The sequence below is a fragment of the Leptospira idonii genome (genome assembly GCF_004770995.1).
Classification (GTDB): Bacteria; Spirochaetota; Leptospiria; order Leptospirales; family Leptospiraceae; genus Leptospira_A; species Leptospira_A idonii.
Genome location: NZ_RQHW01000047.1, coordinates 1 through 115,343, shown reverse-complemented (window position 1 = coordinate 115,343; position 115,343 = coordinate 1). Strand labels below are relative to the sequence as shown.

The window sequence follows — 115,343 nt, the reverse complement described above, 5'->3', positions numbered from 1 at the left end:
AGGAAGCGGTAGCGGAGATAGTTTTTATTCCTTTTTTTGCCAAGGTATATCTAATCCTTCCTTTAAGAAATACGATTCTCCTATCTCAGTAGGAGACGGTTTTTCGGAATGTAAAAACAACTATCGTTTGTTGATTTATTCCGTAGATAAAGTAGGCAATCGGGAAGAAGTTCAAGATTTCGAAATCAAATTCGGATCTACAGAAAAATAATCCTGTTCTTGGTTTCACTGCTTTCCAGCTTTCTCTCATTTGTGTTTCTCTTTATCGCAGGGATTCACATTTACTGGGGGTTTGGTGGAGAATGGGGCAAAGATGCGGTTTTACCCAAAATAGAAACTTCCGATCGACCTCTTTTTATTCCCGGACTGGCCGCCACTCTCCTGGTGGCTGTCGTTTTTATCATTGGTGTTTTTTTGGTGCAGAGTTTCGTTTCTAACATCACCTTACCGATTCCCTCCTCTATTTTGTATTATGGAATGATCTTCCAAGGAACCGTATTTTTCCTCAGATCCATCGGGGAATTTCGTTATGTAGGTTTCTTCAAGACCCAAAAAGGGACTCTATTTTCTTATTGGGACGACAGATTATTTTCTCCTCTCTGTCTGACAGTTAGCCTATTTAGCTTTGCTCTGATTTATTTAAAATAAATTCTCTAAGATTTGCCTGCTTGAGTTCGGTTGATTTCATGGTTTTATACTATGGGAAATCCCTCCACTTCCATCTTACGCCACAGAGACTTTCGATTCTTTATCGCTGCCCGCTTTTTTATGGTCCTTGCCTTTACGATTCAGGCGACCGTGGTAGGGTTACAGATTTATGACCTAACGGGAAGTATGTTGGACTTGGGACTGGTCGGCCTTGTAGAGGCAATTCCCTCCATCATAGTCTCTTTTTATGCGGGCCATTTGGCGGATCTCAAAGATAGAAAAAGCATCATTCTAATATGCCTGGGATTTTTGTTTCTTTGTTCTGCTTCTCTTCTAGCATTTGCAGGCCCTCTTTTCTTTCTATTGGAAAAATTCGGTGTCTACCCCATCCTATTCGTTATTTTTATTTCAGGGATTGCCAGAGGATTTATTTCACCGTCTATCTTTAGTTTTGTGATTCAAATCGTTCCCAGAGAACACTACCCTCATTCTGCCGCTTGGATGGGAACGGTCTTTCAAGCGGGAGCCGTTCTAGGTCCGGGCCTTGCAGGGATTCTTTACGGATGGGCAGGGATTCAAGCCGCCTACATACTCGATTGTGTCTGCATCGGACTTCCCTTCCTCTTATTTTTACTCATCAAAAGAAGACCTCTTCCTGAAAGGAACGAAAAAGAACCTTTATTTAAAAGTCTTGCGGCAGGAATCAAATTCGTTTGGAACAACGAAATTATGTTAGGTGCGATGGCGTTGGATATGTTCGCTGTTCTTTTCGGAGGGGCCGTAGCATTGATTCCAGTCTTTGCAAAAGACATATTGCATGTAGGGCCGGAAGGAGTGGGATTGCTAAGAGCTTCCCAATCCATAGGCGCCCTTCTTATGGCATTCTATCTGACCCGCAAACCTCCTTTGCAGAAATCGGGAAAACTACTTCTGGGAAGCGTTATAGGCTTCGGACTTTGTATGATTTGTTTCGGAATCTCTACCTTATTCTGGGTTTCTGTTGCGGCGATATTCCTTTCCGGAGTTTTCGATAGTGTTTCGGTTGTCATTCGTTCCACGATTATGCAGACAATGACTCCGGAAGATATGAGAGGAAGAGTCAGTGCCATTAATAAAATATTTATAGGTTCGTCGAACGAGATCGGCTCCTTCGAATCGGGAGTGACCGCAGAAGCTTTCGGCCCCATAGTTTCTGTGGTTTTGGGAGGGGCTATCACCTTACTTGTGGTAGCAATTGCAGCAAAAAAAGCACCCAAACTGGGGTCATTGGAACTGAAAGAATGGCTCTAAAAAATGATGGAAATAAATTGTTTGAAGAATAGATTTGAGGGAATATGAGCGACATCATACATAATTCAAAATTGAACGACAGCCATAAACAAGAATTGGAAAGGTTAATCAAATCCATGTTAACCGAAGTGAACACAAAGATCACTCATTTAGGAATCAATAATTTCATGAAATTACACGATGACATCGCAGGGATTTTGGTTCCCATCTTAGAGGACAAATTAGACTAAAACTCCCTGCAGTAAGAAGCAGGGATTCCTGAAAGAATCTGCTTTTGCATTAGATACAAAATCCATTTAGGTGTTTCCTGATTTTTCCTTTTGGAACAGAGATGGAAATTCCCCTGATCGGTTTCCAAAACGATCCAAAACTCTCCTGTTCTCATCTTTGTGAGTAAACTCAAATCGAAGTCATTTTTAGAAATGGATTCGTAAACAACAGGTTTGGATTTTCCATCCCAAAGATGGAGTTTCTTCGTCTCCAAACTCTCTGCAAACAAGAAGGAACAACGATCCCAACGATTTACCAAAGACCAGCCATTCATACTTACCGGATCGGAGACTAAAAATAAACCTAACTCACCCGGATCTAAGACAATGGTCTGATATCTTTCCGAGGACTCCTTCCACGATTCCGAATTGTTTTTCAAGATGGATTCGGACACATCCACCTCCTTGGCAAGACCGGAAGAATTAGAATCAAAACTCAAGTTCCCTTCTTTATGTCTGGAAAGAAGATAGGTAGGAATTTGAGATCGAATGTTATGAACGAAATATTGGGTCGCCTCCTCCGTTTCTTCTTCCTCCAAATAAGGAGAACTATTGGCTCTGACTCTTTCCCATTCCCCAATAAATTCAAGTAATGCGGATCTGCCTCTAAACTCGGTAAAAATCTCTCGATTTGTATCTCTTGCAGAAACAGTATAATTATAAGATCCAACTAATACCAAATCATCATCGATGATCATGGTTTTATGATGCAGCAAACCTCCTCGAAACACTCCGTTTTTATACTCCACATCTTCGTTTCCCTCCTTATATATAGCAGAAGGAGGCGACAATAATTTAGATAACATTTTGCCTTCAGGGTTTACAGGAACATTATAAATTCCTTCCACAAGGATCCCTCTTTTGGAAGCTTCCACCAGCGCATAACTTAAAATAGGGTCGTAATGGGTGTAAATTAAGTATCTGATTCTATATTTGGCCTTTTCGATTGCCTGAATCATTTTATCCTGAATTTGTTTTCCTGCCTCGGGTGCAAAAAGATAGGTTTGAGGACCGGAAAACAAAATACCATCGGTATGTTTTTCTTCCAAATATTCCAGAAGCCGATGCCCTTCTCCCTGTCTGCCGTCAGTTTCCCAATACACGTTATGATCTCGGATCAATCCATGCCCGCTGAAATTTCCTGTTCCTAAAAAAGCCCTTCTTCCGTCCGCAATCCAAACTTTAGTATGATGCAAACCGCTTCCTTTCCAAGGGGAAACAAAGATTCCCAACTTCTCCGCCTCCGAGTAGTCCTGGTCCTTGTCTCCTTGGATATTGAGTTTCACACCTTTTCTTTTCGCATTCCTGAGAGTCAATAGAGTGTCCAGATCGTTCAAACTGTATACAAAGCCATCTATGCTGTATTTGGCGGAATTCAGAAAATCGACTAACTTTCTTCTTACGAAGAACTTACTTCCCTCCGGAGAATCCCTTCCAGGGAAGGAAAAATAGAACTGAAGAGAAGGCTCACCCAAAAGCAGAGATAAAGGAAAATCTTCATTTTTCTTGGACAAATTCCGACAAAAGGAAAAATGCAGAACGGATAAAATCGAAAGGAAAAACAAAGATAAAAATTTCTTCAAAATTGTATCCTCCCGTAAACGGATAAGATCGTTCCCCGTATCGCAATCGTTTCCGTCGACCATACATGAGACAAAAGCATTCCTATTTCTCCTTTTTCTTCCCAGTGACAACTGAGATCGAAGGAAGATTCCGCAAGAAAGAACGGTTCGAAATTTTCCTTTTTGAAACTGATCTTACCGTCCGATTTCCCGGTAGCTAGATAAGGCAAATAATAGGCTTGGAAAAATCGAATCTGAAAGGGAGAAAGATTCCATTGGAAAGAAATTTCTCCATAATAAGCGGGACTTCTCCCTCTCAAGATAGTATTACTTCTTTCCCAGCCGTTGTTTCCCATCCAAACATAAGGATGAATTTGAAATATTTGAGAAAGAAAGTATGTGGAGCCTATATGGGTTCCCATCCCTATATAACCCATGTTTTTATAACGATTTTCTTCCGTTCTTTGATCCGAATCGTTGAGAAAATTGGACCACCGAACTTCCATTTGGTTTCCAGACCAACCCAAACCGAAAGAAATAGCTTCTCCCTGTATAGGCAGGGATCCGGAAGAAACAACGGATCTACTGTAAGTGCGATCCGTTCCTTTGGCCCATAAGAATTCACCCGTCACATAAAAGCCGTTCCAAGGGAAAAAACCTCCTAACGAACCAGAGATCACAGAATCTCCGTCTCCTCCCTTTTCCCTTACCTCTCTTTCGATTTCTCTGGAATATTTTCCAGTAGAACCAAGCTCTGAATAATGAATTCCAAAATGCAGAACCTCCTTCTCACCGTAACTCAACCCGAAAGAATGTCTCCTTCTCTGAGAAGAATTAGGAACTTCCTTGATTCCTGAAATTAAATCGGGACGTAGGTATTCTTTCTCTAAAATAGAAAATCCTCTGTAATAATCCCATAAGTACACTTGAATTTTCAAAAGATGAAAATCTCTTTCGATAAAAACTCCCTCTCCACCATCCGTATAACCATAAAATGGTGATGATTTGGATACATGTTCCTTTTTACCTACTCCCAAAAACCAATGACCTAACTGTCCTCCCAAATAGGAATTTTTCCCCAAATACAAAGCGTTTTCGGATGCGCTCGCTCTATGCAAAAGAGTCATATCCCAATGAACCACTAAAGAATCGAATGTGGAATCGTAAGAGAGATTCAAAAAATACAAAGACTCCGTTGATCGACTCAAATAATCTTTCGAGTGCTCCTTTGATTCAGGAAATCCGTCCCGCAAATACCATCCGGGAATTTCAGATCTATTTCCTATTAGATGATCATAAAACAAAGCGGTTTCTATGATCCTAGTCCCCGGTCGAAACCGCACCGGCTCTGAAGATATTTCCCGAATCATACTCAAGAAGAAAAGAAAGAGGAGTATTTTTCTCATTCTTCCTCTCTATAAACCTTAAATTCGGAAGCGCGATTGCCCATAACCCCAGGAACTAACAAACTATATTCGGAAGAAGCCAGAGGAATGCGAAAAGGAGAAAGGCTGCCTTTTTTTCCATAAGTGGAAACATGAATCTTTCTACTATTTCCCATTTTATACAAATCCAACATCTCTTGGGAGCCGATTCCATTTCCAATGGCAGATGTGCTGACAATTGTTAGAAGCAAATCCCCCGAACGAATCAAAGGAGGAAAATACCAATCGTCTCCGTCAGGATCGACCAAAAACGCACAAGCGCCAGGAAGAAGGACGGAAGAATGTAAGTCTAAATCGGAATGGTTACGAATCTTAGGAATTCGACCTGGAAAACGAAAGCCGTAAGGAACCAACCCGTCGGAAGAAGATTCGTCTTCAATCGTATAATCTCGTATGTCTTCCGGAAAATGAGAGCGGTTGCAAATGTAGACCCACTCATTTTGAGCCTCTTTCGGATTCGGATACACTCCTTCGATTACAAGTGCTCCCAAACGATGGATCCAAGATTCTTGGTAGAACAGATCTGGAATTTTCCAATCGGTGAAAATGATTTCCTCTTCAGCAAACAGAGACACCGAACTCATATTTGGCGTTTCAAATTTGGGATAACCTTCTTCCTTTGTTAAGGAAAAAGGAAATTCATAAGAAACATTTCCGGAAACCAAATGAGAAGTAAACAAACCGACCCATTCGAAAAGAAATCTGTATTCTTTTACCTCTCTGACTCCTTCCTTGCCGTCAGTGGTAAAAACGGGAAACACCCGCATCTCTTTTTTGTTTTCTTGGCCGGGACTCATCCAAGTAAAAGCTTCGCAGCCGGAAGTTTCCCCACTCTTTCTGCTGAAACTTACTTCAAAAGGAAAACCTTCCGGAATGATACTTTGTCTTTTATTCGGATGAGTGAAACCGGAATGAATGTCCGATTTCCAATAAGAGAACTCTTCTCTCCAAGAAGGGAAGGAAACGTCCGAATCTCTGACAGTGATTGCAAAATCGGAATCAGAGAGACTGGCATCCGGCAATTCCATTCCACCTAACGGTAAACAAAATCGTCTTCCTGAATATAAGAAACTATATCTTTCTCCTTTCTCTTTCCAAAAGAGAAAGGAACGAAATACAGGAGCAGAAACGGAAAAAGAAACATACCCTTCCTCTTCCGGAAAAGATTCCCATTCTAAAAATCGCTCGGAAGAATTGGAATTTCCGTCGGAAGTTCCTGTCAAAAGAAGCTCGGAAAGTTTCGCTGTTATTTCTTTCTTAGATGCCCCTTCACCAAAACCTCTCGTCCCAGATCCGGGACTGATTTGCAAATTACGATTGGAAAAAGAAAAGGGAGTCTCCTCGTCAGGATGAGGAAAAAGTTTTTTCTCTTCTGTGAAAGTTACGGAACGATTGATTTCTCCGTTTCGATTTAAAATCAAAAATTCATGGTTCGGAGAAACATAAACCTCTTCTTTTCCCGTCTTTCTTTCCGCTAACTTGAGGTCAGGAATTTGATATTTGAACTGTTTGGTGGAAAGAGGTTTAACGATAGATAAAAAAGGCCAGCCTTCCCAATAAGATCTGGAGATTAGAAAAAAAGAATTTTGTTTTACTATTTGTTCTTTCGCAGAAAGAGGAAAAGAATCTCTTTCATAAATAAGAGTAACGGAAGAAAGGTCACAATCCTCTCCTTTGTTATAAACCTCTACGAAAGCACCCAAAGAATGAGAATCTACGCTGGTTCCTGGAAAAAATTCGGTCAATCTCAACTGATCCGTTTTGCAGGAAGGATAAGAATATTTTTTCTCCCAATGATCTCCGAAAAAATCGTTAGGAAGACCGGGGTTTCCACAAAACGTTTCTTTGGTGATATAATAATTGTATTGGTTTCTACAGCTTTCCGGTTGCCTGGAGGATGAGAAATAATCGTTTCCTTGTTGAAAAGAAAAACTGAACTCTTCGAAAGTTAAGTCGTTCCATTTCCATCTACCTTGCCTTCCTATCTTTTCCCATAAACGGGAACTAAAAGAGCTCCCTTGAATTCTATGATTGGAGGTGAATACAATGTGAGCCCCCGGCAGAAGGATTTTATGCCGATCCTTCCAATTCTGAAAAAAACTTTCCCCGTTTTCCCAAACAAAATCGTTCTCTTCCTCGAAACCGATGCGGTTCCATTCGGGACAAATCACCTCTTCGGAAGGATTTTCCCATTCCAAATAACGTTCGTAAACGGACCCTGTATGACGGAAGGATTCCGAAAGTGAAATGTCTCCTGCGACACAAGAACGAAGCCAAAGATCATTTTGCTCCGTGATTTGTTCTTTGAAAAAAGAAAAACCTGTACAATCAAAACGAAGAGAAATTAGTTTTTTCTGAGAAGGAGAAGTAGCGACGACTCTAGAGGGAAATAAAATTTCACATTCGTTGTCGGACCAATGATAAAATTCAGGAACGCTCAAATCGAAACGTGCAAAACTTACAGTCCCATCGGAAGTGGAATTATCTTTCCAAAAATCCAAAGGCAAATTGTCTTTATTTGCCCTTTCCCACTGTCCTCTCAATATATGTTTGGAGAACCAAAGTTTTCCTTGGCCTTCTGGAAGTCTCTTGGTCGTATCCGGAGAATCCAAAAGTTCGAATGTATCTTTCCAAAAAGAAAGAGTCCCTTCCTCTTTGGGCAGACAAACCGAAAATTTAGCACCTAACTCTTGGTCGAATAAAAATTTAGGTAAGGATAAAATACAAAAGGAAGATTCTCCTTCGATCCACCTCTCTTCCGAAAGAACAACCTCTTGTTCGGATGCTCCATAGAAAAAAAGAAATTGAGGTCGTTCCAAAGGAACATCTCCATCCAAGATCCAGGGAGAAATGCCGGAACCGGATTTCATACAAAAAGAAAAACAGATAAAAATGAAAAAGGTTTTGTTTCGCATCTTTCCTCTGCCGAAGAAAGGGAAAAAGAAGAGAGTTTGGTTCTAAAAAGTTTTTGTTTTTAAGGATTTTTCTGTTTTTCTTTGATCTTTTTGATTTCCTCCCAAATTTTTTCCGCAAGTTTATCCCCGATTCCTGGAACCTGTTTCAACTCGGGAAAAGTCGCATCTTCCACTTTCTTTTTACCTTGGAAATAACGAAGAAGTGCCCTTCTCCTCACAGCACCTATATCGGGAATATCATCTAACAAAGATTTGAGAGTTTTTTTCTTACGAAGATCTCTTTGGTAAGTGACGCCGAACCTATGCGCTTCGTCCCGAAGCATTCTGAGAAGCCGCATCATGGGAGAGTGAATGTCGAAAGTATAAGGGTCTTTTTCTCCCGGGAAATAAATTTCTTCCCTTTTCTTCGCCAGCCCAACCATAGGAAGATGTCCCAGATCCAAAGCCAATGCAGCTTCCGCTGCGCGAGATAACTGAGTCCATCCTCCGTCGATTACGATCAAATCGGGAAGAGGTTCTTCCTCATTTAACAGATGGGATAATCTTCTTCCGATCACTTCGTGCATCATACCTGGATCGTTGATACCTTCGTAACCTCTGATTTTATAATGACGATAACCGGACTTATAAGGTTTGCCGTCGACGAACATCACTCCGCTGGCAACGGGAAGAGACCCTTGAAAATGGGAGATATCGTAACATTCAATCACTCTAGGAGAAGAAGAAAGTTTAAGTTTTTCCTGGATCTCCTTCATGGCGACGGATTGATCTCTCAATTTTGTAGCGAGGATTCTTTCCGTGAGGGAAAGTTCTGCATTTTTCTCAGCTAACCGAAGTAAGGATTTTTTCTGCCCTGCCTCAGGAAATTTAAGTTTAGGAAGAATCCCTGTATTGTCTCGAATCACTTCCAAAACCGCTTGGTAATTTCCCTTCGCAGAAACAGGAAGTATGATCAAATTGGGAAGAAGATTCACTTTCAGATAATAATCCCTTAGGAAGGCTTGGATGATCTCCTCCTCGGAGGACATTTCCAAACCAGTGATAGGAAAAGATTTTTTATTCTCAAGTCTGCCGCCTCTGACTTCCAGAACGATAACCTGTCCCTCATTGTCTCTTCTGGCGAAGGCGATGATGTCTTCCTCACCTCCATCCAAACTAACAACAGTCTGTTTTTGACGGATTTGATTGATTTGCTCGATTCTGTTCCTGAGATACAGAGCTCTTTCATATTCCATCTTTTCCGAGGAAGCCATCATGGAAGTTTTAAGTCTTTGTACGAGGCCTTCCTTTTTACCTTCCAAAAAGCTGAGGATTTGATCGATAAGTTCCGAATATACTTCTCTACTGATATTTCCCTGGCAAGGTCCTAAACATCGATTCATATGAAAATTGAGGCAGGGGCGTTGCGGTTTCGCCAAAGGAAGTTTGAGTTTCGTTTTCCTAACAGGAAAAATACGGTGGATGAGTTCGAGACTGTCTCTTGCCGCCTTTACATCCGTGTACGGTCCGAAAAAACGATCTCCGTTGTCTTTGACCTTTCTGGTCAAAAAAACCATAGGATATGCTTCACTTGTGGAAACGCAGATGAAAGGATATCGTTTATCGTCTTTAAGCCTAACATTGAATTTAGGATTGTATTTTTTGATTAAAGTCGCTTCCAGGATCAAAGCTTCTGCTTCCGTTCCCGTAGCGATCCAATCCAAATCCTGGAGTTCTTCGTACAAAGCTCTTGTTTTGCGGTCGGAATGATTCGGATTCAGATAGGATCTGACCCTTGATTCCAATTTGATCGCCTTGCCGACGTAAATGACTTCGTTCTGATCGTTTTTCCAGAGATAACATCCCGGAACGGAACCGAGATTCTTAATTTTCTCCTGAATGGATTTCAAAACGAAAGGATCTTTCATAATATTTAGACGAACGATGTTTTTTAACTATTCCGAGCGAAGAGCACAGACGCAAGCGCATTCCCGAGTGAAATGGCAAAAGACAAATTGACAGTTATCCCCAGGGGTTACAAATAGTAGAACAAATTCGGGTAAGAAGGGGTTTCATGTCCAAGTCCAGGCAAAAATTAACCATCAAAGATCGTTTTCTACAAGTAGGCATCCCCTTGCTTCTAGGCGCCGTTTTAGCGACTGTTTTCAAATATAAAATCCTCACTCCCCTGGAAGTAGCCAACTCCTTTATGGAACCCAGCTTTAAAAAAGGGGACACTGTCTATATCAATAAGTTATTTTCCGCTAAATCTCTCTTAGTTGGAGATGTGGTTCTGGCGAAATCCCCTCTCAATCCGGAATCTTATATTTTGGCAAGGGTTTTGGGAAAACCGGGAGATCAAATCTCCATCTCCAAAAGAGAAGCCTTTCGCAACGGAATTCAAGTTCCCAGAGAAACATTTCCCGTAAAAGAAAAAGAAAACTTTTCTCTTCTACCTTCAGGTAAAACGGAATCGGATGAAAAACAAAACATCACTGTCCCGGAAAAAAACTATTATCTGCTCTGCGACAATCGGGAGATGGGGATCGACTCCAGAGAATTAGGACCGGTTCAAGAAACTTTTATTATAGGGAAGGTCTGGTAATCTATGTTATTTGAGAAAAAACAAAACGCGCTTCCCGATCTGCAAGATTGGTCCGAGTTCGGAAAAAGATTTTTCTTTCTTTTCGGATTCATCTTTCTAATCACAGGAATTATCTTTTTCTTCGCATTCAATTGGAACGAACTTCATAGATATGCCAAATTGATTCTGGTTGGTTCTATATTTGCTGTAGCTTCTTTCGTTTACTCCCTAAAACTCTCTAAACCTTGGATTACGGAAATACTAGGAGTATTGGCCTTTGTTTTGGTAGGACAATTATTATTGGTATTCGGACAAATTTATCAGACTGGGGCAGATGCGTACGATTTGTTCTTTGGCTGGACCATTTTCAGTTTCCTAATTGTTCTTTCCTCCAAATCCTATATCCTTTGGTCTCTGTGGATCTTTCTCATCAATCTGACTTATCTTCTCTATCAAGCCCAGGTAATGCCTCATTCCCCCAGCAGATGGGTTTTTGATTTCATTTTCTTTATCAATATATTGATTTTGGGAATCTACGAAATCAAACAAAAATTCTATTCAGAAAATCAAGGACAAAGATCTATTTGGTTTCCCAGCGTAATTCTCGTTTTAGCCTTAGGCTGGTTTCAATTAGGTTTTTTTACTCCTTCCGGTGAGGAAGAGTCAGGATTGGGTATTTACTTGATTTTCAAATTATTTTTGTTAGCTGGTATTTACTATATTTATCGTTTTCTATTCTTCGATTTGGCGGCACTCACTTTCCTTTCGATCGAATTTTTGATTTATATCACATTCTGTTTCTCTCATTATTATCCAGGCGAAGATATAGACCAATTTTTACTCAGCTTTTTACTAGTGATCGGATGCACAACTGCAAGCGTAATCCACTTGCTTCGACTCAGAAAAGGAGTTCAAAACAAATGAAAGAAACTCAAATTCCCTGGTACATCCGTCTCCTCACCTTCTACGGAGCATCAATGGCGGGAAGTTTTTTACTTCTCTTTCTTGGTTTATTCGAGCTATTGAATTCGACTCCTGTGGTCATTTTCTTAGGTATAGTATTCATCGTTGTCTCCACCGCTTTGTCTTTCCGGAAAGATAACGGTTTTATAGAACCGACTATCATTAGTTTTGTAAACCTGGGACAAGGGCTTTTTTTATTCGGATTTGCAGATATCTTCACATTCGATATCGTGAGTATCTGTGTTCTTATCTTTTTTCTACAACTGATACTCTACGCAGTGTTTCAAAGTTCCATTCAGAAGTTTTTGTCGGTGATTATAGGAATCATTTCTTTGGTGGTGATTCTTATTGATACAAAACTATCGATCTTGTTTCCGATTCTTTTATATGCAGTGATGCTGGCTTTGTATTGGACGTCAAAAACTCACTCCCAGGCGATAGAGAAAAACGAACCTGTTTCTTCCCTGCTTAGTTCCGCAAAAGAAGCACTTACATTAAGTTTGGCGGGACTTTTCGTTTTTCCTTTGATAGATGAAGATGCGGATTTAGCTCGTTCCATTTCTCTTACAACCAGCGTTTTGATTTGGATCACTCTGTTTGTATTACTTTGGAATCAGCTTTATATAAAATTGAAATGGAAAAAAGAATTTTTATTCGGAATCTTTCTTTTAACCGTTCTCATATTTTTACCGACAGTCTATCATCCGGGAATCTCAGGGAGCATATTCATACTCTTCTTAGGATTTGCCTACTCTCAAAGACCTGCACAATGGTTCGGTGTTTTCTCTTCTCTCGGATACCTCACCTACTACTATTATGCGATGGAAACAACTTTGCTATATAAATCTTACCAGATGATTTTAAGCGGGATTTTATTTTTGGCGATTTATGCAATCTGGCAATTCAAACTCTCAAAAAAAGAAGGCGTAACAGAATGAATCCTATTCTTAAAACGATTTTAGTTGCGGTCAATGCGGTTCTTCTATTAGGCTTTATTTTCTATGCAACGATTCAAAAGGAAAAGATCCGCAAAGAAGGACAATTCGTACTCATCCCTTTGGCTCCCTTAGATCCCAGATCTCTTTTGCAGGGAGACTATATGATCCTCAATTACGACTGGTCTGCTTTTGATAATTCAGAACAAAACTTTAAAAGAGGATGCCTAGTATTCAAAACAACGAACGAGTCCGTTTTGGAAGCCATTCGTCTTTCCGAATCGATAGATGATCTAAAACAAGGAGAAAGATGTTTGAAATACTATCGCTCAGACTATCAGATCAAAATCGGAGCTGAATCTTATTTCTTTCAAGAAGGTACTGGAAAAACATTCGAAGCTGCGAAATTTGCAGGTCTTCGTGTAGGTGAGAATGGAGACAAACTGCTGGTTGCTTTGTACGATGAGAATAAGAAAGAGATAGTTGCAGCGACGAAAAATAATCCTTAAATAAAGATTCAAGGATATGTTGTGGTTTATTTGAACTGAAAATCAAACAAACCACATAAACGGACGATCGCTCATACGAAAAAAAGTAACAATAGTTAATTTAATCACCACTACACCCTACCGATACAATTGTTTCAAAAGAGAGTGCCTTTCTGAAAGAGGAAGAGCACATAGATCCAATTTGTAAAACTTCCCCGGTTCATCAAAACGAAAGGAACCTTTCCATCGATCTTCCAAAATCGTTTGGTAGGTTTCTTTGAGAGTGGGATGTTTCAAAAGAAAATACATTTGGCAGTTTGAATTTCCATCTAGGATGACAGGAAGATAAGTTCCCGCTAACTGAGATTTATCGATTCTAACTTCTTCCACTACGGCTCCGAACATACGGACTCGCAGATCGATCGTTTCCTTAGCGATCGTTAATTGATAAGAAGCGAAAAGCGCTTTTAGAGAAAAATAAAACACAAAAAGGGAAAAACAAATACTTCCCAAAATCATTGCTACTCCGGAAAATGAATGGCCTTCATAACGAGGACGCAAGACGGAAAAATAATACACCAAAGAACAGCAATACAGAGAGAATACGAGGCCAAACCAGTTGCCTCTCAGATTTTGATTCGATCCCCAAACGACCTCTTTCGTCCCGGCCCCCGATAACAAATCAGGAATAGGAATTTTGTTCCAATCATAAACAAAGGGGACGTCCAAGGACGTATCCAATTGGGAGATAATTTGTTTTCTTTGAGAAAAAAGTAAATTCCCAAGAACGATTTCCATCCCCTCTCTGGTCAACAAACTGAGAGAAGGTGTCCCTTGCTCGGAAGCATCCTCCTCCAACGTTTCAGGAGGACTGAGCACAAAAACGGATCGAATGTCGGAAAGAGGTATACTAAGAGTATCTTCCCCTATCTGAAGAAAAACTATTTGTTTGGAAGAATCCAAAGAAAGAACATTTACGTCTCCGAAAGCGGGTATCCAAACCCCTACCAAAAACCAGAAGATACCGGAAGGAATTAAAATCAAAGGATGATTGACGGCACTCCCGCTTTCCCTATGTTCCTCCTCCGAATTTCTCCGGGAGATTCCGAACAAAAGAAAAACAATTCCACCTAAACAAAGTAATAGTTTCAGACAGAGAAACCAGAAGGAAAAACCTTCCGAAGTAAAACGGATCGTATCCTGCGTAATTTGGAAGTCCATCTAAGGCATTCTATCATAACCAATTTCGAATTCCAAGACATAGGGTAATTCCCCCTATGCCGGGAAGTGATTACTTATCGTTTTTGAATAGGCAGGGGTTTTTTTCAAAAAACAATTCTATGAAGGCATCAATTATGTTCGGAAGTCTTTTTCGAAAAACAATAGAAACGGATGTGGATTCCATCGCAAAAGAATTCATTTCCAATACGAAAGCCGCTTTGAAAAAATACAGAGGCCATACGATCCTTCTGCACGGATGGGGAGGAAGCAGGATGAGTTCCGAAATGGACGGGATCACAAGTTATTTCGCAGAGATCCGCACCTCTTACGGTTTTTCTGGAAACTCTCCTTGTTTTTCGTTCGAAATGTCCAAACAAGAATTCGAAAAAATCTATCAGGCACCTTCTTCCGTCTGGTATTCCCTCCAAGGCCAACTTGTAGATGCTTACGGAGAAGAAGAACATTGTTATGAGATCAAATTGGTTTTAGGCAGGTTCTTAGGATTCGAAAACAAAGAAGACGAATCTATGGAAAAAAATTTCTCCAGTCTGGAACTACTCCCTTCTCGATTGAGTTCAAAAAGTACAAAAGAAATTTCCATGGAACAACTGCAAGATGGCTTTTCAAACAATCCGGAAGGAGCCCATAGTTATTTTTCAGAAAGCACTCTTGTGCTCACAGGAAGAAGAGCCGATCTGACTCGAATGGAAATAGGAGAAGAACCGGGTATGCCTACTTCTTCCGGTTCTGTTTTGACTGCGGAAATGAAGACCAATTACGAAATCTCAATGATCCTGGAAGAAAAATTAAAAACCTTTAAAGTGAATATCTCCGTAGACAAAAAAAACTACGAAGAAGCAACTAAACTTGAATTAGGTGAAACATTCACGGTTTCGGGAATCTATGCAGGATACAGAAAAAATTCCTGGTCCGAAGAAGTAAAACTCATCCAGGGAAATATCCTGATCTAAACAACTTCTTCCATTTTCGAACAGATATCGCATTGGCCGCATCCTTTGAAATCCGCACCGAAATATTCGTAAACGAATTCCCTTCTGCATTTCTGCGAATTGAGATACATCATCATTTGGTACAATCTCTGCAAACCTGCTTTCTTTTTGGCGGCAAGCAATTCACCGGAAGTTAATGCGGAAGGAAGTTCGGAAACCAATCGTAAAGAATGTTTTTCCAAACTGCCGGATGTCACTCCATGTCTTTCAAAGAGATTGAGAACTGTCTGCAACCTATGGTCTCCCCTGTTTTTATGAACCACTCTGGATTGAAGATCCTCATACTGCATGGAAGAAAGCTCGTTTCCCAAACGAGAGACTGTTTGGTAAACTCTTTTGATGAACATTTCGTCCGGATTTTGCCATTCTATGAATTCCATAAGAACGGTGAGATCGTCCTGATTGTAAAAGATGTGACAGTCGGAAGCAAACCCGTCCCTACCCGCTCTTCCGATTTCCTGATAGTAGGCCTCTAGGGAAGAAGGAAGTTCCGCATGAATCACAGAACGTATGTTTGCTTTATCGACTCCCATTCCGAATGCATTCGTAGCAAGTAAAAGAGAATCAGCAGCACTTAGAAACTTCTTTTGGATTCGTTTCCTTTCTTTAGGTTCCAATTTTCCATGATATAGGGAATGGGGAATTTTTCTGCGGTCGAGCAAATCGCTGAACTTTTCTATGTTTTGAATGAGATTAAAATAAACGACAGTATTTCCTTTTTTAACTTTCAAAAGGTCTGCGACCGCTTCGTATTTACTCGGTTCGTCGACGAATGTTTTTACATCCAGATATAGATTTGGTCTGCAAATCCCTTCGTCGTAAACTTTGATTTCATCTTCACCGACTCCTATCTGAGTGATGATGTCTTTTCTAATTTCCTGAGTCGCAGTAGCAGTCAAAGCAACGACTGTGGGGCGTTTTAGAATCTCCCGAAATTCGGCGATCTTAGTATAATCGGGACGAAAATCGTGTCCCCACTGGCTGATGCAATGCGCTTCATCTATGGCAAGTAAAGAGACTTTTCTTTCCGAGACCGCCGCAAGAAATTCCTTTTTTCGAAACCGCTCAGGAGAGACATAGACGATTTTATACTTTCCTCGTTTTATATTTTCATATCTGGCGGTTCTTTCTTCTCCGGAAAGAGAAGAGTTTATGTATTCGGCATCGATCCCCTTCTCTTTCAACTTCAAAACCTGATCCAACATCAAAGCGATAAGAGGAGAAATGACGACGGTAAGACCGTCCATCACAAGTGCGGGGAGTTGATAACAAACGGACTTACCCATCCCCGTCGGCATTAGCACCAAACAGTTTTTATCCGAAAGTAAGTCGGATATGATTTGTTCTTGGGAAGCCCGGAACTCAGAGATCCCCAATTTTTCTTTCCAAAAGGAAAAAGTAGGATTCAACTGATCTTACGCAAGAGTTCTTCCGTTTTTTCCAAAAAGGAATATAAAGTTCCGAATTCCTCCACCCAAGAAGTAAACTCAGAAGCGGAACGTGACAGTTGGGAAATATTCAGGTTCGCTTCTTCCAATGCATATTCCTGCTCTTTCGTGGAATCTCTTACCAAAGCGGCCTGAGTATTCAATATCCCGATGGATTGTACGATTTTATCCTTTTCTTGTTCGAACACTTCCAGTGAAGAAAGGCATTGTTCCAAATTTTGGTGGATGAGTGCGAAACCTGAGAATATCAAATGGAAGATTTCTTCCACACCTAACACAGACTCGGTTCCTTCCTTGGATTTTTCCAAACTGTTTTTGATTTTTTCCGAAATTTCCTTGGTATGAGTGGTGGAACGTGTAGCAAGATGACTCACCTCATCTGCCACTACGGAAAAACCTTTCCCCGATTCCCCCGCTCTTGCCGCCTCAATGGATGCATTTAACGCAAGTAAATTGGTTCTAGAGGCGAGTTCGTTCATCACTTGCAGGGTTTTTGCGATCTCTTCTGCGGACTTTTTGATCCCGAGCATCGTCTGATTCGTTCCACTAATGACCGTTTTACCTTTATCCAAATCTTTGCTTAGATTTTTTAAATGTTCCTGGGTCTCCAAAACCGTTTTTTTCAAAGCGGTGAAATCGTTTTGCAGTTTGTGGGTTTGTTTGTCTGCGATTGTGATTTGATCCTGCTGATGGTTTGTGGATTCGGAGATGAGTCTGGCTGCTGAAGAAATTTCCTCCATCTTTGCGGAAGATTCTTCGGAAACGGAAGCCTGAGTATTCAAACCTTTCTGAAGTTCGGAGAGAAAAGAGGCAGCGAACGTTTTGATATTCTCCATTTGTTCCGTAGAACTTTTCAAACCTTGTAAGATCGATTCGTTTTTCTCTATGGTTTGCACTGCAATTCTTTCGTTTTGTCTCGATTCTTTCAAATAACCGTTCAATAGTTTGGTGGCAAGCCCTGTGATGAGAATGGCAGTGGCGAGAAAGATGTCCGCATTGATCGTATCTATGATGCTCACTTCCCTCACTCCGAAATTGGAAACGACAGGGAAAGAAAGACCGATCTGACCCAGAATCACCTGAAGGGTGATTTCAAAGGAAAGGATGATAAGCCCTAGAACTGCAGTAAAACGGATGTTATTTCTTAAAGGAAGAAGAGTGATGAAGATCACTATGACCATATACAGGTTTCTGCCTTTAGCTGTTTCATCGATCCCGTTCACAGTCAAAAGGGAATTGGCAAGCCTGAGTCCGAAAATGACTGCCACTTCACTGATGGCGGCATAATAGATCATCCAGATAGGAAGTTTTTTCAGTTTTAAAAAAGAATAATTCAAAACCGTGTTGATGAGGAAATATCCGGTTCCTGCCAAATAAGAGACGTTTACCGGAGTGAATCCTACGCTGGAGATTCCGATCGCAGTGGCTAGGGTGAATACTCCTGCCAGACAGAACCGGACAGTAGTGACAATTCGTTCCCCTCGAAATGTAATCGCGCGCTCAATTTTTAAATCTTCATCCATATATAATTCAATCTCTTAACAATGTTTCCGTTCTCAACTTACAAACAATAGACTTGGGAAAACTAAGTTAAGAAAAGAACAGAAGCAGAATTATTCTACTAAAAAACAGGAATGTTACAGAATGTACGTTTTTAGAAAAAGGAAGTCCGAGAAGCCGATTTTTCACCCGAAAAAGCACTTCCATCCCCCGTTCTTTGAACCCGGTTCAACCCATAAAACGACGAAATCGGGAAATCCGTTTCGAGAGAAAAGGGTTCCATAAAATGAGTGACAGAGGGCTGTAATCCGTAATTTTGTTAATTAAATCCTGTATTTTACTAAAAACATACCATCTCTAGGAGAATTTCATGGTAAAAATCGCTATCAACGGCTTCGGGCGTATCGGACGACTCGTCCTTCGTTCGGGAATCAAAGACCCAAATTTGGAATTCGTTGCCATCAACGATCTTGTCACACCAGACAACCTGTCTTACCTATTCAAATACGATTCCACTCACGGCCGATTTGACGGGGAAGTTTCCCACACGGAAAATGAAATGATCATCGATGGAAAAACGGTAAAATGTTTCTCCGAGCGCGATCCTGAAAAACTCCCGTGGAAAGAACTAGGTGTGGATTTCGTGATCGAATCTACCGGACTTTTTACGGACAGAGTCGGTGCGGAAAAACACATCAAAGCCGGTGCGAAAAAAGTAGTGATCTCCGCTCCTGCAAAAGACAAAGACATCCCTACTTTCGTAATGGGAGTAAACAACGAGAAATACAATCCATCCGTAGATCACGTAGTTTCCAACGCATCCTGCACTACCAACTGCCTAGCTCCCATCACTAAAGTCGTTTTAGACAATTTCGGAATCATCGAAGGTTTGATGACCACCATCCATGCGATGACTGCCACACAACCTACCGTAGACGGTCCTTCCAAGAAAGACTTCCGTGGCGGTCGTGGTGCGGCTCAAAACATCATTCCAGCTTCCACTGGTGCTGCCAAGGCGGTAGGTCTTTGTATTCCGGAAGTGAACGGAAAACTCACAGGTATGTCTTTTAGAGTTCCAACCCCGGACGTATCCGTTGTGGATTTGACTGTTCGCACGGAAAAAGCGACCAACCTCGCTGAGATCAAAAAGAAAATGAAAGAAGCTTCCGAAGGTTCCATGAAAGGTATCCTCGGTTATACGGAAGATATGGTTGTATCCAACGATTTCCTTGGTTCCAAGCTTTCTTCCATCTTCGATGCGGATGCTTGTATCGAACTCAACGCAAACTTCTTCAAACTAGTATCTTGGTATGACAACGAGATGGGTTACTCGAACAGAGTGATCGACCTGATCCGTTACATGGCAAAAAAAGGTTAAGATGAATCTTCCTAAAATCGAAAGCGAAAATTTCAAAGGCAAAAGAGTCTTCTTAAGAGTAGATTTCAACGTTCCCGTGGAAAACGGGAAAGCGACCGACATCACGCGAATTGAGAAGACACTTCCCACAATCGAGCTCCTTGTTTCCAAGGGAGCTCGTGTCATCATTGGCAGCCATTTAGGCCGCCCCAAAGGCAAACCGGATCCTGAATTTTCCATGAGACCCGTGTTTGATGCGTTTTCCAAACTGACCAAAAGCAAAGTAGTGTTTTCGGAAAATGTGGTAGGTGCAGAAGCAGTGGCTCTTTCCAAAGGGCTTGCGGACGGAGAGATTCTTCTTTTGGAAAATCTACGTTACCACAAAGAAGAAGAGGAAAACGAAAAAGGTTTCTGCAAAAAATTAGCGGAACTTGCGGAAGTATATGTAAACGACGCATTCGGTGCCGCACATAGAGCTCATGCTTCTACGGAAGGAGTCGCTCATCTTCTTCCTGCTTTCGCAGGTCTACTGATGCGCAAAGAAATAGAGATGTTAAGCGGACTACTCGCTCGTCCGGAACGTCCTTTCGTAGCCATCGTAGGAGGATCTAAAGTTTCCTCCAAATTTGCGATCTTAAAAAACCTAAGTGATAAAGTGGATCACCTTCTCATTGGAGGAGGAATGTCTTACACATTCCTTAAATCCAGAGCGGTTCCGATCGGAAATTCCCTTTTCGAAAAAGAGTTCGAATCCCAAGCTTTCCAACTCATCGACAGAGCGGGGATCAACGGGATCGACTTACAAATCCCAGTCGATCATGTGATTGCGGATAAATTCGATGCGAACGCAAAAACGAAAACAGTCGATAAAATGGGAATCGCCGAAGGTTGGATGGCAATGGACATCGGACCTAAAACCATCGACAACTATATCAAAGTCATCAAAGAAGCAAAAACCATTCTCTGGAACGGCCCTATGGGAGTTTTCGAAATGGATAAATTTGCAAAAGGCACGATTGAAATCGCAAAAGCTGTGAGTAAATCCAAAGCCAAAACGGTAGTAGGAGGAGGAGATTCCATCGCAGCCGTAAACAAAGCAGGTGTGGCGGATAAAATCACTCACATCTCTACCGGCGGAGGAGCCTCTCTCGAATTTTTAGAAGGAAAAACCCTACCAGGTGTTGCCTGTTTGGTGAAAAAGGAAGACTGATATGAGAAGAAAGATCATCGCAGGAAATTGGAAAATGAATCTCACTCTTTCGGAAGCGAATGCGATTGCATCCGGTCTGAAAGAAAAACTGCCGAGCAAGACCGATGCGGAAGTGATGGTCTTTCCAAGTTTCATTCATCTTCCTTCCGTTTCTTCTATTTTAGGAGAAACGAATATAGTAGTAGGTTCTCAAAACGCATATCCTGCAGCTCTGACAGCCATGACGGGAGAAATTGCTCCTGCTCAACTCAGAGAAATAGGAATCACAACTTCTTTAGTAGGTCACTCGGAAAGACGTCAATTCCTAGGAGAAACAAACGAGATTTGTAATGAAAAGATAAAGTTTCTTTTGGGACAAGGTTTCAGAGTGGTGTATTGCATCGGAGAAACCTTGGCGGAAAGAGAATCGGGAAATACTTTCTCCGTTCTCAGCACTCAAATCAAACAAGGGTTAAAGGGAATTGAAAGCGCCCTATTCTCCAAACTCATCGTAGCTTACGAACCGGTTTGGGCGATCGGTACAGGAAAAGTAGCGACCCCGGAACAAGCGGAAGAAGCACATGCTTTCATTCGTAACGAAATCGCCGGTCTATTTGTAGGTGGTAAGGAAGTTTCCGAATCCCTTCAAATTCTTTACGGTGGATCCGTAAAACCGGACAACATCGCATCCCTACTCTCCAAACCGAATATTGACGGCGGACTGGTAGGTGGAGCGAGCCAAAAATTAGATTCATTTTTAGCATTGATTAAATAAGGAAAAACCATGGGATTTTTTATAGGAACAATTTTAACTCTTTTCGTATTGCTTTCTCTCTTTTTGATTCTACTCGTAATGATTCAAACAGGGAAAGGGGGAAGCGCAGGTATGCTTGGCGGTTCCACTGCCAGCCAATCCGTGTTTGGTGCTTCTACTGCGGACGTTATGACAAAAACAACTAGAGTGGCGGCTGTGCTTTTCATTCTGCTTTCTCTCACTCTGTCTTTTCTTTTTGCAAAAAAAGACGATGTGCTTTTGCCGGAACCGGAAGCTGAGTCCAGTTTGGAAGCTCCTCAAACACCTGCAGGCGCAAATGAAACTCCGACGACTGCTCCCACCACTCCTCAGTAGCATCATACTTTTCAGTGCTGTTTCGGTTCATTCGCAAACAGCACATGAAACGAGGGAAAAACTTTTAGACAAAGAAATTCTATCCATCTACAAAGATTTGGTAAGAGCCAGAGAGCTTTTGTCTTACCAAACTCTGGACACTCTCCCTGCCAATACAACCATCCAGTTCATAGGAAACTATCCCAATCGAACAGGTCTGCGTATCAGAAAGTTCAATATCGAAACGGAACCGAATTCAAAATCCAAACTGAAACGATCCGAAGAGAAGTCCCTTCTTTTGGAATTCAACGGATCCGTTCTTTCTAAAGTGGAAGTATCCGTGATAGAGGAAGATGTGCAGATCGAACAAAAATCGAAAACGATCATTCTAGACAACACCCCTTTGGATGAAGTATTGAATGATATGGAGATTTTATTTTCTGGAATCGAAGGAAGTTCGAAAATCAATCTTTCGGATCTAAAAAACGAAGACATCAAACCGGAACGAAACAATTTCAAAAAAGATTTTTACATCAAATTTCTATTGGATTTTCATTCTCAAATTTCTTCCATACTCGCCTTGCAAAAAAACCAAGGAATCAAAGGGCAGAAGAATATGATGAAACAATTGAACCAATCTCTTCGCTATTAACAGGTCCAAAAGATGTCTAATCCTTCGGAAATGCCAAAATCAGTTGAAAAAATTGCGGAAAAAGCGAGGGAGTTGGAAGCGATTTATGACGTTGTCCAAGACCCTCTCGTACTGATCGACTCCGATTATAGAATCCAAAGAGCCAATTTAGCGACGATAAAGTTCGCAAAAAATTATAATTTCGAAGATGTTTTGGACAAACCATGTTACGAAATACTTTACCAACGAACGGATGTTTGTCCCTACTGCCCTACGATCAATGCACGAAACAAGGAGCAGTCAGGGGTTAAAACGCAGCCGAATCCCACTTCCAGGGAAATTTTTTTCCGAATGGAGGAGAAAAAACAAACCCTTCAATTGGAGTTTTATCCCTACCCTAAAAACGAAGGTGAGTATTGGATCGTAGAAAAAATCTCTGACGTCACAAAACAAAAAGAGAAAGAAGAAGAATCTTTCAGAATGAGAAACCTAGCCTCGTTAGGAATTCTCATTTCAGGAATCGCGCACGAGTTAAACAACCCTTTAACGGGAATTAGCCTAACACTTCAGAATTTAAAAGCGAATTGGCAGAACGCCACTCACGAACAGATCGAAAAAAGACTCGATATGATCAAAAACGATATATCGAGAGCGGCCATCATCGTTTCCGATATCATCTCCTTCGCAAAGTCGGACAAAGTGAAAGCGACATTGGGAGACATCATAGATACGATCAACAGAGCGAAAGATACGGTGGTGCGGCTTTATCCTCACTTAAGTAAAAACATCAATTGGAAATTGGTTTATGATCACGAGTATCAATTCCCTTTTCATCCTGCGAAAATGGAACGATTGTTTATGAACCTTTTCAGGAACTCTCTCCAAGCGTTCGATTACAGACCGGGTGAAATCACAATTGATGTGAGAAAAACGAAAAATTGGATTCATATCATCGTGGAAGACGATGCGGGAGGAATCCCCGAATCCATCATACAAAAAATATTCGATCCATTTTTTACCAATAATAAATCCGGAACGGGAACCGGTCTGGGACTTTCCATTTGTTATTCGATCGTTAAAGAACATGACGGAAACATCACAGTCAAATCTTCCGAACAAAAAACAAGATTCACCATTTCCTTTCCCGTCACCAGCGACATCACGGAGACCGCCGTATGAAAAAAAAATCAATCCTCATCGTAGAAGATATTCATTCCATCCGGGAAGCGATTATGGATCTGCTTTCCATCAAATACAATGTTTATGGAGCGGAACATTTCGAAGAAGCCGCATGGCATCTTTCCAATCAGGAAATAGATCTCACAATTACGGACATCCGCCTTCCCGGAAAATCGGGAATCGACGTGGTGAAGTTCATCCAAAAAGAATACCCCAAGGTTCTTTACGCTCTCATGACCGCATACAATATCAACGACTACATTCGTTATGCGAAAGAGTATCATATCTGGAACATCATTCCCAAATATTCCTTTTTGGACATTCACCTAATTGAAGTCATGGTAGAGAAACTTCTTTCCACGGACATTTTCGGCGTGGAAAAATATTTCAATTCGGACTTCGTGATTCAAAACCAAAACATCAGCAGTGAATTCGAAGAAGCTCCTAAAAACGGAGTCATCTTCAAACAAATCAGATCGGACCAAGACAGATCCATCCTTTGCGGAAAGATTTCCAAGTATTTGATTCAATTAGGAGCGCCCAAAGCGATTCAGCAGGTTTTGGAAGAACTCACTTCCAATGCGATGATCCGTGCTCCCAGAACGAACGCAGGCGATTACAAATATCAATTCGAAATCCCTTCGCACGATATGGTGGTGCCTGTAGATAATATCGAACTTTCACCGGAAGATTATTTTTTGGTGGGATACGGCTCCACTGCCACAACCTTATTCATCGTAGTGAGAGATCAGTTCGGTTCCTTAAAGAAAGAAGAGATACTTCACCGATTGGATCGCCATATCAGCATCGACGACAACACAGGTTTCCCCAAAGGACTGGAAGATTCTCATGGAAGAGGACTTTATATATGCAGGGAAATTTCGGATCAATTGATCTTCAATATAGAACCGGGCAAATGTACGGAAACGATTGCGATGATCAATAGGGAAGGAAGAACCGGCTTCAAGTCCCTGTCCATTTACGAAATTGAAAACAAATAGAAAGGGATAAAGTAGAAGATATCGCGGCGACCGCCTTACTCAAAAAGGCGGATTTGATAAATGTCTTTTTTCGTTTCCAGATAAGCAGTGTTCGGTTCTTTTCCGGAGAAAAAACGGATTGGAAATTCAGAACTAGGCAGATTCTTTTTACGAATTTTATTTCCTTCCGCATCTAAAAATACGATCTCTTTTTCCAATCCGTAAGCAAAGCCCGAAGGGAATGCGAAATTTGCCTGATAGACGGATCCTGCTTTTTCTTTTTTCTCTTCCCAAACCAGTTTGTCTTCTTTGAAAAATTGCACAGTATCAACTGAATTCAAAACGGAATTCTTTCGATTCCCTATGCTGAGATAGATCTTATGAGGATAAAACTGTGAAAGTTCCCATTCATCCGTGGCCTCTCCTTTCTCATCCAATATCATCAGATAATCTTTTTTCTTGGAGGAAAAGTGAACCAACGTAAAACTTCCATTTGGTGATAAAGAAACACTTTTAAAAAACGATTCGTTTTTATCGGAAGAAAGATCCGCAGAAAAGATTTTATTTCCCTTCTCATCGATTCTGTAAATCTCTCCTCCGGAAAATAATACGACAGCACCTTTGCCATTCTGTGCAAAATCATAATCGGTAAGAAAACGACCGTTCAATTCCCCGAGTCCGCTCGCATTCCCGCTGTTATCCAATACAAACACAGTGTTATTGTCACCGGAAAGATAGAGGACAGGAGTTCCGAAATAACCGGATCTAGGATAAGAATTGATCGGTTTTTTCCAAAACAGTTCTCCCGAATCGGAATAAAAATTCACTTCATCCCCTATCTTTTGGTATTCCAAATACCCTTGGGAAAGAAGCGCATAATCCAACTTAAATGGTTCTTCAAAAGGAACGAATCTGTTCGTTGCAAACGAATAGTATCTCCCTTCCAATCGATATCCGTTCAATACCTTCAAAGGATCTTCCCCTTCTCCCGGTGGGAAGGTTCCGAAAGCACCTTCCTTATTCCAGATCCAGGTTTCCTTTACGGAAGATAACATCGGCAAACGAACATTCCAAAGGAAAAAGAAAAGAATAAAGAATATGAAAGAAGAAATGATGAATTGCATAGAGGATCCTTTAATTCGATTTTAATAATTGATGAAGCAGATAAATAGCGGTGTTGGCTGCATTCTCTCGAATCGTTTCTCTGTTTCCCGGAAAACGATAGAGATGGGCACTTGCGGAGGAACCTTTTCTTTTGACTCCGATCCAAACGGTTCCTACAGGCTTGGATTCACTTCCTCCGTCCGGGCCTGCAATTCCAGTGATGGAAAGGGAACAGTCGGAGTCCGTTAGTTTTTCCAAACCGTTCACCATTTCCAAACAGGTTTCTTCGCTGACAGCACCGAACTGTTCCAAGGTGGAATGGGAAACTCCCAAACTTTTTTCCTTCTGAAGGTTGGAATAAGTAAGAACCCCTCCTACAAAATAAGCACTGGAACCGGGAAGATCGGTAAGCCTTTTTCCCAGAAGCCCCCCGGTACAACTTTCTGCAACGGAGACAGTTTTTTGTTTTTCGATCAATACTCTGTGCACTTCCTCGAACACGTCGAAACTACAAGCCTCTCCGTAAAAACTTTCGATTCGTTTCACCACTTCATCCAACAAACTTTTGTTTGTAGATTGAAAAATCGCTTTGATATATCCTTTTTGCGCAGTGACTCCCCATTCCATACCAGCATCCAAAAGATCTTTTTGTCCCTTCATAAATTGTTCTTGGAACATAGATTCTCCGATGGACCAAATCCATCTTGTTTCCTGAAACAAATCTTCCGGGGCATAGGTTCTTTTTAGGATAGGGAGTAGTTTTCTGGAAAACATCTCTTTCATTTCGGAAGGAACGCCAGGCATACAAATCAGATAAGAAGAATTTCCTATTTCCTCCATAAATCCCACTGCGATTCCCGCAGAGTTATCCAAAACTTTCGCTCCCTCTGGAACATAAACTTGACGAAGCATCGTAGGAAGAATCTCTTCGTATGATTTTCCCCTGGAAGCGAACAATCGTTCCAACTTGATTCTGGCCTTTTCGCTGACTTCCCTTTCCTTATTCTGAAGCTCCAAAACACATTGAAGGCTGTAGTCGTCTTCGGTAGAACCTAGACCTCCCGTCATAATCACCAAAACGGGAGTATGTGGATCTTTCGCCACGGAATCTTTCAGATGTTTCAGTTCTTCCAAAATGATTTTAGGATCGTCAGGAAGCGCGATGAAATTTCTTACCTTCCATCCTTCTTCGAACAACTGTTGTGCGATCCATCCCGAATTGGTATCGATGCTTCTACCCGCTGTGATTTCGGAACCTGTGGCGATGATTGTGATTCTGGGAGACTTCATTTATTTTACGCTTACACCGGTTTCTTCGTTCTGAGCAGCATCTTTGGACATTTTGTCCGGTGCCGAGATTCCCAACAGACTCAATCCCGATTTCAAAACGAAACGAGTTTGAGTGGAAAGAAGAAGAAGAATTTCCTTTTCCCTTCCCGATTTCTCTTTGATTCGATTGTCCTTCCCCGAATAAAACTTGGTAAAGGATTTACTGAGGGATTGCAGATAATTAGTGATTCGATGCGGTTCGAAAGAAACGGCAGAATCGAACACTTCCTCGGGAAAACGTGCCACCCAAAAAAGAAGTCTGATTCTTTCTTCCGAAGAGAAAAAGGAAGAATCGTCCTCTTTCAGATCGAGCGCCAGAGAAACATCACCTAACTCTCTAAATATGGAAGAGATACGGGCATGGGCATATTGAATATAGAATACAGGATTTTTTTCCGATTCGTCCTTAGCCAAATCCAGATCAAAGTCCAAAGGTGCATCGGAAGATCTCATTAGGAAAAAATATCTTCCTACATCCTTCGCACTTTTTCCCAAATAAGAAAGAAGATCCGTCATCGTCTGGAACACTCCCAGACGTTTGCTCATTTTCACCTTTTCTTTGTTTTCGATCAAGTTTACCTGTTGAGCGATCAAAACGCGAAATGCATCGGCAGGTTTTCCCAATGAAACCACGGCTCCTTTCAATCGAGCAATGTATCCGTAATGATCCGGTCCCCAGATATCGATGTTCTCTTCGAACCCTCGATCGAACTTATCCTTATGATAGGCGATGTCCGCCATAAGATAAGTGGGACGTCCGTCTTCTCTTCGGATCACTCTGTCCTTATCGTCTCCGTAGTTTGTGGAAAGAAAAAAGAGTTTTCCCTCTTCTTCCTTCAAATCCGCGGCTTTCAGAAACGAAGGAACCGCATCCACCTTCCCTGCTTCATGTAAGGTTCGTTCGCTGTAAAAACGATCGAAGTTGACACCGAATAAAGCCAGATCCTTTTTTTGACCTGCCAAATTATAATTTACAGCGAATAAGGAAAGTTCTGCGATCAGAGGCTCCCAATCTTTTTTAGAGACCCTCTCCTCTAAAGATTTTTTTCTGGAGGAATCGGAAGCATATTCTTTGGCGATATCCTTGATATACTCCCCTCTGTAACTTTCCTTAGGAATGGTATTGGATTCGATCAAGTCGTAGAGAGATGTATCATTCTCTTCCTCTTGAAATTGGATCACAGCACCGTCCAGTTCTTTCAATCGAAGAAGTACAGCCACTCCCAGAAGATGTACCTGATTTCCGTAATCGTTCACATAAAATTCTCTGTCTACGGAATGACCTAAAGTGGAGATTAAATTTCCCAATGCATCCCCGTAAGCTGCGGATCTCGCAGAAACGATGTTCATCGGCCCTGTAGGATTTGCGGATACGAACTCCAATAATATCTTTTTCGTTTGATCAAGCTTCGCAAAACAATCATTCGAACGAGTGAACTCGGAAACATACTCCAATAAGGAAGCGGGAGAAATGCGAAAATTGATGAAACCTGGAGGTGAAAAACTAACTTCACTCAAAAGCTCACTCGGTTCGATGAGAGAAATGATTTTTTCTGCGATCTCTTTCGGGTTTTTTCCGAATATGTTTTTATTCTCCAATGCAAAAGGAGAAGAATAGTCTCCGAATTTTTCATCTCTGGAATATTCGATTCTGATCTTTAAGTCGTTCAAAGAAAGTTCGGGTTTCTCTTCCTTAATGTATTTTTCGCAAGCAAGAGTGATGAGAGAAAGAACTCTGTTTTTCAAAAGTTGTTTATGATTCATTTTGTTTTGGTATGGTCCGGTTTATTTTTACTAGAATAAGAATTTTCCCAAACGGCAAAAGAGTGGGTTCTATATCGTTTTACGAAATCGGGGATGGATTCATGATCTTCCCTGAGAATGGGTGAGAATGTTTCAAAAGCAGCAGGGTTCGTTTTCGATTTTTTCTCAGCCTTTAGATACACCTGCAACAGTGCAAAAAAGATGGAGAAAGTCATTAGAAACAACAGCGTTTTCGGAAACTGGTTCACATTTACGAATATCCAATTGTTTTATAGAATTCAAAGTAAGATTTCATTTCTTTGCCGGTGATCGAGCGAAGATATTGGTTCAAAACGTAATCCGCTTCCCGAATCGCATCCGAGCCAGGTCTGGCTGCTAAAAATAAGGAGAATCGAGTCTTTAAAATCTGATGAAACAGACGCAACATGGAGGATTGGTCCTTAGGCAGAGTGTGACAGTCTCCGCAAAGAAACTCCCTGTTTTCCCAGGAGAAAAAGGATCTCGACTTAGCCAAAACCTCCTCCCCGCAGGACACGCAGTAAAACTCCGTAGGAAAATGACCTAAATTCGCAAGGGCCCTCAATTTGAAAAAAGGAAGTATCTCTGCACGAAATCCGTGCTCAGAACAATGATCGAAAGAGCCAGATAAAAGCTGATGCAGAAAAGGATGAAGTTCTCCTTCCGGATATAAATGGGAAGTGAGTTCCGTAAGATACATTAGAAACAAAGTGCCTGTATAATTCGATTTCAAATGATCGTAACGATTCACCAAAACGATCTCTTTGATGGACTTCCAATCCTTCTCCGCCTGATCATAAAAATCGATCTCCACAAGAGAACCAAGTTCGGTGGAAGCGATGGGCCTTCTTTTCGATTTGCGGATCCCTTTGGAAATAAATTTCATACGAATATGGTTTTCTCCGGCAAGGCTGATCAGTCTGTCGCTGTCGCCGAAATCCATACTGTGAATGACGATCCCTCTTTCTTTTTTAAGAGCCATATCCTTCTTGAAATACGTAGGCAAGACATTCGTCTTCTTTTTTTCTCATCAAGACCGCATCTTCTTCGGAAGTTTCATGATCATAACCGAACAAATGTAATACTCCGTGAACCAGAAGTCTATAAAATTCGTCTATGTTCGAGTGACCGATTTCTTTCGCCTGACGAATGCAAGTATCAATTGAGATGACAACTTCTCCTATCATCTGATGAGGCAGAGGGGGGAATTCCGTAAAAAGAGGAAAAGAAAGAACATCGGTGGTTTTGTCGAAGTTTCTTCTTTCTAAATTGATGGAACGCATCTCGGAGTCTTCCACGATCAAAACGTCCATCTCCAAACTCTTCAGAAAGGAAGGAGAAACGAATTTAAGGATCTTTTCCAAATTCAAGATGACTTTCGTTTCTTCCAGAAAAGAATTTTTTACATTTTCGTTCCAATGAATAGAAACGGAAAAGTGATCTTTCATTTGTTTTGTTTTTTCTGGCCTGCGGCTTCCAAAGCCTTGGTTTCTTCCGGTTTAGGATACTTAGGTCTTTGGTGCAGACTGGAAAGAAGCACTTCTTTAAAACTGGATTTAATGATTTCCAAATCCCCGATAGTGAGCCCGCTTTCATCCAGCTGATTTTCAGCTAACTTAGAGTTGATGATTTTTCGAATCAAATCGTCCAGGCTTTCGTTGGACACTTCGTCCAAAGAACGAGAAGCAGCTTCCAAAGAATCGGCGATCATCACGATTCCGGTTTCCTTCGATTGAGGTTTAGGGCCGGGGTACTGAAAGTCGGTCTTCTTTATTTTTTTGCGTGCGGAAACGGACAAAGTTTGCAATGCCTTATGATAGAAAAAAGCCATTGTGGATGTTCCGTGGTGTTCAGGAATGAAATTGATGATCTCTCTAGGCAGTCTGGCCTTTTTGGCCATCTCGATTCCGTCTAATACGTGATCGATGACGGTCTTTGCCGCTAAAGCAGGATTATTTTTATCGATATGTTCCGGTTTAGGAATCAAATGTTGGTTTTCGATGAAAAAGCCCGCATTTGGAATTTTACCTATATCATGGAAATAAACCCCTACACGAACAAGAAGCCAGTCCAAATTCAAATTTTGAGCCGCTCTTTCCGACATTGCCGCCACCATAAATGTATGCGTATAAGTGGAAGGAGCCTTGGTCAAAAGTTCCTGAAGAAGGGGATGTCCCGTATCTGCAAGTTCGATGAGTTTAAACCTTGTGGGGATATTGAAGACATATTCGTAAATAGGAAGTAAAAACTGTACCGCAGTGGCGCTTGCGAACCCGTTGATCAAACAAACCACAGTTAAACGAAAAATATTGGAATGAGTTAAATCCGAATAAAAACTTCCGCTCGGACTGCTGACCCAGAAGTCCCTTCCGTCAAACAAATATCCTGCTGTGGAAATCAGTATTTGAACGAAACTCAGAATGAATCCCGCTTTTAGGAAATCGATTCTTTTCTTCAGCCTTCTTCCGTAAACTGCGCTCACAACAGCGACAGTAAAGGCTAACATAAACGAGGTGGGATTGTATCTCGATGCGAAAAATACCGCAAACGACAGGAAAAAACCTATGGCGATGGAAAGTTGTTCGTCATAAACAAAACCCAAAAGAAGACAGATCATCCCGATAGGAATAAACAGACCGAAATAATAAAGACCTGCCCACTCCACATCATTGATATAGAAAATTTTGGATATGAAATAGATCGAAAATACGACGATCCAAAGAGTGATAAATATGATTAGATTGCTGGAAAGATCGTTCAAACGGTTCGGTCTGTAACGAATGAGATAAAAACCGATGATTGCAATCAATACGCATTGGGTGATGAATATGGAAGTGATGGAAGCAAGATTGGCTCTGGTCGCATAACGATTCATCATGTCCAATTTCAGTTTTACGGAAGGAGTGATGACTTCTCCTGCCCTAACGACCACTTCGTTCGCCTGAATTCTGCTTCTTTGCATAGGCACGGAATCTGCGGCCTTTTTTCTTGCGTTTTCCGTTTCTTCCGCATTATAAGCGCAAGCAGGATAAGAATAAATATAATACAAACCGATTCGGGAGACTGCCTTGAGAAGAATGTCTGAAACGTTATTCAGCTTCTCTTCGGCTAATCTTTGCAAAGTGGTAAGGACCGGACCCTCTTTGTAGATTTGGGAACGAGGAATCACCAAACTTCCATCCACAACGGAAGAAGCTTCTTGGGTTCCCAGATTGCGAATCTTCGCTCCCGATTTGCCCAGTTCTTTATGAAAGTCGAGATCTTCCTTTACGATGCAGTATCTGGAAAAAATTAAATTCGTATATTGTTGGATGAAAGATCTCAATTTATCTTTACGGGGATAATCCAAAATCGCCTGAATTTCTTCGTTGGTTCGATTTCTCCAACGAGGGATTTTTTCTTTCACATGAGATGGATTCACCCTGGAACCGTCAGCGACGATCTGCTTTAAGGTTTCGATATCTTCCGAAAGATTCACATCGATCCCTGCGATCAGTACATTGAAATCTTTATCGAAAGAATAAGGAATGTTACCGGACGCCTTCGCTTTTTCTTGGGCGGTTTTATCTAAGTCTTCGTAGAAAAATTCTTTTACGGACTGGATGGTTTCAGGGGCGAGTTTCCCTTCTGAAAAAGCACCGTCTTCTTCCGTGTCTATTTTGGTTTGTCCGAAAAAAGGGAACGCCAGATTGTATGTTACAAAAATCAAAGTGAGGAAAACCAAAACGATTTGGATGTTTCTCACTACAGAAACAGGTCTAACTTTCGTTAAAAAGTCAGTCAATGCGGCCATGGATTTTTCAAAAATCTGTTTCATGTTTTTTTAGTAAAAAGACCCTCGTTTTCCTCGAACCTTCTTACGATTGCTTCCACTATATGATGCCTTGTGATGTCTTCGCGACCAAAAAATATAGTTTCTACTCCGTTTAATCCTTTCAGAGTATGGACGGTTTTCTCTAATCCGGATCTTCCGTGCGCCAAATCGATCTGAGTGGCGTCTCCGGAAATGGCCATTTTGGAGTTTTTTCCGAATCGGGTGAGAAACATCTTCAACTGAGGCAAAGTACAGTTTTGCGCTTCATCCAAAATGATAAAGGAATGGGAAAGAGTACGTCCTCTCATAAATGCGATAGGAGCGATTTCGATTTTACCGACTTGTAAATATTCGGTCGTTTTTTCAAAGCCGATGCATTCGTGAAGGGCATCATAAATAGGACGAAGATAAGGGTTCACTTTTTGAGTCAGATCCCCCGGCAAAAACCCCAGGTTCTCTCCCGCTTCCACTGCAGGACGAGTCAACACCAAACGATCTACCTCTCCTGTCTGCATCATTCTGCAGGCAGTGGCAATGGATAAAAAAGTTTTTCCAGTTCCCGCAGGTCCCATAGCAATTGTTATATAATTTTTCTTTAAACTTTCTACGAACGTTTCCTGATTTTTGGTTCTAGGGAAAATGGGTTTCCCTTTGAAAGTGACTACTACTTTGTCCTTGGGAGTCCAATCCCCTTTTTCGTCGGATTCGAATTCGCTGGAACCGGGAGTCGGCCATCCTTTGCTCGCATCCTTTGCTTGATTCATCATATAATCGATGTCAAACAAGGAGAAGTCGGATTTGTCGGGACGTTTTTTGAAGTTTTCTTCCAATCTCTGAAAGGTCTCTACGGCTAACCGAGTATAGTCGGGTTCTCCCTGAATGATGAGAGATTTTCCCCTAGGGATAAGTTTTACTTTCAACCTGGATTCCCACAAACCTAACTGGGAATCGCCGATTCCGCAGATGGTTTGATACAAAGACTCTTCCGAGAAAGTAAAACTTGTATCCATGTTAGATGTTGATGACTCTCAGTTTTAGTTCTTCCAATTGTTTTCCTTCCACAACTCCGGGTGCTTCACTCATCAAACAAAGACCCTTTTGCGTTTTCGGGAAAGCGATCACGTCTCGGATGGACTGACCTCCGGTAAGAAGCATCATGATACGGTCGATACCGAATGCGATTCCTCCGTGAGGAGGCGCACCGAAAGAAAGTGCATCCAATAAAAATCCGAATTTGCTTTTTGCAGATTCAGGATCGATTCCGATGGCTTCCAAAACCAAAGATTGGATTTCTACGTCGTGAATACGAATACTTCCCCCTCCGATTTCCGTTCCGTTCAAAACTAAATCATAAGCTTTAGCACCTATTGAAGATAGGTCAACGTTTTTACCTGCTTTCCAATCTCTTAATTTATCCCAATCCGCTTCACTAGGAGAAGTGAAAGGATGGTGCAAGAAAGTCCAGGATTTGTTTGCATCGTCGTATTCGAACATAGGAAAGTCGACCACCCAATGGAAGCTGTAATTTGCCTTAGGTGGATCGTATTTCTCGGATAATTTCAAACGAAGGGCGCCCAAAGATGCGTTCACAATTTTTAAGGAATCCGCACCGAAGAAAACCATATCCCCTTCTTTGGAACCTACGGCTTTAGCAATCGCATCCAGGCTTTCCGGAGTGAATCTTTTTGTAATGGTGGATTCAAGACCGTTCGCGCCGTGCTTCATATAGGCAAGTCCCTTGGCACGATAGTCTCTGTTCAGCCAGGAAGTGAAGTCTTCGATCTCTTTACGGGAAATGTTCGCTCCTCCAGGAACGCAAATCGCTTTTACGACTCCTCCCGCAGCAACGGCACCGCTAAACACCTGAAAGTCGGAATTTTTTACGATTTCGGAAACGTTCACCAATTTCATTCCGAAACGAATGTCCGGTTTGTCGCTCCCGTATTCTTCCATCGCCACCTGATAAGGCATTGTAAGGAAAGGAGTTTGGATTTCCAAACCGAACACTTTTTTCAAAGCGAAAGACCACATAGCTTCGATTTCACGACGAATGTCTTCTTCCGAAACGAATGCGAACTCCATATCCAACTGTGTAAATTCAGGTTGTCTGTCCGCGCGAAGATCCTCGTCACGGAAACATTTTACGATTTGGAAATATCTTTCCATTCCTCCGATCATTAGGATCTGTTTGAACAACTGCGGGGACTGAGGAAGAGCGTAAAACTCTCCTTGATTCAAACGGGAAGGAACCAAAAAGTCTCTTGCTCCTTCCGGGGTGGATTTATTCAAGATGGGAGTTTCGATTTCCAAAAAGGATTTGGAATCCAAATATTCCCGCAAAGCAAAAGTTAATTTATGACGCAGAATGAGTCTGTTTTTCAGCTCTTCTCTTCTCATATCCAAATAACGATATTTAAGTCGAACTTCCTCTCCGGACGGATCGAATTCATCCAATGCGAAAGGAGGAGTTTTGGAAGAGTTCAAAATCTCCATTTTTTCGACGATAACTTCGAACTTCCCTGTAGCCATTCTAGGGTTTACGGAATCCGCATCTCTCAAGGAAAGTTTGCCATACACTCCGATCACATATTCGGAACGGACTTTTTCGGCTTTAGAAAACTCTTCCCCCAAAAGTTCCTTTCTGGCAACCACCTGGATCACCCCGGATCTATCTCTCAAATCGATAAAAATAACACCGCCTTGGTCGCGGAAACGAAACGCCCACCCGGCAAAAAACAATTGTTTGCCGATATCCGCATCCGTTACGGACTCTGCTTGTATTCTATTTTTATATTCTTCTTGGATCCAGTTTTTCAAAGTATTTTCCTTTAGATCGGCACATTGTCGAAACGGGAGATTTTCGGATTGAACATCAAAGGAAAATCTCCTGTAGCACCTGCCCTGTTTTTTGCGATGATGATTTCTGCCATACCCTTTTTGTTCGGGTCCAGCTCTTCGGGAGGTTTCACCATTTCCTCCCTGTAAATAAAACAAACAATATCGGCATCCTGCTCAATAGCACCTGACTCCCGTAAGTCGGAAAGTTGAGGTCTTTGATCTTTGGATCTGTTTTCAATGGAACGGTTCATCTGAGAAAGAGCGATGACAGGACAGCCGACTTCCCTTGCCATCTGCTTGAGGCCTCTGGAGATATTGGATACCTCTTGCTGTCTTCCTCCCATTGCCGCCTTTGGATCACTCATGAGCTGAAGGTAATCCACTATGACAAGACCCACATCTTCCGTAGTACGAAGCTGTCTAAGTCTGGCGGAAAATTCCTGAATGGTCAAATAACCGGAATCGTCGATAAACAGACTAGCAGATGTTACGTTTCCGATGGAATCTTTCAATTGAATCATCTGAGTGGGAGTCAAAGTTCCCGCCTTCAAGGCATAGGAATCGATACGAGCATCCGCACTGATGAGTTTCAATAGAAGTTCCAAACGGCTCATCTCCAAGGAAAAGATAGCAACCGTTTTGCGCTCCTTCAATGCAGCATTCGCTGCGATATTCAAAGCGAAAGTGGTTTTACCGTTTCCTGGTCTGGCGGCTAGAATCATAAGTTCGTGTGATTTCAAACCTGTAGTCGCCAAATCCAAACCGTGGAAATGGGTTTTGAGACCGCTGAGTCCCCCTCCTCCGTTTTGACTGTTCGCCACGACCGTCTTGATGTAATCGATCAGAACATTCGCATCTTCTTTCACTCTGCGAAGACCTTTGGACCTTTCCTGTTTGGAAATATCCATCAGAGATTGTTCGATCAAACTGAAAACTGTGTCGTTTTCTCCCGGTTCGCCTTTGACTTTATCTATAGCAGAAGTTAAAGCTTCTACGTATTTACGTCTGTCGGAGACTCTTTTGACTCTTCTGATATAATAATCGAGTGTTTGAAAAGGAACGGTATCTTTATAAAGAGAGGAAAGATATTCCAGGTCTCGCATCTCGTCTTTGAAGAGATGCTTTTCCCGCATATGGTTTGTGACTGTGACTAAGTCGAGGGAGGTTCCCTCTTGGATGAGATCCACCATGGCACCGAAGATACGGCGGTGAGTCTCCATATAAAAGTCTTCGGGGGCAAGCCCCATGTCTTCCTGCCCAGCGACACCTCGCATGAGCAGGTAACCGATTAGGTTCTTCTCAGACTCTATCTCCTGAAGAGGGTTAGAAATCATAGAGAACCCTGATGAAAATTAGGCTTCGCCGACTACTTTAACTAGGATTTGAGGAGCAACACCTTCCGCCAAACGAACTTTAATTTTAAATTCGCCCAATGCTTTCAATGGTTCGCCCAAATCGAGTTTTCTTTTGTCGATTTCTACGCCTGTTTTTTTAATCGCAAGAACGATATCGTTTGCAGTTACAGAACCGAAAAGTTTATCGTTTTCTCCGACTTTTACTTTTACTTCGTAAGTTTTGCCTTCGATAGAAGCACTCAAGTCTTTCATAACTTTTGTGCGTTTCTCACGTTTTAGGTCAGCGAGTCTTTTTTGGTGAAGAGCAACTTTCGTATTACCGTCGTTTGCACGAACAGCAAGTCTTCTAGGAATCAAGAAGTTACGAGCATAACCGTCCGCAACTTCTTTCAAATCCCCCGCATCACCTAAGTTCAATACGTCTTTTTGTAGAATTACTTTCATAGTTTATCTCCTACAGAACCTTGAACGGAAGTAGTCCGATCGATCTGGATTTACGAATCTCGCGAGCCAAAACTCTTTGGTGTTTTGCGCAAGTTCCGGTAATTCTTCTAGGGATGATTTTACCTCTATTGGTAACGAATCTCTCCAAGATATCGACTCTTTTGTAATCTAGTCCTGCAAGAAGGGCTTTGTCTGCACAGAACTTGCAAACTTTCTTCTTGTATTTTGCATTTTTACGACCGAATTTGCCTTCTCCGTCCTTTCCACGGAAACCGCCTTTTTCATCGTCGTCCATAGACTCCATACTTTCGCGGGAATCTACTCTTGTTTCATCAACTGTTGTTTCGCTCATTTGAATTACCTATTAAAATGGAATGTCATCGTCTCCGGCATAACTATCATCGTATCCACCACCCATACCGGAATCTTGTGGTGCATAATCTCCGCCTCGGTCTCCTCCACCGGAACCGCCGCCTTGTCCGCCTAACAGTTGAGCTGACTCAACATAAACGCGGATTTTAGAAGCTTTTTTTCCTTCGGGAGTTTCCCAAGTTTGCTGTTGAAGTCTACCTTCAATCGCAACCTGCTTACCTTTCCCAGCATACTGTTTCAGTATGTCTGCAAGTCTTCCCCATGCTACGCAATCGAAGTAATGAGTTTCCTCTTTCTTCTCCCCGTTGGATACGTAGATTCTGTTGTTTGCCAATGAAAAATTGACGACAGAACTTCCGTTGATCGATTTGAACTCGGGGTCACGGGTCATACGACCGATGAGAAGGACTTTGTTGAGATCGTTAGCCATGGGAGCGGATCACTAAACTTTTAAGGATATTAACGTTGAGTTTAAACTCGTGTTCGATTTTTGAAATCTCACTTGGAGAGCCTTGGCATTTAATCAATGTAAAATGGCCTTGCTCGTCTTGACCGATTGGGTGCCAAAGTCTTTTAGAACCCCAGTCTTCTTCGTTTTGGATCGTGACAGTGTGCTTGGAAAGAATGTCTTTAATGGCAGACTTCGTTTCTTCCACAGCGCCTTCACGAATGATGTTCGTGATTTCGTAGTTTCTCATGTTTCTCCTATGGGTATACTCCCATCGCGAGATGGCCTGGGAGTAGAAGAATAAAATAGTATTAAAAACTAGGGTTTTTCGCTCTCAGGTGCCGGTCAATGGAATTTCTTCTTGGTTCTCTGGAATTGCCTGATTTCCTGGTCTAGTAGCATCTTCATGGGTGAAAAAATCAATTTTCCTGAATTTTGGGGTCTTGGTCTCGGCTTATTTCTCTCTCTTTATGCCGGTTTTTTAAACCATTTTACCCCCAGAGAGCCATTTTCCGAGAACCACTCCGGCTTCAGCTCTCCCATCTTAGCCTTGGAAACAGCGGAAACCCCCAAACATGTCCAAGACATCATCGGAGTGATGGAAAACGAAGAGTTTGCAAACATCACCTCCTCTTATAGAATCCTTCATTATTTCGATTTCGGATTTATCTTTTGTTATATGGCGTTTCTCGCCTATACCGGTCATTATTCAGGAAGAAGAGTCCGTCCCATATTTATGAAAATTTTCGTGGGTATGATCGCAGTTCTTGTGATCGGCGGCTTTGCGGATCTTGTGGAAAACATACTGATCTTAAATCTACTCGATGCGAAAACCGCAGAAGAGATGCTTCCTTCTTTGGAATACCTCAAACCCACAGCACAGTTGAAATGGTTTTGTCTTCTTGCCTATGTGGGAACCATCGGCATCTATTTCTGGTTATACGAAAGAGGAATTCTACTGAGGATATCCTCCGTTCTTTTTGTGACCGCATTTTTTCTAGGATTGTTTTCCATTTTCAAAACCAATCTATTGGAGATCGGTTTTCCTTTGATGGCGGTAGGACTTTGCCTCACTTGGTTCCATTACGGATTCAGTTTAGCCTTCAGCTCCTTGTCCAAAAAAACATAACCTCTTCCCCCCGAAATTTCCAAATCGGTTCCTAAGTTTTTACAGAGGACGGAATATTCCTTTAAGAATTCCTCCGCTTCCTTCGGCCCTAAAGGAGAAAAATAAAGCCCTCCTTGCACGGTTTGATGTTTTCCGAAAACGGGAACCACTTCCACACAAACAAGTGTTCCATTTTTAAAATGAAGGATAGCGGATATATTGTGTTTGAGGTATTGATTTTTGGAGCCGAAGAAAAAGTTTCCCAAAGAATAAATCACTACTCCTTTGGGAAAAACTTCTATGCCTTGAGGGATATGAGGATGATGTCCTATGATCGCCTGATACCCTGCTTGCACCAAATACTTTGCCGTCTTACGTTGCACATCCGTAGGCTCGGGACTGTATTCCACACCCCAATGCAAAGAAAGTAAATTCACATGATTCTGTTTTGATTTTTTGATGAGTCTTTCCGCAGTGCTCACTCTGAAATAAGCGGCTCCGGGAGAACGAGGTCCGGAAAAAAGTCTGGTTTCTCCCGTATCCGAAAAAGAAAAAATTCTAAATTCTTTTCCGTGCGTTGTGAAACTGAGAGGCTTCAAAGATTCAGCTTCGTTTTTTCCCGCACCTGAATAAGGGATTTTATATTCATCCAAAAGAGAAAGAGTTTCGAAGAGGCCTGTTTCTCCGAAATCCATAGTATGATTGTTCGCAAGAGAAACACCGTCGATCTTCATATCTTTCAGAAGATTCAAATCGTCTTTTTCTCCGTAAAAAACGTAAGATTTCATCTTATCTGCACTAGGTGCCTTTTTAAGTACAGGAGTTTCCAAGTTGAGGAATCGGTAGTCCATACCGGAAAGCCAGGAGGAAAAACTACGAAATGCCAAAAGAGGATCAGGAGCACGCATCGCATCTCTGACTCCCCAATTGAACATCACATCACCGCCTACCCAAACTTTGGTGGTTCCGGTGATTTTATATCCGCTTCCGGTATCCGTTTTAAAACGATAATAGTCTTCGACGGGAGGAAGCAGGATCGTTTCGAAATCTTCAGTTTCTTCCTGCGCAGGAACTCCCGTAAAACAAAGAAAAACGAGAGAAAAGAAGAATAAAGATTTCCTCAGCGCAGGCATGAAACCCTAAAACTTAAATACAGAATCGGAAACTTCCGTTTTGACCGTTTTTTTCATTCCGATGAGAATCAAAACATTCTCTTTCTCTTCCCCGATAGGAGTCACTTTCGTCAGAATGCTTTTGGGAGGATGGATGAGTTTGGTATCTTTTTCTTTCACAAGAGAGATCGCTTTCAATCCTCTGGCAGGACTAACGAGTTCGATTCGATTCAATTGAGCGGATTCGAAAAAGTATTCATAAACTCCGTCCTTTTTCTCCAAAAGAATTCGATTTTCTTTCATCAAAAAACGAGCTTTAGGCGAGGTGATCTCCGAGGAAAAACTTCCCGTTAGATACTGATAAATGACAGGGAAAGGCAACTGAATTGATTTTTTAGTATTGGGATCTTGAAGCATCAAATCTCCCATAGGCTGGGTTACGATTTGATCGGAACCGGAGGATTTGATCTTAATTTCAGTAGGACTTGCGATCAGTTCGGAAAACACCAAACCGAAAAAAGTATCCATCAGTTGGATTTTCACAAGACCGGAATTTTTGGAGAAAAATATTTTTCCATCCACCGTGAATTTGTCTTTTTTAGGAACAAATACCTGAATGTTCATCGTAAATTCTCCCCTAAAGGAAGAATAAACATCGGATTGTTTGGCGATATCGGAAAGGAGCGCTTTTGCGTTCGGATCGTTCGGTGAAGCGTATTTGGAGGAGTCTTTTCCGATGAAATTCACATCTTCCACTTCCGCTCCTTTACAGGAAAAAGAGGAAAGAAAGATTACGGAAAGAATCAGGGAAACAAAAGACGGACGGGTAATTAAACTCATTCGGAGAGTTCCTTATTGGCAGATTTTATTTTAGTTTGAATTTTAATTTTCTCTTTCGCATTTTCTGTTTTGGCCATGGATTTTTCCCAATACGCCAAAGCATTCACCAAATCTTTTTTGGAATGATAGACATCTCCGATATGATCGGAAATCACAGGATCAAATGCATCCCTGGCAGTGGAAATATTCTCAGCAAACAATAGATACACCAAAGCTTCTTTCAAATGCCCCGACTTGAAATAGATCCATCCCAAACTGTCCAAATAAGCGGCGTTATCCGGTTCTAGTTCGACTGCTTTTTTCAAGTAGGTAAGAGATTTATCCTTTTTGATTCCTTTCTCCGCATACAAATATCCCAAATAATTGTATGTATTGGAACCGTCAGGATTGGATTCCATGGAAAGAAGCAGGTCTTTTTCCGCATTCGGAAAATCGTTCAATTTATCGTAAGCCATCGCTCTATAGAATAAATAAATGGCATTGTTCTGTTCCAAACTCACAGCTTTATCAAAATCTTTCAAACCGGCTTTGTAGTTTTCCTTTTGAAGATAAGTGAGCCCTCTGAGATAATAATAAGGAGCATAAGAAGGTTGTTTTGCGATCAAAGAACCACTTACGGAAAGGGAAGCATCGTATTTTTTCACTGCGGAATTGGAAAGTAGATATGCCAGTCGGAACTCATGCGCATTTTTACCCTCCTCCGTTTTGGCTTCCGAAATAGCCTTTCGAACATTAAGAACCGCATGATGGACGTTACCTAAATTTTCATCGCAATAAGATATTTTTTCCAGAATCAAAGAAATGTTCCCGGAAAGAGACTCTTCCTTTTTCGCCAAAACCAGTGCCTTTTGGAACGAATTTTTCGCAGTCACATATTGTCTCAGTTGAAAAGCGATTTGTCCTGCTTCCGTATAAGCCTTAAACTTTCGTTTCGGATCTTTTACTGAAATCACTTCCTGCAAAGCGATTCTTAAAGAAAGACGGTTGGGATTCTTTGCGGACAGAGAGATCAGCTTTTCTTCCAAATCCGAGGTATCTCCCGTCAAGATTTGATATAGATAACGGATCACTCCTTCTTTCGGGATCTTTTTTTCTTTATTTAGAATTTCAAAATATGCAAAAGCACTCTCTCTCGCATCGATAAACCAAATCTCTCCCAACATATGGGAGGCTTCCAGATCCCTAGGATTGATTTCTCTGATGCGGTTTAAGTATTTTTTAGCGGAGGCAAAATCACCTAACAAAAAATCGATTTGAGCGACACTGAACAATGCCTCCATATCCGTTTTGGCAAAATCCAAATATTCCAAATAATGTTTTCGTGCTTTTTTAGGATAATCCAGTTTGTAGTTGAGATCGCCTAAGTTACGATTGATTTTTGCTCTGATTTTAGGATCCAGGTTTCCTTCTCTTTTGATGATGGTATCCAGAAGAGAAGTATAATACAAAAGGGATTTGTTCCAAAGTTTTGCTTCGTAAGTGAAGTCTCCCAAACTTCCCAAAAACTGAGAATCAAAAGGAAAGTCGAAGTGATTCGTTTCTAAAACTCCGATCGCTCCCGCAAAATCTCCTTTTTCTCTCAAGGTTCTGGCGCGAAGCAGAATGCTTTCTTTGGTAGGAACGGAAGGAGGAGAAAAAATTCGGTAAGCTATATCGCTCCAACGATCTGCGGAATTAATATCACCTAACTCTAAATAATTGAGAGCCAAAGAATAGGAACTAAGATAAGTAGGACCTTCTTTCTGTTCTTCCCTACAAATATGGAATTTTTCCAAAAACGATACTGATTCCTGAAGGCTTTTTTTGCCGGCATCCTGCCTGCCCCTTCCGAAGTTTTGATAGGCATCTGCCTGTTCTTGAAATCCCCTGGAAAGTAGATAATCCATAGGGACTCCTTTCTCCAGAATGCTGCACGAAACATTCTCTTTTTCGGACTCTCCCAAGGTCTGCGAAGAAACCAGAAACAAAAAGAATAAAATTGGAAGGAATTGGATTTTGATATGGTTAATTGCTTGAAACATCCGTGGATTCCGGGAAAGTTCGGGAACAGGGACATTCCTTGAACCAGATCTTACGAGAAAATTTAAAATACATTCTTGCTGTTCTTCTTGTATGGGCAATCACTTTCCCGTGGGTTTTACAAAACAAAGACACCTTACTTGCGGATCTCACTCTCTATTATAACTCGTTATTCGGATATCCAAACCCTGCCATAACAAGGGAACTTGTGGCCAAAGGTGACTCCATCCTGGAAGGAAGAAAGGAAGGGGACAGCAATTTCATCGCCAAAATCTCGAATTTTATACTCAATGAAGAAAATTCAAAATCTGTAGTTCTTCCTTTAGACCTGCATCTGATGGAAAAGTCCTGTTTATATTTTCGATCCAAAGAACATGTCGAAGAAGTTTTTTTAGAACTCACTTGGAGAGAAAAAGCGATGGAATGGGGATCTCCCTTATTTCAAAAAATTTCCTCCCCGGATGAACTCACATTGGGTCCCAATCCGAAAGACTATTGGAACTCCCATATCGAATCTGTTTTAGAAGCACTCGATTATTATAAAAGAGCCATGCGGTTCTCAGGCCCTGACTTTACAGTTCCTAAAAGAATTGAATCCGTTTCTTGGGCGGTATGCCGTCCTGCTGAGATTCTGCTGGCTTATAAAACCCATATGATGGAAACGGAAAACTATGTTTTACATCTATTAGAAAAAGAGGAAAAACTTCCATCCGGACTGACAGACATTCAAAAGAGAAGCATCGCTCTTTCCGTAATCAAAAGAAGCGGTTATGAAGATGTTTCACCTAACGATTATTTGGAATCCCTTCTTCGACAAATTCTATTGACCGGAATGAAGTCTTTTTCTCCCAAGGAGATGGATTCCGTTTACGAAAGAATTTTATACTTCGTAGGAAACAATGAAAGAGAATATCTGAAATTCCGATTCAGACGAGGAGAGTTGTTTTATCAATTGGGTGCCGAAGATCCTGTTTATTATAAAAAAGGAATTTTGGAATTCAGAGAAGCGGCGAACATCAAACTCGCTTCGGAAGATGAAGATGTCAATCTACCTGCCCTTCTTGTGCACCAGTTCGAGTCGATACTCAGAGAATCACAATGTTATCATAAATTAGGAGAGAACAAAAAAGCACTTGCCATTTTGGATTCTTTGCAGCCCAAATTGAGAAATGTCGATGAACGAAGTGTAGGCGGAACAAAACTCCAAATTATGCAAACTTACAGAGAAACGAAAAGATCCGTTCTGAGAAAACTGAATCGTTTTGAGGAAGCAGATGAGATCCCCCTTTCCCAGTGAAATCAGTTATTTCGACTATAATGCAACTCACCCTCCTTTTTCAGAACTATTAGAACTCAGCCTAAAGGAATACCTAACCGATTTTTACAACCCTTCCGGAGCAACCAGGTTCTCTCTCAGAAATCAGGGAAAAATAGAATCCGTTCGGAAATATTTTTCTGAACTCACCGGTAAAAAAGAAAGTTCTTTGATCTTTTCTTCTACCGGCACGGAAGCGAACTATCTTCTCATTCAAAACCTAAGAGATCGTTTTCCGGAGTTAAATGAAGTCATCGTCAGCCCTTTCGAACACTCCAGTATGTATGGAGCCTTGGACGATTACGGATTTGAGAAAAAAATTATTTCTACGAATAAATCCGGCAAGATTCTTCTTTCTTCTTTAGAAACTCTTTTGCAAAACTCCCCTCTTCCCGTCATCTGTTTGATGGCAGGAAATGAAACGGGGGTTTTGCAGCCTGTCAGGGAAATCTCGGAAATCGCTAGGTCGCATAATTCCCCTTTTTTTAGCGATTTAATGCAGGCCTTCGGAAAAACGGAAGTTGATTTCGATCTTTTCGACGGTTTCAGTTTTTCCTCTCATAAGATAGGAGGAGGAATGGGAACTGCCATTACTTCCGTCTGTTACGATTCGAAAAACTTTCATTTATTTGCAGGAGGAAACCAAGAGAACGGCCACAGGGCCGGGACGGAAAACCTCCCCTCTATTTTGGCCTTCCGGGAAGCAAGTAAATTGCAACTAGAAGAACTTGCGAATAAAAACAAAAAATTAGAAAATTACAGAATACGAATAGAATCCTCTCTCAAAGAATGGGGATGTAAAATCATTGCGGAAGATTCGAATCGGCTGTACAACACCAGTTTTGTGTTATTGCCGATAGAGGAACTGGATTTTTTCCTTTTGGGAATGGAAGAAAAGAAAATCATAATCTCTACGGGGAGCTCTTGTAAATCGAGAGCTAGAGAAGCTTCCGGTTCCTTACTTGCGATGGGGTATTCCAAAGAAGAAGCATTGCGATGCATACGAATTTCCACCGGCTATTTCACAACGGAAGAGGAAGTGAAACACTTGCTTACAAGTTTCGAAGAATTGATCGAAAAGTTCCGCAGTTTTTAATTTTTTATGAAGATTAGAATCATCGCAAAACCGAGCAAAAGTTTCGGCGAAGGAAAATTCGACGGAGAACTGTTCTGGGAAGAAAGTAAAAAAAGTTTACATCCTGTAGAGGTCATCTGCCCGATCGACGGGAGAAACCTGATCGAATTTAAAAAAGACTGGGAAAATTTTTTGACAAGGGTCTTGAGTTCTCCTCCCGACAAACATGAATTTCACGAAAAGGTTCTAAAAAAAACTTTCGTTCTGGAACAGATGATTTTCGGAACAAAAACCCCTCCTTGGAAACATCCCGACTTTCAAGAAGAAATCATCGTACAAACAGATCCTGAATTCACCGCCTTTCCCTGGGAAATACTCAGGACTCATAAGGGTTTCTTTTGGGAATGGAACAGAATCGTAAGAGGCATTCGATCCGATTTTCTTTATACGGAAACGAAAGACAAAAACGGTTTTTTAATCGTTTCCAATCCCGTTCAAAAGGAACTAACGGACAGTGTACGAATAGAAGTGTCCTCCATCGCAAAAATCGTAGAGAACGAATCCAACATTCCTTTGAAAGTATTGAAAGGAGAGCAGTTGAAATTGGTTCGATTTTGGGAAGAACTCTCCGAAGCAAGTCTGGTGCATTACGCAGGCCATACTGAAAAAGAAGGCATTCCTTTCGAAAAAGAAAACTTAGTGATAGGAAAAGAGATTGCGAATGCAAAACTCTCCAATCTAAAACTTGTTTTTCTCAACAGTTGCCATTCCGCTTACGAATCCAGACACACGGGAGGACTTGCCGCAAGTTTCCTCAAAGCGGGAGCAGGATATGTAATCGGATTTTTATCTCCAGTAGAAACAAAAATCGCGGAAGCGGCAGGAGAACGATTCTGGAAAGAATATCTGAAATCGAAAGATATTTACAAATCGTATCAAAAAACAAAACAATACCTTCTCGACTCTGATACAAAAAGTCTCTTAGGAGCTCTCTCTTTCGTATGTTTTGCGCCAGAAAAACCTAAGAAGAATTACACTTGGCTCACTACTTCTTTCTTTGTGATTCTCATCGGAGGATTTCTATATTCATTTTCTTTCTTCCGACAGGACGACCCTTCTCCAACGACTGCGATTCCCGAAATTGGGCAAAAAAAGATTTCCCGAGAAACCAAAAGAGAAGAGAAGCCAGTTGCCAAACCAAAACTTTCGGAAACGGAAATTCTAATCTCTAAGATTCAAGATGTCCAATTCAAAAAAGAAGCTTCCTCTTTTCTAAAGAAAGACCATCCTCTTCTGGACAAAGAAGCAAAAGAAACTATTTTGAACGGAATTTTGCGGGAAGACAAAACGGAAAGCCTGAAGTATTATGAATTCAAAAGTAAAATAGGACATTCTCCGTGAAGGAAACATCTCTTTTTTGGATTCTATGCTTTTTAATGTTTTGTTTTTCTTTGTACGCCGACGAAGCAAAGGAACACTTCGAACTCTATTTAAAAACAAAAATTCCCACAACCAAACTGAAAGATTCCCATTATAAAGAAACAATCAATCCTTCCTCGGATGAAGATGCCATCGAATCGGAATTCGAATTTTATATAAAAAAATGCACGAATAAAAAAATCGTTTCTCTCTCTAAAATCCTAAAACCTTTTTCTTCCATCGATTCTTTGATTTATTTGAAGAACTGTTCTGAGCCGGGCCAAGAACAAAAGATAAAACAAAAATTATTCGAGATCATTCAATTTCCTAAATTGGAAATATTAGAAACGGAAATACAAAATCCCGAAATCAAAAAAATCGCAGAGGAAATTCTACCTCTGTGGGAAGACAGAGTTTATGTTTTTTCGAATTTTTACGATCCTCATACATTGGTTTGGTACGGAAAAGAAAAAGGTTTCACGGAAGAAATCAATCGGATCGTTTATAAGGATATGCCGGAACACAGAAAGAAGACAATGCTTCTTAGAATCAAAGAAGATTTACTTCTTTCCAACCAGCAGATCTACCACATCTATTCCTATTCCACACAAAGTCCTTGGAATGAAAAAAACCTTCTTTCCGAAAACAAAAGAGCAGAGGGATACTATCTCAAAATTATGGACGAATGGGGAAAAGACCCTACTTTCCCTTCCGAAAAAAAACAACAATTGCAAGAGCTTTCCAACTGCATAACTGCATTGGGAAACCAGGAAAAAAAGTTCCGGCTTCTGGGATTTTACGGTTTTTTCACCCAATATGGGACTTTCACGAAAGAATCGGATCCAGAAGAAGAGGCAACAGTCCAATTTCTCAGAAAAAACATATACCATTCGGCACATTTTGAAAGACGTTGGTTAGAGATTCGCAATTCTTGCCTCAAACAGCAAAGTTTGCCGTGAACTGCAATGAGTGACGAGATTAGAAAACTATTGGATGAATGCCTTCTCGGCAAAGAGTCCGCATGGAAATCCTTTATTCTCAAATTCCACAGACTGATTAGCGGAACAGTAGCCCACTATGTTCCTAGATCCGAAGTGGAAGACACAGTACAGCTGGTTTACCTCCGCCTAACTCACAACGAATATCGGTTGATTGGAAAATTCAAAGGTGACAGCCTTCCTGCATTCATTGTATTTCTCAGTGAAATTGCAAAAAACGTCAGTCTTTCTCAAACGAGAGTGATCAGAAGACAAGATTTTAGGGAAGGACTAAATCTAGACCTCGCAATAGACATATTAGACGAAAGACCGAATCAGGAGACTACTTATTTCGAACTGGAAGAAAAGAACGAATTTTATAATAGAATTTCTTTATTAGACGAACCTTATCAGGAAATACTTGTTTTACGGTTAAAAGGTTACAAATTTAAAGATATTGCAGAGATTTTATCTCTTCCTCTAGGTACAATTCTGGCGCGCGCCAGCAGAGCGAAGGAAAAGATAAAAAAAATCGTCCAAAAAGAAATAAAGAGCTGAGATTAGGAAATATATAAATGGAACCGTTTGATCCAAACTCATTTATGAACCAAATAAAGCTCAAAGAAGCATTTTTCCTTATGAAGCAAGGAGAAGAAGCGGATCAAGATACAGTAGACCGCCTAATCTCTCAGATCCTACCAAAATCTGATTCCGGTTTTACGATGATTTTAAGAATTGTAGGGGAAAAATTACAAGTGCTTTCCAATGACTTCGGTTTGGAAGAGTTAAGCCCTGTAGGTAAAATGGCCTTCAGAGGAGGGTCCATTCAACAATTCAAATTGAATAGAACATTGGAAGGCAAAGAGATTCAATTCATTCTCTCCCCCAACCAAGAGAATTCGGAAATCTATCTCTCCGTAGAAATAAACCCTCCAGCAGCTTACAAAGCAAAACTAAAGTTAGATGGCGATACGATAGAAACTTTGAATAACTTACAGAAAGAGAAAATGTTCGATTCTCCCATCACCATGGAAACTTCGTCGGAAGTGGTGTTTTTAGAGGAGAACAAGGAAATCGGTCGATTTCACCTCGTTTTACAAGAATCTTTTTCTTAATTTTTTTTATCTTCCCTGCAATAAAATCCCTAATTCAGGACATTTATCTTTAGGTAGCTCAGCGCATCTCCGAGGTGGGCTACTTTTTCTTTTCCAAATAGATTACTCATCATCCCGACAAAACTGTCGGGATTCTTTTTTTGCGGAGAATCAAATAGAAAAGAATAGATCTCTTAAGCGTTGACTCGGAAATAAATCAAATCTCCGTCTTGAACGACGTAATCCTTACCTTCCACCCTGAGCTTTCCTTCTTCTTTCACTTTTGCAGGATCTCCTGTGCGGTCGATGTCTTCGTATTTCATGACTTCGGCACGAATGTATCCCTTTTCAAAATCGGAATGGATGACAGCCGCAGCCAAAGGCCCAGTGCTTCCCACATTGGTAGTCCAAGCTCTCACCTCCTCCACCCCTGCGGTGAAAAAAGTAAGTAGACCCAAAAGTTTGTAGGAGGCTTGGATCATTCTGGAAAGGCCGGATTCGGTTTCTCCGATCTCTTCCAAAAAGGCAAGTTGATCGTCTTTTTCCAAACCGGAAATTTCCTCTTCGAAACGACCACATAACACAACCACTTCGGCACCTTCTTTAGAGGCGTATTCTTTGATGGTTTCCACATGAGGATTTTTGGATTTTTTGACTTCTGAATCCAATATATTCGCCACATATAATACTGGTTTGATGGTGATTAAATTGAATTTTTTGGCGATTTTTTTCTCATCGTCCGTCAATGGAACGGATGCAGCTCGATTTCCTTTTTTTAAGGCATCTAAGATCTTTTCCATGACTGAGGAAATTTCAAGAGCTTCCTTATTCCCGGTTTTTGCCGTTTTAGAAACTCTTTGGTGTTGTTTTTCCAAACTGTCCAAGTCGGATAATATAAGTTCGTAATTGATTACCGTAATGTCTTCGATCGGATCCACTTTTCCATGAACATGAGTTATATTTTCATCTTCGAAGGCTCTCACTACATGGCAGATCGCTTCCACTTCACGAATGTGGGATAAAAACTGGTTTCCCAAACCTTCTCCCTGGCTTGCTCCTTTTACAAGGCCGGCAATGTCCACGAATTCGATTGTGGTCGCAACAGTTCTTTTAGGTTTATAAAGTTCTGTAAGGCGGTCTAATCTTTTGTCGGGAACCTCTACGATTCCAGTGTTTGGTTCGATGGTGCAAAAAGGATAATTTGCCATTTGAGCACCTGCTTTGGTCAAAGCATTAAAAATTGTAGACTTTCCCACGTTGGGGAGACCGACGATACCGCAATTCAATCCCATAGGGATAAGTTTATTCCCGGGGTCCGAGCGACAAGGAAAAATGTTATTTCAGCCGTCTCTGCTGAATCCTGTTTTCCAATAGATGTAAAAAAGATAACTGCAAGCGATCCCGACGGTCAAAACGTATTTTCCCAAATAAATCCAGCCGATCCGAATCCAATTCAAACGGTCTTTCAGTGCCAGAAGAGAAATGATTTCCTCGGATTTCATTTCGGAAAGGTTCTCCGGTAATGGGAAAATATTTTTACGTTTTAAGGTGTTCTCCAACACCTTCTGCCGCCAAACAGAAGACAAATGAAAAAAAGAGGACGCATCCCCCGTTTTTCCCACATCCAAAAGAAGTTTAGGAATTTCGAAAAACTTATATGCGATGAGTCCGGAAAAAGAAGTATAAATCGCCAAATAATTGATAAGTACAATCAGAGGGCTTGCAGTATATTTGGAGGAAAAAAGAAGATAAAGATAAAGAGCGAGAAAACATAAACTCAACGACTTTCTGAATTGAGTAAACTTCAGAGAGAAATTTACCTCTTTGAGAAACAATTGGTATTCTTCGGGAGGATTTTGGATTTCCATAGAACTCATTCGGTTTTTAAAACAGATTCGATCCCTTGCATTCTTTCCGAAAAAGATTTCGGCAAAGAAGATTGAATCACCACTTCCTTACCATCTTTTCCCTGAAAGGAAAATTTCCAAGCATGTAAATACATACGTTTCTCGGAGTCTGCTTTTTCTTTTCCGTAAACATCATCCCCCAAAATGGGAAAACCTTCCTCTGAAATCATAATTCGAATCTGATGTCGCCTTCCTGTAATTAGGTTTGCCTTTCCCAAAAAAAGGAGCTTTGCATCGTCCCTAATTAAAACTTCGAATTCAGTGATTGCTTTTTTTCCTCCGCTACGGACGACAGAAACTCTTTTATTACCGTCTTTTAGAAAACACTCGGATCGTTTCTGTATCCAATCGGGAAGTCCCTCTGCGATGAATAGATATTCTTTTTTGCCCGAAGAGAGAATTCCATCAAGATAGGAGTTATCCGCTCCTTCTTTTCCCAATAAAACGATCCCGCTGGTTCCCAAATCCAATCGATTTACTGTTCTTAGGTGAGATATATGTAAAGCTTTCGCAACAAGCCTTGTAAAATCGGGGCGTTTCGGATCTTTTGTTTCATGGACGGGAAGTCCGGACGGTTTGTTCGCAATGAGGAAAGATTCATCTTCCCAGAGTATCTCCGTGGAAAACCCTCCCTCCAGGGAGATTCGTTTATTTAACTTCGAATACGACATGGTATCCGCCGTAACTGCGAATATTGATGGCTCCGTTTTCAAAAAGAAGATATTGTCCTTTGATTCCCACAAGTACATCTTCTATGGAATCGGTTTCGGATAGTTTGTAAGACTTTACCTTTTTCGGATAAGAAAGAATGGGGTATTGTATCTCTTGCGGAGAATCTATATTTGTTCTGTTCCAATTCAAAAGCACAGTTTTGCCTTTTTCATTTTCCATAGGAAATTCTTTCGTTTCTAAATGTCTGACGAATTTATCCCTTTCCTTGGTTAGGTTGATTTCCGGAGGATCCCCTTGGATCATTTTTTGCCAGGAGGTTTTATCGGGGAGAAAACCGGCTAAATAATGTTCGATGATGCCTGCTTCCCTTCTGGAAGAGACTGTCAAAAGAGGAATTCCGAAACGAGCTCCTTGGTCCACCCAGCGATTGCTCACCGGTTTTTCTTTGGTGATTCCCACCTTCAGGCCGCTCGAATTTGCGAAGTAAACAGTATGTTCTTGAAAACAATACTTTTTCCCCCACTCCGGTTCCCTGCAAGTTCCTTTATGAAAATGGCAGGTCTCGGGGCGCATGATGCATAGATCATTGTTTGCCTTATTTGAAAAACACTCGAAACAACTTCCCTGGTTGAATGATTTTTTAGTAGGTTTACCGCAGTCCAAACAACGGATTTTTCCGTTGGAAGTAAGTTTCAATTTTTTTCCAAGAAAGTCGTTTAGAAATTCGGAGGAAAAACTTTCGATAGCTTCCGATTTCCCCGGTCTTTTTTTATCAGCTTCATCCTGATAATTCGCATAACTCCACCTATATCGAACAGGGGTCGTGCCCTCGTGTTCCATCATGCGAATGTATCCGGAATAAACTGTCATGGTGTGAAACTAAGTTCCTTTCCTGAAATGGGGAAAAGTTCCGAATTCAACTTCAAATGGAATATACCTACCAATGTTTGAGTTTCTTTTTCGGACGCCCATCTGAACACGATCACTTCGTCTCTAAATTGATAATGGGAAATGTTCCCGTTGGGAAAATAAAACAATCGGAGCATGTCTTCTCCTTCCCCTAACAAAAGAACTTTGCCGTTCTGGTTGGGAGATTTGGTTTTGGAAATTTGAACGGAAACCTTTCCTCCCAAGTCGTGTTCCTCTGAGGACTCGCCTTCCACGGAAGCCGCATCCGCAGATGCATTCGTTTCGTTTGCTTCGATGATATCCCCGTCCCAACTCAATAGGCTGCAAGGAAAATCACCGATTAACTTAGGAAAATCGTCGGAACATGGAACGTATCTGATTTCTTTTTGTTCCGTATCTTTGTAATCTTTTAAGAGCGTGCTTCTAACGGAAGCATAAGCGACTGACTTTAATTTGCCGGAAAACTTCGCCTTAGGTATGTTCTTAAAAGAAGGCACCGCATCGGGAGAAGAAAAAATTCCCTGATACGAAACGATCAGAGAAAGAACAATCAGAATGGTTCGTATTCGTTTCATCGTCTTTTCCTTTTAATACAACAAATAAGGGGCGATTCTTTTCTTCTCGTCCGCCTCTGTTTTGCTGTAGGTTTCATGAAACTCTTTATATGTTTTTCCAGAATTGATCGCAACTCTGAAGTTCTCATTTCCCCAAAGCTGATCTACCCAATGATTGTTGCTTCCTTTGTTCCATTTGAAATCTTTAGGATAAGTATCTTTCATCAGTCGGATCAACTCGTAAGCAAGTTCCATAGGATCATAATCGGGAGAAACGAGATTCATCCTTAGCCCGCTGCAGATTTTTCCTTTATGAGGACCGAAAGTCGGCTTAAAAAAAACAGGTGTAAAATAGTAGGATCTGTTCGCTAATTGAGAAAGTTTTTTCGCCAAATCCTCAGGATCTGTCATCCAAGGAGCCCCGAAATATACGAAGGGGGCTTGTGTTCCTCTTCCTACGGAAACATTCACTCCTTCCAAAAGAACGAGGGAAAGATAATTTCTTGCGGACTCCACCATAGGCAGATTCGGAGAAGGAGTGAACCAAGGAAGTCCAGTCTCTTCGAAATATAACTCACGTTTGTATCCGGTAACAGGAATGACTTTTATTTTTGCGTTTCCTTTCAGATATTCCTGATTGTAAAAATTTGCGGATTCACCCATGCTCATTCCTGAAATCAAAAGAGAAGGAAATTCTCCTGCAAAATTCAGATTTTTAGGATTCATCTTTTCTCCCATAGGAGGAAGATGCATGGCGATGTGGATATGATCGAGCAATACGAACTGTGTTTTGGTATTTTGGATTCCATCCAATAGTCTTTTCATTACACTTACGTAAGTATAACAACGCATTCCTACATCCTGCACATCGAAAAGAACGTAATCCACTTCTTTCAAAAGATCTTTCAAATCGGAATCTTTGATTCTATAGATATGATAGAGAGGTCTGTTGAACGTAGTATCCATAGTAACAGGAGTTTGGCTAAATTCTTCTTCCAGGCCGAGAAACCCGTGTTCTAGTCCGATCAAATGTTCCAAAGTTACTTTGTATTTGTCGAATTCTCTGATAATTCTTGCAGGGTTGTTTCCGATTCCTGAAGGATTCGTCACAAGCATGATTTTTTTACCGGAGAGAGTGGGAAGAATCTCGTTATAAAAAACTTCACTGGAAGGAGTTAATTTCGAATCCAAAGGGTGGATCCTGAATTGAGGAACCGTATTTCCCTGGCAGGAAGCTAAAATAAAGAGAGCGGAAAACCTAAAAAAGTATTTGGTCATGTAAGTAGAAGATTATATTATATGGCAAATCTTCAAGGAGAATTGCTTCCTCATGTCCAAACGACCCGTCTTGAACTACCCTCTCGGTATTTTACTATTGATCTTAGGCTGTGCCAGCTCCGCTTCCGCGGAAAAACCTCAAAATCTACCGGAAAATGTAGTTACCGCAATGGGAGAGGCGCCTATTTACCAAGGAGACTTGGCTCTGGCACGCAACAAGGCTCTCAAAGATGCAAAACTAAATGCCATCCGTAAACTCGTAGGGGAACAAATTACAGAAAAATCCGGAGTGGCAGACGGCCAATCTCTAGGAACCAAACTCTACGGAAAGACAGACTCTTTCGTAAAAAAATACGACATCCTGAGTGAAGAAAAATGGAGACTGGACACCCAGGATATGATCCGACTGAATGTTCGATGCGAAGTGGAAGCTACGAAACTTTCCACTGCTGTAGACGCTCTTTTGGATGACGTGGGAAATCCGAGAGTTGCCGTTCTCATCCAATCCACAGTCCAAGGAAAATCCTATCCGATCGGTTCCGCAACCAACATCGCTGAAGCGGAATTGATAGAAAAATTAAGAAACAAAGGAAACAAAGTTGTGGATAGCTCTCAACTAACAGCTCTTTTGAAAAAAAATCCGGCATTGGCTAAACTTGATTTGAACTCAGTGGAAGAAGGAAGCCCTCTTCTCACACTGGCGCAAGATTCAGGAGCGGAAGTTTTGATTCTGGGTAAAGTAGTTACCACAGATCAAAAACCAATCGTGCTTCCCGGCGGTAAAAAAACGGATTTCCTAAGTTCCGCAGCGACCGGCCCTTATCGAATCATTCAACTTTGGGGAGACGGTAAAATTTTCGGTTCGGGTTCCCATGAAGGAAGAGGTGCGGACATCACTCAGGAAGTTTCCAGAGAACAAGCATTGAAGGATTGGTCGAAATTGGTTTCGGACAAAGTCGCAAAACAGATCAAAGATGAGTGGTTCAAACTCACGGAACAAAACACTGTGATCTTCAAATTCAAAGGACTCGAACTCGAGGATGCGATCAACTTCAAGAATGACCTTCAAGAGTTTACTTCCGTAAAACAGATCAATGACCGCAAAACGGAAATAGGCGGATCGGAATGGGAGCTTACTTACCCGGGCAAAGAAACGATGTTTGCAGAAGAGCTGATGTATAAAAAAGATTCCAGCTTCCGATTTTTATCCAGCAAAACTCTCAATATCACTAGTTCCAAAAGAGGAGTGGTAGAAGCGGAGTTCAGAAACAGATAACATCGCAAAGAAACCAACCTAAACGACGCCTATCCGATATGGGTGGGCGCCCGTTTGTTTTAAGGCCCTGATACACAAAGGGAATAATTAGAAACCGTTTTATCTATGCTATTCACCCCTTGCCCGTTATTCGTTTGAATCGCCACTACGGTGTTCGGGTAACTGACGTTCACCCAAGTAGAGGAAGAAAGCAAAGTTTTAGCATTCAGATCACTTGTAAATAGATTCGCTCCTTGAACATAAGGTGCGGTAGTTGCGGAAGGATTGATCAGCCAAATCAATTCATTTATATTCGGCATCCTCCAAGTTTTGGAAGCTAAAGTTAAACTAGAACAATAGTCGACTGCCTGTAGCCAAGTTTGTGACGTAGGAGTTCCGGAACAATCCAACGAACCTTCTCCCGCCAAACACTTAGTCCAATATCTTCCTGTAGTGGAATCGAACAAAGTTCCGTCTCCTTTATCCGCAAGAGAAGAAGAAGGATGACTGCTGCCTGTAACACAACGATAAGAATAAGTGTTCGATGACTTAGGAGTTACAGTCGCTACTTGGTTTACAAATCCGATCGCATATGCATTCGTGCTCGGATTAGTGGGATCCGAAGTAGCTGTCAACATATAGTTATTATAGTTATTCGGGAAGTTTGTGCTGGAGATGGAAGGAGAAGCTTGCCTAAGAAGAGAATAAGATTCTTGAATGGAAGGAAGTCTCCAACCGGTAAGATTTGCATACCCCTTTCCTCCGTTCATAGAATTCAGAGAAGAACAATAAGAAACCGCAGTGGACCAGTTTCCGGTTAAATCCGATCCTGTACAAGTAAGTCCCGTTTTACTATAGTTACATGTTTGCCAAACCAAACCAGTGTTTAGATCCGTAGTGGTGATGTCTGAAGGGAATTCCGAATTCGCATTCGGCCCGGAATAGGATTGTGATTTTCCCGATTGAACCAAACCGTCCTGTCCTCTATGAAGACCGGAATCACAAGCAACCACTGTTGTAGAAGTAGTGTAACATACATTTTGTTCCGTGCGCACAACAGGGAAGAAGAACTGTGCTTGAGAGACCGGTCCTACCTGCCCGGAAGAAGTGACTGAAATCGCTTTGATTGGTTTCCCCACGAAATCTTTAGAAGGATACAAAGGGCCTTCGTAAAGAAGAGAACTGGAATTAGGATCGGTTCCATCTATCGTATAACGAATGCTTGCGCCGGAAATATTGCTCGATAAGGAAACGGACTCGGAATAGGCGACGACGGAAAGGCTAGGTCTGCTGAAACTGACTGTCCCGTCCGAACATAACCCTAAAACGCAAAGAAGAATACGATTGTATGTGAACTGTGAGGAATTCGGATCGGAAGGGTTACCAAATTTCAAAGGCCCACACCCGGCAGAAAAAAGAACTAGAAGTATGATGAAAAAGTTTTTTCCAAGATTCATAGTTTTACCTTAAATTGACCCTCGACTCTATTATAGAATAAAGGTCGAAATGGCCCAATGCAATAATAATTTTTTGATAATTTTTCTCCCCGGTTTCCTACGATTCGGGAAACCGATTAATTTCGTTCCATCTCATCCCATTCGTCATCCAGGGGGATTTCCTTTTCTCCCTTATCGACTAGGATCAACCTTTCCAATTCGGCATTTCTTTGTTTCGCCAAACTGATATAAGCCTTTCTATCTTTTCGATGTTCGAAAAGTTCTTCGAAAGTCTCTTCATCATGTTTGGAAAAAGTGAGTGCCGCTTTTCTTGCCTGATAAGAACGAATGCCCATTGACTTAAGAACATCCACTCCCAATTCGATGGCGGTATTTTTCGTTTCCCGATACACCCTGTGAGCGCCTAACTCTTTCAACTGGTATGCCTCTTCCCTATCCCCTGCCCTGGCTAAAATCGTCAAATGGGGAAAATGTTGGATCACATTTCGAATCAACTCTTCCTGTTTTTCGAAACTGTCCAAGGCGGCTACCAGAAGAGTGGCTTTCTCCGCACCTATGGACAAAAGAAGTTCCGTTCGAGTCGCATCTCCAAAGTATACCTTAAAGCCGAATCTTCTTAACATTTCGATTCGATCCACATCGTAATCCAAAACAGTGATTCCGATTCGATTCACTCTGAGAAAACGGCCTAACATATTTCCGAACTTACCGAATCCGCAAATGATGACAGGATTCTCTTCTCCGTGCACCTCATCTTCTTTCGGTTTTTCAGTGCCTTTATCTTCCAAAAGGGATTTAAACCATTTCTCATAAACAAGAAGGAAGATCGGAGTGAGCGCCATACTGATCGCTACGGAAGCTACCATTGTGGATACGATTTGTTCGGAAAGAATTCCGCTCGATTCGGAATAATTGAATAACACGAAAGAGAATTCACCTACTTGAGATAAGGCGAGAGCAAAATAAAGATTTTGGTCCAAAGGAAGACGAAAGATCCAACCCAAAAGCAAAAGAACCAATGCTTTCAAAAGCATAATTCCAAGAACGGTACCCAAAATCAAAAAAGGATTTTCATAGACCACGTTCAAATTCATGGAAGCACCCACACTCAGGAAAAATAGACCGAGCAACAGCCCCTTAAAAGGTTCTATATTCGATTCCAATTCGTGCCTGAACTCACTTGTCGCCAAAACCACCCCGGCAAGGAAAGTTCCCAGCGCGGCAGAAACTCCTATAAGCCCCATCAAAATAGAAATTCCGATCACTAAAAGGAGACTCGCACCGGTAAAAACTTCCCTAAGTCCAGTGGATGCCAATGCGCGAAATAAGGGACCTAACAGATATCTGCCGGCGAGAATGATGGAAATAACTGTCAAGATGACGATGATGGTTTGCAGATACCCTGGCAAATGGTGAATCAAAGAGGAACTGTGCTCTGCGCCAGTTTGATCCGAATCCGCAAGCAAAGGAAAAATCGCCAAAATAGGGATCACTGCCATATCTTGGAATAGTAATACGGAAAAAGAAGCCTGTCCCGACAGAGACTGCATCAGTCCTTTTTCCTTTAACGTTTGCAATACGATTGCGGTGGAAGAGAGAGCCAAGATGAGCCCCAGTGCGATGGAAGGTTTGGTTTCCAATCCGAAAAACAAAGAGAATACCAAAACCAATGCGGAAGTCAATGTTACCTGCAAACCTCCCAAACCCAAAAGCCAATACTTTAATCGCCAGAGAAGGGAAATTTCCAGTTCAAGTCCGATCACGAACAACATCATCACCACTCCGAATTCGGCAAAATGAAGAAGATCGTGTCCTTCGGTTCCCACAAAGCCCAAAACTGCGGGACCGATTCCGATTCCAGCCAATAAATAACCAAGTACAGAACCTAATCCCAAACGATGTGCGATAGGAACCATGATGATGGCTGCAGATAAATAAATAAGTGCTTGGACGAAAAAATCAAGATCGTTCATTATTTCCCTCCTATAAGATCAGTTAGGAATCGATTGTATCTTTTCCCTTCTTCGATCAAATCCCTTTCCGTCAGATGAAACGTTCCCTGCAAAAGAAACGGAGACAGATATTCCATTCCGCAAAGCTCCGCAGTCCTGGTAAAAGGAAGCAAAAACTCTTCTATAGAATATTTATGAAAGCCTTCCCGACTATAGGCTGTTTTGCCACCTCCCGTAGTAATCACTTGGATCCATTTTTTGCCTCGCAGTTTATCCCCTCCGGAACCGTAGGCCCAACCCTGCTCCAAAACGGAATCGATCCAATGTTTAAAAAGAGGAGGAGAACTGTACCAATGAAACGGATGTTGGGGAAGAATGATATCGTGATCCAAAAGCAGTTGTTGTTCCCTTCGAACATCTATCTGGAAATCGGGATATTCTTCATATAAATCATGTAAGGTGATATAGGGAGAGGAAGGAATTTGATCTACGAGTATTTGATTCGCTTTCGATTTTTCAAAGCTCGGATGAGAAAAAAGAATCAGTATTTTTGCCATTTGCAAAAGGTTCCAAAAGACCCTGAGAAAAAGGGAAAAAAATTAGGGGCGAGGATACAATCACTAAAGTTTTTTAAACAGCCATTTGTGGAGCATTTTTGCAAAGTCGTCCTTCACGGCAGGTTTGCTGATATAATCGTTCATTCCTGCGGAAATACATTTTTCCTTTTCTCCGGATACGATTCCAGCAGTGACCGCAATGATAGGAATTTGATCCCCTCCTTCCATTGTCCGAATGATTTGGGTCGCCTCATAACCGTTCATTTCCGGCATCTGAACATCCATAAAAATAAAGTCAGGATGACTCGTTTGGAATTGTTCTACCGCTTCCTTGCCGTTCTCTGCTACGACGATCTCCGAATTGGGGACTAATTTTTTGATAATACTTTTCAAGAGTAATAAATTGACTGAGTTGTCCTCTGCCACCAAAAATCTCACCCTTTCCTCGATTTTGGGAAGTTCCGAGGACGATTGAAGTTGAATTTTGCTTTGGCTTGTTTTTTCGACATGGTTCACTAAAAACAAGGAATGACGCAGACTTTCCTCATCGATATAAACCGTTACGGGAAGATCAAAATAAAATTTACTTCCTTTACCTAATTCACTTTCCACATTCAAAGTACTTCCCATCAAAGCGAGAAGCCTGTTCGAAATGGCAAGACCGAGCCCTGTTCCACCAAACCTGCGTGTGGTGGAAAAATCCTCCTGAGTGAAAGCTTCGAAAATTTTTCTCTGGTTTTCAGGAGCAATCCCCATACCGGTATCTTTCACAGAAAAATGAAGCAGATAGGTTTGTTTTCCGATTTTACCTGAGTTCTCCAGTCTAAATTCGATTTTACCTATCTCGGTAAATTTAATCGCATTACTGAGTAAATTAACAATAATTTGTCGAAGACGGACGATGTCCGCAATGACTAAAGAAGGAATCGTTTCATCGATATAGACTTCTATTTTTAAGCCCTTGGTCTCCGCCTGGTGACGGATCATATCTGTCACTTGTCTTCCCAAATCATAAAGATTCGTTTTTTCCAAAGACAGTTCCATCTTTCCCGCTTCTATTTTGGAAAAATCGAGGATATCGTTCACAATGTCCAAAAGAGAATTAGCGGACTGAGCGATGGTCATCATATATTCGTGTTGCGTTTCATCCAGATCCGTTTTCAAAAGAAGATCCATAAAACCGATGATCCCGTTCATAGGAGTTCTGATTTCATGACTCATATTTGCTAGAAAATCGGATTTAGCATCGCTTGCCTGTACAGCAATAGACTTCGCTTTTTGGAGTTCCGTATTTTGTAATACAGTCTCGGTAATATCTTGGGTGAACATCATGATACCGCCGATGCTTCGATCCATATCGTACCAAGGACGGATCTCCCATTTCAAAAACTGATCCTGCGTCCAGCCTTCCGGCCTCCAACGATCTCTTTCGTTGGCAACGATCTCTCCTGCAAGACAACGCTTATGAACATCCTTCCATTCTTGAGTTATGTTAGGAAACACTTCATAATGAGAACGGCTTTTTAGATTTTGTCCCTGAAGTTTATAATCGATGAGCCAACGATCACTCACAGCTACATACTTTAATTCTTTATCGAACATTGCCACTGCGGCCGGAGCATTTTCAACAAACGCTAGTAATCTGGCTCTTTCCAAAGAGAGGGCCATTTCCGTTTTTTTCTTCTCGTCTATATCGTAAATCGCTCCGAAAATGCGGGTGCAGACTCCGTTTTGAAACTCTCCCTTTGCAACGGAACGAACCCAAAGTTCATTTCCTTTGGCAGTCACAAGCTGCATTTCTATATCGTAAGGAATTCCTTTCGAAATCAGTAAAGAAATCGCTTCTTTTACACGATCCCTGCTCTCTCCTTCTTTAATGAAATCAAGCCCCTTTTCGATGTTAGGCACATAGTCGGAAGGAACTTCATGCATCTCTTTGGTAACGGAAGACCAAGAACCTACGTTATTGATAAGATCCGCATCCCATCCGCCAATGCGCACCAATTGGCTGGTTTGTTCCAAAAGTTCGTTCGCATGTTTTAGTTGGGCTTCCTTGATCTTCTGTTCGGTGATGTCTCTTCCTACTTTGCTTATCCCGATCACCTTTCCTTTCGAGTCCAAAATAGGAGATACGGAAACGGAAAGAGAGATTAGATTTCCTGATTTCGTTTTCCTTTTGGTTTCATAAGCGGGAAGTTCGGTTCCTTCGTTTATGATTTTATGGATTAGAATTTCATTGGCTAAGATGTCATCAGGAATCAAAAGGAAAAAAGATTGCCCGATCATCTCGATCGCTTTGTATCCGAAGATCTTTTCCGCTCCCGAATTCCAAGTGGTTATTTTTCCCTCTAAGTCGATGGATATGATCGCATCTCTGGAAGACTCTACGATTTTTGCGAGTCTAAGATTCAGAATTTCGGATAACTTTTGTTCACTGATATCCTGAAAGGTTCCGAAAATACGGATGCAAGCCCCGTCTTTCCATTCCGCTCTTCCGATGGCTCGCACCCAACGCAGATTTTTTTTAGCGGTGATGATTTGCAGTTCCAGATCGAATGATTTACCGGAAGAGATTGCGAGGGAAACCGCAGTTTCTATCTCTTCCTTATTGTCTGAATCGGCATAAAAATCGAATGCTTGTTCGATGGTGGGAGAATAGGTAGTATCGACTTCATGTATGATTTTAGTCACTGCCGACCAAAATAAAACCTTATGGATCAGATTGTATTCCCATCCGCCTACTTTGGCGACCAGGTTCGTCTCTTCCAAAAGCTCTGCTGTTTTCATTTGCCAAGATATGAGATTCTTAGGGGCAATCTGTTCGCAGCAACAAAGAAGTTTCTTAGGAATTCCGAAAGAATCATAAAATGCGAAGATCCTGACTTTTAAGAAAACCGAAGAACCATCCTTGCAGGCGAAAGAGAGATCGAGGGAATCTTCGTAGCGATTTATATCCGAATGAGAAAGAATATATGCCTTTAAGGAATCGAAATCGGCAGTCTCTAGGATTTTTATGTTTTCAGAGTTTGTGTATTCGTAACCTAGAAGAGAAACAAGTTTTGGATTGGCCCACTGCGCCTCCGGATTTTGCAAATCCAGGATCAATATTCCATCCAATGCGTATTTTTGCGTAAAAACGAAAACTTCCTGATTGGTTCTTACCCACTCATAAAGCTCTTGTTCCAAAGATAGTCGCATAGTCAGAGTTACCATTTGCGTCGGACGCAATTAGAAGACGAATTTTAATCAGAAATTTTAAAACAAAGAAACAGGATTTTTAAGGAAAAAAATATTTCTTCATATCCTTCCCTTTATGTAAATCGAAAATACTCCTCTCTCGGGAAAAATACGGTTCGAACTGCTACTCTAGCCTAAATACTGTTTCACGAAAGGAATTTTATTTCTTTCCATATAAGTCAGATACACGGAGGAAAACAATACCACACAGGCCAGAAAAAAGAGAAGTCCGCGATCTCCCATTACCTCCACTCCCAAAAAAATCAAATGGGAAATGACAGCTCCAGCGATTACGTTCAAAGAAATCAAAGCGCCTAACCAGACGAAAGAAGGCAAAATTAAAAAAACGGCAGCGAATAGTTCCACCCCTGCGGACAAATACCTGCCCCAAGGTTCCATTCCCAAAGTGGAAAAGATAAATACGGACTCTTCCGCACCGGACAGTTTGAAATACAGAGTTGCCAAAAGGATTAAGGAAGAAACCCAACGGGAAATGTGAAATATGATTTTTTGCAGCTTTGTCATCTCTGTAAGCATCCTTCGGGGATCAATTTTCCATTCTGTTCTTTCCGAATCCAAGGAAAAAATAATTTCCTTAGATGAATTCGACGAAATCGGGAAAGTGTGATAGGGATCTTTTTAATTGAGAGGTTGCTTATTTTCAGAGAGGGGGAAGGAAGGAAAAAAGAAGGCTTCGAAAAGCCTTCTTGGATGGAGATTACTGAGCCGGAGCGGCTTCCCCTTCGATTTTGATGTCTACATCTTCTCCTACAAGAAGACCGCCTGTTTCCAAGGTTTTATTCCAAGTAAGACCGAAATCAGCTCTTTTGATTTTCGTATCTGCCTCAAAACCTAACTTAGTATTTCCCCACGGGTCTTTTGCGATTCCCGCATATTTTACGTTCAATACAACCGGTTTGGTAACTCCTTTGATGGTAAGTTCGCCAGGAACTTTTACGACAGCGCCTTTTTTCACAGCTACTGGTTTGCTAGCTTTGAAAGTGATCACAGGAAATTTATCCACATCGAAAAAATCCCCTCCTTTTAAGTGGCTGTCTCTCTTCTCTTCATTCGTATGAATGGATTTTGTTTTGATGGTAGCATCTACGATGCTGAGTGAATTTGTTTTTTCATCAAATCCGAACTTAGCATCAAATTCCTTAAAGGTTCCCGCAACGGTTGCGATTCCTAAATGTTTGATTTTGAATCCCACGGAACTGTGAGATGCATCTACTTGGAAACTTTGGGCACTCACTCCCGAAAATGCGAAGGCAGTCAATGCAACTGCAATGATCGATCTAATACTAGACATGTATCTTTCTCCTTAGCGATTTAGACAGAGATCCAAACGCTTTTCTCTAGAGTAGACTTTCGTATTTTTATTTTCAAAGAAAAAACATCACTATAGTGAAAATATTTCCAATATAACGCCAAAAGTGTTCTCTTTTGAGCTTATTTCTTTTTAGGATCCTTTTTTCCAAAAAAGAAATCCTTCACTGATTCGACGGAATCTTCCACAGTCCCTATCGTCTTTTCTACAGTGTCAGAAACAGTGGATCCGGCAAGACCTCCTACAACGGCACCTACAGGCCCAGCCAGAAGAACTGTCCCCGCATATACGGAAGCAAGCCAGATAGGATCGATATAAGCGAAGTTTCTTCCGAACACCCCCTTATACAAAATGGGAAGTTTGACCGCCTTACCGGCAAGTCCGGGCAAAGCCACAGTGAACTTCATATCGATTTTGCCGTTGGCTTGGTAGATACCACCTCCGACTGCGGAGAGTCCGACTCCTTTCATATCGAATTCGGAAAGAGTGAGCTTTTGGTTCTGCATCTCTATCTTCCCGGATATGGACTCGAAAGAAGTGCTGTCTCCGGAAGATCCGTTGAAGTTCAAAAGTTTTCCGATCTCTGCGATCGGCTTGATGAAGTTTGCATATCCTTGCAGGGCACCGTTCCGAACGAAAAAATTTCCCTTGAGGCGCAGAGAATTTTGAATCATCTCTTTAGGTCCAACAAACATTGATAAGGTTAGATTGGAATTCAATCTACCTTTGATCAATTTTTGATCCGCCGCTTTCAAAAGCGCAGGTTCCAAGTTGATGGAACTCAAATTCAATTTCGCATTCAATTCCGGATACCGAGAGGCAAGCTTCAAATTGCCGTTCACACGAATCTCCCCTCCGTAGATCCCTGCTGAAATTTCAGGAAACAGAACTTCCTGATTTCCATAGTTCACATCCCCTTTTACGTAAGAGAATACGTAACCGTCCGCATTGAAGTTTTTCACATCTAAAGAAAGTTTTGCGGTCAAAGGAATTTGTATCTCCTCCTTTTTTTCAGGGGGAGAGGATGCCGGTTTATGTTTTAGATAAGAACTGATGATTTTGGATCGACTCGGATTGATTTTAGAAAAACTGTTTTGAAGCGCCAAAACTTTTTTCAAATCGATAAACTCGGACTTCAATAATAATTGCAGATTGTGATTTTCCTCTTGGGAAAAACTGCCGCTCAGATCCAACTTCGCATAATTCCCCAAGGCAATGTCCAAACGTTTTAATTCAGCCAGTTTCTTTTGAGGGTCATAATTCAATTCGGAAGCGAAAGAAAGTTCTCCCAACTCCGTATGACGGGAGTTTTTTGCATCGGAAAGAAGCAATCGGGACAATTGAAGTTCGAATCCTCCTTCTTTTTTTCTTTGAACTTGAATGTCTCCTGAAACTTTCGCATTCGTTAGATCCGCATTTTCGAATATGCCTACTAGATCTTGGTATTTTCCCAGTTCCAATTCATTGAAGCCGAAAGAAGAATTAAAATACAAAGAATTTAGATTCCATTCGTTCTTTTCGAGATGGAGGTAAACATCAGCATACAAATCTTTTTCATTTAACTTTACTTTGGTGTGAAAGGAAGCGGAAAGATCTCCCGCATCGACGGAAAGATCCGCATTTTGGATCTGCAGGATATGGGTCGATTCCGTTTGTTCCTCGGTAAGAAACACGGAAAAATCGTTTACTGTGAGATTCTCAGGAATGAGGGATAAAAGAGCTTTAGGACCTTCTTCCTTTATCTCTTCCTCTTCTTTTTTATCATCCTTAGACAAAGACCGTAATTTGGTCAGAATCGGAAAAGAACCGTTTCTATCTCTTAGAAGATAAAGAGTTCCCTTTTCCGCAAGTAGAGAGTTCAATTTCAATTCGCTCTTCAACAAAGAAACAACGCTCAAATAAACTTCCAAAGAAGATAAAGAAACGATCTCTTCGTTTCCATCTTTGACTTTTAAATCTCTAATCTGAAGTCCAGGTAGAGGAAATACGATGGATTTGATTTCGGAATAACTTAAATCCAGTTGGACGTATTTACGGATGGTATCTACAGCTATGTCTTTTACGGACTGGCGGTCTAAAATTTGTTTCAGACCTAAGAAGAGAAAAAAGAAAAAAATGACAATTCCCAAAATGAAAAAGGAAAGAAAACGGAACACTCGTAGAAACATGGAATGAAATGTACAATCGATTTTCCGTCTGTAAACCCTTTATTTTCTCCTTCTTTTCAACCGAAGCGGAGAAAGAAATAGCGAAGAGAAAAAGAAGGGCATGGCAGGATAACGACCGTTTACCGAAATTTATTTCGAGCTTCTGAAGCGTTTCCCGCTTCTGTTCGAATTATTTACTGAACCTCTTCACCTTCGAAAGGGATTTTAGTTGTGGAAGTATCCAAAAGAGGCCCTAACTCGTAAATGTTCACATAACCGTAAGCTTTTAAGGAAGTGTATGTGGACAAATTCAAAGAAGCGGCTGGGGCTTTCGCAGCAAAAGACTCAGGACTTCCTTCGAAATTATTATTACAATAGATGAGAACCTTCACATCCTTTCCAGGAATTACAGAAGCAAGAGACTGTTCCGTAAAATCGGTAAAGGGAAGATTCACCGCACCTTTGATATGACGCAAAACAAATCGAGAAGAACTTCTCGCATCCAGAATGATAACATCCGGTTCCTTCATCATTGTCAAAAATTTATCTTCCGTAAGCCGTTTGAGTTCCCGATCGCCGGCGGATTCTACTACGATTTTTTGGAATCCTTTGTAATCGATGAGTTTGTTAGGAATCGACTCGACTCTAGTTTTCTTTTTTACGGAAGCTTTCTTTTCTAACTTTTCCGCAGGAAGAACGGTTGCAAAAACGAGTAAGGAAAAAAGGATTAGAATCGATTTCATAATTGACCCCTAAATAAATTGTTTCTGATGCTTCTGACAAATCTTCTCGACCATTTTATCTCCCCGGACAGTCGAAAAATCAACAAATAAATGAGAGAACCGAAACCGAATTATACACTCCCTCCCGTTGAATCGCAGAAAAAAATACCTGCAGGATCCCTATTCCGCTACATAGGAAAAGCATTTTTACTCGTTTGGGAAACCAACCGCAAATTAACGATCGCCATTGCCGTTTTAACATTGATCGGAGGAATTTTACCTGCAGGAATCGCTTATGTAGGCAAGCTGATAGTGGACAGCGTTGTCATCGCCTCCCGCTCAGGTTCCGAATCCCTATCCTACTTCACTCTTTCCCTTCCCTCACTAACCTATGTTAGCATTGAAGCGGCGGCCATCATACTGCTTGCTGCTTCCCAAAAAGGACTGAACGTTTGCCAATCGCTTTTAAAAGTGCTCTTGGGACAAAAGGTGAACGAACTCATCCTGGAAAAAGCGTTAACATTGGAGCTGACTCATTTCGAAGATCCTGAGTTCTACGATAAAATGACCCAAGCACGCACAGGGGCATCCAGCAGACCGCTCGCTCTCATCAATCGCAGTTTCGGTCTTTGTCAATCCGCCATCATACTGTTCACATTCACAGGGCTCATTCTCCAACTCTCCGGTTGGGCCGTTTTACTTTTATTAGTCGCGGGGATTCCTTCTTTCATTGCGGAAACTAAATTTTCGGAACATGCATTCCGCCTTTTCCGATGGAGATCTCCCGAAACGAGAGAACAAAATTATTTAGAAACTCTAATCGCAAGAGAAGATCATGCGAAGGAAGTCCAATTATTTCAATTGGGACCGATGCTTCTGGATCGTTATCGTTTTATTTTCGAACGATTGTACAAGGAAGATAGAGACCTTACCATCAAAAAAGGAATCTGGGGATATCTATTGGGATTACTCAGTACGATCGCATTTTATTCCGCATACGCATGGATCGTGATCAAGGCCATATCGGGAAACATCAGTCTGGGAGAGATGACTATGTATCTCGTTCTATTCCGACAAGGCCAATCCACCTTCTCTTCCATTCTGACTTCCATAGGAGGGATGTATGAGGACAATCTGTACTTAGCCAATTTATACGAATTTTTGGAACAACCTGTTCCCATCCCTCAAGGTAAAATCAAAGAAGGATCCAACAGAGAAGGAATCCGTTTTGAGAACGTATCCTTCACCTATCCTGGAAATACGGAACCGGTATTGAAAGATATTTCCATTCATTTGAAACCTTCCGAAAAATTGGCAATCGTAGGAGAAAACGGTTCCGGCAAAACCACACTGATCAAACTTCTCACACGATTGTACACTCCTACTTCAGGCAGAATTCTGTTAGACGGAGTCGATCTGCAGGATTGGGATCTGAACGTTCTAAGAAAAAGAATAGGAGTTATCTTTCAGAACTTCGTACAATACCAATTTACCGTTGGAGAAAATATAGGAGTCGGAGATGTGGATCATCTTACGGACAAAGAAGAATGGGTCTCCGCATCCGAAAAAGGAATGTCTCAAACTTTCATCAAAAATCTTCCTGCAGATTATGGAACGCAATTAGGGAAATGGTTTAAGGGAGGACAAGAACTCTCCGGCGGGCAATGGCAAAAACTGGCTTTGTCCAGAGCGTTTATGAGAAAGAATGCGGACATACTCGTATTGGATGAACCTACATCCGCGATGGATGCGGAAGCGGAAATGAATATATTCAATCATTTTCGTTCCTTAACGGGAGACAAAATGGTGGTTCTTATCTCTCATCGTTTTTCCACAGTGAGAATGGCGGATCAAATCATTGTTATGTCCGATGGAAAAATCATGGAACATGGAAGTCACGAAGAACTTTTAAAGATAAACGGACGTTATGCTCATTTGTTTTCCCTTCAGGCGGCAGGATATAAATAGAATCGTTTTCGGAAGAATCAGGAACGGATTCTCCTAAAAACGACAGTTTTTAGACTTGCTTGTAAATGCTTGGAAAATTCTCATAAAAGACATGGGACAACTTACTGCAACCTTCAAAACGAACAAAGGCGAAATCAGACTCAAACTGTTCGCCGATAAAACACCGAACACTGTAGCCAATTTTGTAAATTTAGCACAAAGAGGTTTTTACAACGGCCTCAACTTTCATAGAGTGATCGATGATTTTATGATCCAAGGCGGATGCCCTTCCGGAACAGGAACCGGCGGCCCAGGTTATAAATTCAGAGACGAATTCGTATCCGATCTAAAACACAATAAACCAGGAATTCTTTCCATGGCCAATGCTGGACCGAACACAAACGGAAGCCAATTTTTCATCACTCATGTTCCTACCAACTGGTTGGACGGCAAACATTCCGTATTCGGTGAAGTGATCGATGAAAAAGACCAAGCTGTAGTAAACTCGATTCGCCAGGGAGACAAAATCGAATCCGTAACGATCGAAGGAGATACTACCGAAGTTTTCGCAATCGCAAAACCACACTTAGATGAGTGGAATTCCATCCTAGACGAAAGAAAAGCCTAAAAATTCCTGCCCTTACTTTGGATCTAATTCTAAGGTAAGGGATTCGTCCTCAAATCAGCTAACTGCAATTCGCAGTACATACAGTGATAGAGTTTCTAACAAAAAGTGCAGATTCACTGATTTTCTTATTAAATGCAATGATCTCTTCCGGTGTGCGAAACTCGAATTGACCGGCCTTCTGTGTAGGAGGGAATCTTCTTTCACTAGTGATCACGAAAATATGCAAACCGTCAGATAGAACTCTCATTTCAGTGAAGGTTCCGTATTCTTTCCCAATTTGTTGCGCACACATAAGACGTCCTACATAACTTTCGCTTTCTCCAATATCCTTTCGATCAGGGCCATTGTATAAAATATTCGTGCATTGAGACTTTGCCAAAGCAAATACAGATTGGATAAAAGAATGAGCCGAACTTGTATTATTAAATTTTTGCTCAACGATGATCCATTCCGTATTTGCGACATTGTTTGATACAGGAATCCATTCTTTTAGATATTCCCCTCCTGCGCTTTTATCGGACGCTAACTGCCATTCCAAAGACTGAGGCAGATCAACACCTACAGCCAAGATTGGGGTATGTTTTTTAAAGCTGCTGACACAGCCGATTAAACTTAAAACAAAAAATAGAAGATACTTCATAAAAAATCCCTCTGTATAAACTTCATAATTACACATAACACTATTTAACCGTAAATGTAATTCTATACTCGGTAACCGAAGGGGAAACACGTACCCCACCGCATGTTAAGGAAGGAGCGCTGGACCCTTCGATTTTATAGGTATTGGATGCATTCGGTGTAAAATCCAGATTACTTGTTCCAGAAGAAGATACTAAGACAGTCGAAGTGGAACCCACAGTTTGAGAAAAGGAAACAGGCAGAGTTCTGGATGTGGAACTACAACCCGAAAAAGAATAACTGGCTCTTCCTTCCGTTGCAACCACATTGTATTGAACCGAAGGATTCGCAAAGACCACTTCCGTAGAACCGCTGCTACTTCCGCAAACAGAATATGTTCCTGAAGCGGGAATTGTCACTTTCGATCCTACGTTTGTACTACAAGGAGGTTTTTGGCTCGCTGCAAGTAAAAGAAGGAAAAGCATAGTATCTTCCTTGGTGATCTCACCGTCTTCCTCCTTTTTATTTTTATCGTTTTTACAGTTTACTAAGGCTAAACTCAATATAAGAAAAACAGAAATTAAGTATTTTATTTTTTTCATTTGTAAGGAGGGAATGATATAAAAAAAACAGAGTCAATCTTTTCAAAGAAATGGACACATAAAAACAGAAACTAACGTATAACTTTTTTTATCAAAATATTCAATTTTTTCTTAAATCATGCAATAAATCTTCGAACTTTAGAAATAAGAAATTTTTCCACAAACCATCGATACGAATATACAAAACAGATAAAAAATAATTTATTTTTGCGGCTGAGTCGATAAAGTTTCTACGGGAGGTAACATAGCTTATGTCTTCAGACCATTTAATACAATTAAGGGAAGATGCAATACGTCTACGAGAAGGAGGGTTTACCGATCTGGCATTTAAAAAAATGACAGAATTCTTAAGTTTAGTTCATCCTTCTTTTACCCACAGCCATCATCTATTTTTGGCGGAGATCTATTTCGAAAAAAAGAAATATGAGGAAGCTTTAAAAGAATGTGATATCGCTATTTCCATTATGCATGATTTTATCCCAGCATTGGAACTTCGTGCCAAAATTTTCATTATTAATTCCGAATTCGAAAAGGCGGAACTAGACAGGAAAAAGATCCGAAATATCAGAGATATAGAAAAGGCAAAATGGGACGACCCCGATCATTATTATCATTATAAATAAAAAAATGAATCATTTCACTTGAGTTTCAAAACTACCTAACCGACATAATGGGAAAACAAAACTCAACCCTACGCCAGGATTTGCCAAAAAAAGGGCTTCGCAGCAGCTTCAATTTTTATCTATAACTATCATTACATGAATTACCATCAACTATTGGGCGAACTCTTTTTTTATCCCATGGTAGAATGTTATCAGAACATTCATAACTACAGATGTCCACGGTTATTCCGACCTCTTGGTGGGAGCAAATAATGCAGCAGGAGATTACGGCGCCGCTTATTTGTTCCAAAGCCAAGGTATTTCAGGAATTTCTAATCGGATCTAAGCACAACAGGAACGGCAGATGCTGTCTTTACTGGTTCGATTATGAGCATGAATTTCGGATTCGGAGTCACTTTATCAGATATCACAGGGGGCTGATGTGATCGTAACAAACCCTAGCTTAGGAACCACCCTAGGCCAAGGAAACTTTGATTATTTTAAGAATAACAAAGGTTCTTTCTCAAAAACACAAACCATTTCCATTCCTTATACCTATTTCTTCAGGAAATACGATCGCCTTACAAATAAATTACGAACAAGCTTATGGACTGGTTTATTTCCCTACTTTTCAAGAACCGAAAATAATTTGTTACCTATTAGACAAGGTTTATAAAAATAAAAATCCTTATTGACTTTTTTTAAAAAATCACGATATCTAAGACGTATGAAAGCAAAAGACACTCGACTTCAAAATCAAGTGAAACAAATCAAAAAGGTTTCCCGTCTTTGTTTTGTTTCCAAACCAACAAAAGTAAAACCTTCCGGTAAATTGTATTCCAGAAAGAAAGGGAAAGATCTTTCTGGAATAATTCTTTTTTTTCTTAATTTCTAATTCCTCTTTTCACTCCTTCTTTTAAAGGCAATCAATCAATCTCTTCAAATAGGATGCGAAACTCCGTCGTCTGCAAAGGTATCCTTCCATTGATTCTACAGAGGGATCCCGGTGGAGAACTGGAAGTTACCAAATAAGACTCGGATTCACTCGGTTTCAATTCTACATTTCTTTCATCACTTCCTACGATCGTTCTAAGAGGAGCAGATCCAGACATATAAGCTCCGTATGTAACCGTCACAGTCCCGGAACAAGAAGGCCAATAAGTAGCAGTTCCAGGAATAGCAGTGATTCTATAAGTTTTACTATAATCGGCAAATTTAATTCTTACATCTCCTGCACTGTCGCCGCAAATTCGATACACTCCCGATACGGTCACTGTAGGTATTGAGATAATCTCAGTTTTAACGATACGATAGTGACAGAAGTTTTGCAGCATACTGATCAAAAGCAGATTTTTCCCTAACGACTCATCTTCCAGAAGAGGCTTTTTTTCACTTTTACATTCTGCCAAAATAAAAAGCAAAATCATCGAAATCGTTATCATTTTTTTCACAATACTTTCCTAATACTAACCGGATAGAACTACAGCAAACAAACAGTCTATAGGTGAGTCAAAGAAAAAGCCGTGATTCTGAAATTTCATAAAAGAAAAAACGATTCTACTTTTTATCTAAAATAACTTATTTCAAAAGAATATGCAATAAAAACAAAATTCTATTTCAGTATATACTCTTAACCTAAAACAGAAAAGCCTCTTTTCCGAAGTTGCCGTCGAAAAAGAGGCCAATAGTTTAAGGCAACTCTTGCCTAATTACTTCTCTTACGTATTCTGTAAGAGTCGTAATACAGAGTTTGACCGAAGACTGGCTTGCGCTAGCATTGCCGTACCGCTTTGCACCAGAATTTGTTTCGTGGTCAGCGCTACCATTTCTTCAGCCATATCTGCGTCCCTGATCCTTGATTCAGACGCCTGCATATTTTCATACGCACCCATAAGACCTTTTGCCGCGGCTTCGAGTCTATTTTGATAGGCTCCCATATCCGCTCTTTGTCTCATGATCTTGTCCAAGGCGAAATCAGCCAAGGTAATCGCAGTATCCGACTTTCCAGGTGTTGAAAGAGAAAGCTCCCCTTTCGACATCTTTAAAGCTTTGGATGTCATGGTTCCTATATAGAAACGTTCGCGTTGGTTCGCGTTCGCTCCCATCTGAAACCACATCGACGCCTTGGGAGATTTACGAGCAAATGCACCTTCAAACAGCTTAAACTTGTTAAACTCTGCTTGAGACGCAATTCGATCGATCTCATCCACCAGCGCAGATACTTCTACCTGCACGAGCTGCCTGTCCTCCGGGGTGTAAATTCCGTTCGATGTCTGGATTGCCAGAGTACGGATTCTTTGGACGATTTCAGCAGACTGATTGAGGAAACCCTCTGCAGTCTGAATGAAACTAAGTCCATCCTCCGTATTTCTTTCTGCCTGACGTAAACCGCGGATTTGAGTTCGCAGTTTTTCCGAAACAGCAAGTCCCGATGCGTCATCCCCAGCCTGATTGATTCTTTGGCCGGAAGACAAACTCCTCATGGACTTATCTACATCCCATTGTGTAAACTTGAGAGCACGATGTGATTGAATCGCACTCATGTTGTGATTGATAATCATTGGCTTACACTCCTTTGTGTACTGCCAAACGTTTTGGGAAAACGTTTAGCCGGACAATCCCTGTCCGGTGTCAAGGATGAGCTTTCACATTGCCACCTGGCAGGGGAAAGCCGGCCGATTATCAATTATTAACGCTAAAGTCACACAACCCTTTGAAAAATTAGGCAAAGCCTCACCAAACTAAGATGAGGCTATGCCGCTTAATTAACGAAGGAGAGAAAGCACACCTTGTGGACGGACGTTCGCCTGAGCAAGCATCGCAGTTCCAGATTGTACTAAGATCTGGTTCTTTGTGAATGCAACGGTTTCTTCCGCCATGTCTGCATCCCTGATTCTAGACTCGGACGCTTGGGTGTTCTCATACGCATTCATCAAACCTTTTGCGGCATGTTCCATGCGGTTGAAATAAGCACCTAAGTTCGCTCTTTGTCGACTAATCGCTTGCAGAGCATTGTCTAGAACGGAAATCGCTTCATTGGCTCCATCGGCAGTAGACAACGTGAATTTTTGGCCTTTCAACTTAAGAGCTTGAGCTGTCATTGTACCAATGTAAACTCTCTCTCTTTGGTGTTGATTCGCTCCAATGTGGAACCACATCGAAGCCTTGGCTGATCCACGAGCAAATGCACCTTGCAGAAGGTTCATTTTATTGAACTCTGCTTGAGAAGCAATACGATCCACCTCATCGATGAGTTGTGATACTTCTACTTGGATCATTTGTCTGTCTTCTTCCGTGTAGATCCCGTTAGATGATTGAACCGCCAACACGCGAATCCTTTGGATGATATCGCCTGTTTCTTGGAGGTATCCTTCAGTCGTTTGAATGAGGGACATTCCGTCTTCGGTGTTTCTCTCAGCTTGTCTAAGACCATTCACTTGCGTTCTCATTTTTTCAGAAACGGCAAGTCCGGATGCATCGTCACCTGCGCGGTTGATACGCATTCCGGATGAAAGTTTTTCCATATTCTTGGAAACTTCCTCGTTTTGAAACTTGAGCACGCGGTGGGAGTTGATCGCGGCTAAATTGTGATTTATGATCATGGTTTCCTCCTTGAAACGTTTGATCTTTGTGCAAGAGGGAATCCCTTCCCTCTCTGGTTTTTTGTGTCTGGTTTCCAGGCCCTATTGTGCCTAAAAATCTCTATTTGTTCCCTTTGAATGTCGGTGATCGGAGAATAGAAATTAATTTGAAGATTTTAAGCAGGATTTGAGAATTTTTACAAAATATTAAAGTTTTTTGGCTTTTTTGGCCGACTTTAGCATTTTATTTTTTTGAAAAAAAGTTTAAATTTTTCCTAATAGGAGGATCGACCAAATTTCATTTTCCTGAAGCGATTTTCAGGATTTTTTGGGGATTCCTACATAACCTTCCCAGGAAAGAGCCTTTTCCTCCCAAACAGACAATTTATTCAACCAAATAGTTGAATAATATTTGACAGAGCCTCTCCTTTTTCATTTATTCAACCAGATGGTTGAATTATTTTCAGAAGACCAAAAACTGGATCGTGTCTTTGCGGCACTTGCAGATCCTTCCAGAAGACGAATGTTAGCTGATCTAAGAAAAGGATCTCTCAGCATTTCCGAATTGGCAGAGCCCTTTTCTATGTCTTTTACCGGCGCCGCCAAACACATAGAAGTTTTAACGACCGCAGGTCTCGTACAAAAAGTAAAAGACCCGAACGACGGAAGAAGTTTTCGGATCGAACTGCAAAACAAGTCCCTTACTAAAGCTTACGACTGGCTCACCTATCATCAGAAATTTTGGACAAACAAACTCGACAGATTAGAAGCACTTATGGAGGAACAAGACAATGACGGCACTGATTCTAAAAGTAGAAAAAAAAATTAACGCAGATTCAACGAGACTCTTCCGCGCCTGGCTCAAACCGGATGATTTCGCAAAATGGTTTTTAGCGGAAGATACGATCGGATTCGAATCGGTAAGGATTGATCCTCGTCCTGGCGGACAGTTTCAAATCAATATGCTTTTGAACGGACAAGTATTGCCTCATAGCGGAGAGTATATTACCATAGAAGAGCCGAACAAACTAGTGTTCACCTGGAAATCGCACATGACGGATGAACGTGATACACTTGTTACTGTTTTATTCCAAGAACTCCCTCCCACCATAAACAAGGACAATCTTCCCAAACCGCAAACATTAATTACGTTAACTCACGAACGTTTGACGGAAGATTTCCAAATCAAAGAACACAGCCGCGGTTGGACCAACATTTTAGAAGGCCTCGATCAATGGCTGGGAAAAGAATAACCATATAACAGTCTTTATTGGCAATGCCGCAAAGAAAAAGGAATGAAGAAGGATAAAAAAACATGAACGGAATTTACCACAAATTAGGAATTCGAACAGGAGCGGAAAAAGTGATCCAGGCTCTTACCACCAAGGAAGGTCTCTCAGGATGGTGGACCAAACAAGTAACGGGAACATTTAACAAAGGCGCCTCCTCCGCTGGAGAAACGATTCGTTTCGATTTCGGATTGGCAGGTTTCGAAATGAAGGTTCTGGAAGCTACAAAAGACAGAGTTCTTTGGGAATGTATCTCCGGGCCGGAAGATTGGATCGGTTCCCATATCGACTTCACTCTCAAACAAGGGAATGCACCTGACGGAACAGCTCTGACTTTGATTCTCTTTCGTCACCAAGACTGGAAAAACGAAACTGAATTCACTGCGCATTGTAGTACAAAATGGGTGATCTTTCTTCTCAGTTTGAGAGATCTCCTGGAAACAGGCAAAGGCAAACCCGCTCCGGATGATATCAAAATCGATGATATGAACTAATAGCGAAAAGGCGTACATATAAAATGTGCGCCCCTATCCTGCGGTTTTCCTAGTATTTTAAATCGAGAAAAATGCTTTCTCTAGTATGAACAAATTGAAAAACTCGCCTCCATGGCAAACCAAGATGAGCAGGTGCAATCTCTCTTACAAAGAATCTATTCTTTGGAAAAAGAATTAGCAAACCTGAAATCGGAAGCACAAAGCCTAAGGCTAGTGCAAAACAAACAAGAGTCTGCGGTTCCGCAAACAAAGACCAAAGAACCGGAAAAAACTACCGCGCTCACCCCTGCAGCGGCCTATTCCCAGGAAAAAACTCCTTCTTCCTCATCGAAACGAATCGATTGGGAATCGATTTTAGGGGAAAATTTATTTATAAAAATCGGACTAGTGTCCATGTTGCTTGCCGCCATCTGGTTTCTCAAACTTGCCTTTGAAAAATACTGGATCAACGAATCCGTAAGGATCTGGCTGGGAATTCTAACGGGAGCGATAGTGACGATCCAAGGTATCAGATATTTAAAACCTTGGCCGAAGATAGGTCCTTCTTTGATCGGTACAGGTTCTTCTTTGTTCTTTGCCTCTTATTATCTGGGTTACTTTCTGTACGATCTATATTCTTTGGAAGCTTGTTTTGTAGGATTGTTCATACACAGTTTAACGATCATTGCGTTGTCATCCTTCTTCAAAAACGAAGTCGTTTTCGGGTTCGGAGCTTTGGGTGCCTTCCTTGTTCCCGTATTACTTTCCACAGGCGAAAACTCGTATCAATTCCTATTCACCTATCTATTGTTCTGGAATTTTATTTTTTTACTGATCTCTTCCCATACTCGCTGGAGGATCGCACCATTAGTCCTCTTAATAGGAGATCATTTAGTCTTTAGCGGCTGGGCCTTAGAAAAACTGGAAGTTTCCGGATGGGGATTCCCTATCTTGTTCCAATTAGGCACTTTCCTGATATTTCTTTATAGGGAATCCTTGCTGCTTCCTAAAGAAAAGGGGCTCGCAGGAGTTTTATCCGCCATCACCACAGGGCTTGCCTTATTATTCACCTTCCTTCAGGGAATTTGGATCTCCTCAATTTTTTTCCCGAAATTCCAAGCGGCTTTCGTTTTGGGAATCGTGATCGTTTATTATGTTTTTCTACTCGCTTCTCTTGCGAAAACGAAAGAAACGAAACCTTTATTGGATTCCGTTTACGGAGTATTGGCATTAGGCGGGACTCCTTTTATACTCACATCCATCTTCCTAGGATTGGAAGGATATGCCCTAAGATTCACTCTCATTGCTTTTGCGGCTTTTTTAAGTCTCACAGGTGCCCGATTCAAATCGGAGATTCTTTATGCATTGGGGATTCCTTTTTGGATTTTAGGGATTATTTCTTTGGTCGCCAAACAATTCATATTTGACGATGCATTGTTTTTACTGAACGGAAGGTTTGCGCTTTTTCTTGTTTCTTCTTTACTCATCTTCGCAAGTTATCGGATCGGAAAAGGAGTCAAAGACATCCCGGACATTTATCTCTGGGGTTCTTTTCCCGTTCTGCTTTTGGGAAGTTTTATAGACGTTTATTATAATGTGAGTCCGGAATATCATTCTCTGGGTTACACATCCTTTCTCGCATTTTACGGAGTGATCTTCACAGTCGTGAGTTTCATAATGCCTGTGCCGTTCGCAAGAAAGGTGGGACTTTTCTGTCTGGGAATCGTAATCTTAAAATTATATATTTATGATTTCTGGAATATGGGAATTTTAGCCCGCATCATCGCAGGTTTTGCATTGGGAGGAGCTCTTTTCCTCACTGGAATTTTATACAATCGTTCAAAAAGGAAAACAACATGAAATTTAGTTTAATCTTTGTTATCTTATTTTCTCTGACCTCTTCCTTATTTGCGGGACCGTTTCAACCGAGCGGTTTCAAATATAAGAAAGATATTAAATCCACCTATTCGGCAGAGGACAGTAAAGTGGGCAGAATTCTATTGGATGAAGAAGTTTTCAAAGGATCTTTCTACGGGGATATCAGGCTAGTACAGGGTGATTCCTATATTCCTTACTTTCGTAGAACCGTTGTAGATAGAAACTCCTCCAAATTGGAAAAAATCAAAACGAAACTTCTTTATAAAAAAGATGAAGATTATCAAACGATCTTTGTTTTGGAACTTCCGAAACTCCCTCCCGGAATGGTTTATACCCGTTTGGAAGCGGAAAGTGATGCTTCTTATGAAGCACAGTTGGAAATTTCTTCCGGTTCGACTCCGAATCACTGGGTCTATAATACTTCCTCTTCCGTATTTCGTTACGGAGAAGAAAACAATGCTCAGGTGGAATTGAATCTCACTAGAAACCGTTTTCTTAGAGTGGAAGGACCGAACAATCTGTCCTATAAATTCCCATACGCTTATGCAAGGAAATTGGAAACTGCTTCCGTTTGGACTTCGAATACGGACATCCCTACGCCTGAAGCGGAAGATAACTCCTTTGTCTATTTATTTCCCAATGAAACTCAATCCCCTTTTTCCATTTTGAATTTGAAGTTTAAGGAAAATAAATGGGAGAGAGAAATTAAGATCACCGCCTTTGAAAACCATGAATGGAAGCCTGCCTTCAACGGAATGATCTCCCATTCTCCCGAAGACGGAGAATTTACAACGATCCCGCTCAATTTCCTTGTTTCAGGAAAATACAAAGTAGAAATCATCAATGGAGACAATCTGCCTATCCGGCTTTCGCAAGCAGTTCAGTCCCAAACGCAAGAAGAGATTTTATTTTATATTCCGGAAGATAAAGAAAACAAAATAGAATTGTATTTCGGAAATCGTTATTCCAAGTATCCGGACTTCGACCAAAACTTTGTTCCAGGAAATGAAGACATTCAGGCAGGCACCGTGTCCTTTACACTGGAAAGACAAATGGACAACCCTGAATTCAGATGGAGTCTAACGGAACCTCCTACATCCGGTTATATCGCAAACGGACTCTTTTATCTAGGTCTCGCATTCATTGCAGGAATCGGCTGGATCTTTTACAAAAAAATAAACAAGGAATCTACGGTCTAACGGAAATGAGACGATCCTCCTCTTCTAAATCTGTTTTCATATTTCTTTGTTTCTCACTTACTTTGGTTTTTGTCCATTGTGATGCAGTCAGAAGCCTACTTGTTTCCAAACTCGGTGCGGCGGAAGATTATAAACCTGAGACGGATCCGTCCAAAATGTTCGCAGAATATTCCCGGAAAGACGCATCCAGAGAAAAGATTAAAGTCACTTTAAAAGAGGTTGCTGCAGGATTTGCCCAACCTACCGACCTGCAATTTCCTCCCTCTGAAATAGGATATTTTGTAGTCGCAGAAAAAACAGGCGCTCTCAAATGGGGGAAGCTGAATTCAAAAGATACCGGAGTATTACTTCAATTAAATGCAACAACGGATGGAGAACAAGGTCTTCTAGGTGCGGCGTTTCATCCTGACTTTTCTAAAAACGGTAAAATTTACCTGAACTATACTTTGAAATCAGGTAAAAAAGACATCAGTAGAATTGCGGAATGGACTTTCACTTCTACTACAGATTTTACCAAAGCGAAACTGACTTCGGAAAGGGTGATTATGGAAGTGGAACAACCTTATCCAAATCATAACGCAGGTCAGTTGGCGTTCGGCCCGGATAAAATGCTTTATATAGGCTGGGGAGACGGAGGCTGGATGAACGATCCCAAAAAGAACGGACAAAACCCGAAGACATTTCTGGGAAGCATGTTGCGAGTCAATGTGGACTTGCAGGCAGAAGGGAAAGCTTATTCCATACCTTCCGATAATCCTTTCCTAAACGATGTTTGTTGTGCAAAAGAAACCTTCGCATTCGGTTTCAGAAATCCTTGGAGATATAGCTTCGATCCGAAAGGAAGATTGATCGTAGCGGATGTAGGCCAGGATCTATGGGAAGAAATCAGCATAGTGGAAAAAGGAAACAACTACGGTTGGAACATCAAGGAAGCTTTCCATTGTTTCGATCCTAAAGAAAATTGCCCATCCGATCGTTTATCCGATCCTATTTACGAATATGGCAGAGAAGAAGGTCAATCCATTACGGGAGGCTACGTTTATACTTCCTCCAATCGTTCCTTAAAGAATAAATATATATTCGCTGACTTCATCACAGGAAGAATTTGGGCTTTTGAAATTCCCGCAACATCCAAAGAAAAAGTGACTCAAGTTTATTCTCTAGGAAAATGGCCGATTCTCATTTCCACATTCGGTAAGGATACGGAAGGAAATGTTTATGTCGTCGATTTCTCTTCAGGAAGAATCTATAAAATAGATTAACTTTCATTAATCGAATACCTTTCCCAATTGAAATCCCATCCATTGATGGTATTGGGGAAGGCCTTTGGCGGAAACGAAGTCGATCGTAGAATATTGGTATGATAGAGAAAACAAAAAACCTCCGCTTGTGATTCCTACAAAACCGAGTTTCACATTCCCCACGGATCTCTTAAGATCAGTCACATAGGTTTTATCCTGATTGGCGATATAATTCAAACGCAAAAGTTCCAGAAAAATCAAACGAGTGTTCGTATCCAAAATTTGAGATGCTAAAATTTCATAGGATAAAAATCGAATCGCCATAGGGATATTTTCCCCGTTCGGTTTAAACAAGGAATAAGCGGCAACCAACCTTGCTTGATCGGAAAGACCATCCCACTGATCCGCTATATTCCTCATCAAATACAAACGAAGTCCCTGTTCGAGCGATTCCGCTCCGTTAAATATATTATTAAATAGAATGTAATTTAAACCTATATCCGTTGTTAAATTTTGATTCGGCATAAGAGAATGAAACAGAAAAAATCTTTGCAAGGAATTGTGACCATTGTCACTTACCAATTGTTCCAATAAAGATTCTCTGCTGATTCGTTCCGGGCTAGGAAGAGGTTCCAAAAACTGATTGATATCGGAAAAAGCAGTCGAACGACTAGACTCCCTATATTTATTCCCTTCACCGAACCTGCCTTCCAAAGTGGCGTTATAAAGTTGATAGGTATAACTGGGGTTCAGATAAAAATACCAAATCCCCTCTCCTCGTGTGGGAAGAACCGGAGGTCCAGGCTGCAGTACGGAAAAACCGGGACCAGGATTTTTTCCCATATTCCCTAAACGAAAGATGAGCCCCAAATTCATTTTCGTATAAGCATTTCCGATTTGTCCTTCCGCATTCACTCCCAAATAAGGAAAATAAAAATGACGATAGTCCGTTCTAAATTGAAACGTAGTCGTATTCGGAATTTGAGTGTTCCATCCTTGAGGAGAAGGTGATCCGATTTGGGAATGAAATTTTTCCTGTCTGAGTTTGCCTCCCGACTCAGGCCCGAGCATTCCCAATTCAATTTCGGTAAAAACACTTGTGTCTTCGGTGAATGTAGTGAGAGAATGGCCTGCGAAAATTCTGCTCGCATACGGCCGATCCCCGAATGGAACATCCGACTTTTTAATGTTTGTCGGAGTATAAAACTCTTGTCCCAAAGAAAAACCGACCAAATCTTCGGATTGGCTGGAGTCTTTCAGAAAAAAAGAATTCCACTTTCCTAAAATAGATTCGGTAAAGTTTCCTTTCGCAACCTTTGTGTGGAATTCCAATCTTTCCCCGTCCGTATAATAACGATCAGAAAAACCACCGAAGCCGTCATTCTCCCCCATCACCCTGATTTGCTGTGAAAACAAAGGAGATATAAAACAGAAGAGTAAAAATAAGAAGATAAACCGAGGAAACAACTTGTTTTCCAAGATCATAAAGCCTTCATTATATGACAATCGATTCCAAATTAGGAATTCCATTTTATCCATTTTCAAAAAGAAAAATCGTTGTCTCCGCGACAAGAACATGTAGATTCCTGTCATGGAAGCATTCAATCACAGCAAGTTTTATTCAAAAAAATCCTTTCTCAAAATTTTCGGAGGAGAAGTCAAAATCTTCAACGAAACGGGAGAACAACTTTTGTTTTATGTCAAACAAAAGGCATTCAAACTAAAAGAAGACATCACTGTTTATAACGATGAAAACAAATCGCAAGAGCTTCTAAAAATCAAAGCAAGAAGCGTCATTGATTTTTCCGCAGCATACGATGTATTAGATGTTAAATCCAATCAACAGTTAGGAACTCTTCAAAGAAAGGGATTTGCATCCATCATTAAAGATGAATGGGTTATATTGGACGCTTCAGGTAAATCGATAGGTACCATTCAGGAAGACAGTTACCTTTTGGCTCTTTTGAGAAGGTTTTTGACAAACTTAATTCCCCAATCCTTCCATATCTTTCTGGGCACTGAAATCGTAGGCACTCTCAAACAAACGTTCAATCCTTTTGTCCCTCAATTCAGAGTCGATTTTTCGCAAGATACTTCCGGTAAACTCGATAGAAAATTAGGAATAGCGGCAGTCATTCTTCTTCAGATCATAGAAGGAAGACAAAACTAATACTATGTAACCCCTCCGAACGGATCAGGAAACTTAAATTCGTTCGGAGTATAAAACGTCATTCCATGAAATTCAAATTTTTAACGATCTGCTTTATCCTTTCCGCACTTCCTCTTCATTCCGAAGTCAGAGTATTGGTAACCTCATCTTTAAAAGGAAACTATGACGCCTGTTATTGCCAATTAGAACCCATCAGCGGATTGGAACTGAGATCTCAATTTTTGCAAAAATATAAAAAGAAATTCAAAAATGTGATTCTTTTGGAGGCTGGAAATCTGTTCTCAAAAGAAACAACAAACGATCAGGAAAAAAAGATATTAGATTCGTATCATACATTAGGTTATCAGGCTATTTCCGTTTCTTACGAAGACCTTCTACTTTCTGAATCCATTCGTGAAAACAAGAATTCTCTTCCTTTATTAGGAAACTTTCCTTCCGTAAAAAAAATCAAACCTTATCGCATCTTAAATGCAAAGGAAGGCAAACTGATGATTTTCGGTTGGGCCACTCATCATCATGACAACGGAAATTCAGCTTCGGAAAATTCCTATTGGGCGGAAATACAAAATGCAATCCCCCAAGAAACCCCTGACTTAAAGATTCTCATCGGAAGCATATCGGAAAAAGAAATTCAATCCATCCGACAAAAAGTAAACTTCGATTTGGCGATCTTGGACGATGAGAAAACGATTCCTTTCGAACAAAGTAAGGATATCTTCCGATTCGGTAAAAACGGAGAACATATAGGAGAATTCATTTTCACTCAAACCAAAGGAAAATGGAATTTAAAATCGAAAAAGTTGTATTCCGTATATAAAAATCAAAAGATAGAATGAAACGAATCAATCGATAGATTTTGATTTCCATTCCTCCAATATAGGATTCACGATCTTAAACCATAAAGGAGGAACAAGTGCGATCAAAATCATCAACTCATATCCAAAGGGCAACTGTGGAGCTTCTTCATAATGTCTAAGTGTTTGGTATCTTCTTCCTGCATTCGCATGGTGATCGGAATGTCTTTGCAGCTGAAATAAAAAGGCGTTGGATAAAAAATAATTCTGATTCCAGGAATGGATCGGCATCACTCTTTCAAACTTACCGGAAGGCTGTTTTTTCCTTTGCAGACCGTAGTGTTCGACGTAGTTCACAGCCTCAAGTAAACTGAATCCGAAAACGGACTGTGCCAAAAAGAAGAGAACCGGACGAAGAACATCCGAACGAAAACCTTCCCAAACAATCGTTTCCTGAAGCGCCCAAGAAAAACAAAAAATCAAGGCGATCCCAATAAATTGAAAAAAGGTGAATTGAATCATTTCATTCTTATAATGAAAAAAAGAAAGACCCGATCTATTCAACCTAACACTTTCTAAACGCCAAGCGGAAAGATAAGAACCAACGACAGTTCTAGGATAAAATCGATAGAAAGATTCATTTTCCTTCGAGCTGGCAGGATCCTCCTCCGTTGCGACATTCACATGATGTCCTCGATTGTGTTCTATATAAAAATGAAGATAGGAAACTTGAAGAAGTAGAAGTTTACTCAGAAACTGTTCCACACGGGAATTTTTATGCCCCAATTCATGAGCAACAGTGATGCCGATTCCTCCTGTCACAAGACCGACAGAGGCTGTAAACAAGATTGCATCCAAAGTTCCCAGATCGGAAACAGCCACCACATACAAAGCCCAAATCAGAAAACAAGTTTGCACAAACGTCCACAAGAAAGTAATGATTTTATAATAATCCTCCTTCTGAAGTTGTAAAAAATAAATTTCTTCCGGATTGGATTCGTCTTTGCCTACCGCAAGATCCAAAACGGGCAAAAGCACAAATACGAAAAAAGGAGTCAGTAGATTCCAATATGTTCCCAGGTAAAACCCACATACGGATGTTATAGGTAAAATGAATGCGATTAAGAAGGATAGTTTTTTCATAAGATGATACTCCTGTTATTTCGATAAGAATCCGCGAAGCGACTTATTCCATCTAATGGGATGATTTACGATTAGGTTTTTGTACAATTCCCCTATGATAAAAGAAAGAAGCGGCGCTCCCGTATCGGGAAAACGTTCTTCTAAAATTCTTTCGAATTTTTGAACGGAATCTTTGATCAAGGAATTAAATTTATGATGCAAGGCCTCCTCCCTGGAAATATCCAGAGCCAGAACAAGAAGGCTTTGAAAATGAGTGGATTTATTTTCCAAATATTGGATGAGAATCTCCATCTCCTCTTTCTCATCCGACTTCCATTGACCTTCCAGTTCGGATGTATCCTCTTCCACAACGAAGTAGACCATACTGTCGAATAACTGCTCTTTGGTTTCGAAATAATGATACAAACTTCCCGTAGAAATTCCCAAACTAGACGCAAGATCCCTCATAGTGACGGATAAATACCCCTTTTCGATAAAAATGGGGTAAACCTTCCTCAGAATCTCAGTTTTGAAAGTAATGTGATCCACTAGCTTAGGCATTTTTTTTATTTCGAACGTTCGATATAAATAAGCAAGCAAAATTTATAAAAAACAGTGCCAATTTGTCATAGAATCATCTACGAAGCAGACTTAAACCCTTGTTTCGAGTGATTTTTATGGATAAAAAAGAAGGATGCGACTGGTTTTAGTTTCCAACAGACTCCCCGTCAATCTCCAAGGAAAACCGACAATAGGAGGACTGGCAACCGGTCTTGCCAGTTTTTTGGAAGATTGGAAAATCCAAGGCCGCCCTTATGTATGGATCGGCTGGCCCGGACAAAACGTCCCGGAAAAGGATGAAGCAGAAATCGAAGCGAAACTATGGAACGGTTCCCAAACCATTCCAGTCTTTCTCAAAACAAAAACTTTCGATCTCTATTATGAAGGATTCTGCAATCGAACCATCTGGCCTTTGTTTCACTACTTTCCATCATACACGGATTATTCGAACGATACATTCGAAGCTTATAAGGAAGTCAATCGAGTCTTTGCCAAAAAGATCATCCAAAACCATAAACAAGGGGATTGGATTTGGATTCACGACTATCATTTGTTTTTAGTTCCTCAGATGATTCGGGAAGCCATTCCGGATGCAAAAATAAGTTTTTTCCTTCATATCCCCTTCCCTACTTTCGAAATCTACAGACTGCTTCCGAAACAAATCAGAAATTCCATTTTGGAAGGAGTGTTAGGATCGGATCTCATCGGGTTTCACACTCAACTCTATTCCCAATACTTTTTAAGATCCATTCTGAGGTGTCTGGGATTGGAAAACCAAAGAGGAATTGTTTCTTATAAGGAAAGAAACATCAAAGTAGGAAGTTTTCCTATGGGAATCGATTATGAAAAATTCAGAAAACAGGCTGAATCCAAGGAATGCATCAAAAAAGTAAATAAGATCAAAAACAATAAACAAAATCTCAAAATCATCATTTCCGTAGACAGACTCGACTATTCCAAAGGCGTTTTACAAAGATTAAATGCTTTTGATGAATTCATAAGAAACAACCCTGAATGGAAGGAAAAATGCCAATTACTTTTGATCGTAGTTCCTTCCAGAACCAATGTCCCTTCCTATCAGGCAATGAAACAATCCATAGATGAAAAGGTGGGAAATATAAACGGAAAGTACGGAAATCTAAACTGGACTCCCATCCTTTACCAATACAAAGGATTGAGTTTCGAAGACCTGGTTCCTTTGTATAAATCCGCGGATGCGATCCTGATCACTCCCTTTAGAGACGGAATGAACTTAGTGGCGAAAGAATATGTGGCTTGCCAAACGGACGGCAAAGGTGTTTTGATTTTGAGCGAAATGGCGGGTGCCGCAAGTGAACTCGTGGAATCCATTCCGATCAATCCGAATGATATTGAAGAAACGGCTATCGCCATTAAACAAGCATTAGAGATGCCAGAAGAAGAAAAAATTTCCAGAAATCTACTCATGCAGAATCGAATTCAAAGCTATAACGTAAATGTTTGGGCAAACGATATACGAAAAGAGACAGATAAAATCGTAGGATCCCAGATCCAGGGACAAACGGAAAAATTAAATGATGTTTCTAAAGATATTGTATCACTTCTCGAAGGAAAAGAATCGTATTTGTTTTTGGATTATGACGGAACGCTCAGAGAATTCGAAATACAACCGGAAAAAGCTGTTCCTAATGAAACGATTCTTTTTCTATTGAACGAACTTTGCAAAATTCCTTTTCTACACACCTGTATCATCAGCGGAAGGGATAAAAATTTTTTAGAGGAACATTTTTCCAAACTTCCTGTGACCTTAGTTGCGGAACACGGATCTTGGATACGCAGACAGGAAGATTCTCAATGGGAAAAACAGCAGATATCTTTAATTCGATGGAAAGAAGATATATTAAAAAGACTTAAGGTATATCAAACCAGAATCCCCGGTTCTTTTATCGAAGAAAAAGAATTCTCTTTGGTTTGGCATTATAGAAACGCCGATCCGGACATAGGAGCCAATGCGGCGAAAGAAATTCTGGATGAGATATCTCAAATATCATCCAACCAAAACTTTTTAGTTCAACCAGGTAAAAAGATCATCGAAGTCAGAGAGATAGGAGTGGGCAAAGGAAAGGCTGCTCTTTCCGTCTTGGGATCTCACTTAAATTCACAGATCATAGCAATCGGTGATGATGTTACGGATGAAGACCTATTTTCCAGCCTCCCCAGCCAGAGTATAACGATCAAAGTCGGATCGGAAGACACTCATGCAAAATATAGAATCAAGGACACTAAAGAAGTTTTACATTTTCTTTCCGAATTGATCCACAAGAACAAGAGATAATTTTATGCAGAAAAAAAGACATACATATCAAACGGGAATCATTGGTAACTGCGGTTTTATTGCGCATGTCCATAAAGACGGTTCCATTCCTTGGCTCTGTTGGCCTAAGTTCGATTCATCTCCGGTTTTCGGAACTATGTTAGATCCGGATGCGGGAGAATTCTCCATCATACCGGAAGAGGAAATTTTATCTACGAGCCAACAATACATTCAAAACACAAATATACTGGTCACAGAATTTCATACCGCTGCGGGAAAATTCAGAATCATAGATTTCGCTCCCAGATTTTATAGCGAGGAAACGGCACAATACCCGCTAGTGTTATGTAGAAAAGTGGAGTTATTGGAAGGAAACCCTAGGATCAGAGTAAACTTATCACCTAAATACGATTATGGGAAAGAAAAACCAACTGTAACGAACGGATTGAATTTTTTATCGTATAAGTTCCATTCTCTTGAGCTGAAACTTTATACGAATTTTTCCCATAACTATCTCCTCAACGGGAAATCGGAAGTATTGAACGAAACCAAATATTTTTATTTGGCTTGCGACAGCGATTTATCGCATAATCTAAAGGAAACGATGGAATCCTTCTATCACAGAACGAAGGGATACTGGCAAAATTGGGTAAAACATTGTTCTTTAGGAAACTTCGCACAAAACGAAGTGATTCGTTCGGCTCTGTGTTTGAAAATCCATCAATACCAAGATACAGGTGCAATCATCGCATCCTCCACTACCAGTCTTCCTGAATCTCCAGGAAGCGGAAGAAACTGGGACTATCGTTATTGTTGGATTCGAGACAGCTATTATACATTGAATGCACTTACTACTTTGGGTCATTTCGAGGAAATGGAAAGATTCGCCAATTATCTGGCCAATTTAAAACCAAATCAAGAAGGAAGATACCAGCCTCTTTATACAATCACTGGGGATTCGTTTATAGACGAGGAGATTCTGGATTTGGAAGGATACAAACAGAACGTTCCGGTCCGTGTAGGAAATCAGGCCTATACACATATACAGAACGATGTGTACGGACAAATTTTACTATCCCTACTTCCTCTTTATTCGGACGAAAGAATATTGGATAAAAACAGGTTCCAAAATCTTTCCCAAATCAGAAACATACTCTTTCAAATCAAAAAAACGATGAACGAACCTGATGCGGGACTTTGGGAATTTAGAAATTTATCACAAAAACATTGTTATACGTTTTTGTTCCATTGGGCGGGAGCAAGTGCGGTCATCAAGATAGCCGAATCCTTGGGAGAAAAAGATCTGCTGAAAGAAGCGATCACATTAAAAGAGGAAGCCATCAAAAAAATTGAAGAGTGTTATCATAAAGAGAAGAGTTGTTATACGCAAGCAGAAGGAACAGCACATTTGGATGCAAGTTTACTGCAATTGGTTACCATGTCTTATTTGGATCCTACATCTCCAAAAGCAAAAGATCACATAAAGGCGATTGAGAAAAATCTAAAGACGGAAAAAGGATTATTGTATCGATACAAACATAAAGACGATTTCGGCACTCCGGAAAGCACGTTCTTAGTCTGTTCTTTTTGGTATATAGAATGCCTCGCATGTATGAACCGATTGGAGGAAGCGGAGCAGTTATTTCATACTACAGTGAATTATTCGAATCATCTGGGACTTTTCAGTGAAGACATAGAAGCGGAATCGAACAGCATGTGGGGAAATTTTCCTCAGACATACAGTCATGTAGGGCTCGTCAATGCGGCTTATCGAATTTCCCAGAAGAAAGGAAATCCTGTCTTCTTATAAAAAACTGGGCAAAAAGGTGAAAAGATTTTCAAAAAAAATCCCAAAGAAGCAGATAGGGTTGCTTTCCGAAAGGAAGTGATGTAATTGGAGGAACGGCGGAGAGGGAACCCACGAACCACGCCTCCCCACCCTAGAAAGGGCGGGGGACCGCCTTCGAAAGACCCACCGCAACCCTACTTCTTACTATGAATTTCCTGCAAGGAATTCACGCTAAATCCTTTGTCTTGCATTTCTACGAGCCCGTTGATTAGCGCCTTAGCCGCTTGCGAAGTCGTCAAACATGGCACCTTATACTTGATAGCCGCCTGACGAATCGTAAACGCATTCTCTCGAGTGACGCGGGAAAGTGGAGTGTTGATGATGAGATGAATCTTCTTTTCTTTGATATAATCGATCACGTTCGGGAAATACCCGTCATAGATCTTATTGATTTTGCTCGATAAAATCCCATTATCAGAAAGAAATTTATGAGTTCCTTCCGTTGCGATGATGTTATATCCTAGATTAGAAAGAGATCGAATCGACTCAAGAAGTTCCTTCTTGGTTTTATCGTTGATCGTTACGAACACAGTTCCCAATTTAGGAGGCTCTTCTCCTGCCATGATCTGCGCTTTCACGAAAGCTTCTCCCTTCGAATGAGCAACTCCCATCACTTCGCCTGTGGATCTCATTTCCGGTCCTAGGATCGTATCCACACCAGGGAATTTGCTGAAAGGAAGAACCGCTTCTTTGACTGTGATCATAGGTGCTGAGAATCTTTTGCCCAAATTCAGTTTCGACAAACTTTCACCTAACATAATGCGAACAGCCATTTTAACGACGGGAATTCCGATAGACTTCGCTACGAAAGGAACCGTTCTGGAAGCTCTAGGATTCACTTCCAACACGTACAGTGTCTCATCCTTAATCGCATATTGAATGTTAATCAAACCTTTGACGTTCAGTTCCAAAGCTAATTTATGAGTGGCATCTTCGATTTCTTGAATCATCTTTTGAGAAATCGATTGAGGAGGAAGAACGCATGCCGAGTCACCTGAGTGAATCCCTGCTTCTTCGATGTGTTCCATGATTCCTGCGATGAACACATCTTTTCCGTCGGATAAAGCATCCACATCAACTTCCGTCGCATCCTGCAAAAAGGAATCGATCAAAAGAGGACGGTCTTCGGATACTTCTTCCGCTTCTTCCATATAACGATCCAATTCGGTCTCTTCGTTTACGATCAGCATCGCTCTACCGCCCAAAACGTAGGAAGGTCGAACCAAAACGGGATAGCCGATTTTAGCAGCAATCTCACGAGCTTTCTCTTTGGAAGAAGCCATTCCATTCTCAGGCGAAAGAAGTTTCAATTTGGTCAAAACTTCAGCGAATCGTTTTCTATCCTCAGCTCTATCGATTGAATCAGGGCTTGTTCCTAAAATAGGAACTCCTCTTTTTTCCAGTGCTTTTGCAAGTTTCAAAGGAGTCTGTCCGCCTAACTGGACAATAACGCCTTCAGGCTTTTCCTTCAAACAGATGTTCATCACATCTTCCAAAGAGAGAGGCTCAAAATAAAGACGGTCGGATGTATCGTAATCCGTAGAAACTGTTTCCGGATTCGAATTCACCATAATGGATTCTACCCCGGACTCTTGCAAAGCGAAGGAAGCATGGCAACAGCAATAATCGAATTCGATTCCTTGACCGATTCGGTTCGGACCTCCTCCCAGAATCATCACCTTTCTTTTTGAGGTAACTCCCGATTCGTCCTCATCGTCATAAGAGGAATACATATAAGGAGTGAATGCTTCAAACTCTCCCGCACAGGTATCGATACGTTTGAAAACAGGAGTGATCTTCTTTTCGATCAGATACTTTTCAAGGTTCTCTTCTTCCGTGCGAAGAATCGATTCCACTTTTGCCTTAGTGATATCGATAGCGGCACCGCTTCGAATTTGGGCCCAAACATCGTCTTCCTTAGCGAGGAACGCCAACTGACGATTGGAAAAACCTGCCTTTTTCATTGCAGGAATAAATTCTCTGCCTTCTTCTTTGAAACGTTTCTCCAATCGAAACAATTCTTCGAACTGATACAGGAACCAAGGATCGATTTTACATAGATCATGAATTTCTTCTACGCTGAAACCGTAATTAAAACCCAGTTTAACGTAAAATATGCGTTTGTCGGTTGGTCTTTTGATTTTAGCGGACAACCATTCTTTTTTATCGGAAGCCTTAACGGATTCCCATTCCAAAAGTTCTTTTAAGTATCCGTCACTCCCGAATCCGAAACGATCCGTTTCTAAAGATCTCATCGCTTTTTGAAAACTTTCTTTAAAGTTACGGCCGATTGCCATAGCCTCTCCGACCGCTTTCATCTGAACCCCTAAAGTAGGATCACTTCCAGGAAACTTTTCGAAAGCGAAACGAGGGATTTTAGTGACAACATAATCAATGGAAGGCTCAAAGCTAGCAGGAGTTACACGAGTGATATCGTTTTTGATCTCATCCAAAGTATAACCGATTGAGAGAAGAGCTGCGATTTTTGCGATAGGGAAACCTGTTGCTTTAGAAGCAAGAGCGGAAGAACGAGAAACCCTAGGATTCATCTCGATGACGATGACATCCCCGTTTTCGGGATTGACTGCGAACTGAATGTTCGAGCCGCCCGTTTCTACACCGATCTCTCGGATGATATCGATGGACATATCTCTCAAACGTTGGTATTCTTTATCACTTAATGTTTGTTGTGGGGCAACAGTGATGGAATCTCCCGTATGGACTCCCATCGGATCGATGTTTTCGATGGAACAGATGATGACTACGTTATCGGCTAAATCCCTCATCACTTCCAACTCGAACTCTTTCCATCCCATAACGGATTCCTCAACGAGGATCTGGGAAATAGGAGATGCAGTTAAACCTTTGAGTGCTATCTCTTCGAATTCCGCATCATCATAGCAGGTTCCTCCTCCTGTTCCTCCCAAAGTGAAGGCAGGGCGAATGATGATAGGAAAACCGATTTCCTCTTTTGCCTTTCTGGCAGCTTCCATGTCGGAAACCATAAACGATTTAGCGACACGAATGTCCAATTTCTCCATCGCTTTTTTGAAAAGTTCCCTGTCTTCCGCCTTTCGAATCGCTTCTACTTTGGCACCGATCAATTCCACATTGTATTTTTCTAAGATACCTTCTTTATGTAAGGCGAGGGCCAGATTGAGTGCAGTTTGTCCGCCTACAGTAGGAAGAATCGCATCCGGCTTTTCTTTTTTTATGATTTTTTCAAGAACGGGAACGGTTAAAGGTTCGATATAAGTGGCATCGGCTAACTCAGGATCGGTCATGATCGTTGCAGGATTGGAATTTACCAAAATGACACGGATGCCTTTTTCTCTCAGAGCTTTCGTCGCCTGGGTTCCGGAATAATCGAACTCGCAAGCCTGCCCGATCACAATCGGACCGGAGCCAATAATCAAAATTGAATTTAAGTCACTACGTTTCGGCATATTCTTTCTCTAACATCCTTATTGATCTCAACCTATAAATCCGCATTCCTAAGGCTACCTGGAAGTAAATACTCTCCTGCTTGGTTCGCATTTTCCCATCTTTTTACAAGAGAATATAATTTTTCCTTTAAGGACAATCCGATTGTCCCGGAAGGAAAGATATTTTTGGTATTCAAAGGGTCGTTTTTACGATCGTAAAGCTCGTAAATCACCCCCTTTCTCGTAGGAATGTATATAAACTTATAGCGTGAATTTTGAACTGATCTGTGTTTGGCGAATGCAATCGTTTCTTGGTAGTGCCTGTCAGTGATCATGATTTGAAAGTCTTCTTCCGGAACGACTCTATGCAATTGAAGGATATTCGGATAAGGAATTCTTTGGGATTGAAAAAAATGATCCCCTCTGTCGGAAAACCAAATTCCTGTTTCACTGTATACGACTCTATCTTCTTCCCAATCCTTCTTTCCTAAAACGGATAAAAGAGAAGTTCCCGGAAGAGGATGATCCGGAGAAATATGAAAGTAATCTAAAAATGTAGGATATAGATCTACCGAAGAAGTGACTCCGTAAAAGTCCTTTTCAGGAATTTTCTGATAATCGGTGTTTGACGGGAACTTGATCAAAAGAGGAATTTTTGTCACCGCCTCTCCTCTCAAATGTTCTCCATGACCTTGGCCGTGAATGTCCTCGTATAAGGCTTCCCCGTGATCGGCAGTCAATATGATGATCGATTTATCATACAACCCTGACTCTTTCAAATATTCAATGATCGAACCGAATTCCGAATCGAAAGCGAATACGGAAGAATCGAACAAAGATCTGATTTGATCGATTTCGGTCTCATTCGGTTTTTCAGAAGAAACGGGATCTACGAATTTCAGATATTTGTATTTCCCGTAATAATTAGGATTCGTAAATTTTTTATAATGAGGGTATGCTGGACTGTAAGGGAAATGTACGACACTGGAAAAATAAGTCAGAAAAAAAGGAGAGTCCCCTGCTCTTCTACTCAAGGTTTTTAATCTCTCAACGATTCTTTCCCCGTCACCCCAAGTGGACAGACCGTCCATTTCAGGAATATAATTCCCTCCTCCTGCAAAACTTCCCGTCAACACGGGGAGAAGAAACAATTGAGAATCTACGGTTCTTTGTAAGGTCATCACCCTTGCATTGAAGTTAGGTGCGAATACGGAATCGAAACCGAAGTTGGCTCTAGGAAAAATATCCGCAGCGAAACTTCCCACAGCGAAAGATTGATAACCGATCTTCTTTAACTTTTGTAAAACGGTAGGGAATAAAGAAGAACCGATTCTGGATTGTTCCTCCTTCGAAGGAAACATATCCCGAATCTTATGGTTCATGGAATATTGGCCTGTGAGAAGATCCGCCCAGCTCGGGAAAGTTCTGGGAATGGTAGTATGATGGTCGTGAAACACGAAACTATCTTTTGCAAACTGATCAATGTTAGGAGTGATTTCAGGGTTCCCGGAAACGAATCCCAATTTATCGTAACGAAGAGAGTCCGCAGAAATCAAAAAGATAGGAGGTTTGCCCTTTTCCTCTTTTGCGAAAAATCCGTAAAAAGAATCGAAGAGTCTCGGAAAAAATAAAATCAAAACGGAAACAAAGATCGAAAGCAGATAACTTCGATAGTGAATATTACCATGTCTGGAGTAAAAAAGAAGAAACAGGGAAAAATAAACCAAAGAAAGATAAAGTAAACCGAACTGATGCAGAACAAATACGATCAAAAAGTGCAGAATATGGAATAAGGATTCTTTTCTTTTTTTCTTCCAAAACTTTCCGATGAAAATTCCCAACTGAATGCTGAAGATACAAAAGATGAAAATTTGAAAGAAGAGAGGAGAAAAATGATCCGTTAAAAAAAACAAAAATGGAGAGAAGGAAACATATCTATAGAAGAAAAATTCGCCGTATATTTGAGGATACAAAACGAACGAATGGCAGAGTCCCAAGAGATCCACAGCCAAAAGATACGCTAAAAGAAGTTTTAATTTTGTCTTTTCCGAGAAGGAGGAAACGGAATGCAAAGCCAGATAAAAAACACTTCCCGCTCCCAGATGAAATACCAACGAAGAGGCGAAAACAGTGAAACTAGAAGTGAGATACACTCCGAAAAAATCGCCTAAGTATTGTTTCAAGACGTCGGAAATATCGACGCCCATCAAAGTGAAAGAAGTGTTAAAAACTAAAAAGAATAGGTAAAAAAAAACAGTGTAGCCTAAGATGGCGACAAAGACGCTTCGGGGAAATTTTGGGGCTGGAATTTCTTCCATTGGAGTCATAATTCCAAGCCCCTCTAATCCGTAAACTTTTCCTAAGATTCTCCTTCGGAAATCTGCAAACTCTCCACCGGCAATTCCGCAAAAGTTTCCGGGGAATACATCGCCTCAATTCTGGTCGGAGGTAGGACGAATTCTCCCGGATGATTCAATTGGATCGTATATTCCGTAACGAAATTCCCCTGAGGCAGATACTCATAATAGGCCCTGTAGTGGGAAAAGGAACGTTCCTCGAAACTAGGGGAAAAATCCTGTTCCTGGGAGATTTTCCCCGCAAGGATTTTGGATTCTCTTCCCAAACCCCTTCCGATATGCAGGGAACCGGGAGGAAGAGGATCTTCCAATACCACCCATGTTTTGTCGGAATCGGCGGTGATCTCCAGACGGATCTTTAGAATATCCCCTTTGGTCCATTTTCCGCTCACCTTACGTTGGATAGGCTCTATCGTTCTTTTGATACGATAACCGCTGAACAATGCTTCTTTGAGAGGGATTTTGGATTTGGATTCCCATTGGATCCAAGGTTTTCCCTTGCCGTTATAGTTGATAGAAACGTTCTTTTGTTCTGGCTGGACGGAAATCGAAACCGAATTTTTAGAGTTTACATTCGGATCGATCTTAAATTCGGATTTACCGTCGTTTACGGAAACAAGTCCCCCTGTGACTTTTTCGGATTCCATAATTTTACCGACTCTTTCTGCAACTAACACTCCATACGCATTCCCAAGAGTGGTGTCCCATTTGCCCGACCTCTGTTTTTTCAAAAATCCTTTGATGAGTTTAGGCATATCCTTTTTATAACTTGAATCGTATAAAGTCCAAAGAACCAGTTTGGCCATAGTATAATCTTTTGAACCCAAAATCCACCAAGGGTTGGCGAAATTGGAATCGGCAATGACAAGTTCCGTTCCCTGTAAATTCAACCTGGATCGTAAAACATTTGCTAAACGGGATTTGACTTTAGGATCCATTCCTACGACTACATTTGAAATCTCGGACAAACTTATGATGGATGCAGTGGGAAGCAGCTCTAAGTTTTTATAAACCGGACTGACATAGTCCCAATCTAAAGTTTCGTATATGGCTAATGCTTCGATCACTATGATCTTTCTTATTATCGCATCCGCTCCGAAACTCCAAGGTTCCCCCGGAATTTTTCCGTCCACATATCCCCTCAAGGCCTCAGTCATCCTGGTAACCGAGTCTCCGTTTAAAGAAACTCCCGCAAGTCTGGATGTGATAAGAACGTAAGCGGTAAGAACTTCGCTCCCTCTTTCCATTTTAGGAAAATATTTCACCAAACCGTAAGAATCAAGATAAGCACCTAACTCAGAATCTACGGATTGCCATAAGGCGGAACTTTTTAAACCGACCGCTTTGGAAACTCTTTGCTCCATACAATCGTAAGGATAAGCAAGGAAATAAGATTCAACGGATTTCATTCCTCCCAAAAGACTAGGGACAGCAGTGAGCTTCCAACTGCTTGAATTAGGAATCGAATCAGAAGGAGCTTGTAACGTTTCAGAAACGGGATTCTCCCATTGATAGAGCCCCGCCTGATACACTCTTTCCGAAAGAAGAGGAATTACTTTTTGGTCATTGGTGAGTCGATCGACCGCCGCCCCGCTTTCATTTTTAGCTTCAAAGCTGAGGATTCTTGCTTCCACATCATTCGGAACCTTAATGTTCCAGGAAACGGAAGCGGTGGAATTCGGAGCCAAACGAACGGATTTTTCCGGAAGATTCAGATTGAGTTTAGGACGAGAAGAATCTTTATTCGTATCCGTAATCTGAAGATTCAGCTTTAATGATTGTTCTACGGAAGTTGAATTACGTAACGAATATTCGTGAAGAACCAAATCCCCTTCCCGAACCACAGGAGGGATGCCTGCAAATGTCTGCACATCTTGAGTCGTTTGAATGGAGGAAAATCCGGTTCCGAATTCCTGAACTCCCGCGCTGGCCACTGCAACCACTCGGAAAGATGTCAAAGAATCGTTCAAAGGAAAACGAATATTAGCCTTTCCTTCTTTATCCAAAACAATTTTCCCTTTCCAATACAACAAAGTGTTGAATAGATTTCGAGTGGGGTTCTTTCCCCCTCCTCCTCCGGTAGGTCTGGCCTTGAGACCGAAGTGCCTTCTTCCGATCACCTGACTTTGTCCAGTCGAAGTAGACACATCCAATCCTCTGGTTCCCATCATCGCATCCAATAATTTCCAGGTAGGATTCGGAGAAAGTTCCAATAGAGCCTCATCCACCACAGCTACCAAAACTTCTCCTCCTGCTTCGGGAGGTTTTCCGTTTTTATCCTTCACCTGGATGTTCGCAGTGACTACTTCTCTTACCTTATAATCGGATTGATTCGTTTTTATATTTACGGACAATTCGTACGGTTTCCATCCTACCTTGATAGGAACGATACCTAATCGGAAAGAAGGCCTTGCCAAGTCGATCATTGCGGTAGGTTTCGGATCACCAACCCTTCCCCGAATCAAAAGAACCGAAATATATACATTAGGTGCATATTCCTTTTTGATGGGAAGGGAAACGACAGGCTCTTTTCCTGAAACATTCTGTACGAAAGAATCGATGACTCCTTCCCTTTCTACAGTCACCAAAGCCGTTCCTTCCCGGAAAGGAGAACGGATTTGAATCTTCAAAGTATCTCCGATTTCCGTACTTCTTTTTTCGGGCAAAATGTCCATACGGTTGTGATCCGTAGCTTCGAACCAGGAATCCTCAGAAGATGCCACCCAAATGCTGTATACGGAATTGGTTTGGTTTCCTTTATCATCTTCGGCTTCGGCGCTGAAAATGATCTCACCTGTTTCAGGAGCTTTTCCTTCGCAAAATAAAATTCCTTTATCGTTGGTTTTGCCGGAGCAGTACACTCCCAAATCCTTTACTTCTCTGAAATGATCGTAAGCGTAGTATCCGCCGACTAACCTGCGTCTATTGGAATAAAAACTTCTGGAATATGCCTTAACATTGATTTTTTGATTTTTTTTAGGTTCGTTCTTAAGATCCAAAGCGAGTATCTGCATCTCCACCTTGTCTTTGGAAAAGAACCACCCTTTCGGTTGGATTCCCAAATGAAGATTCGATTGGTGGACGGGAAAACTTCTATAAGTGGTTTGAATTTCACCGGAAGGATCCAGATACTCCATCTCCACTTCCAAAGAGGAATCGGTAAGAACGGGCTTTAAATTTTCGAAAGTAAAACTTCCGAAGCCTTTCTCATCTAACTTTAATTTTTCGCCCTGGAACAGTTTGGAGTCTACGGAAGAGCCGGAATCTTCTTCCGACTCTTCTCCCGTTTTATGCCTTCCCACTGTGATTTGTTCCGGATTAAAACTGAAAGAGGAGTATTCCTCCGAAGGAGACCAAAACCTAGGAGAAACCTGGCCTCGAATCTGGACAGGGAAAGAAGACGCACCTCCACCGGATAGATACTGCAATCCTAAATCTACCTTCGCTTTTTTAGGAGAAACCAAATAAACGGCTCCGTCCGCAAGTTGGATATTTCCCTTTAACACAGGCAGACGAAATTCTTCCACCCGGAAATTTCCTACAACCGCCCCGTAACCGATCTCTTCTTCCGAATAAGGGTAAAGTATTTTATAAGTACCTAATTTTGCCGTCTTAGGAATGTTAAATTCGGATTCAGTAGAACCTGGAAAAGACCAAACCAAAGGAGTTATGAAATTTTCACCGGAACCTTCATGTTGAATCACTACTTTTTTAGGATAGGTTTTCGGATCCGAGGCAGTCAAACCTTGGCCGCCATGACCTCGCCTAAAATGTTTTAGATGGACTGTTTCTCCCGCTTTGAATAAGGTTCTGTCCAAAACTACGGATTGTATTTCTTCCCCTCCCCCGTATAAGGAAGAAGGAAGATTAAACCTCCAAGATTCGATCCCCGAGTCCCAGGCAGAAGAAGTGAAACTGATATCTTCTCCTTTTTGAGCAAAAACGGTAAGACCGTTTCCTAATTCATGATACCCGCAATAAGGAACTTCGGAATTACTTATTTTTCCGAACTTCACAGTCCCTTCTTTTCCTGTAACACCCGTTCCCCGAACAACACCTTTACAGTCTACTATCTTCACCAAAACGCCAGACTCAGGAACGGCTTTGTCCAAAGAAGTCACCCAAACTAAGCTTGAGTCCTTGCCCCATTTGAAATGAACGGAAAGATTCGTAACCAAAGCCGCAGCGGAAACATACATTTTTCCCTTTTTTTCAAGCAGGCTGGCGCCTAACGTATCACTGGCAAATTCCACAACATAGAATCCCGGTTTTTCCAAAGGAATTCCCACAACTTCCATCGGCTTTTTGCCGTTCGGTTTGGGAAAGTTCAAAGAAACAGGAGCATTGGAGCCGATTTTGGTGGCAAAAATACTTTTTTCTCTTTCCGTCTTAGCAAGCACGGAGAACCATTTTTGAATTTCGGAAGGATCCAAAGTTTTTTGTGTGCTCCCCGAAACATTCAGACTCACTGTTTTCAAAGGAATTTGTGCATCTAAATTTCGTAAGGTGACAGGAATGGCGGGATTCGCATTCGCCTCCAAAATTCCGAACTTAGCAGGAAATTTCACCAAAGGAGGAAACTCTCCCGTTTTGACCGTTAAAGGAAAGTTAGCTGCATTTACCAATTTGCGGCCTGTTTCATCCTGCAATGAGTCAGGGATGCGAACGATAAATTCAGAATTTTCAGGAAAGGGACCGGGAAAACTTAAAGAATAAGAACTGTTCTCTTTATCCTGTTTCGTGGCTTCATTCAGTTGAGAAGGATATTCTTTTCCTTCTTTAGAGATAAGAGTGATTTTGGCAAGATCGGAATGAATGACAGGAGAACTGAAATTCACACTGAGAGGAAGGATAGGAATACAATTCGCTTTCGCATTGACTCTTTCACAGGAAAAATTGGCGGAAAAAGCGGGTCTCACTTTAAAATCATATAACTGATCTTCTGCGAGCTCTCCCCCCCATTCGGAACGAACTCCCTTCCCCCAAACCAATCGAATGTTTTTATCGGGAAGGAAAATTTGTTTCGCACGAACTAGAATCAAATTTTCTTCATCTTCATAACCGGATGCTTTCAATATTTCTTTTCTGTCTTTTCCTTCTACGATCTCAAGAGGGATGCGGTTGGAAAGCTCCTGAACCGAAAAATAAGCGAACTTATGCACGGAAGAAGGCTCCGGTTTCGCATCCAGATGCAGCATAAAAACTTGATCTTCTTCTATAGAATTTCCTGAATAAGGAGACGAGTATTGAACGGAAGGTCCTCCCGTATCGAAAACGAAATTTTTATCTCCGCTTAACGTTTGTCCATCGATGGTCTTCAAGGAATCGGAAAGTTTGAATTCACATTTCACTCCCCCTGGAAGTTCTTTTTCGAATTCATACACCCAAGTAAAGGAATCGATCCATCTGGCTTTTCCCGCAAGAGGGCAGCTGATTTTAAAAATATCCTCTTTCGGTCTGGGATCTCCCAAGGAAACCATCGGTTGGGAAAAACGAACTTGAACTTGTTTTGTGAGTTTAACGGAACCTTGAGGAGAAAAAAGTTCCACGTAAGGAGGAGCATTCTGGGAAAAAAAACTCGTTTGGGTCCATAAAATTGAAAACAGAAGAAATAAAGACCAGCGCTTACGAAATATCATAATTAGAAAAGGAATGCGGATCTAAGGGAAAAAGGGAAAGAAAAAAAAGAAAATCAGGGATATTGACCCCTCCCTGCGGGTAAAATAAGGAGAAACATCTATGAACAATCTTTAGACGGAAATCGATTGCAAAGGGTTCTCAAATTTCTTCCGAAAAGGGCAGAAGTTTTTTACGGAAAGCGAAACCAGCCCAAATCAAAATCAGAAAGCCCAAACTTCCCAAAGACCAAACTCCTTTGGTTTTGATTTCATCCTCCCCCCAAGGTTTCCAAAGCAGATAAAGAGCACCGGAAACAGGGGAAATTCCTACACGGTTTTTGGGATCGGAATCCCAAACGGATTCCTTCATCACATTTCCCCCCTTGGCAAATTCGGAAAAAAGACAACCGGAACCGATCGCAGACATACAAAGAGCATAAAGGGAAAGATCCCGGTTCGGATCGGACTTGGAGCGGATGGGAACGAATCGAAATTGAAAGTTCGGCCCGTAATGTTTGGCTCCTCCCCTATTTCGAACAACGATAGGAGCTTGGAAACTTCCCTCTTCATCCACTTTCAATTGAAAGTCTTTTAGAAAGATAAACTTAAACTCGGAATATTTGGTTACGTTCTCAGGAGAAATCTCAGTAGCGACAGTCGTTTTGGTCATATAACCGAAGTAATCTCCCAAAAACAGAATCGACAAACCTCCTCCCAAAAGAGAAAGAAAGACGGAAATCAATATCACATAACCCAGCTTAGAGATTAAAAAAATTCCGAAAAAAAGAAGAGGCAGAAATAAAATGACAAGCGCCCAGACGGAAACGGAAAAAGGAAGATAAGCTCCGAAGGGAAGTAAAGATGCTGCAAAGCCCAGAATGATGAGAAACCCTACCCAAAATACGAAAGTAGCTTTCGGATCCGGATTCTGCGGATTAGGCCGTTTTCTGCGGGGAGACTCTACAAAACCTAAAATCATCCTTTAGTATTCCTTCACTTTAAATTCGCTTCGGATCAAATTCCAGTATCTATCCGCTTTTTCTTTTTCCGATTCAGGATAGGAAAGAGAAAGAAAAAAACCGAGAGGCGCCTTATAGAAATAATATTCTTTCATTTGATAATACGATATATTGCCGGTTTCATCAACAGATTTCCACCTGCTAGTGTAATCTCCGTTCTCCGGGCTTCGAACAAAAGCGGTATCCTGCATTTTTCCCTGAGACAATCCCCTTTCCTTGTCCCAAAATCGGAAATAATCTTTGGCGGTTCTTAGCCTCGGAGCGGAGTCGAAAGTGGTTCCGATGGAAAATAAAATTTTTCTAGGAGTTTTGGAAGTGATTCCCGATTCCTGAAGGACCATCGCTTCCTGCATATCATCCCAGTCTTCCGAACGAAGAGGAGCCAAAAATTCAACGAAACGAACCAAACGAAAGCTAAATGATGAATTCGACTTTAGATACCCGGATGGTTTTCGAAAGAGACCTTCGTAACGAAGAGTATTGGGAACGGACACTCTGTAACGAAATGTTTCCGACTCCAAAACCAAATTCCCCAAAGAAGAAGATCCTCCCTCATAACATCCATAAGGTTCTGAAACGAGAAAGATATCTTCCACTTTATCTGAGTATCGATTGATCAGACGGTTCAAAAGAGAATTGGCTTCGTTCGCCCAAACGGGAGAAAATGATTTTTCCTTTTCCTCATGCAGCCTTCTGCAAAGCCCGATGCTTTTTCCCAAAAAAATAGCATCATTATTTCTTCCCGCATCCGCAAGAGCTTCCATTTCTCTGACCGCCAAATCTGCATCTTCCAAAATGGGATATTCGCGATGATAATCGTTGTCGATCGTATAACGAATCCTCATGGAAGGATACACATGATAATTTCTTCCGAAGCCGTCTTGTTTGAGTTGGGTCTTAGCGATTTCACGGGAAGAGGAAAGAAAACGATGGTAACTTCTTTTTTCCTCCTCTTCCGAATCGGAGATCCAAGGCCTTTGCAAAAGAGGATCCACGATGAGTTCCGGTTCGGAAAAACCGGGAGCTATCGCAAAAAAAGAAAACAGTACAAGCAAGAAAAACAGATCTTGCCTGAACATACGACTACACCTTATATTTGGATTGGATGAAATTCAAAGCCATAGTGAAGATGCGAGTGAATTCCTTCTTATGGGATTCATCGTTCACTCTGGACAAAATCCCTTTCAAGGTCATTTGAACCGACTCGTAATTGGGAACATCGAAAAAAGCTTTTTGAATGTGAGGCCAAGCCATTCTCACCAAATTCACAAAGTCGGGAGAACCTTTTTTCAATTCTACGATGGCTCGATCCAAAGTCATTTTCACGATTTGGAAATTTTTGATTTTGATCTGTAGGATTTCCAAGGTCTGCAATTGAAACTGAGTTTTGGAAATAATATTTTGATAAAAAGAATTCCAATCCACCGGCTCGTTCTTCTGTTCTTTCAAAATTTGAGTCCGGAAAGAAATCACAGTTTTCACTAATTCGGATTGAGCCTTGAGCCAGTTTTGATAACCAGCCTGATCGCCTTTCTGTTGATAAGCGGTGATCGTCTGTATAAGTTCCACAAACTCTCGGATGGAATAAGCTTTTACCGATTCCAAAAACGGATCGGAAACAATTTCCGGTTCGTCCTGAACAGGTTCTTCTATGTCGAAATCCGCCATCAGATCCTCTGGGATCTCAGGACTTTGTGAAGAGGGGCTGGAGGAATAAGAAGATTCTTCTTCGAAATCCAAATCTTCGATTTCGTAATCGTCTTTTTTAGGCTGGTTCGGAGCAGGAGGTTCCGGTTCTGCGGATTCATCCACGGGAGGTCCGATATGAATCTCTAACGGTTGTCCTGTGAGAGTGTCTCCGAATGTTTCAATGATTTCCAAAAGAATGGATTTTTCCTTCACAGGGATTAATGTTTTTTTCACAGGAGGGGGCGGAGGAGCATTTGCCTGTGCCAGAGCTTCTGACAAAGAATGAGAAGCTGCAGGATCCCCGGAAGCAGTAGGTGCGGCGACAGCCAATGCGGCTCTTGCGGATTCTGCCATCAACCCTTGCGGTTCGGTGATTTCTCCCGTTTTGGTATTTTCCAAAACGATCAATATTCCCCTTTCCGCAAAACGAGTGTCAGCAGGAAAAACGAATTTTAACTTTTCTATGATTTCTTCAGTGATTCGATCGTATCTCTGTTCGGGAGCATTGTTGATTTTTTCTATTTCCTGAGATTTCAGTTTTTCCTGAACTTTTGCCAAAACCTCTATGAAGTTGGTATTGAGGTAATTGGAAATCTCTGACTGAGGAACACCTAACATTGTGGAGAACTGAGGAAGGTTCTCGAAAAAATGATCCGTCTTTTTGATGTTGGCGGTCATGTAGCCCTTGACCGACTTGGTCACTGCTTCGATTTGTGCAGGATCCATCTTTTTCGCTTTGAGCAGCTTTTTGAAAATATCGATATGTGCGTGGAAGTACGATAAAAATTCACCATAGGCAGTGAATTCATACTCGCCTTGTCCTTTTTTCTCAAGAACCTTCTTTGCTGCTTCTGCCATATGGGGAGATTCATCCAAATCGTACTTAAAACGGACTAGGTCAAGAGTTTTACGATACGATTGACGAAAAGGCGACCCAACCAAAATCTTGAAATATGAATCGTGTTCTTAAGATCCTAGTTCTTTCTTGTTTGGTGTTCGTTTTCTTCCAATGTCAAAAAAGGGAAGACAAAACGATCGAAAAGAACCTCCTCACTTTTCTCATTTCCTGCAACGGTGGCTCCCTACAAGCCTGCCAATCACAGTGTGCGGCTGCTTATCCGGTGGTAACAGGGGAAAATTTTCCTGCAGTCTCCGCCTGCCAAACCAACTGCAGCACAAACTGCAATCTTTCCACTGTCTATCTTTTGATCACAGCAAAGTAGCGAATTTAATGACGAGGCCTATTCCGAATAGGCCAAAAGCGAGGCGGCAACAATCCCTGCCGTCTCCGTTCTAAGCACCCCACCTTCCAAACGAAAACGAGGAATCTTCTCCTTTTCCATCCACGCAATCTCATCCGAATGGAATCCTCCCTCCGGACCGATCAAAGGAATGCGGTCTCTAAAGTCCCCCACCTTATAACTTACATTAGAGTATGGATCCAATACAGCGATTTTTTCCCTGTGTTTCTCCATCCATGTAAGAGATTCTTCGATGGAAAGTTCCAATAGAAAGTTTTGTTTGGATTGAGAAGCAGCTTCTTTGACGATTTTTTTAGCTCTTTCTAAATTGAATTCTTTTCGAATGGAATGACGAAATACGCAGAAAACCACTTCGGTGATTCCTATCTCCGTCGCCTTTCCGATAAAAAAATCGAGCCTGTTTCCCTTAGGAAGAGCGATTGCGATTTTTTTAGGGCGAATCGGCAGGATTAACTCTTGTTTTGCGACAAAGGTAATATCTTTTTTACCGGGAATAAAATCGTATAGAAAGGAAAGACCTTTCCCGTCCCTGATTTCAACCAGGCAGCTTTCCTTATCCAAACGAAGAGCCTTTAAATGACTCAGCTCTTCTGTCGTTAAACGAATATTTGGTGAGAACTCGAAATTTTCCCGAAAAAGAAGAAGGTCTGAACCCTTCATCGACTCAGGTTATCTACCGCAAAAAGAGAGGCGTCCGGAGCGACCGATTTATCCACTTCCTGGATTTCCCAGACGGTGATACTACCTGTATTCAAATCGAGCATCTCCCAGCGGGAAGCCTTTTCCACTTCATCCACCTTGCCCGGTTCCTTGATTTTGATAGGACCGTATTTTAAGTTCAATGTTTTGAATAAAATACCGTCACGGTCATGAAAGTCGATGCGGTAGGGTTTCAGATCTTTTTTGCCGATGAGCAAAACCAGTTTTTTATAAAAATAAGGAAGGATCGGTTTTAAGGAAACTCGATAGTAAGATTGTCCTGAAATTTCAAGATCTCCGTTCACCAAAGGATTGTAATTCGCCTGATACGAATAACCGGAAAGATCCACATAGAAAAAACCGGTTCCCATCAACGCTTCGTATTTTTCATCGTCCGTCTTTTTGAATAGTTTTGCGGACAAAACATTGAAGAAAAAAATATTTTCCCCTTCGTCTTTTGTGAGAAGCTTCGCTTCCAACCCTCTTCCCTTTCTATCGAAAAGATAAAGAGCGTCGTCTCCGTTGAAGAACCGATTGATTTTCCATGTTTCGGACTGGCCGTTTCTGCGAATGAGAACGTAAGTTCCCTTCACTAAACCTTTTCCGTAGTCCAACTCTCTGTCCAATCTGGCCAAAAGTTCCTGAGCGGACAAAGCATCCTCTTTCCCCTGTGCAGAGAGAGAAAGAGGCAAACACATAACTATAATGAGTTTCAGTAATAAATTTCGCATGTTTTATATTTCGTTTATTCCACGCGCATGGACGGTTTTGTGTAAGAATACAATCCGTGCACTGAGCCTTGTGCCTGTGCGGACTCGGTTCTTCTTTCAAAACGAAGTTTACCTTGTCTGAGGGCTTGGTGCAAGTCGGATATATTCTTAAATCCCATATCTTGAAAGGATTGTTTCAAACCTTGTATGAGATAAGGAATCAAATTGAGTACGGAACCTTTGTCTACTACGTAACCGGAAACTCCTTGAGCCACTTTGATCTTTTGGGATTCGGAGAAATATCTTTTGTCCCCCCCTTTGTTCATCGCTTCCATACTCGCCATTCCTCTATAACGTTTCAGGCGAATTCCGTTTTCGTAAAAGTATTCTCCGGGAGCTTCTTTGGTTCCCGCAAACATGGAACCCATCATACACATGGAAGCACCGATCGCAAGCGCGTTGGCAATGTCTCCTATGTTTGAGATTCCTCCGTCTGCAATCACAGGCACTCCATGTTTGGATGCATAGTGTGCCGTTTTAAAAACGGCAGTGGCTTGCGCTCTACCCACAGCCATCGTATCTTGAGTGATACAGATGGAACCAGGACCCATACCGATTCTAAGACCGTCCGCACCTGCAGCAATTAGGTTGGCCGCTTGTCCTTGGGTCACTACGTTTCCTGCGATGACATCAATGGCGGGATAATTCTTTTTAATGAATTGAATCATCTCGATTTGGTAAGATGAGTTTCCTTGTGCGGAATCGATGATGATCACATCCACACCGATTTGAGAAAGAGCTGCGATTCTTTCTTTGGATTCAGGAAGTGTAGAAAGAGCCGCACCGACTCTCAATCTTTTGGAATCGTCTTTAGAAGCATGAGGAAATTCTTTGTTTTTCTTCAGATCGCTTCTGCAAATCAAAGCCACCAACTTTCCTTGTTTGTCGACGATGGGAAGTTTTCCTTTTTTACTGGTTCTAAGGATGTCGTTTGCTTCTTTGAGGCTGATCCCTTCCTGAGCAGTGATGAGTTCTTTCGTCATCACCTTACCCAGCTTAATTCTTCTGTCCTGTTCGAAATCGACGTCTCTGTTTGTGACGATTCCAACAAGTTTGGAATTAGGGGTTCCGTCTTCCGTAATAGGGATACCACTAAACCCGTGTTTTTCTTTCACTGCGTCCAAATCGTCCAGGATGTGTTCAGGGGAAAGAAGGATAGGGTCTTTGATGAATCCGTTTTCGAATCGTTTTACCTTTCTTACCTGATCCACCTGCTCTTCGATAGAATTATTATAATGGATGATTCCGATTCCTCCCATCAATGCTTGAGCGATGGCCATATCGGACTCGGTTACAGTGTCCATAGGGGAACTCATAATGGGTCGTTTCAAAATAATATTGCGTGAAAGTTTGGTATCTAGTTCGACATCACTTGGATTGAAGTCGATGTAACCCGGCAGAACCAAAAAGTCCCTGTAGGTTAGGCCCATATTGACCGAAAAGAGCTCTTCTCCGCTGACTCCGTCCAAGAGTTCGGTCCCTGGTTGGGGGTGATTTGACATAATTATCCTTCCTTTTTCTACTTTAAGGTAGAAAACTCTGCTTGCAAGAGAATTTCAGAAGTTTTCCGTCCGATAATAGAGTCATACTAGCAAAAGCTATGGAAACAATTGAACGTACGAAACGCTCCCTAGACGTTTTTTCTGACAAAGAGAAAAAACTGCACGTACTCACCAAATTCCTCCTCAACCAAGAGCTGAACATCAAGGATTCGGAAGCCCCGGGAGAGGTATGTTTTCTCAAAAAAGTCGCCGGAGATGGTACAAAAATCCTCGTAGGGGTTAGGCCTACGACTACCCTGTTTGTGGGGCAAAAATTAGTACTCTACAAAATCTTGGGTCGTTACCTTCATTTGGAATGTACCGTCGAACAAGAAAAAGGCGAATCTCAATACGTCCTTACATTAGACAAGATCGCCATCGCAAAAAAAGACAGGGAAAGCACAAGAATTTCGGTGCAACCCGGTTCCGTCTGGATCACGAACATCATTTCCAGCAAAGCGAAAATCGAAACGGACATGTTCCACGTCCCTACTGCAGTAAAAGTGAATTTTCAAGATTATGAAAACAAACTGAGGGATAAATGCGACTTCATCAAAATCTCCAATTTCACTTCGGAAGACAACGAAAAACTAAGACGCGTTAAACAATCGAAAAAAGCGCTTCTTTTGGAAGATACTCAAAACCCCGAATCTTACGAAAACGCTCCTACGGAAGACTTCCTCGTTTATGTGGACGACATCGATCACGAATTTCAAACGGAGATGAACCGCTTCCGCAATCAGAAAATTATTTCTGAACTCATCATACCTGTGCTTTATCTCAACGACGAGGACGAATCCATCCCCATCGGATACATTCAGATGCAAAGTAAGTCTGAAAAATTCGATCTCATCAAAGCGATGGAAACCAAAACGATCGCTTTCGAAATGGTGGATCGAATTCGTCATTCCAACATGATCAAAACCGACGGAAAATTTCCTGTGATCGATATCTCGGAAGGCGGACTCAAGGTAAAGGTAGACCACCCGGAACTCATCCAAAGTTTACCTAAACTCACAGGGTTTCACTTCGACATCTTTTTCAAAATGCAGTCTCCTTTGACAGCATTCGGAATGATCCGTTCCATCCAAAAAGACCAGGAAGGCCACCTAACAGTCGGTTTATCCTTAGCAGGTCACTCTTCCAGACAAGGAGAGAAAAAAAGATTTTTGGAGAACGTAGAGATTATGAGAAAACAATCGGGTAAAGTTTAAACTTCCCCGTAACCCAATACTTCCAAAGACCATTGTCTTTCTCTTTCTCTGGAAGAGAAAGACACAGCCTCAGGATCCGCTTTTTCCTTCAGATCGTTCCAATCTTTAGAATCGAAATCTTTTCCTATGATGTATGCGAAAGGAAGTTCGATTCCTAAATCTTCCGCATGAGAAAGCGCTTCTTTCATCGATTGTTCTTGATAAAGTAAAAATGCGGAATTGTTTCCATGTTTGCGAACCCAATCTTTCCGGATGGAACTTCCATTGGAAAGAAGAACCACCATTCTGTGCTGCATATTCTCTTCCCTATGAGCAAGAGCTCTGGAAAGATAACTGGCAGGAAGGCTCGTCATCGTTTTGAAGATTCTTTGTAAAAAAACATCGGACAGAGGTTTTCCTGTTTTAAAAACGAAATCGATCGTACAATAGGGATCCGTTTCCAATCGGTTTCTCATCAGGTCGGAAATGAGATCCGATTTAGTTTCGAAATCTTCGGAATGAAACCAAACGCTATGATGCCTGGAAAGAGGAGTCTTCACCAAAGACTTGTTCTCTGATGCGGACTTTCGGTCCAAATCCAAATCGATCCGGTCGTTTCCTCCGGGAATCGCTTCGCATAAAAAAGAACGAGGGAACTCATCCAACCTTCTGTCCAGAAGGTCTTCCGCTAAAAACAAACTCTCTTTCAATTGATCTTCCGTAAAATTAGGAGTGCGGATCACCCGATAAGGAGGAGTCATTAGATATTCCAAACCTTCTTTCTCAGCGTCTTTGCGCATTGCGGTTCCGGGGAGAACGGAAAGAGGAAACGCCTGCACCCATTCACCTAATCCATGTTCTAAGAAAAAATGGATACCCCTTTCCACATCATCAGGAGTGTCCCCGGGAAGACCGATGATGAGATCCAATAGAAGATCGATCCCTTCCCCCGCCAGAATTTTAGCTACCTCTGCGACTTTCTCAGGATCTCCGTAACGTTTGACCCGTTTCAAAGTTTCCTTATTCACGGACTGCATTCCCAATTCGATTCGATTGAATCCTGCTTTTTTCAATTTGCCTGCAAGCTTAGGAGTCACTCCTTCCGATCTGAGTTCTGCAAACATGGACATCTGTCCGTCAGAATTCACTTCTGCGATTGCATCCAAAAAAGCTTCGAAGCCGGGACGATGGTTAAAGGTAGGATCCAAAAAAACGAGTTCTTTGGCGCCTTGTTCCTTCAAACTGCTGATGAGTTTGATCGTCTCTTCTATATTTAGAGTTCTTAAATTCTGAGAGGATTTAGGGTAAAAACAATAAGTGCATTGGGACTTACATCCTCTTATTGTTTCCAAATAAGTGGATCGTTTCGGATCGACGGACAAAAACCCTGTCGTATAAGGGGAAGGAAAATCGGTCAGAGGGAAATTGGCGCTTAACTCTTGTGAGAAGTTCCCCATCTCCCCGCTTTCTTTTCTATAGGCGATGTTTTCAATATCAGTCAGTGGAGATTTTTCCACAAGAGCGGTCATCAATTTACGGAAGGAATGTTCCGCCTCACCGCTGACGGCGATATCGTATCCTGTTTCTTTCAGAATGAAAGGATTGTCGTGATTTACTTCCGGCCCGCCGATGAGGATCTTCGTTTTAGGGGATTTTTTTTTGATTTCTTTTGCCAAATGAAGGCTTCTTTCCGTATTCCATAGATATAAAGAAAGACCGACAAACTCAGGTTCGCTGGATGCGACATGAGAAGACAATTCTTCATCTCCCATCCGATCCGTGATTTCGGGAGAAACCACTTCCGCACGCAAAGATTTTAATTTTCCCTCCCCTTGTTCCAAAGAACTGGCTAAACTTCCCGCCGCCAAAGGGACATTCCCTGTCGCAGCGTAATAGGAAGGAGGAGGAACTGGAAGTTGTATGAGTTTGATCCGGGCCAAAAAATCCTCTATTCACCATGAGAATAGAGAAATGAAGAAAGGCAAAAACTTTACCTAACGAGAAACGACTATATCGATAAAGAGAATTAAATTTTCGCCGAAACCCCTGGAAAAAGTCCGAAGCATCAGTTTTTCAGAAATGTCATGGTAGATGGGAGAAATGGTCCAAGGATCGATACTGGTTCTGGCTTTGTGAATGTGCTCGAAAAAATAAGGTCTCCAAGACCAGTTTTTTCCCAGATAAGAGTAATCTGCGACCATTCCTTTTTTTGCCACCTGCACATAATTCGGCGAAATCTGAAATCCCAAAGGATTCGTGATGTACATTCGGAAAAAATCAGAGTCTTTGGATATCTCAGCTTGACTTTGTCCCGTCCATTCCCAAACACCATCCTGGTTGTCGAACCCGAGAGTGATATCGGAAAGTTTTTTCTTCCATTTGGTTTCCCAATCAATTTCTTCTGTCATTTCCGAACTTTTGCGAGAGTGAAAGTATTCCAGCGATTTACTCATCTCAGAGCGAAACGCAAACCTCTTCGCAAAATCAAACTCAGGTTTTGCGAAGTAATAACCTTGTATGTATCTGGCTCCGTAATTCAAGGAATTGTAAAGTTCGTCGTTCGTTTCGATTCCTTCGAACAGAAGAGAACTTCCCAAAGATTCCCCCAATCGGGAAAGATTCAAAAGGATCTCTTTAAAATTACGAGAGAATGTGGATCGTCTGAGCATCTGCAGATCCACCTTGATGATTTCAGGATGATAAAGACCGATTCGATCCAAATTGGAAGCTTCAGAACCGGCATCATCCACTGCGATGCTGAATCCTTCGTTTCTGTACAAATTCAAAATAGGTTTTAATACTTCCAGATTGTGTTCGAAACGTTCTTCCGTGATTTCAATGATGATGCGTGTAGGATCAATTCCAAGTTCTCTCACCTTCTTGATGGTAAAAGGAAGTTTCGAAGGAAAACTATGCAGAAAATCATACATCAAATGAGGAGAAACATTGATGAATAGTTTCGTTTCAGGAGGAGCCTCTTCCTTGAATTTTTTCAAAGCAAGATAACGAATTTCCCGATCCACTTTCTTTTTGATCCGAAACAAATCACTTGTTCGGTTGGAAAATTCTCCGGAGTTTCTTGCCTCATCCATTGCTAGAAAAAAAGGACCGAGAGACACCAAACCTTCATTTGTCTGTAATCTACCTAACACTTCGTAGCCGAAGACTCCCGTCGATTCGGAGGAAAGTATAGGCTGAAACACCGGCACAAGATTCCCTAAGCCCAGCCAGCTTTCCCACTCCTCCGTTTGTTTCCGATTCCTCTCTTGCAAAATCATCTCTTTCTGTACAATTCTTATGCAAGAAGAGTACCACTCATGTCTTGTAGCGGAGATCCGGTCGTTTTGTATAAAATTTAGACAATTAGGAAAATCGATAGAATCAAAAAATGCAATTTGCTTACAAATAGAACAAAAATAAAAAAATCAGGGAAAAACGAATCGGATTCAGGATGATTTTTCTCTTTTCTCAAAGAAAAAACGAATAGATAGTACAATTCAATGCACAAAACATTCAATGATTCAAATATTAGAATGAAGGTATGAGGAAAAAATGGAAAAGGAAGGGAAGAAATTTCGGAAACCCAATCCAGAGAGAGGGTTTCCCGAAACAGATATTATTTAATATCTCTAGAACGTTGTTTTAATGCTTCATCAAGAACCGCTTTTTTAGAAGGCTTTGGTTCTTGTAATTTTTGCACTTCTTGTTGAGTAGGTTGTTGAACTTCTTTAGATGCGCAATTTACCAAAAAGAATGCAAACAATGCAACTAGAAGAGATAATGAGATTTTTTTCATTTTAGGCTCCTTCATCTAATTTTTTGCCCTGCATAAAAAAGTCGAGTAAAAATTACAAGCAGTTCTCTAATCTGGTTTTATGAGCAAATGGAAGGGCTTTTTTGTATTTGAAGGGATAGACGGCTCAGGAAAAACGACCGTCTCCAAACGAATCGCCGAAAGATTAAAAGAAAAAAATCAATCAGTAGTGTGGCACAGAGAACCCACGGACGGAAATTACGGTAAAAAGATACGATCTTTTCTTTCCGGCCAAGCGACACTCTCTCCCAAAGAACAGTTGGAGTTATTTGTTTTGGACAGAATCGAATCCGTAAATTCTGTCATCCTTCCTCATCTAGAAAAAGGTTCTCTCATCATACAAGATAGATACTATTATTCCACAGCAGCCTACCAAGGAGGAAAGGATCTATCCGCAGAAGAGATTCTTTCTCTCAATGAAAACAAAGGATTTCCTAAGCCCACACAAGTGTTTTTTTTAGACCTAACACCGGAAGAGGCGAAGGAACGCCGCAAATACAGAGGGGGAACCGAAGAGGCGTTCGACGAAGACAAAGAACAAAATCGAATCTATGCCAATTACATGAAGATCCTACCGGAGAATACTGTCTTTTTAGATGCCACTCAATCGATTAAATCCCTGTTAGATGCCATTCAGGAAATCATTGAGGGAGAGATTCGTTCCTAGCTCTCGTTCGTCCAGGACTTCCTGTCATGACGAACGAGCTTCGGCCTTCCCTGGCCTTCGCCACCGCTAGAAACTCTCTCTCCCGATTAAGAGTCATTATATGAACATTCTATTTTATCTTAAGGGCGCCTCGAATGCAATCGATCGCAGTAATTCTATCGTCAGCACGAACCGGCTCTTCGCTCCAATCAAACGAAACAATTTTTCCTAGGCAACGAAACGGACTTCTTGCGGTGACGGAGGCAAGGATGCCGGAGTTCGGGAGTCGAAACAGGAGGTTTCGCGACCGAGAGCCTGAAGTCCGTTTCGTTTGGATTTACGCTTCGATCCGATGGCGCTGGAATAGATTTTTCAATGACTATAATCCTACTCATTCTATCTATTTCCATTCATTATAAACATAGAAACCTAGTTATAGAAAATCTTTTCCTTAGAACTCAGCTTACTTCCTACAAAAGGAAATCCAAGATTTTTCAACCCTACCCTTCAGATAAAATCAAATTAATTGCACTCTCTTTTCTTTTACCTTCCTGGAAATCTTCCCTGATACTTGTTCAACCTGGCACACTGCTCCTTTGGAGAAAACAAATGTTCAAGCTCTTCTGGAAACTTCTATCTAAAAGAAAAAAGCCTGGCAGACCTAATACTCCTTGGATTTTGATCAAACTTATACGAAAGATTGCAAAAGAAAACAAAGTCTGGGGAGCCACCAAACTACATGGGATTCTATTAAAGCTTGGTTTCGTCATCTCAGAACGAACTGTATCCAAATATATTCCCAAAAAACCTCACAACCCAAGAGATAGAATCAATTGTACACATTATGCTTGTGATCGGATTTTCGTTTATCGCTGCTCGCGTTTTTTTTGCCTCTTCCTTTCCCTTATAGTCCGTAATCATTAAGTCGAGATTCGTTCCTAGCTCAATTTCTCTGTGCCTCCTTGCACAGAAGAAATTGCTTCGGCCATCCTTGGCCTTCGCCACCGCTAGAAACTCTCTCTCCCGGTTATGAATAGATAACATACATCTTACCTAGGTTTGTTGGGCGCATCTCCCGGCTCTCAGTCGACGACAACGCTCCTTCGATCCGGTGCGCGGGGGAAATTGATTTTAATTTATCTAATATTTCTTTAAATAGTCTTCCCAGTCATTAGGAAATCTTTGTTTCGCCCGATTTTTTGCACCTAACGGAATTGGCGTTGACCAATAATCGATTCCATTCTTCTTTAAAAACTCAATTACTTGTGCTAGTATAGTATTCACCTGACAGTTTCGTAAAGAAGCAGTGGTCAGACCTCTTCTAATTGGGAAAATGATTT

Annotated in this window: 100 protein-coding genes (1 of these 100 running past the window's edge); 41 read left to right on the top strand and 59 right to left on the bottom strand. The window is 41.3% G+C overall.

Annotation, left to right across the window (positions count from 1 at the left end):
- The 4 genes in view from EHS15_RS12400 to EHS15_RS12385 are tightly spaced (at most 51 nt apart) and all read left to right on the top strand, a layout consistent with a single transcriptional unit that may run on beyond the window.
- Positions 1 to 211, top strand: the final stretch of a protein-coding gene (locus tag EHS15_RS12400; protein ID WP_135760895.1) for an LBF_2017 N-terminal domain-containing protein. It extends 770 nt beyond the left edge of the window; the window shows 211 of its 981 coding nt (coding positions 771-981); its start codon lies off the left edge, out of view; the stop codon is at positions 209 to 211.
- A gap of 8 nt (positions 212 to 219) precedes the next feature.
- Positions 220 to 648 carry a DUF3995 domain-containing protein gene (locus EHS15_RS12395; RefSeq protein ID WP_167884227.1) on the top strand — a complete coding sequence of 143 codons (429 nt, stop codon included), beginning with the start codon at positions 220 to 222 and terminating at the stop codon, positions 646 to 648.
- 51 nt (positions 649 to 699) lie between these two features.
- Positions 700 to 1,938 carry an MFS transporter gene (locus EHS15_RS12390; RefSeq protein WP_135760893.1) on the top strand — a complete coding sequence of 413 codons (1,239 nt, stop codon included), beginning with the start codon at positions 700 to 702 and terminating at the stop codon, positions 1,936 to 1,938.
- 44 nt (positions 1,939 to 1,982) lie between these two features.
- A complete protein-coding gene (locus EHS15_RS12385; RefSeq protein WP_135760892.1) occupies positions 1,983 to 2,168 on the top strand; it encodes a hypothetical protein in 186 nt (61 codons plus the stop codon).
- Here EHS15_RS12385 and EHS15_RS12380 read toward each other — a convergent pair.
- The 4 genes from EHS15_RS12380 to uvrC all read right to left on the bottom strand — a co-directional run bounded on the left by EHS15_RS12380 (position 2,165) and on the right by uvrC (position 10,036).
- Positions 2,165 to 3,721 (bottom strand): phospholipase D-like domain-containing protein, encoded by a 1,557-nt coding sequence (locus tag EHS15_RS12380; RefSeq protein ID WP_167884226.1) that lies wholly within the window; start codon positions 3,719 to 3,721, stop codon positions 2,165 to 2,167. The genes EHS15_RS12385 and EHS15_RS12380 overlap by 4 nt on opposite strands.
- 65 nt (positions 3,722 to 3,786) lie before the next feature.
- Complete coding sequence (locus EHS15_RS12375; protein ID WP_135760890.1) at positions 3,787 to 5,175, bottom strand: LA_2168 family protein; 1,389 nt, start codon at positions 5,173 to 5,175, stop codon at positions 3,787 to 3,789.
- Positions 5,172 to 8,129: an LIC11755 family lipoprotein gene (locus EHS15_RS12370; protein ID WP_135760889.1), complete on the bottom strand. Its 2,958-nt coding sequence runs from the start codon at positions 8,127 to 8,129 to the stop codon at positions 5,172 to 5,174. The genes EHS15_RS12375 and EHS15_RS12370 overlap by 4 nt, the downstream gene beginning before the upstream one ends.
- 59 nt (positions 8,130 to 8,188) lie before the next feature.
- Positions 8,189 to 10,036 (bottom strand): excinuclease ABC subunit UvrC, encoded by a 1,848-nt coding sequence (gene uvrC, locus EHS15_RS12365; RefSeq protein ID WP_135760888.1) that lies wholly within the window; start codon positions 10,034 to 10,036, stop codon positions 8,189 to 8,191.
- Between the two features lie 146 nt (positions 10,037 to 10,182).
- Between uvrC and lepB the strand changes: the two genes are divergently transcribed.
- The 4 genes from lepB to EHS15_RS12345 are packed head-to-tail and all read left to right on the top strand — an operon-like array spanning position 10,183 to position 13,099.
- Complete coding sequence (lepB, locus tag EHS15_RS12360; RefSeq protein ID WP_135760887.1) at positions 10,183 to 10,713, top strand: signal peptidase I; 531 nt, start codon at positions 10,183 to 10,185, stop codon at positions 10,711 to 10,713.
- A gap of 3 nt (positions 10,714 to 10,716) precedes the next feature.
- A complete protein-coding gene (locus tag EHS15_RS12355) occupies positions 10,717 to 11,616 on the top strand; it encodes a DUF2157 domain-containing protein (protein ID WP_135760886.1) in 900 nt (299 codons plus the stop codon).
- Positions 11,613 to 12,593, top strand: coding sequence for a DUF4401 domain-containing protein (locus tag EHS15_RS12350; RefSeq protein WP_167884225.1), 981 nt, complete (start codon positions 11,613 to 11,615; stop codon positions 12,591 to 12,593). Before EHS15_RS12355 ends, EHS15_RS12350 begins: the two co-directional genes overlap by 4 nt.
- Positions 12,590 to 13,099: a GDYXXLXY domain-containing protein gene (locus EHS15_RS12345; RefSeq protein ID WP_135760884.1), complete on the top strand. Its 510-nt coding sequence runs from the start codon at positions 12,590 to 12,592 to the stop codon at positions 13,097 to 13,099. Before EHS15_RS12350 ends, EHS15_RS12345 begins: the two co-directional genes overlap by 4 nt.
- A 117-nt stretch (positions 13,100 to 13,216) precedes the next feature.
- Here EHS15_RS12345 and EHS15_RS12340 read toward each other — a convergent pair whose 3' ends face one another.
- A complete protein-coding gene (locus EHS15_RS12340) occupies positions 13,217 to 14,299 on the bottom strand; it encodes a hypothetical protein (protein WP_135760883.1) in 1,083 nt (360 codons plus the stop codon).
- A gap of 119 nt (positions 14,300 to 14,418) precedes the next feature.
- Here EHS15_RS12340 and EHS15_RS12335 point away from each other — a divergent pair, with 119 nt between their 5' ends.
- Positions 14,419 to 15,270 carry a hypothetical protein gene (locus EHS15_RS12335; RefSeq protein WP_135760882.1) on the top strand — a complete coding sequence of 284 codons (852 nt, stop codon included), beginning with the start codon at positions 14,419 to 14,421 and terminating at the stop codon, positions 15,268 to 15,270.
- On the opposite strand, the gene EHS15_RS12330 is transcribed toward EHS15_RS12335, so the two are convergent.
- Both EHS15_RS12330 and EHS15_RS12325 read right to left on the bottom strand, forming a co-directional pair.
- Positions 15,267 to 16,718: a RecQ family ATP-dependent DNA helicase gene (locus EHS15_RS12330; protein WP_246052133.1), complete on the bottom strand. Its 1,452-nt coding sequence runs from the start codon at positions 16,716 to 16,718 to the stop codon at positions 15,267 to 15,269. The genes EHS15_RS12335 and EHS15_RS12330 overlap by 4 nt on opposite strands.
- Positions 16,715 to 18,280 (bottom strand): methyl-accepting chemotaxis protein, encoded by a 1,566-nt coding sequence (locus tag EHS15_RS12325; protein WP_135760881.1) that lies wholly within the window; start codon positions 18,278 to 18,280, stop codon positions 16,715 to 16,717. Before EHS15_RS12325 ends, EHS15_RS12330 begins: the two co-directional genes overlap by 4 nt.
- Positions 18,281 to 18,627: 347 nt before the next feature.
- Between EHS15_RS12325 and gap the strand changes: the two genes are divergently transcribed.
- From gap to EHS15_RS12290, 7 genes are read left to right on the top strand one after another with little or no spacing between them, the layout of a single operon-like run.
- The gene (gene gap, locus EHS15_RS12320) at positions 18,628 to 19,635 is read left to right on the top strand and encodes a type I glyceraldehyde-3-phosphate dehydrogenase (RefSeq protein ID WP_135760880.1); all 1,008 of its coding nucleotides are present in this window, start codon (positions 18,628 to 18,630) and stop codon (positions 19,633 to 19,635) included.
- 1 nt (position 19,636) lies between these two features.
- A complete protein-coding gene (locus EHS15_RS12315; protein WP_135760879.1) occupies positions 19,637 to 20,824 on the top strand; it encodes a phosphoglycerate kinase in 1,188 nt (395 codons plus the stop codon).
- Between the two features lies 1 nt (position 20,825).
- Positions 20,826 to 21,578 carry a triose-phosphate isomerase gene (gene tpiA / locus EHS15_RS12310; protein ID WP_135760878.1) on the top strand — a complete coding sequence of 251 codons (753 nt, stop codon included), beginning with the start codon at positions 20,826 to 20,828 and terminating at the stop codon, positions 21,576 to 21,578.
- 9 nt (positions 21,579 to 21,587) lie between these two features.
- Positions 21,588 to 21,932, top strand: a complete 345-nt coding sequence (gene secG, locus EHS15_RS12305; protein WP_135760877.1) for a preprotein translocase subunit SecG — start codon at positions 21,588 to 21,590, stop codon at positions 21,930 to 21,932.
- Positions 21,895 to 22,563: an LIC_12096 family protein gene (locus EHS15_RS12300; RefSeq protein WP_167884224.1), complete on the top strand. Its 669-nt coding sequence runs from the start codon at positions 21,895 to 21,897 to the stop codon at positions 22,561 to 22,563. Before secG ends, EHS15_RS12300 begins: the two co-directional genes overlap by 38 nt.
- A 30-nt stretch (positions 22,564 to 22,593) precedes the next feature.
- Positions 22,594 to 23,721: an LIC_12097 family sensor histidine kinase gene (locus tag EHS15_RS12295; RefSeq protein WP_210416345.1), complete on the top strand. Its 1,128-nt coding sequence runs from the start codon at positions 22,594 to 22,596 to the stop codon at positions 23,719 to 23,721.
- Positions 23,718 to 24,722, top strand: a complete 1,005-nt coding sequence (locus EHS15_RS12290; RefSeq protein ID WP_135760875.1) for a response regulator — start codon at positions 23,718 to 23,720, stop codon at positions 24,720 to 24,722. Before EHS15_RS12295 ends, EHS15_RS12290 begins: the two co-directional genes overlap by 4 nt.
- A 35-nt stretch (positions 24,723 to 24,757) precedes the next feature.
- Here EHS15_RS12290 and EHS15_RS12285 read toward each other — a convergent pair whose 3' ends face one another.
- The 14 genes from EHS15_RS12285 to rpsF form a co-directional block, all read right to left on the bottom strand.
- Positions 24,758 to 25,825: an aryl-sulfate sulfotransferase gene (locus EHS15_RS12285; protein ID WP_135760874.1), complete on the bottom strand. Its 1,068-nt coding sequence runs from the start codon at positions 25,823 to 25,825 to the stop codon at positions 24,758 to 24,760.
- Positions 25,826 to 25,835: 10 nt separating this feature from the next.
- Positions 25,836 to 27,095, bottom strand: coding sequence for a nicotinamide-nucleotide amidohydrolase family protein (locus EHS15_RS12280; RefSeq protein ID WP_135760873.1), 1,260 nt, complete (start codon positions 27,093 to 27,095; stop codon positions 25,836 to 25,838).
- Complete coding sequence (argS, locus tag EHS15_RS12275; protein WP_135760872.1) at positions 27,096 to 28,898, bottom strand: arginine--tRNA ligase; 1,803 nt, start codon at positions 28,896 to 28,898, stop codon at positions 27,096 to 27,098.
- Entirely contained in the window at positions 28,895 to 29,146 is a 252-nt protein-coding gene (locus tag EHS15_RS12270) for a hypothetical protein (protein ID WP_246052131.1), read from the bottom strand. The genes argS and EHS15_RS12270 overlap by 4 nt, the downstream gene beginning before the upstream one ends.
- A 2-nt stretch (positions 29,147 to 29,148) precedes the next feature.
- Positions 29,149 to 29,898, bottom strand: coding sequence for a DNA repair protein RecO (recO, locus tag EHS15_RS12265; protein ID WP_135760871.1), 750 nt, complete (start codon positions 29,896 to 29,898; stop codon positions 29,149 to 29,151).
- A complete protein-coding gene (gene ybeY / locus EHS15_RS12260) occupies positions 29,888 to 30,364 on the bottom strand; it encodes an rRNA maturation RNase YbeY (protein WP_135760870.1) in 477 nt (158 codons plus the stop codon). Before ybeY ends, recO begins: the two co-directional genes overlap by 11 nt.
- Positions 30,361 to 32,733: an HD family phosphohydrolase gene (locus EHS15_RS12255; protein WP_135760869.1), complete on the bottom strand. Its 2,373-nt coding sequence runs from the start codon at positions 32,731 to 32,733 to the stop codon at positions 30,361 to 30,363. Before EHS15_RS12255 ends, ybeY begins: the two co-directional genes overlap by 4 nt.
- On the bottom strand, positions 32,730 to 33,740 hold the full coding sequence (locus tag EHS15_RS12250) for a PhoH family protein (RefSeq protein WP_135760868.1): 1,011 nt from the start codon (positions 33,738 to 33,740) through the stop codon (positions 32,730 to 32,732). Before EHS15_RS12250 ends, EHS15_RS12255 begins: the two co-directional genes overlap by 4 nt.
- 1 nt (position 33,741) lies before the next feature.
- On the bottom strand, positions 33,742 to 35,547 hold the full coding sequence (gene aspS / locus EHS15_RS12245; protein WP_135760867.1) for an aspartate--tRNA ligase: 1,806 nt from the start codon (positions 35,545 to 35,547) through the stop codon (positions 33,742 to 33,744).
- An 11-nt stretch (positions 35,548 to 35,558) separates the two neighbouring features.
- Positions 35,559 to 36,902, bottom strand: a complete 1,344-nt coding sequence (gene dnaB / locus EHS15_RS12240) for a replicative DNA helicase (RefSeq protein WP_135760866.1) — start codon at positions 36,900 to 36,902, stop codon at positions 35,559 to 35,561.
- 18 nt (positions 36,903 to 36,920) lie between these two features.
- A complete protein-coding gene (gene rplI / locus EHS15_RS12235) occupies positions 36,921 to 37,367 on the bottom strand; it encodes a 50S ribosomal protein L9 (RefSeq protein ID WP_135760865.1) in 447 nt (148 codons plus the stop codon).
- Between the two features lie 10 nt (positions 37,368 to 37,377).
- Complete coding sequence (gene rpsR / locus EHS15_RS12230; RefSeq protein WP_210416353.1) at positions 37,378 to 37,662, bottom strand: 30S ribosomal protein S18; 285 nt, start codon at positions 37,660 to 37,662, stop codon at positions 37,378 to 37,380.
- A 69-nt stretch (positions 37,663 to 37,731) separates the two neighbouring features.
- Positions 37,732 to 38,169 (bottom strand): single-stranded DNA-binding protein, encoded by a 438-nt coding sequence (locus EHS15_RS12225; RefSeq protein WP_135760863.1) that lies wholly within the window; start codon positions 38,167 to 38,169, stop codon positions 37,732 to 37,734.
- Positions 38,162 to 38,437 (bottom strand): 30S ribosomal protein S6, encoded by a 276-nt coding sequence (gene rpsF / locus EHS15_RS12220; protein ID WP_135760862.1) that lies wholly within the window; start codon positions 38,435 to 38,437, stop codon positions 38,162 to 38,164. The genes EHS15_RS12225 and rpsF overlap by 8 nt, the downstream gene beginning before the upstream one ends.
- 156 nt (positions 38,438 to 38,593) lie before the next feature.
- Between rpsF and EHS15_RS12215 the strand changes: the two genes are divergently transcribed.
- The gene (locus tag EHS15_RS12215; RefSeq protein ID WP_135760861.1) at positions 38,594 to 39,316 is read left to right on the top strand and encodes a hypothetical protein; all 723 of its coding nucleotides are present in this window, start codon (positions 38,594 to 38,596) and stop codon (positions 39,314 to 39,316) included.
- On the opposite strand, the gene EHS15_RS12210 is transcribed toward EHS15_RS12215, so the two are convergent.
- The 3 genes from EHS15_RS12210 to EHS15_RS12200 are packed head-to-tail and all read right to left on the bottom strand — an operon-like array spanning position 39,271 to position 43,268.
- Complete coding sequence (locus tag EHS15_RS12210) at positions 39,271 to 40,428, bottom strand: CapA family protein (protein WP_135760860.1); 1,158 nt, start codon at positions 40,426 to 40,428, stop codon at positions 39,271 to 39,273. The two genes, EHS15_RS12215 and EHS15_RS12210, sit on opposite strands and share 46 nt — an antisense overlap.
- A gap of 6 nt (positions 40,429 to 40,434) precedes the next feature.
- Positions 40,435 to 41,247: a hypothetical protein gene (locus tag EHS15_RS12205; RefSeq protein WP_135760859.1), complete on the bottom strand. Its 813-nt coding sequence runs from the start codon at positions 41,245 to 41,247 to the stop codon at positions 40,435 to 40,437.
- Complete coding sequence (locus tag EHS15_RS12200) at positions 41,244 to 43,268, bottom strand: tetratricopeptide repeat protein (RefSeq protein WP_135760858.1); 2,025 nt, start codon at positions 43,266 to 43,268, stop codon at positions 41,244 to 41,246. Before EHS15_RS12200 ends, EHS15_RS12205 begins: the two co-directional genes overlap by 4 nt.
- A 38-nt stretch (positions 43,269 to 43,306) precedes the next feature.
- Between EHS15_RS12200 and EHS15_RS12195 the strand changes: the two genes are divergently transcribed.
- The 6 genes from EHS15_RS12195 to EHS15_RS12170 are packed head-to-tail and all read left to right on the top strand — an operon-like array spanning position 43,307 to position 49,167.
- Positions 43,307 to 44,563 (top strand): hypothetical protein, encoded by a 1,257-nt coding sequence (locus EHS15_RS12195; RefSeq protein ID WP_135760857.1) that lies wholly within the window; start codon positions 43,307 to 43,309, stop codon positions 44,561 to 44,563.
- Positions 44,541 to 45,677, top strand: coding sequence for a cysteine desulfurase family protein (locus EHS15_RS12190; protein ID WP_135760856.1), 1,137 nt, complete (start codon positions 44,541 to 44,543; stop codon positions 45,675 to 45,677). Before EHS15_RS12195 ends, EHS15_RS12190 begins: the two co-directional genes overlap by 23 nt.
- A 6-nt stretch (positions 45,678 to 45,683) precedes the next feature.
- Positions 45,684 to 47,057: a CHAT domain-containing protein gene (locus EHS15_RS12185; RefSeq protein ID WP_135760855.1), complete on the top strand. Its 1,374-nt coding sequence runs from the start codon at positions 45,684 to 45,686 to the stop codon at positions 47,055 to 47,057.
- 35 nt (positions 47,058 to 47,092) lie between these two features.
- Positions 47,093 to 48,034, top strand: coding sequence for a hypothetical protein (locus EHS15_RS12180; RefSeq protein WP_135760854.1), 942 nt, complete (start codon positions 47,093 to 47,095; stop codon positions 48,032 to 48,034).
- Between the two features lie 6 nt (positions 48,035 to 48,040).
- Positions 48,041 to 48,610: an RNA polymerase sigma factor gene (locus EHS15_RS12175; protein ID WP_135760853.1), complete on the top strand. Its 570-nt coding sequence runs from the start codon at positions 48,041 to 48,043 to the stop codon at positions 48,608 to 48,610.
- Positions 48,611 to 48,654: 44 nt separating this feature from the next.
- The gene (locus EHS15_RS12170) at positions 48,655 to 49,167 is read left to right on the top strand and encodes a hypothetical protein (RefSeq protein WP_135760852.1); all 513 of its coding nucleotides are present in this window, start codon (positions 48,655 to 48,657) and stop codon (positions 49,165 to 49,167) included.
- 173 nt (positions 49,168 to 49,340) lie between these two features.
- Here the strand turns inward: EHS15_RS12170 and ychF are convergent, their stop codons facing one another.
- Genes ychF through EHS15_RS12140 form a run of 6 tightly spaced genes read right to left on the bottom strand, consistent with a single transcriptional unit; the run spans position 49,341 to position 54,466 of the window.
- Entirely contained in the window at positions 49,341 to 50,438 is a 1,098-nt protein-coding gene (gene ychF / locus EHS15_RS12165; protein ID WP_135760851.1) for a redox-regulated ATPase YchF, read from the bottom strand.
- Positions 50,439 to 50,486: 48 nt separating this feature from the next.
- Positions 50,487 to 51,023, bottom strand: coding sequence for a hypothetical protein (locus EHS15_RS12160; protein ID WP_135760850.1), 537 nt, complete (start codon positions 51,021 to 51,023; stop codon positions 50,487 to 50,489).
- The gene (locus EHS15_RS12155) at positions 51,020 to 51,724 is read right to left on the bottom strand and encodes an RluA family pseudouridine synthase (protein ID WP_135760849.1); all 705 of its coding nucleotides are present in this window, start codon (positions 51,722 to 51,724) and stop codon (positions 51,020 to 51,022) included. The genes EHS15_RS12160 and EHS15_RS12155 overlap by 4 nt, the downstream gene beginning before the upstream one ends.
- Positions 51,702 to 52,595: a DUF2797 domain-containing protein gene (locus tag EHS15_RS12150; protein ID WP_135760848.1), complete on the bottom strand. Its 894-nt coding sequence runs from the start codon at positions 52,593 to 52,595 to the stop codon at positions 51,702 to 51,704. Before EHS15_RS12150 ends, EHS15_RS12155 begins: the two co-directional genes overlap by 23 nt.
- Complete coding sequence (locus EHS15_RS12145; RefSeq protein WP_135760847.1) at positions 52,592 to 53,209, bottom strand: LIC_11883 family protein; 618 nt, start codon at positions 53,207 to 53,209, stop codon at positions 52,592 to 52,594. Before EHS15_RS12145 ends, EHS15_RS12150 begins: the two co-directional genes overlap by 4 nt.
- Positions 53,210 to 53,221: 12 nt before the next feature.
- On the bottom strand, positions 53,222 to 54,466 hold the full coding sequence (locus EHS15_RS12140) for an exo-beta-N-acetylmuramidase NamZ family protein (RefSeq protein ID WP_135760846.1): 1,245 nt from the start codon (positions 54,464 to 54,466) through the stop codon (positions 53,222 to 53,224).
- A gap of 52 nt (positions 54,467 to 54,518) precedes the next feature.
- Here EHS15_RS12140 and EHS15_RS12135 point away from each other — a divergent pair, with 52 nt between their 5' ends.
- The gene (locus EHS15_RS12135) at positions 54,519 to 55,742 is read left to right on the top strand and encodes a lipoprotein LipL46 (RefSeq protein WP_135760845.1); all 1,224 of its coding nucleotides are present in this window, start codon (positions 54,519 to 54,521) and stop codon (positions 55,740 to 55,742) included.
- A 59-nt stretch (positions 55,743 to 55,801) separates the two neighbouring features.
- Here the strand turns inward: EHS15_RS12135 and EHS15_RS12130 are convergent, their stop codons facing one another.
- The 8 genes from EHS15_RS12130 to EHS15_RS12095 all read right to left on the bottom strand — a co-directional run bounded on the left by EHS15_RS12130 (position 55,802) and on the right by EHS15_RS12095 (position 67,144).
- Positions 55,802 to 57,115 carry an Lcl domain-containing protein gene (locus EHS15_RS12130; protein ID WP_167884223.1) on the bottom strand — a complete coding sequence of 438 codons (1,314 nt, stop codon included), beginning with the start codon at positions 57,113 to 57,115 and terminating at the stop codon, positions 55,802 to 55,804.
- Positions 57,116 to 57,294: 179 nt separating this feature from the next.
- Positions 57,295 to 59,151, bottom strand: coding sequence for a monovalent cation:proton antiporter-2 (CPA2) family protein (locus tag EHS15_RS12125; protein ID WP_135760843.1), 1,857 nt, complete (start codon positions 59,149 to 59,151; stop codon positions 57,295 to 57,297).
- Positions 59,151 to 59,687 carry an NAD(P)H-dependent oxidoreductase gene (locus tag EHS15_RS12120; RefSeq protein ID WP_135760842.1) on the bottom strand — a complete coding sequence of 179 codons (537 nt, stop codon included), beginning with the start codon at positions 59,685 to 59,687 and terminating at the stop codon, positions 59,151 to 59,153. Before EHS15_RS12120 ends, EHS15_RS12125 begins: the two co-directional genes overlap by 1 nt.
- A 63-nt stretch (positions 59,688 to 59,750) precedes the next feature.
- A complete protein-coding gene (locus EHS15_RS12115; protein ID WP_135760841.1) occupies positions 59,751 to 62,885 on the bottom strand; it encodes a PAS domain S-box protein in 3,135 nt (1,044 codons plus the stop codon).
- Between the two features lie 168 nt (positions 62,886 to 63,053).
- Positions 63,054 to 63,449 (bottom strand): DoxX family protein, encoded by a 396-nt coding sequence (locus EHS15_RS12110; protein WP_246052127.1) that lies wholly within the window; start codon positions 63,447 to 63,449, stop codon positions 63,054 to 63,056.
- A 193-nt stretch (positions 63,450 to 63,642) separates the two neighbouring features.
- A complete protein-coding gene (locus EHS15_RS12105; RefSeq protein WP_135760840.1) occupies positions 63,643 to 64,236 on the bottom strand; it encodes a YceI family protein in 594 nt (197 codons plus the stop codon).
- 140 nt (positions 64,237 to 64,376) lie between these two features.
- A complete protein-coding gene (locus tag EHS15_RS12100) occupies positions 64,377 to 66,422 on the bottom strand; it encodes an AsmA family protein (protein ID WP_135760839.1) in 2,046 nt (681 codons plus the stop codon).
- Positions 66,423 to 66,595: 173 nt separating this feature from the next.
- Positions 66,596 to 67,144, bottom strand: a complete 549-nt coding sequence (locus EHS15_RS12095) for a rhodanese-like domain-containing protein (protein ID WP_135760838.1) — start codon at positions 67,142 to 67,144, stop codon at positions 66,596 to 66,598.
- Between the two features lie 90 nt (positions 67,145 to 67,234).
- Here EHS15_RS12095 and EHS15_RS12090 point away from each other — a divergent pair, with 90 nt between their 5' ends.
- Both EHS15_RS12090 and EHS15_RS12085 read left to right on the top strand, forming a co-directional pair.
- Positions 67,235 to 69,091, top strand: coding sequence for an ABC transporter ATP-binding protein (locus EHS15_RS12090; protein ID WP_135760837.1), 1,857 nt, complete (start codon positions 67,235 to 67,237; stop codon positions 69,089 to 69,091).
- 91 nt (positions 69,092 to 69,182) lie between these two features.
- Positions 69,183 to 69,698: a peptidylprolyl isomerase gene (locus tag EHS15_RS12085; RefSeq protein ID WP_135760836.1), complete on the top strand. Its 516-nt coding sequence runs from the start codon at positions 69,183 to 69,185 to the stop codon at positions 69,696 to 69,698.
- 58 nt (positions 69,699 to 69,756) lie between these two features.
- Here EHS15_RS12085 and EHS15_RS12080 read toward each other — a convergent pair whose 3' ends face one another.
- Complete coding sequence (locus tag EHS15_RS12080; RefSeq protein WP_135760835.1) at positions 69,757 to 70,338, bottom strand: hypothetical protein; 582 nt, start codon at positions 70,336 to 70,338, stop codon at positions 69,757 to 69,759.
- A 40-nt stretch (positions 70,339 to 70,378) separates the two neighbouring features.
- Entirely contained in the window at positions 70,379 to 70,879 is a 501-nt protein-coding gene (locus EHS15_RS12075; RefSeq protein ID WP_135760834.1) for a hypothetical protein, read from the bottom strand.
- 290 nt (positions 70,880 to 71,169) lie between these two features.
- Here EHS15_RS12075 and EHS15_RS12070 point away from each other — a divergent pair, with 290 nt between their 5' ends.
- Positions 71,170 to 71,541, top strand: a complete 372-nt coding sequence (locus EHS15_RS12070; protein WP_135760833.1) for a tetratricopeptide repeat protein — start codon at positions 71,170 to 71,172, stop codon at positions 71,539 to 71,541.
- Positions 71,542 to 72,247: 706 nt separating this feature from the next.
- Positions 72,248 to 72,415 (top strand): hypothetical protein, encoded by a 168-nt coding sequence (locus tag EHS15_RS19120; protein WP_167884222.1) that lies wholly within the window; start codon positions 72,248 to 72,250, stop codon positions 72,413 to 72,415.
- A 31-nt stretch (positions 72,416 to 72,446) separates the two neighbouring features.
- On the opposite strand, the gene EHS15_RS12065 is transcribed toward EHS15_RS19120, so the two are convergent.
- From EHS15_RS12065 to EHS15_RS12055, 3 genes are all read right to left on the bottom strand, one after another.
- Complete coding sequence (locus EHS15_RS12065) at positions 72,447 to 72,971, bottom strand: hypothetical protein (RefSeq protein ID WP_135760832.1); 525 nt, start codon at positions 72,969 to 72,971, stop codon at positions 72,447 to 72,449.
- Positions 72,972 to 73,238: 267 nt separating this feature from the next.
- Entirely contained in the window at positions 73,239 to 74,081 is an 843-nt protein-coding gene (locus EHS15_RS12060; protein WP_135760831.1) for a flagellin N-terminal helical domain-containing protein, read from the bottom strand.
- A 204-nt stretch (positions 74,082 to 74,285) separates the two neighbouring features.
- Positions 74,286 to 75,122, bottom strand: a complete 837-nt coding sequence (locus EHS15_RS12055; protein ID WP_135760830.1) for a flagellin N-terminal helical domain-containing protein — start codon at positions 75,120 to 75,122, stop codon at positions 74,286 to 74,288.
- Positions 75,123 to 75,549: 427 nt separating this feature from the next.
- Between EHS15_RS12055 and EHS15_RS12050 the strand changes: the two genes are divergently transcribed.
- The 6 genes from EHS15_RS12050 to EHS15_RS12025 all read left to right on the top strand — a co-directional run bounded on the left by EHS15_RS12050 (position 75,550) and on the right by EHS15_RS12025 (position 81,202).
- Positions 75,550 to 75,930 carry an ArsR/SmtB family transcription factor gene (locus tag EHS15_RS12050; protein WP_135761465.1) on the top strand — a complete coding sequence of 127 codons (381 nt, stop codon included), beginning with the start codon at positions 75,550 to 75,552 and terminating at the stop codon, positions 75,928 to 75,930.
- Positions 75,893 to 76,354, top strand: a complete 462-nt coding sequence (locus EHS15_RS12045; protein WP_135760829.1) for an SRPBCC family protein — start codon at positions 75,893 to 75,895, stop codon at positions 76,352 to 76,354. The genes EHS15_RS12050 and EHS15_RS12045 overlap by 38 nt, the downstream gene beginning before the upstream one ends.
- 62 nt (positions 76,355 to 76,416) lie before the next feature.
- Entirely contained in the window at positions 76,417 to 76,884 is a 468-nt protein-coding gene (locus tag EHS15_RS12040) for an SRPBCC family protein (RefSeq protein WP_135760828.1), read from the top strand.
- A 111-nt stretch (positions 76,885 to 76,995) separates the two neighbouring features.
- Complete coding sequence (locus EHS15_RS12035) at positions 76,996 to 78,723, top strand: DUF2339 domain-containing protein (protein WP_135760827.1); 1,728 nt, start codon at positions 76,996 to 76,998, stop codon at positions 78,721 to 78,723.
- The gene (locus tag EHS15_RS12030) at positions 78,720 to 79,940 is read left to right on the top strand and encodes a hypothetical protein (RefSeq protein WP_135760826.1); all 1,221 of its coding nucleotides are present in this window, start codon (positions 78,720 to 78,722) and stop codon (positions 79,938 to 79,940) included. Before EHS15_RS12035 ends, EHS15_RS12030 begins: the two co-directional genes overlap by 4 nt.
- A gap of 5 nt (positions 79,941 to 79,945) precedes the next feature.
- A complete protein-coding gene (locus tag EHS15_RS12025) occupies positions 79,946 to 81,202 on the top strand; it encodes a PQQ-dependent sugar dehydrogenase (RefSeq protein WP_135760825.1) in 1,257 nt (418 codons plus the stop codon).
- A 6-nt stretch (positions 81,203 to 81,208) separates the two neighbouring features.
- Here EHS15_RS12025 and EHS15_RS12020 read toward each other — a convergent pair whose 3' ends face one another.
- The gene (locus EHS15_RS12020) at positions 81,209 to 82,711 is read right to left on the bottom strand and encodes a lipid A deacylase LpxR family protein (protein ID WP_246052125.1); all 1,503 of its coding nucleotides are present in this window, start codon (positions 82,709 to 82,711) and stop codon (positions 81,209 to 81,211) included.
- A 61-nt stretch (positions 82,712 to 82,772) separates the two neighbouring features.
- Here EHS15_RS12020 and EHS15_RS12015 point away from each other — a divergent pair, with 61 nt between their 5' ends.
- On the top strand, positions 82,773 to 83,351 hold the full coding sequence (locus EHS15_RS12015; RefSeq protein ID WP_135760824.1) for an LURP-one-related family protein: 579 nt from the start codon (positions 82,773 to 82,775) through the stop codon (positions 83,349 to 83,351).
- 65 nt (positions 83,352 to 83,416) lie between these two features.
- Complete coding sequence (locus tag EHS15_RS12010) at positions 83,417 to 84,187, top strand: hypothetical protein (RefSeq protein ID WP_135760823.1); 771 nt, start codon at positions 83,417 to 83,419, stop codon at positions 84,185 to 84,187.
- A 6-nt stretch (positions 84,188 to 84,193) separates the two neighbouring features.
- On the opposite strand, the gene EHS15_RS12005 is transcribed toward EHS15_RS12010, so the two are convergent.
- The gene (locus EHS15_RS12005; protein WP_135760822.1) at positions 84,194 to 85,288 is read right to left on the bottom strand and encodes an alkane 1-monooxygenase; all 1,095 of its coding nucleotides are present in this window, start codon (positions 85,286 to 85,288) and stop codon (positions 84,194 to 84,196) included.
- Positions 85,289 to 85,303: 15 nt separating this feature from the next.
- Complete coding sequence (locus EHS15_RS12000) at positions 85,304 to 85,828, bottom strand: TetR/AcrR family transcriptional regulator (protein WP_135760821.1); 525 nt, start codon at positions 85,826 to 85,828, stop codon at positions 85,304 to 85,306.
- Positions 85,829 to 85,961: 133 nt separating this feature from the next.
- On the opposite strand from EHS15_RS12000, the gene EHS15_RS11995 reads away from it, so the two are divergent.
- Positions 85,962 to 88,142 (top strand): bifunctional alpha,alpha-trehalose-phosphate synthase (UDP-forming)/trehalose-phosphatase, encoded by a 2,181-nt coding sequence (locus EHS15_RS11995; protein ID WP_135760820.1) that lies wholly within the window; start codon positions 85,962 to 85,964, stop codon positions 88,140 to 88,142.
- 4 nt (positions 88,143 to 88,146) lie between these two features.
- Positions 88,147 to 89,931: a glycoside hydrolase family 15 protein gene (locus tag EHS15_RS11990; RefSeq protein WP_135760819.1), complete on the top strand. Its 1,785-nt coding sequence runs from the start codon at positions 88,147 to 88,149 to the stop codon at positions 89,929 to 89,931.
- Between the two features lie 173 nt (positions 89,932 to 90,104).
- Here EHS15_RS11990 and carB read toward each other — a convergent pair whose 3' ends face one another.
- The 6 genes from carB to EHS15_RS11960 all read right to left on the bottom strand — a co-directional run bounded on the left by carB (position 90,105) and on the right by EHS15_RS11960 (position 104,936).
- Positions 90,105 to 93,416 carry a carbamoyl-phosphate synthase large subunit gene (gene carB, locus EHS15_RS11985; protein WP_135760818.1) on the bottom strand — a complete coding sequence of 1,104 codons (3,312 nt, stop codon included), beginning with the start codon at positions 93,414 to 93,416 and terminating at the stop codon, positions 90,105 to 90,107.
- 32 nt (positions 93,417 to 93,448) lie between these two features.
- Positions 93,449 to 95,713, bottom strand: a complete 2,265-nt coding sequence (locus tag EHS15_RS11980; RefSeq protein ID WP_135760817.1) for a sulfatase family protein — start codon at positions 95,711 to 95,713, stop codon at positions 93,449 to 93,451.
- A gap of 41 nt (positions 95,714 to 95,754) precedes the next feature.
- Positions 95,755 to 101,301 carry an alpha-2-macroglobulin family protein gene (locus tag EHS15_RS11975; RefSeq protein ID WP_246052124.1) on the bottom strand — a complete coding sequence of 1,849 codons (5,547 nt, stop codon included), beginning with the start codon at positions 101,299 to 101,301 and terminating at the stop codon, positions 95,755 to 95,757.
- 229 nt (positions 101,302 to 101,530) lie between these two features.
- Entirely contained in the window at positions 101,531 to 102,349 is an 819-nt protein-coding gene (locus tag EHS15_RS11970; protein WP_135760815.1) for a hypothetical protein, read from the bottom strand.
- 3 nt (positions 102,350 to 102,352) lie between these two features.
- Entirely contained in the window at positions 102,353 to 103,468 is a 1,116-nt protein-coding gene (locus EHS15_RS11965; RefSeq protein WP_135760814.1) for an LIC10775 family protein, read from the bottom strand.
- A gap of 4 nt (positions 103,469 to 103,472) precedes the next feature.
- Entirely contained in the window at positions 103,473 to 104,936 is a 1,464-nt protein-coding gene (locus EHS15_RS11960; RefSeq protein WP_135760813.1) for a hypothetical protein, read from the bottom strand.
- 95 nt (positions 104,937 to 105,031) lie between these two features.
- Here EHS15_RS11960 and EHS15_RS11955 point away from each other — a divergent pair, with 95 nt between their 5' ends.
- Positions 105,032 to 105,301 carry a hypothetical protein gene (locus tag EHS15_RS11955; protein WP_210416344.1) on the top strand — a complete coding sequence of 90 codons (270 nt, stop codon included), beginning with the start codon at positions 105,032 to 105,034 and terminating at the stop codon, positions 105,299 to 105,301.
- An 18-nt stretch (positions 105,302 to 105,319) separates the two neighbouring features.
- Here the strand turns inward: EHS15_RS11955 and EHS15_RS11950 are convergent, their stop codons facing one another.
- From EHS15_RS11950 to guaB, 3 genes are read right to left on the bottom strand one after another with little or no spacing between them, the layout of a single operon-like run.
- Entirely contained in the window at positions 105,320 to 106,000 is a 681-nt protein-coding gene (locus EHS15_RS11950) for a 16S rRNA (uracil(1498)-N(3))-methyltransferase (protein WP_135760812.1), read from the bottom strand.
- The gene (locus EHS15_RS11945) at positions 105,997 to 106,770 is read right to left on the bottom strand and encodes an outer membrane lipoprotein-sorting protein (protein WP_210416343.1); all 774 of its coding nucleotides are present in this window, start codon (positions 106,768 to 106,770) and stop codon (positions 105,997 to 105,999) included. Before EHS15_RS11945 ends, EHS15_RS11950 begins: the two co-directional genes overlap by 4 nt.
- Before the next feature lie 14 nt (positions 106,771 to 106,784).
- On the bottom strand, positions 106,785 to 108,311 hold the full coding sequence (guaB, locus tag EHS15_RS11940; RefSeq protein WP_135760811.1) for an IMP dehydrogenase: 1,527 nt from the start codon (positions 108,309 to 108,311) through the stop codon (positions 106,785 to 106,787).
- 98 nt (positions 108,312 to 108,409) lie between these two features.
- Here guaB and EHS15_RS11935 point away from each other — a divergent pair, with 98 nt between their 5' ends.
- Entirely contained in the window at positions 108,410 to 109,564 is a 1,155-nt protein-coding gene (locus EHS15_RS11935; RefSeq protein ID WP_135760810.1) for a DUF1577 domain-containing protein, read from the top strand.
- On the opposite strand, the gene EHS15_RS11930 is transcribed toward EHS15_RS11935, so the two are convergent.
- The 3 genes from EHS15_RS11930 to EHS15_RS11920 all read right to left on the bottom strand — a co-directional run bounded on the left by EHS15_RS11930 (position 109,561) and on the right by EHS15_RS11920 (position 113,339).
- The gene (locus EHS15_RS11930; RefSeq protein ID WP_135760809.1) at positions 109,561 to 111,483 is read right to left on the bottom strand and encodes a B12-binding domain-containing radical SAM protein; all 1,923 of its coding nucleotides are present in this window, start codon (positions 111,481 to 111,483) and stop codon (positions 109,561 to 109,563) included. The two genes, EHS15_RS11935 and EHS15_RS11930, sit on opposite strands and share 4 nt — an antisense overlap.
- A 54-nt stretch (positions 111,484 to 111,537) precedes the next feature.
- Entirely contained in the window at positions 111,538 to 112,821 is a 1,284-nt protein-coding gene (locus EHS15_RS11925; RefSeq protein ID WP_135760808.1) for an EAL domain-containing protein, read from the bottom strand.
- A 338-nt stretch (positions 112,822 to 113,159) separates the two neighbouring features.
- On the bottom strand, positions 113,160 to 113,339 hold the full coding sequence (locus EHS15_RS11920; RefSeq protein WP_135760807.1) for a hypothetical protein: 180 nt from the start codon (positions 113,337 to 113,339) through the stop codon (positions 113,160 to 113,162).
- A gap of 79 nt (positions 113,340 to 113,418) precedes the next feature.
- Here EHS15_RS11920 and tmk point away from each other — a divergent pair, with 79 nt between their 5' ends.
- Complete coding sequence (tmk, locus tag EHS15_RS11915; protein ID WP_135760806.1) at positions 113,419 to 114,024, top strand: dTMP kinase; 606 nt, start codon at positions 113,419 to 113,421, stop codon at positions 114,022 to 114,024.
- 1,119 nt (positions 114,025 to 115,143) lie between these two features.
- Here the strand turns inward: tmk and EHS15_RS19255 are convergent.
- A partial coding sequence (locus tag EHS15_RS19255; protein WP_210416342.1) for a hypothetical protein occupies positions 115,144 to 115,343 on the bottom strand: 200 nt, incomplete at its 5' end.

Coding starts and splice junctions, on each gene's coding strand:
- EHS15_RS12390 (WP_135760893.1), top strand. CDS start 700: ATGGGAAATCCCTCCACTTCCATCTTACGCCACAGAGACTTTCGATTC.
- EHS15_RS12385 (WP_135760892.1), top strand. CDS start 1,983: ATGAGCGACATCATACATAATTCAAAATTGAACGACAGCCATAAACAA.
- EHS15_RS12375 (WP_135760890.1), bottom strand. CDS start 5,175: ATGAGAAAAATACTCCTCTTTCTTTTCTTCTTGAGTATGATTCGGGAA.
- EHS15_RS12370 (WP_135760889.1), bottom strand. CDS start 8,129: ATGCGAAACAAAACCTTTTTCATTTTTATCTGTTTTTCTTTTTGTATG.
- uvrC (WP_135760888.1), bottom strand. CDS start 10,036: ATGAAAGATCCTTTCGTTTTGAAATCCATTCAGGAGAAAATTAAGAAT.
- lepB (WP_135760887.1), top strand. CDS start 10,183: ATGTCCAAGTCCAGGCAAAAATTAACCATCAAAGATCGTTTTCTACAA.
- EHS15_RS12355 (WP_135760886.1), top strand. CDS start 10,717: ATGTTATTTGAGAAAAAACAAAACGCGCTTCCCGATCTGCAAGATTGG.
- EHS15_RS12350 (WP_167884225.1), top strand. CDS start 11,613: ATGAAAGAAACTCAAATTCCCTGGTACATCCGTCTCCTCACCTTCTAC.
- EHS15_RS12345 (WP_135760884.1), top strand. CDS start 12,590: ATGAATCCTATTCTTAAAACGATTTTAGTTGCGGTCAATGCGGTTCTT.
- EHS15_RS12340 (WP_135760883.1), bottom strand. CDS start 14,299: ATGGACTTCCAAATTACGCAGGATACGATCCGTTTTACTTCGGAAGGT.
- EHS15_RS12335 (WP_135760882.1), top strand. CDS start 14,419: ATGAAGGCATCAATTATGTTCGGAAGTCTTTTTCGAAAAACAATAGAA.
- EHS15_RS12325 (WP_135760881.1), bottom strand. CDS start 18,280: ATGGATGAAGATTTAAAAATTGAGCGCGCGATTACATTTCGAGGGGAA.
- gap (WP_135760880.1), top strand. CDS start 18,628: ATGGTAAAAATCGCTATCAACGGCTTCGGGCGTATCGGACGACTCGTC.
- EHS15_RS12315 (WP_135760879.1), top strand. CDS start 19,637: ATGAATCTTCCTAAAATCGAAAGCGAAAATTTCAAAGGCAAAAGAGTC.
- tpiA (WP_135760878.1), top strand. CDS start 20,826: ATGAGAAGAAAGATCATCGCAGGAAATTGGAAAATGAATCTCACTCTT.
- secG (WP_135760877.1), top strand. CDS start 21,588: ATGGGATTTTTTATAGGAACAATTTTAACTCTTTTCGTATTGCTTTCT.
- EHS15_RS12300 (WP_167884224.1), top strand. CDS start 21,895: ATGAAACTCCGACGACTGCTCCCACCACTCCTCAGTAGCATCATACTT.
- EHS15_RS12295 (WP_210416345.1), top strand. CDS start 22,594: ATGCCAAAATCAGTTGAAAAAATTGCGGAAAAAGCGAGGGAGTTGGAA.
- EHS15_RS12290 (WP_135760875.1), top strand. CDS start 23,718: ATGAAAAAAAAATCAATCCTCATCGTAGAAGATATTCATTCCATCCGG.
- EHS15_RS12285 (WP_135760874.1), bottom strand. CDS start 25,825: ATGCAATTCATCATTTCTTCTTTCATATTCTTTATTCTTTTCTTTTTC.
- EHS15_RS12280 (WP_135760873.1), bottom strand. CDS start 27,095: ATGAAGTCTCCCAGAATCACAATCATCGCCACAGGTTCCGAAATCACA.
- argS (WP_135760872.1), bottom strand. CDS start 28,898: ATGAATCATAAACAACTTTTGAAAAACAGAGTTCTTTCTCTCATCACT.
- recO (WP_135760871.1), bottom strand. CDS start 29,898: ATGGCTCTTAAAAAAGAAAGAGGGATCGTCATTCACAGTATGGATTTC.
- ybeY (WP_135760870.1), bottom strand. CDS start 30,364: ATGAAAGATCACTTTTCCGTTTCTATTCATTGGAACGAAAATGTAAAA.
- EHS15_RS12255 (WP_135760869.1), bottom strand. CDS start 32,733: ATGAAACAGATTTTTGAAAAATCCATGGCCGCATTGACTGACTTTTTA.
- EHS15_RS12250 (WP_135760868.1), bottom strand. CDS start 33,740: ATGGATACAAGTTTTACTTTCTCGGAAGAGTCTTTGTATCAAACCATC.
- dnaB (WP_135760866.1), bottom strand. CDS start 36,902: ATGATTTCTAACCCTCTTCAGGAGATAGAGTCTGAGAAGAACCTAATC.
- rplI (WP_135760865.1), bottom strand. CDS start 37,367: ATGAAAGTAATTCTACAAAAAGACGTATTGAACTTAGGTGATGCGGGG.
- rpsR (WP_210416353.1), bottom strand. CDS start 37,662: ATGGACGACGATGAAAAAGGCGGTTTCCGTGGAAAGGACGGAGAAGGC.
- EHS15_RS12225 (WP_135760863.1), bottom strand. CDS start 38,169: ATGGCTAACGATCTCAACAAAGTCCTTCTCATCGGTCGTATGACCCGT.
- rpsF (WP_135760862.1), bottom strand. CDS start 38,437: ATGAGAAACTACGAAATCACGAACATCATTCGTGAAGGCGCTGTGGAA.
- EHS15_RS12215 (WP_135760861.1), top strand. CDS start 38,594: ATGGGTGAAAAAATCAATTTTCCTGAATTTTGGGGTCTTGGTCTCGGC.
- EHS15_RS12210 (WP_135760860.1), bottom strand. CDS start 40,428: ATGCCTGCGCTGAGGAAATCTTTATTCTTCTTTTCTCTCGTTTTTCTT.
- EHS15_RS12205 (WP_135760859.1), bottom strand. CDS start 41,247: ATGAGTTTAATTACCCGTCCGTCTTTTGTTTCCCTGATTCTTTCCGTA.
- EHS15_RS12200 (WP_135760858.1), bottom strand. CDS start 43,268: ATGTTTCAAGCAATTAACCATATCAAAATCCAATTCCTTCCAATTTTA.
- EHS15_RS12190 (WP_135760856.1), top strand. CDS start 44,541: ATGAGATCCCCCTTTCCCAGTGAAATCAGTTATTTCGACTATAATGCA.
- EHS15_RS12185 (WP_135760855.1), top strand. CDS start 45,684: ATGAAGATTAGAATCATCGCAAAACCGAGCAAAAGTTTCGGCGAAGGA.
- EHS15_RS12180 (WP_135760854.1), top strand. CDS start 47,093: ATGTTTTGTTTTTCTTTGTACGCCGACGAAGCAAAGGAACACTTCGAA.
- EHS15_RS12175 (WP_135760853.1), top strand. CDS start 48,041: ATGAGTGACGAGATTAGAAAACTATTGGATGAATGCCTTCTCGGCAAA.
- EHS15_RS12170 (WP_135760852.1), top strand. CDS start 48,655: ATGAACCAAATAAAGCTCAAAGAAGCATTTTTCCTTATGAAGCAAGGA.
- ychF (WP_135760851.1), bottom strand. CDS start 50,438: ATGGGATTGAATTGCGGTATCGTCGGTCTCCCCAACGTGGGAAAGTCT.
- EHS15_RS12160 (WP_135760850.1), bottom strand. CDS start 51,023: ATGAGTTCTATGGAAATCCAAAATCCTCCCGAAGAATACCAATTGTTT.
- EHS15_RS12155 (WP_135760849.1), bottom strand. CDS start 51,724: ATGTCGTATTCGAAGTTAAATAAACGAATCTCCCTGGAGGGAGGGTTT.
- EHS15_RS12150 (WP_135760848.1), bottom strand. CDS start 52,595: ATGACAGTTTATTCCGGATACATTCGCATGATGGAACACGAGGGCACG.
- EHS15_RS12145 (WP_135760847.1), bottom strand. CDS start 53,209: ATGAAACGAATACGAACCATTCTGATTGTTCTTTCTCTGATCGTTTCG.
- EHS15_RS12140 (WP_135760846.1), bottom strand. CDS start 54,466: ATGACCAAATACTTTTTTAGGTTTTCCGCTCTCTTTATTTTAGCTTCC.
- EHS15_RS12135 (WP_135760845.1), top strand. CDS start 54,519: ATGTCCAAACGACCCGTCTTGAACTACCCTCTCGGTATTTTACTATTG.
- EHS15_RS12125 (WP_135760843.1), bottom strand. CDS start 59,151: ATGAACGATCTTGATTTTTTCGTCCAAGCACTTATTTATTTATCTGCA.
- EHS15_RS12120 (WP_135760842.1), bottom strand. CDS start 59,687: ATGGCAAAAATACTGATTCTTTTTTCTCATCCGAGCTTTGAAAAATCG.
- EHS15_RS12115 (WP_135760841.1), bottom strand. CDS start 62,885: ATGCGACTATCTTTGGAACAAGAGCTTTATGAGTGGGTAAGAACCAAT.
- EHS15_RS12110 (WP_246052127.1), bottom strand. CDS start 63,449: ATGACAAAGCTGCAAAAAATCATATTTCACATTTCCCGTTGGGTTTCT.
- EHS15_RS12105 (WP_135760840.1), bottom strand. CDS start 64,236: ATGTCTAGTATTAGATCGATCATTGCAGTTGCATTGACTGCCTTCGCA.
- EHS15_RS12100 (WP_135760839.1), bottom strand. CDS start 66,422: ATGTTTCTACGAGTGTTCCGTTTTCTTTCCTTTTTCATTTTGGGAATT.
- EHS15_RS12095 (WP_135760838.1), bottom strand. CDS start 67,144: ATGAAATCGATTCTAATCCTTTTTTCCTTACTCGTTTTTGCAACCGTT.
- EHS15_RS12090 (WP_135760837.1), top strand. CDS start 67,235: ATGAGAGAACCGAAACCGAATTATACACTCCCTCCCGTTGAATCGCAG.
- EHS15_RS12085 (WP_135760836.1), top strand. CDS start 69,183: ATGGGACAACTTACTGCAACCTTCAAAACGAACAAAGGCGAAATCAGA.
- EHS15_RS12080 (WP_135760835.1), bottom strand. CDS start 70,338: ATGAAGTATCTTCTATTTTTTGTTTTAAGTTTAATCGGCTGTGTCAGC.
- EHS15_RS12070 (WP_135760833.1), top strand. CDS start 71,170: ATGTCTTCAGACCATTTAATACAATTAAGGGAAGATGCAATACGTCTA.
- EHS15_RS19120 (WP_167884222.1), top strand. CDS start 72,248: ATGAAAGCAAAAGACACTCGACTTCAAAATCAAGTGAAACAAATCAAA.
- EHS15_RS12060 (WP_135760831.1), bottom strand. CDS start 74,081: ATGATTATCAATCACAACATGAGTGCGATTCAATCACATCGTGCTCTC.
- EHS15_RS12055 (WP_135760830.1), bottom strand. CDS start 75,122: ATGATCATAAATCACAATTTAGCCGCGATCAACTCCCACCGCGTGCTC.
- EHS15_RS12050 (WP_135761465.1), top strand. CDS start 75,550: ATGGTTGAATTATTTTCAGAAGACCAAAAACTGGATCGTGTCTTTGCG.
- EHS15_RS12045 (WP_135760829.1), top strand. CDS start 75,893: ATGACGGCACTGATTCTAAAAGTAGAAAAAAAAATTAACGCAGATTCA.
- EHS15_RS12040 (WP_135760828.1), top strand. CDS start 76,417: ATGAACGGAATTTACCACAAATTAGGAATTCGAACAGGAGCGGAAAAA.
- EHS15_RS12035 (WP_135760827.1), top strand. CDS start 76,996: ATGGCAAACCAAGATGAGCAGGTGCAATCTCTCTTACAAAGAATCTAT.
- EHS15_RS12030 (WP_135760826.1), top strand. CDS start 78,720: ATGAAATTTAGTTTAATCTTTGTTATCTTATTTTCTCTGACCTCTTCC.
- EHS15_RS12025 (WP_135760825.1), top strand. CDS start 79,946: ATGAGACGATCCTCCTCTTCTAAATCTGTTTTCATATTTCTTTGTTTC.
- EHS15_RS12020 (WP_246052125.1), bottom strand. CDS start 82,711: ATGGAATTCCTAATTTGGAATCGATTGTCATATAATGAAGGCTTTATG.
- EHS15_RS12015 (WP_135760824.1), top strand. CDS start 82,773: ATGGAAGCATTCAATCACAGCAAGTTTTATTCAAAAAAATCCTTTCTC.
- EHS15_RS12010 (WP_135760823.1), top strand. CDS start 83,417: ATGAAATTCAAATTTTTAACGATCTGCTTTATCCTTTCCGCACTTCCT.
- EHS15_RS12005 (WP_135760822.1), bottom strand. CDS start 85,288: ATGAAAAAACTATCCTTCTTAATCGCATTCATTTTACCTATAACATCC.
- EHS15_RS12000 (WP_135760821.1), bottom strand. CDS start 85,828: ATGCCTAAGCTAGTGGATCACATTACTTTCAAAACTGAGATTCTGAGG.
- EHS15_RS11995 (WP_135760820.1), top strand. CDS start 85,962: ATGCGACTGGTTTTAGTTTCCAACAGACTCCCCGTCAATCTCCAAGGA.
- EHS15_RS11990 (WP_135760819.1), top strand. CDS start 88,147: ATGCAGAAAAAAAGACATACATATCAAACGGGAATCATTGGTAACTGC.
- carB (WP_135760818.1), bottom strand. CDS start 93,416: ATGCCGAAACGTAGTGACTTAAATTCAATTTTGATTATTGGCTCCGGT.
- EHS15_RS11980 (WP_135760817.1), bottom strand. CDS start 95,713: ATGGAAGAAATTCCAGCCCCAAAATTTCCCCGAAGCGTCTTTGTCGCC.
- EHS15_RS11970 (WP_135760815.1), bottom strand. CDS start 102,349: ATGATTTTAGGTTTTGTAGAGTCTCCCCGCAGAAAACGGCCTAATCCG.
- EHS15_RS11965 (WP_135760814.1), bottom strand. CDS start 103,468: ATGTTCAGGCAAGATCTGTTTTTCTTGCTTGTACTGTTTTCTTTTTTT.
- EHS15_RS11960 (WP_135760813.1), bottom strand. CDS start 104,936: ATGGCAGAAGCAGCAAAGAAGGTTCTTGAGAAAAAAGGACAAGGCGAG.
- EHS15_RS11955 (WP_210416344.1), top strand. CDS start 105,032: ATGAATCGTGTTCTTAAGATCCTAGTTCTTTCTTGTTTGGTGTTCGTT.
- EHS15_RS11950 (WP_135760812.1), bottom strand. CDS start 106,000: ATGAAGGGTTCAGACCTTCTTCTTTTTCGGGAAAATTTCGAGTTCTCA.
- EHS15_RS11945 (WP_210416343.1), bottom strand. CDS start 106,770: ATGCGAAATTTATTACTGAAACTCATTATAGTTATGTGTTTGCCTCTT.
- guaB (WP_135760811.1), bottom strand. CDS start 108,311: ATGTCAAATCACCCCCAACCAGGGACCGAACTCTTGGACGGAGTCAGC.
- EHS15_RS11935 (WP_135760810.1), top strand. CDS start 108,410: ATGGAAACAATTGAACGTACGAAACGCTCCCTAGACGTTTTTTCTGAC.
- EHS15_RS11925 (WP_135760808.1), bottom strand. CDS start 112,821: ATGATTTTGCAAGAGAGGAATCGGAAACAAACGGAGGAGTGGGAAAGC.
- EHS15_RS11920 (WP_135760807.1), bottom strand. CDS start 113,339: ATGAAAAAAATCTCATTATCTCTTCTAGTTGCATTGTTTGCATTCTTT.
- tmk (WP_135760806.1), top strand. CDS start 113,419: ATGAGCAAATGGAAGGGCTTTTTTGTATTTGAAGGGATAGACGGCTCA.